Genomic DNA, 113854 nt, shown 5'->3' with positions numbered 1-113854 from the left:
CCTGATCATCAGCACGCCGCAGGACACGCCGCGCTTCCAGCAGCTGCTGGGCGATGGCAGCCAGTGGGGCATCAACCTGCAGTACGCGGTGCAGCCCAGCCCCGATGGCCTCGCGCAGGCCTTCATCATCGGCGACAAATTCGTAGGCAATTCGCCGAGCGCGCTGGTGCTGGGCGACAACATCTTCTACGGCCATGACTTCGCGCACCTCTTGGCCGATGCCGATTCGAAGCCCTCCGGCGCCACCGTCTTCGCCTACCACGTGCATGACCCCGAGCGCTACGGCGTGGTGGCCTTCGATGCCAAGGGCAAGGCCAGCAGCATCGAGGAGAAGCCGGTCAAGCCCAAGAGCAGCTATGCCGTGACGGGCCTGTACTTCTATGACAACCAGGTGGTCGAGATCGCCAAGGCCGTGAAGCCCAGCGCGCGCGGCGAACTGGAGATCACGGCGGTCAACCAAGCCTACCTCGACCTGGACCAGCTCAACGTGCAGATCATGCAGCGCGGCTATGCCTGGCTGGATACCGGCACGCACGAGAGCCTGCTGGAGGCCGCGCAGTTCATCCAGACCCTGGAGCATCGGCAAGGGCTCAAGATTGCGTGTCCTGAAGAGATTGCGTGGCGCAATGGATTCATCGATCGCGAGCAATTGGCAAAGCTTGCCGTGCCGCTGCAAAAGAACGGCTACGGCAAATATCTGAACCATTTGCTGGCGGAGGAGGTGCGCTCGTGAAGGCAACACCTACCGCGATTCCTGAAGTGCTGGTCATCGAGCCGAAGGTCTTCGGCGATGCGCGCGGCTTTTTCTATGAGAGCTTCAACGGCAAGGCGTTCGATGAGGCGGTCGGCCGGCACGTCGAGTTCGTGCAGGACAACCATTCGCGCTCGGCCAAGGGCGTGCTGCGCGGGCTGCACTACCAGATCCAGCAGCCGCAGGGCAAGCTGGTGCGCGTGGTGCGCGGCGCGGTGTTCGATGTGGCGGTGGACATCCGCAGGTCGTCGCCAAGCTTTGGCAAATGGGTGGGGGTGGAGCTCAGCGAGGACAACCATAGGCAGTTGTGGGTGCCTGAGGGGTTTGCGCACGGGTTTCTGGTGCTGAGCGAGACGGCGGAGTTCTTGTACAAGACCACTGATTACTATGCGCCGGCGCATGAGCGCAGCATTGTCTGGAATGATGCCGCCTTGAATATCCAATGGCCAGCCATCGGCATGGCGCCCCAGTTATCGGCCAAAGACGAAGCTGGCGCCGACTTTGCCAGTGCAGAAGTATTCAGTTGAGGCTCGGATAGGTCGGATAGGTATTGCCCGAGTCGAGCTGCTGCTTCAAAAGATATTCATATTTGCGAACAGCCGGCGCTATCGGCCTGTAGCCCGATTGAGTGCTGGGCGCTCGTCTCTTGCTGCGGGCCTGCTTGTCGGCAGCGCCGAAGTCCTGGCGCTGAACTTGCTCGCCATGGTCGACTAGAAGCGTATGAAAGTCATTGCGGGCTTTGTCCACCTGATTCTTGCAAGCAATCCGAGGGAGTTCGTTTCTGCGACGCCCATTCCCATCCATACGTCTTTTTTCGAGCGACGCTTCGGCTGAGCGGCGCATCAACAAAACAACTATATGGCACGCAGCACACTCGCAACACTCTATTCCAGGCACCAAGGCAAGCTTTCGGACAAATGGTCGATCTACATTTCGATCTATGAGCGGCTGTTTTTCGAACTTGTCGACCAGTCCCTGCGGGTTCTGGAAATTGGCATCCAGAACGGCGGATCTCTGGAGATCTGGTCCGAATTTTTCCCTAGAGCTACGAAAATTGTCGGGTGTGACATCAACGAGGCGTGCCGGCAGCTCATTTACGGTGATCCGCGTATCGGTGTCGTCGTAGGAGATGCCAACACCAATGAAGTGGAGGAGGCTATCGCCGCGCATTCGCCGAAGTTCGACCTCGTCATTGACGACGGCTCGCACCGATCCGGCGACATCATCCGTTCTTTTGCTCGCTATTTTCCGCGTCTTGAGGACGGAGGCATGTTCGTCGTTGAGGACCTGCATTGCTCCTATTGGGCCGAGTTCGAGGGCGGATTGTTCGATCCTGCGTCCTCGATGGCATTCTTCAAGCGCCTTGCCGACGTCATCAACCACGAGCACTGGGGCGTTCCCGATACGCGGACCGCACTGCTCGAATCCTTCACCAGAAGGTATGGTGTGGCATTCGACGAGGAGTTGCTCGGGCATATCCATGCGATAGAGTTCCTGAACTCGGTCTGCGTGATTCGCAAGAAGGCAGCTGCCGACAACCGACTCGGTACGCGCGTGATTGCGGGGAAGGAAACAATTGTTGATGCAGGTCCGTTGGCATTGCACGGCACTGCTTCGCGGCAATCCAATCAATCGGATAACGCTTGGTCAAGGGTCAAGCCCCTGCCTGAGGATGAACTCGCGGCACTTCGTGCTTCGACGCGAGACCTTCAAACAGATCTGGCGTCACGCTCCGAAGAACTGCGCGACGCCCAGAGGGCGGCTCTCTACGCAGATATCCGGTCGAATGTTGCGCAGAACCACATTCACCAGATCAGGGCGAAGTTGAGCGAGAGGGCGCGGGAGGCCCAGCAACTCGTCGAGTCGCTTCAAACACTTCGTGCGCACACAAGCGCACTCGAAAGCGCGTTGCGGCAGCGCCAGGTGCAGGTCGAGGAAATATTCGGCTCCACGAGTTGGCGTGTCACGAAGCCTCTTCGATGGGCCGGCCTTCAGAAGGGGCGGATCGCGCGCGCGGTCAAGCTGTTGCCCGTGCTCTCTCAACGTGCGGGTGGGTTCTCAAATCTGGCTCGCCGAGGCATTCAGGTGCTGAGCGAATCGGGCCTGGGCGGCGTACGCAGCGCTATCCGTGCTGTTGAAGCTGAAGAACTGGTGTCGAAGGCCTCGCCCGTGCCTTACGACCACACTACGTCGGGCGGCGATCCATTCGAGGATGTTGCTCGCCAGATATACACCAGCCAACAGGCGCAACTGGCCCCTCGCGAGATTTTCGAGTCCATTAGGAACTTCGAGCAAAAGCCCCTGATCTCCGTAATTATGCCGGTCTATAAAACACCGGTGCAGTGGCTGAGTCGTGCCATCGAGTCGCTACAGGAGCAGTTCTATGACAATTGGGAGCTGTGTGCTGTGGACGATTGTTCACCGACGGCGGACCAACGAGAAATCCTGCAGCAGTATGCAACGTGCGATCCTCGCGTGCGTTATCGGGTGCTTGAGAAGAACGGCGGCATCGCCGCAGCGTCCAATGCAGCGCTCGAGATGGCCCAAGGCGGATTCATTGCATTGCTGGATCACGACGACGAATTGCCGGGAGATGCGTTCTTCTGGATCGTGGATGCCATCAACAAGAATCCGGGTGTCGATTTCATCTACACCGACGAATGCAAGATCGACGACACATCGGAGCGTCAACTTTCCCACTTCATATTCAAGCCGGATTGGTCGCCCGAGATACTGTTCAACTCCATGCTGACCGGACATCTGACGGTCTACAAGAAGGATGCGGTCGATGCGCTGGGAGGCTTCCGCAGCCAGTATGATTTTTCGCAGGATTACGATCTCGCATTGCGGATGGCCGAGGTGGCGAAAAGGATCGTGCACGTGGAGCGGGTGCTCTATCTTTGGCGTTCCATCCCTGGTTCGGCGGCAAGCGGTGGAAAGGACTTTGCACGTGAGTCCAACATCGCCGCGCTTGACGATGCGCTTGCCCGACGCGGCATCGAGGGGAAAGCGATACCGCTGCCCCACGCCAACTATGCCCGTATTGACGTGCCAACGACCGCCAAGGTCTCGATCGTCATTCCTTCGGATTCCTTCAAGAATCTCAAGCTCGCACTGAATGCGATCCTGGAGAAGACCGACTACCCGAACTACGAGGTGGTGGTCGTCTGCAACGGCCCCCTTGCCGAAGAGCTGAAAGGCGAGTTTCATAGCTCGCCGCACATCGTCTTCCTCCCATATGATAAGAAGTACAACTTCTCCGACAAGTGCAATGAAGGGGCGCGAGCAGCCGGGGGCGAAATCATCGTCTTCTACAACGACGATGTGTTGCCCGCCCAGCCCGACTGGATCGAGAAACTGATCGAGTACCTCTGCATATCGGATGTCGGAGGCGTTTCACCCAAGCTGCTGCACGAGGACGAGACGATTCAGTACGCGGGGATGATTTCGGGGACGCCAGGCCTTTGTGGTACCGCGTACAACAATGTCCCCAGAGAAGCGAACGATTCGTTCCTCTCCATGCACAAGTACGTGCGCAACGTCTCCATCCTTTCGGGCGCCTGCTGCGCGCTCAAGACCGAATTGTTCTGGCGTATCGGTGGCTTCGATGCAGTCAACACGCCCGACGGCCATTCGGACATGGACCTGAGCTACAAGCTTCTGGAGGCGGGGTACCGGTGCGTCTACACGCCGTACGCTGTCCTCTATCACATTGGGAATCACTCCTGGGGCGCAAAGTCCGCTAAATACAAGGCCGACATCTTCGTGCTGAAGCGTTGGGGCGCCTACGTTTCAAGAGATCCGAATTTCACGGATTCGATGAAAAAGGTGCTCTATCGCGATTTCCGGTTTAACTACAAGATTTTTGCATCGCATGTTGATGCATCTGCCACGTACACGGGCCCGGACGTCTTGTTCGTCTCGCACGAACTTTCGCTGACCGGGGCGCCTCGCATGCTCCTGTGCGCAGCGGTTGCAGTGCTGCGCGGTGGCGGTTTCCCTGTCGTGGTGGCCCCAGCGGATGGACCGATGCGAAAGGAGTTGGAGCAGGCAGGCGTGGTAGTGATCGTGGATCAGTCGCTTCGCGACGGGCATTTTCTGTTCGAGCGTTTCGCAAGAAATTTTGATGTAGTCGTTGTCAATACGATGGCAATGAGCGGCGTCGTTCGGCAGCTCGAAGCTATCGACAACCTGGACGTGATCTGGTGGTTGCACGAAGGACAGGCGCTCGAAGTCGAACTGGCGGCTGAACCTGAGCTCGACAGTACGCGCGTGCGGTTGCTTTGCGTCAGCGAGTACGCTCGCGATTATCTGCCTGCCGGTTTTCGAGCTGATGTGGTCTATAACGGGATCCCGGATCGCAGTGGCGAGATTCAAAAGAAGCCACTGCCCGACCGATGTACCTTTGTGCTTGCGGGAACGCTCGAAAGTCGCAAAGGACAAGACCTGTTCGTCGACGCGATCCTTCTGTTGCCGGAAGACGTACGTGCTTCCTGCCGATTCTTGATAACTGGCAGGCTCCCCGAACAGAACATCCCCTATTGGTCGGACGTGTACAAGCGGATGGAGGCTGCCCCGGAGATCGAATATCTGGGCCTGGTGGACCACGGTGAACTGCTCGGGCTACTGGCCGGCGCGGATGCGGTCGTCTGCTGCTCGCGCGACGAAGCTTTTTCACTGGTCGCCGTTGAAGGTGCAATGCTCGCCAAGCCGTCGATCATCAATCCACATGTCGGTATTGCGGAGGTGCTGGAGCACGACAAGTCTTGTCTTCTCTTCGAAGCAGATGATGTGAATTCACTGGCAGAACAATTGCTAGCGGCCTTCCGAGATCGGGCCAAGATGCGCGACATCGGGCTTCAGGCGCGCAAAGTCTACGAAGAAAAATTCACCATCTCCCGCTTTTCGGAAGAGTTTCTTCGACTCGTGAGATAGGAGGGGGCGTTGGATCGAAGATATTGCCAAGAGGGGCCTCGATCGGCCCGGCACGTGAATGGAGAAGAAGAGCTGGTCGGCACTAGTCCCTGTCTCTTTCGGTTGAAATCTAAAAAAGCAAGGAAGTAGCGATGAATGAGCGATGGAGGCGGCTTGTGGCGTTTTGGAATGAGCACGGCACGGTTGCTGTGGCGCGGCTCATTCGCACCAAGATAGATGCCGCGATTGCGGGGCGCCCAATCTTCAACGAAGTGGCCCCTGTCAATCCCGCGGTCTTCGACGAAGTGGCCCCTGCCGATCCTGTAGTGCAAAGTCACCTGATGGATATTGCCGTCAACACAGACAATCACCCGCCGGCTGCGAGCAAGGTCGTTCGCGAACGTTTTCAGACCACTCAGCCGTTGGAGACTTATCTTATTCCCAAGACGTCTATCCGAAGGGTGAGCTTGGTGACCGACAGCATTGGCAGGGAAAGTTTGTTTGGTGGAGTGGGGACAGCGTTGTTGCTGGCTGCACAGCTGGCAAATCGAATGAATGCCACTTTGCGGATCGTGACACGCACCCAAATACCATCAGCTTCCAACGCTGCGCAAATCTTGAGTGCGTACGGAATCCAACTGACACACGAGATTCAGTTTGCATTTTCTCCCTCGGCCTGGGATTGCACGACGCCCCAGAACAACGCAGAGGTCGCGGGCCTGGATATCCACCCCGACGAGACATTTATCACCACCTCGTGGTGGACGACCGCCGCAACGCTGACCAGTGTGCCCCCTGCTTCGATCATCTACCTCCTTCAGGAGGACGAACGGATGTTCTATCCATTCGGGGATGATCGAGTTCATTGCGAACGAATCCTGAGTAACCAGGACATCCGATTCGTCGTCAATACGCGGCTCCTGTATGACCATCTGATCGCGAGTGGCTTGGACAACCTGAAACACAACGGGAGTTGGTTCGAACCAGCGTTTCCGAAGACGCTGTTTCACGAGCGCCAGCGGGAGCCGGGCGGCAAGAAGAAGTTCTTCTTCTACGCGCGGCCAAACAATCTGCGCAATCTTTTTTATGTTGGGCTTGACATCATCGAGAGGGCCGTGAACGAGGGGATTCTTGATATCGAGCGCTGGGACCTTCTTCTGGTCGGCAAGCACATCCCGAACGTGGCCTTCGGCAATGGCTATGTGCCCGAACGCTGCGAAGGGCTCGACTGGGAAGCCTATGCTGATCTTGTAGGAACGGTCGATCTCGGGCTCTGTTTGATGTACACGCCGCACCCCAGCTATCCGCCGCTCGACTTGGCGGCCAGCGGCGCGGTCGTGGTGACCAACAAGTTCGCCAACAAGCAGGATTTGTCCAACTATTCGCGCAACATCATTTGCGCCGAACTGAATACAGAGGCCGCGCTCGATGCGCTTCGCGCTGGGGTGGCGCTTGCGGAAGACAAGGAAACACGCGCGCGCAATTTCGCGGCCAACGGGCTGGGCGCGGACTGGACTCAATCGTTCGAGCCTATCCTCGAGTTGCTCACGACGGCACGCTGATGTTTGAACTGGCGACTCCCCTCGTTCCGTACGCGGACCCTTGGCTTCAGCCTCTTTCGGAGCGGCTGGCAATGCTGCATCGACGTGAGGTGCGCGTTGCTTACTTCTACGAGGAGCCGAACAACAGCACGTTTCGCTATCGCGCCTACAACATGGCTCAGGTGCTGAACGGGTGCGAGACAGGGAACGTCTCGGCGAGCTATTTCTTCTTGTCTGACCGAGAGCGTTTCGACGAAATCGCCGACGCGGCGGACATACTGGTTATCTGTCGTTCGCGCTACTGCCATGAGGTCAACGGACTGATCACCAAGTTTCGTGCGCGCCGAAAACGCGTGTTGTTCGACATAGATGATCTGGTGTTCGATACCGACTACGCCCATCTCGTAGTTGCCACCCTAGGCGTCGACGTGACGAGAAAGGGTCTGTGGGACGACTGGTTTGCAATGATTGCCCGCATGGGGCAAACATTGAAGATGTGCGATGGCGCCATAACGACCAACGAGTTTCTCGCGCGGAAACTTGCTAACTACTCGGGCCTTCCGGTGTTCGTCGTGCCGAATTTCATGAATAAGGAGCAACTCGAGCTTGCAGAAAGGATCTTTGCCGAGAAGGAGCGCGCGCGCTTTGTCGGCGACGGCAAGGTATGCCTTGGCTACTTCAGCGGCTCGCCGTCTCATCGCCTCGACTATGCGATCGTCGAGCCCGCGCTGGCCGAGGTGCTGGCCGAGCGGCCAGATGTGGAAGTCATGGTCGTCGGCTACATCGACCATGGTCCTGTGATGCGCGAATTTTCTCACCGCATCAGTCGGCAACCCTTTCAAGACTATGTGAATTTGCAACGCCTGCTCGGGACCGTTGAGTTCAATCTCATGCCGTTGCAATCGAATGCCTTCACCGACTGCAAGTCCGAGTTGAAGTATTTCGAGGCTGCCAGCGTTGGCACTTTGAGCATCGCTTCCCCGAGCTTCACTTACCGACGAGCAATTCGCGACGGTGAGAACGGGTACCTGGCCAAAGCACACGAATGGACCGAGACGATTCTGCGAGCTTTGGATCGCGGCGAGGCTTATGAGGTAATGGCGGCGGAGGCTCGGCGTGATGCGCTCTTGAAGTTTGGCTGGCAGCACCAGACCGAAGCGATTCTCCGCGCGCTGCAGCTCGGCTAATCTTGCTTGGCAAGCAACACGTGTTTCAGCGTCTCTTCCAGCGAAGGTTCATGCAGCGCGACGCCCTGCTCGGAGAAGAGCGCTTGGAGCTTCTGCGGGTCACCACATAAGCGGCGCACTTCATTCGCCCTGATAAAGGCTGGATTGATCTCGATGCGCAGATCATGCGAAGTCATCCGTGCAAATGTCTCGATGATCCGGCGCAGCGCATACGGCCGTCCCGAGCAGATGTTGTACGTCTCGCCCGGCTCTCCATGTGCGAGCAGCAGCAGGTAGGCATCGCAGACCATCTGCACATCGTTGAACTCGCGCTCGACATCCAGATTGCCCAACTCGATCGACGGCGCACGCGAGGCAAAGTGCGCGGCAAGTTTGGGGATCAGAAAATGAGCGTCCTGTCCGGGCCCGGTGTAGTTGAAGGGGCGCGCGACCACCAGGTTCAACTGCTCGTTGTAGGTCCTCGCCATGAATTCCATGGCGAGCTTGCTCATGCCATAGTGGTTGATGGGCGCCGGCGGCTGGCTTTCGGTGATGGGCGATTGGGCCGTGTTGCCGTAAACATTGGCGCTGCTGGCCAGGAGAACACGGGCAGGCCTGGCAGGCAGTTGCACCAGCGCGTCCAGCAGATGGGTGGTCCCGACCACATTGACTGCGTAGAACGCTGCCTCGTTGGCGTGCCCCACAAAACTGATGGCTGCCAGGTGCACCACGGCGTCGGGCGCAAGCGCCAACACTTCCTGGTGCAGGGCCTCGCGATGCGTCAGGTCGGACTGAAGTGCAATGACGGCGTGGCCAGCCGCAACAGCTCGCTTGGCAAATACCTGGCCGGTGAATCCTTCGGCGCCGGTCAGCAATATCCTCAAAACGACTGGCCCTGGGCGTTTCGCCGAAGGTCAGCCTCGACCATCAACTGGCACAGCTGCTCGAGAGTGGTCGCAGGTTCCCAGCCAAGCTTGGCCTTGGCCTTGGCGGGATTGCCGATCAAGAGTTCCACTTCGGCCGGGCGATAGAACGCCGGATTGATGCGCATCACGGTCTTACCGGTGGCCGTGTCGACCGCGGACTCCGAATCGCCGGTGCCCCTGAATTCGATGGCCATGCCGGCGCTCATGAATGCCATGGCAACGAACTCGCGCACGGTCTCCGTGCGATTCGTTGCGAGCACGTAGGTGTCGGGTTCTTCTGCCTGCAGCATGCGCCACATGCCCTCGACGTATTCCTTCGCAAAGCCCCAGTCGCGCTTGGCATCGAGATTGCCGAGTTCCAGCACGTCCAGTTTGCCGAGCTTGATCTTCGCAACCCCGTCGGTGATCTTGCGGGTGACGAATTCCCGGCCTCTCAGGGGGCTTTCATGATTGAAGAGGATGCCGCTGCAACCGAAGATGTTGTAGCTCTCGCGGTAGTTGATCGTCATCCAGTGGGCGTAGAGCTTTGCAACGCCATAGGGGCTGCGCGGATAGAAGGGCGTTTCCTCGGTCTGCGGGATGGCTTGGACCTTGCCGAACATCTCGGATGTCGAGGCTTGATAGAAGCGGATCTTGGGGTTGACCAGCCGGATGGCTTCCAGCAGATGCAGCGTACCCAGGCCGGTGATCTGCGCGGTGGCGATGGGCTGATTGAAGCTGACGCCGACGAAGCTCTGGGCTGCGAGGTTGTAGACCTCGTCCGGCGCTGCGTCGCGGATCAGCGTGATCGAGCTGCCAAGGTCGGTAAGGTCGTATTCGACCAGATGAAGATCGGGGTTGTGCTGGATTCCAAGCTCTTCGATGCGCCAGAAGTTCACCGAACTGGTGCGGCGGTAGGCGCCATAGACAACATAGCCCTTGGCGAGCAGAAGCTCGGCCAGGTAGGCGCCATCTTGCCCGGTGATGCCCGTAACAACAGCATGCTTCTTCATGAAACCCTCTCTCTTTGTTCAAGGAAAGCGCACAACTTTGCACGTCGAATGCCGATACGTGCTGCAGACGCTTGAATTCTGCCTTGGAAGAGAGAGATTGGACACATGGGCCGGAGCCCTGCCGGCCAAGGCGCCCGCGGCACAGGTCTAAGGCCGGTCGTCCAGTTCCGTTGCGTCGGCCAGCACGGAAAGCTCGGCGGGCTCGAGCCGCCCATGGCTCAGCTTGACCACCATGTTGCATTCCTTCGCGATCAACGCCGGCGAATGCGAGGCCAGGACCAGGATGCCCGACTTGGAAACCACGTCCCGCATGCGCTTTTCCGCCTTTTCGGTGAAGTCGGCATCGCCCACCGAGAGCCATTCGTCCATCAGGAGAATGTCGGCCTCGACGCTGGTGGAGATCGAAAAGGCGAGCCGCATCATCATCCCGGTGGAATAGGTGCGCACAGGCATGTTCACGTACTGCCCGAGGCCGCTGAATTCGCAAATCTCCGGGATCCGTGCGTCGATCTCCTTCTTGCTCAGTCCCATGACGAGTCCGCGCAGCATGATGTTCTCGATGCCGGTCGCGTCGGCCTCGATGCCGAGCGACGGATCGATCAGGCTCGATACCGTTCCCTCGCGCTTGAATTCGCCGGCGGAGGGCTCGTAAACGCCGGCCAGCGTACGCAGCAGGGTCGATTTGCCCGCCCCGTTGTGCCCGATCAGCCCCAGGCGGTCTCCGCTCTTCAGCTCGAGGTTGATGTCGCTCAGCGCCTGAACGACGGTGACGCCGGTCTCCTTGCCAAACCTGCCGCCGGTGACGGAAGCCGCAAGTGTTTTCTTCAATGACGCTGCACCAGCGCCATAGATCGGAAAGTTGACGGCAACGTTTTTGAGGGAAATGGAAGCCATGTATCAGAGCCAGTAGACAACGCGTCGGCGGTATCTGGAGAACAAGATTGCGGAGCCGATAAGAGTCAGGGCAGACCATCCCAGGATGCCGAGCCAACTGTGCGCAGCGGCAACCCCCCCCATCAGCGGCGTGCGCAGCAGGTCGAGCATCTGGGCAAACGGGTTCCACAGGATGTACTTGGCGCGGTCCGGAAGACTCTCGGGCAGCCAGAATACAGGGGTCAGGAACATGAGCATCTGCATGACGCTGCTCACGATCTGGGTGACGTCGCGGAAGCGGGTGCAGATGAGCCCGAGCAGCAGTCCAAGGGCGTGGGCATTGACAATGGCGATGGCCATTGCCGGAATGACCAGCAACGCAGACCAGGACAAGGAAATACCCGCCCAAAGCGCAACCGGGACGTACAGCACGATCTGATGCGCAAACTGGATCAGGTTTCGCGCAATGCTCCGCCAGACGAACAGGCTGATTGGAAAATAGCCTTGCTTGAGGTAGTTGGAGGAGCCTACGAAGGCGTTGCATGACTCCGTCACCACGCTCGAAAAGAAGCCCCAGAAAATGATGCCCAGCGCAAGGTGAGGGAAGAACTTGGAGAGTTCCGTTCCGAACAGCGAACTGTACAGAGGCCCCATGCCGCCGATCATGGCGCCCATGCTCAACGTGAGCCAGAGCGGACCCAGCATCGAGCGGCGATAGCGCAGCACCACGTCGAACCATGCGAGCGTCCACCAGATATCCGTGCGGCGGGTACCTTCCCACCAGTCAGACCATGGGCTGCGGTGCAAATTGGAATGGACTTGGCTCATATGCGCCCGTTGGTGTTTGCCAGGCGCGCGAAGCCGTTTTCGCCCGGATGTTCTCGACACTGGGCTTCAATGAGCACCAGTTCCTCGTTGCCGATGTTCGTCAATCGATGTTTCTCTTTCAATGGGTATGGCGATATCCGCCGAGAAAGGGTCCCCTGCTGGACTTGCCGATCTGGCCAATACCGCGGGCCTGGACGCGGGCCCAGTGCGCTGCGCATTGGTGATGATATTGCAGTGACAGTTCCGCCCAGGCCTCACAAACATGCACCTGGCTTGGATGTTGCCTGCTGCGATGCCGGTCGGATCCGGGATTCTGCGCGCCCCAATAGCACAATTGAGAGGGCGCGCATTTTCTTGTTCGGGAGTGAAGAAAGGGATAATTTTACCGGCCCCCGCGCTGGAGGCTCCAGGAACCGTTGAAACCGCATCCCATCGCCTCGCCACATTGATAACCGCTCGCAAGACGAGCAAGCCATGAGCATCCCCCCTTCCCCCGAGATCTCCGTCGCCCTTTGCACCCACAACGGCGCGCGTTTCCTGCGCGAGCAGGTGCGCAGCATCTGCCTGCAGACCCTGCCGCCGGCGGAGATCGTGCTGTCCGACGATGCGTCGACCGACGGCTCGGTGGAGGTGGTGCGGGCTGCGGTGGCCGAGTGCGCGGCCGAACAGCCGGGGCACCCCGTGGCCCTGCGCATCTTCGAGAACCGGCCCGCGCTGCGCGTGGTCAAGAACTTCGAGCAGGCCATCGGGGCCTGCACCAGCGAACTGATTGCGCTCAGCGACCAGGACGACATCTGGCTCCCCGAGCGCCTCGCGCAGATGGCGCCGCTTTTCGAGAGCGATCCGAATCTTCTGCTTCTGCACACCGATGCGCGCCTCGTCGATGCCGAGCGGCGCGACATCGGCGATACGCTGTTCCATGCGCTCGAAGTCACCCCCTCGGAGATCGAGCGCGTCCACGGCGGCAACGCTTTCGATGTGTTCCTGCGGCGCAACCTCGTGACCGGCGCGACCACGGTGTTTCGCCGTTCGCTGCTCGAGCATGCCCTGCCTCTGCCCGTCGAATGGGTGCACGACGAGTGGCTGGGCATCATCGCGTCGGCCATTGGCCGGGTCGACCTGCTGGAGCAGCCGCTCATCGACTATCGCCAGCACGAATCGAACCAGATCGGGGCCCGGCGCGACACTTTCGAAGCCAAGGTGCGCAAGGCACTGGCTTCCAGGGGCAACACGCATGTGGAGCGGGCCATCAAGGCCGAACTGCTCCTTGCGCGGCTGCAGAAGATCGGAGGCCGGGTTTCGCCGGAGATTCTCGACAGGGTGCGCAGCAAGATCGAGCACCAGCGCTTCCGCGCAGCCTTGCCGGCATCACGGCTCGCCCGATGCCTGCCCATTTTTCGCGAAGCCATGACCGGCCGCTACGACAAGTTTGGCCGTGGCTTCCGGGGCGTGGTGCGCGACCTCTTCGAATCTGTGTAGGCTTGCGCCCAAGCGAATCGCGTCACTCCCACAAAAACAATGACCACCACGAATTCACCTCCTGTTTCCATCGCCGGCACTCCGGGCGCTCCGCCCAGTGTGGTGGTGATCATTCCGTTCTACAACGGGGCGGACTTCATCGAGCGTTCTGTCCGCAGCGTGTTCGAGCAGTCGGTGCCCGCGAACGAGGTGATCGTCGTCAACGATGGCTCCCGGCCCGAGGAGCGCGCGGCGCTCGACGCGCTTGCGAAACGCTATCCGTTCCGCATCCTGGACAAGGAGAACGGAGGGCAGGGTTCGGCGCGCAATGCCGGCGTCGCCGCGTCCACGTCCGAGTACCTCTGCTTCCTGGATCAGGATGACTTCTACCTGCCCAACCACATCGAGACGCTGGTCAACGCCATTCCGCCCGACGATCAGCTCTTCGGCTATGTCTACGCCGACTTGTTCGAGGCGGATGCCGATGGCAATGTGATTCGCACGGATGTTGTCAAGGATCACGCAAAACACCCGAAGCGCAGCATCTTCGACCTGTTGCGCTACGACATGTTCGTTCTGCCTTCAGCCAGCTTGGTGAGCCGCAAGGCCTTCGAAGCCGTGGGCGGCTTCGACCCTCAGTTCATGGGCTATGAGGACGATGACCTTTTCCTGCGTATTTTTCGCAAGGGCTACAGCAATCAATTCGTGGACAAGGCCGTCACCGTCTGGTGCATTCATACGGCCAGCACGTCCTTCGGCATCCGGATGGTCCGTAGCCGCTTCAAGTACTTCAAGAAGCTGCTGCAGATGTTTCCCGATGAGCATCAACGCGGCCGCTACTACCTGCGCGACTCGCTGATGCCGCGGTTCCATCCGTTCTTCGTGAACGAGGCCATTGAGGCAATCAAGACAGATTCCGAATACCGCGGTGAAATGAGTGCGGTACTCGCCGAATATGCGGCCATCGTCTTTGCCAATCCCCATGTGGGCCGCAAGGCAAAGCTGCGCCTGTGGATCACGCTTCAGGCGCTGCAACGCAGCACGCCGGGGATGGTGCGCTTCGTGGGCGCGATGACGCGGCTGCCCGGCATTCGTCGCTTGCGGCGCATCTACGGAGGCTGATCCCACGCCCTGAGGGGGCCTTGTCGACTATCGTGGGGCTTCGGCGGGAGGCCTCTGCGTACTCATCGCCTTATCGATGTAGGTGGCGAATTTGCGCACGTACTCGGCACGCAAATGGCCGGAGTCCTTGTAGATCGGTGTGGCATCGGCATCCGCGCGGGTGCATTCGCCGTTCTTGCAGAGCGTCGGGATCGGGTCGATCACGATGGCACCGCTTCGCTGGGCAATCTGGCGCATGCGTTCGTGCAATTGCTTCTGTGCCGCCGGCCAGGGAGCAGTAGGCGACATGCGCGCCACTTTCATGTCTCCGAGCCGGCCTCCCTTGATGAATTCTTCGGGCCCAAAGCCTTCCCCCACAGGATTGTCCAGCACCAGATAAACCTGCTTGTGCTTGGCAAGGTTGGTCATCACCGCCTCGAGCATGTTGAGCGCAAGGTCCACGCCGCCGCCCCCCAAGAAGCGGTGCTTGGTCTTGCCGTCGGAGTAGTAGTAGCGGTCCATTTCGGCGGTTGCCGCATCGGGCTTGCCGGTTTCCGAGAAGTAGCAGTTCCAGCAGCCGCCGAACACCACTGCGTCGAACTTGTCGCTGATGGCCAGGCGCATGGCGCCGTCGCGGCGCTCGCCGCAGAGGTTGTTCTTTTCGTCGACCACGTTGGGAATGGGCGGGCAGGCGCCCCAGGTGGCGAAGGAGAGCGAATCGAGGGTGTCGGGCGCGATCTTGTTCAGCTCCACGGCGCGCGGGCCGTATTGCTCGATGTGGCTGTCGCCGAAAAGCAGCACGCGGCGCTTGCCGTGGCCGATCTGCTGGAGCACCTCGCCATCGACCTTGATCGGGCTGAGCCCGTCCGGGTAGCCCCAGTCCTTGGCGGCCGCGGCCGTCTTGTTGAAGTAGGGGTCGCTGTGCCGCCCGACGTAGTAGCGCGTGGCCGCCAGCGTGCCCAGCACCACGAAGCCCACCATCAGCGCCACCAGCACCGAGATCACGGTGCTGCTCTCGCTGCGGCGCATGCCGCGCTCGACAAAGCGGTAGGTCAGCCAGGCCAGCACGACGGCCGCCAGCAGCATCAGCGCGCGCAGGCCGTTGGAGGGCAGTTCGCCCTCGACGATGCGCGCATACACCAGCAGCGGCCAGTGCCAGAGGTACAGCGGATAGCTGATGAGGCCGACCCACACCATCGGCCTGGAGGCGAGCACGTAGCGGTTGAGCACGCCGGTCGGGCCGGCCGCAATGCAATAGAAGGCGCCCAGCGTGGGCAGGATGGCCCAGAACCCCGGAAACGCCTTGCCGCCGCGGATGAATGCAAGGCCCAGGCCGATCAGCACCAGACCGGCAATCGACTGCGCATGGCGGCCCCAGCCCGGCTTGGGCAGCGGACGGTGCAGCCGCATGTACGCCAGCATGCCGCCGATCATCAGCTCCCAGAAGCGCGACAGCGGCGAATAGAACGCGGCCTCCCGGTGGCTGTGGATGGTCGCGACGTTGAGCAGGAACGACAGGGCCGCCACCGCGCCCACCACCGTGAGCACGCGCCACTTGCGCTTCCACGCCAGGCCCAGCAGCACGGGCCAGAAGATGTAGAACTGCTCCTCGATGGCCAGCGACCACAGGTGCAGCAGCGGCTTGGTCTCGGCCGCGTTGTCGAAGTAGCCGGCCTCGCTCCAGAAGGCGAAGTTCGAGACGAAGCCGGCGCCCGCGGCCACGTGCTTGCCGAGCTGCTCCCACTCGTGCGGCAGCAGCGCCCACCAGCCGAAGGCGAAGGTCGCGGCCAGCACCAGCACCAGCGCCGGAAAGATGCGCTTCACGCGGCGCGCGTAGAACTCGCGGTAGCTGAACCCGTCGCCCTCGAAGCTGCCCAGGATGATCGTGGTGATCAGGAAGCCCGAGATGACGAAGAAGATGTCGACCCCGATGAAGCCGCCCTTGATCCACTGCGGGAACGCGTGGTAGCCGAGCACGGAGAGCACCGCGACGGCGCGCAGGCCGTCGATGTCGGGTCGGTACTTGGGATGGAGCAGGTGGGCGTGTTCCTGCGGGGCTGTCGGGCTGCTCGTGGTCGTCATCGTCGTGGTTGGGAGGGGACGGCGCCTGCGGTTTCTGCTGGCTTCCCGGCCCCGGATTGTCTGCGCAAACGCGGGAGCGGCTTTTTTCAGGTCCCGCGGGAGCGGGTCCGCAGGTAGCGCCAGAACGCGCCCGAGGTCCACACCTTGAGCAGGCTGGTCACGTGCCAGTAGAGGTGCTTCCTGCTGCTGCGGCTGGCGCGCTGGGCCTCGTGGCGCGCGAGCAGGTCTTCGCCCACCTGCAGCTTCCAGCCCGCCAACTGGGTCCGGGCGCAGATGTCGAAGTCTTCGCCGTACATGAAGAAGCGCTCGTCGAAGCCCCCGATCTGGCGGTAGGCCTGGCTGCGGAACAGCATGAACAGGCCCGGAATCCAGTCCGGCACCGCCGGGCGCACGTACCCCGGCTTGCGGCGCGTGAGGATCTCGAGCGGCGTGATGACGGCGCGGTGCTGCTCGGGCGCGCTGCGGCCGGGCTCCAGGATGCGCGGCGTCAGCAGGCCGGCGTCAGGCGCGGCCTGCGCGACCAGCGGCGCCAGCACGTCGCCGTCCAGGCGGATGTCGGGGTTGAGCACCAGGAACCACGGCGTATCGCAGTGCCCGAAGGCCTGGTTGTGGTTGGCGCCAAAGCCCTTGGGGCTCGTGTTTTCGATCCGCTCGACCGCAAAACCCCATTCCAGGCCGGCCAGCACGTCGGGTTCGGGGATGTTGAGCGTGAGCACCACCTTGGCGGTCGAGCTGCGGCAGAAACGGTCCAGCTGCTCGAGCAGCGGGCGCACCAGCGCGAGCTGGCCGTGGCTGACGATCGAAATGGTGATCGGGGGGGAAGAAGGGGAAGGGGGCGCTGGCATGGTCTAATTTCGCTCGGGAATTCTAGGGTTCCCCAACACCCACACATGATTGCTCTGATCGTCATCAGTTTCTTCGTCTCGGCCTTCGGGGTCCAGGTGTTCATGCGCCGCGCGCGCAGGCACGCCCGGCTCTACGGCGCCGACATGCCCCAGCGCTTCCACAAGGGCCACGTGCCGCGGCTCGGGGGAGCGGGCATCCTGCTGGGCATGGGCGCGGCCTGGCTGGCCTCCGGCATCACCGGCACCGACCCGTTCAACGTCTCCTGGCCGCTCAAGACCTCGATGCTCACGCTGCTGTGCATTGCGCCGGCGGTGCTCGGCGGCATCGTCGAAGACGTGACGCAGAACGTCAAGGTGCGCTACAGGCTGGCGCTCACCATCGGCTCCGCGCTGCTCGCGTGCTGGGTGCTGGGCCTGGGCCTGTCGCGCACCGGCATCGAGGCGGTCGACGGCTGGCTGGCCCTGGTGCCGTACGGCGCCGTGCTGTTCGCGGCCCTGGCCATCGGCGGGCTGCCGCATGCCTTCAACATCATCGACGGCTACAACGGGCTGGCCGGCACGGTGGCGGTGCTGGTGTGCCTGGCCGTTTCGCACGTGGCGCTGCAGGTGGGCGACCGCCAGCTCGCGGCCATGATGGTCTGCCTGGTCGGCGCCACCATCGGCTTCCTGATCTGGAACTATCCGCGCGGCAAGATCTTTGCCGGCGACGGCGGCGCCTACGTCTGGGGCATGGTGATTGCGCTGGCCTGCGTGACGCTGGTGCAGCGGCACCGCGTCGTCTCGCCGTGGTTTCCGATGCTGCTGCTGATCTACCCGGTGTGGGAGACGCTGTTCTCCATCTACCGCAAGCTCGCGCGCGGGCAGTCGCCCGGCACCGCCGACGCGCTGCACTTCCACCAGCTGATCTTCCGGCGCATCGTGCGCGTGGCCTTCGCGGACGACGAGGCGCGCCAACTGCTCGCCCGCAACAACCGGACCTCGCCCTACCTCTGGATGTTTGCCGCGCTGTCGGTGGTGCCGGCGGTGCTGTTCTGGAACAACACCATCGTGCTGATGCTGTTCTGCCTGCTGTTCGTCACGACCTACGTGGGCGCCTACCTGATGATCGTGCGATTCAAGGTGCCGCGCTGGCTGCGCCCGTGACGGCTTCCCTGCTGCAAGAATTCATTCTTTCCATCGTCCCCACCGTTTTGGAGCCTGCCCGCCCATGACCGATCCCGTCCTCAACATTCCCCCGCGCGACAAGGCCGAGATCCTGGCCCAGGCGCTGCCGTACATCCGCAAGTTCCACGGCAAGACCATCGTCATCAAGTACGGCGGCAATGCCATGACCGATCCGGCCCTGCAGGCCGACTTCGCGGAAGACGTGGTGCTGCTCAAGCTGGTCGGCATGAACCCGGTGGTGGTGCATGGCGGCGGCCCGCAGATCGAGGCGGCGCTCAACCGCCTGGGCAAGAAGGGCAGCTTCATCCAGGGCATGCGCGTGACCGATGCCGAGACCATGGAGGTGGTCGAATGGGTGCTGGCCGGCGAGGTGCAGCAGGACATCGTGGGCCTGATCAACCAGGCCGGCGGCAAGGCCGTGGGCCTGACCGGGCGCGACGGCGGCATGATCCGCGCGCAGAAGCTCAAGATGGCGGACCGCGCCGACCCCAACCTGCACCACGACGTGGGCCAGGTGGGCGACATCGTCTCCATCGACCCCAGCGTGGTCAAGGCGCTGCAGGACGACGCCTTCATTCCCGTGGTGAGCCCGATCGGCTTCGGCGAGGAGAACGAGAGCTACAACATCAATGCCGACGTGGTGGCCGGCAAGCTCGCCACCGTGCTCAAGGCCGAGAAGCTCATGCTCCTGACCAACACGCCCGGCGTGCTCGACAAGGACGGCAATCTGCTCACCAACCTGAGCGCGCGCGAGATCGACGACCTGTTTGCCGACGGCACCATCTCGGGCGGCATGCTGCCCAAGATCGAGGGCGCGCTCGATGCGGCCAAGAGCGGCGTGAACGCGGTGCACATCATCGACGGCCGCGTGCCGCACGCGATGCTGCTCGAGATCCTGACCGACCAGGCCTACGGCACGATGATCCGCGCGCGCTGAGGCCGCAGCCTCAGCAGCCGTTCGCGCCCGCCCTGGCCACCGCGGGTTTCCGGCCGAGATACTCGAAGCCCGCGGCGCCAACTTCCTGCACCGACTGGGGCAGCTTCTCGAAGTCGGTCCACAGCGGCGTATCGCGCAGCGACGGATCGCGCCACAGGTCCACCAGCTCGCCCGCGGGGGCCTCCCGGAAGCGCTCCGCGGCTTCGTCGGACACGTTGGCGCGCAGCGCCTGCTCGCACTCCGACGCCAGCCAGCTGACGGAGTGGTTCGGCGCGAAATTCTCCGACACCCGCACGCGCTCGGCCTCGAACTCTCGGAACCACTGCTCCAGCCCGTAGCGGGTGCAGTTGAAGAAATGCCAGGGCCGCTCGTGCAGCGGCTGCATGAAGGCGGTGCGCACCAGGATGCGGCCACCGGGCTTGAGCACCCGAAGCAGTTCCGCCGCCACCTTCTGCGGTTCGCGGTAGTGCTCGAAGGCGTTCATGACGATCACGGCGTCGAAGACCGCGTCGTCGAACGGCAGCACGTGGGCATCGGCGACCACGTCGGTGTGCCTGAACAGGCAGTATTCGACCTCGACCACGTTCTCGATCTTTTCCTGCGAGCCTCCGCCGCTGAGATTCAGCACCCAGCCCTTGGTGCTCTTGGCGAGCTTCAGGGCCTCGGGCGGCAGCGGGTTGCTGACGTGGTCGGCGGGCTTGACCTCGGGCTCGCCGATGTCCTCGCAAAGAACCGGCCGGCCCTGGACGACGGGCCAGCGCCGCCAGCCGTCCACGGTCGCCAGTGCGCCGCTTGCCGCGTCGGCCGTCAGCTTGAGCCCGGTCTTCGGGCAGCGAAGAATCGGCAGCAGTGCCTGGAGCCGCGACTTCGCGCCGCCGTCGCTCAGCGCCACCTGCAGCGCCGGCGGCTTGCGCGCGAGCCGCTCGTCAATGAGCGACACCCAGGGATGCTGAGCCTTGAAGTTCTCGATCAGCCGCTGGTAATTCTGCGGGACCGTGGTCTCGGCCCTGAGCATCGAGCTCGCATGCACGCGGTAGTCCGCGAGCGTTTGCGGCTCCCGCACGCCGCGCTGGCCCTGCTCCGCGAGCCGGCACCAGAAGTCGAAGTCCTCCCAGCCGTGGCGAACGTGGTTGTAGCCGCCGACGATCGCCCACGCCTCCTTCGAGACCAGCGCCATCGCGTCGATGTAGTTGCCGGCCACGAAGCGCTGCGGCTCGTAGGAGGCATCGCCGAGCAGCGCGCTGGAGGCGCCGAAGTGCTGGATGGTCGGGTAGGCGAAGGCCACGCGCTCGGCGCGGATGGCGCGGCGCAGCTCTTCGCAGCATTTCGGGCGCAGCCGGTTGTCGGCATCCAGCGGCAGCACGTAGGGACTGTCCGCGAGGTGGAAGCCCGCATTGCGCGTGAGGCCCAGGCCGCTGTTGGCCTCATGCCGCGCGACCACCACGCGGTTGAAGCGCCTGGCGTGCTGCCGGGCCCATGCCAGCACGGCGTCCAGCGAGCCGTCGGTCGAACAGTCGTCCACCACCACCAGGTCCAGCACCGCCAGCGTCTGGGCGCGCACGGATTCCAGCGCCTCGACGATGAACTGCTCGTAGTTGTAGAGCGGAATGGCGACCGTGACGTCCGCAAGCTCGGCCTCGTCGGCCCGGTGCTCGAACAGCACTTCCAGCGGCATCAGCTGGGGCCGCGGAATCGGCGCCGCGCGCACGCGCGCATCGAGCGCAAAGGCCCGCGCGGCCAGCGCATCGCCTTGCAGCTGGTCGAGCACGCGGCCGAACTGCGTGGCCCGCTGCAGCGGCCCGTACGAGGCCATCGCGCGCAGGAACGCGGCCGAGCCGACGCTGGCCCTCAGCGCCGGATCCGACGCCAGGGTCGACAGATGGTGGTACCAGTCATCGGCGCTCGCGGCCAGGAAGCCCGACACGCCATGCTCGATGGCCCGCGTGAACGGGCCGGTCGGCGATGCGATGGTCGGCACGTCGACCAGCGCGGCCTCGAAGAACTTCAGTTCGCTCTTGGCCTCGCAGAAGGGGTTGCCGAATTCCAGCGGCGCGATGTTGATGTCGAAGCGCGCAATTTCGCGCGGCAGCGTCTCCAGGGTCTGGAAGGGCCGCCATTCGATGCGGTGCGCCAGGCCGGCCATCACCGGGTATTCCTCCACGTCGACCAGGCGCATGCCCGATTCGGTCTGGAAGAGCACCAGCCGGCACAGCTCGTTCTCGCGCAGTACGCGCGCGATCGCCTCGATGGCCAGGCCCAGGTCGCGCTGGTGCGTTCGCGAGCCGCCGGCATAGCCGATGCGCACCAGGTTGTCGGTCCGCGCGCTGCGCCACTGCCGGGCGCTGCGCCTGGAGAGCTCGAAGGTCTGGTCGTCGAAGCCGTTGAACAGCACATGGGTGGACTTGCCCGCCCAGCGCATGTGATAGGCCAGCTCCTGGGTGCTGGCAATGCAGACATCGGCTGCGAGCATGGCGCGGCGCACACTGGCGAAGAGCTCGCGCACCGCGGCCTCCGGATGGGCGTTGGAGCGGATGCCGTCGATCACCTTGGTGTCGGCCAGGTCGGGTTCGATCATCAGGTCGTCGATGTCGAACACCACCTTCTTGCCTTGCGCATGCATCAGCCCGATGGCTTTTTCGAGCACCGGGCTCCACTGGGTGCGCCAGAGAATCATCACGTCGTGCCGCGACGTCAGCTCGAGCCGCGCCTCCAGCTCTTCCTGCCGCACCCATTCCGCCGGCACGCCGTTCATCCGCGCCGCCTCGATGTAGCGCGCGACACGGTACAGGTGGCCGGGCGTGTCCGCCTCGCCCGAAACGTAGAAGATCGAGAACACCCGGCTGGGCAACGCAGGAATGGGGGGCGGCTCGGTGTCGTCGCTGCCGAGCAGGCCGGCGCGCCGGCCTTCTCGCGCACCCACCAGCGTGTAGTGAATCAGCGGATTGAAGCCCGCCGCGTCCCCGTAGCGCGCCGCGTATTCGGTGCCCGAGAACCATGGGCCGGGTTGGCGCCCTTCGGCCGCGCCGTGGGTGACGTAGTGCTCCGCGGGGTCCGTGCCGGCCGATGCGACGTCGGGGTAGGTCTTCAGGTACCACTCGCGGTCGAAGTAGGGCGAGAACCGGACGATCTCCACCGCCCCCAGGTCCACCGGCTTGCCGGCAAGGCGCCGGGCAAGCAGCCGCAAGCGCCTGCGCAGCTTGGCCTTCACGCTCAGGGACGGATCGACCCGCAGGCGCGTGAAGCGCTCCATCAACGATTCGACCCGGTCTTCCTTCCGGTCGGCAAGGTTCTTCCAGGCCAGCGCGGTGCGCTGCTGCAGGCTCTTGGCTTCGCTGGTCTCGTTCAGGTCGTCGCGGGTCTTGTTCAGGTCGGTGGCCAACTGCGCCACGACATTCCGCAGCTCGGCCACGCGCCGGTTCGCCTGCTCGTGGGCGAAGCCGGTTGCGCGCGCGGCGGCTTCGGCCTGGGCGGCCTTCGCCTGCGCATCGCCGGCCTGCCTGTTCAGGTCTTCCAGCTGGGCGGCCTTCTCGGCCACCTCGTGGGACAGGGCGTCCAGCTGGCCTTCGGCGCGGGCGCGGGCCTCGGCCTCGGCCGCGCGGGCGGCCGCCACCTGGGCCAGCTCGGCTTCCACCGGCGCGCGCAGGGCATTGGCCTCGTGGATGCGCTGATGCAGTTCGGCCGAGCCGAGCTGTTCGCGCGTGGTCACGAACCAGCGCGTTCCCAGGTGAGCGAAGCGCGCCCTGGCGGCATCGGCGCGCTCGGGTTCGAGGTTGCACAACGCCATGGCGGCGGCCGGCGCGCGGTCGCCCACGGCCAGCACGCCGAGCCCGTGGCCGTGCAGGAACTCGAACGAGGGATAGTGCCGTGCCTGCTCGGCAAAGAACCGGAAGACGCCGAAATTGCCGCTGCGCACATTGGTGTCGTGGAACAGCACCACGGCCTTGTCAGACAGCTTGGGAAGCCAGGTCTCGAAGTCGTGCTTGACCGCCTCGTAGGTGTGGAAGCCGTCGATGTGCAGCAGGTCGACGGAGCCGTCGGCAAAGTACGGCAGCGCGTCGTCGAAGGTGGACTTGAGGAGTTCGGAGAAGGCGCTGAAGTGCTTGTCGTGGAAGTCGCGCAGCTCGTGGTAGACCTGCGCGTCGAAGTGCCCGGCATGCTCGTCTCCGGCCCAGGTGTCCACGGCATAGCAGCGCGTGGCCGACTTGAGCCGCGCCACGGCCTCGCAGAACGCCGCGTACGACACGCCGTTGTGCGTGCCCAGTTCCACCAGCAGGCCCGGCTTGCAGGCGGCCACGATCCAGAACGCGAACGGCGTGTGGGTCCACCACGCGCTGGCCTTGCCGAGCAGGTGCGGCGTCCAGAACAGCGGGTCCAGCACCGGGTGCGTCAGCACGTCGAGCGACCGGTCGACCGTCGGAAGAATGAGGGTGGGTTCTTTCATTTGTATTCCTGCCCGGACGGGTCCGGGCCTCCGCTAGAAAGTCGATGAAACCGCCGCGCCCGCCTCAGCGCGCGAGCTGCCATTGCTGGCCGGCGCTGGGGGCCAGGTGCGCGCCGGTGAGCCAGTCCCACTGGACATTCGGGTTGTGATAGGGGTCGTGCTCGAAGCGATCGATCCACTTGGTGCTGGCGTGCGCCTGCTCGCGCGCTGCCCGCTGCTGCTTCTCTTCGGAAACATGGTCGTGCCCGCGCGAGGCGCTCTCCAGGTGCAGCAGCGAGGCGAACGGCGTGCAGACGTTGCGGTAGCCCGCATCGTTCACCTTCAGGCACAGGTCGATGTCGTTGTAGGCCACCGGCAGGTGCTCGCCGTCGAAGCCGCCCACCTGCTCGAACACCTGGCGCCGAACCGCCAGGCAGGCGCCCGTGACCGCCAGGTAGTCGCGCGTGCCCGCCAGCCGCCCGTCCAGGCCGCTGTCGGTGGCGCCGTCGGTGCGGCACACATGCATCGCCAGCGGGCCGCTTTGCAGCATGACGCCGGCATGCTGGACCGTGCCGTCGCCGTACAGCAGCTTGGCGCCCACGCAGCCGATGTCCGGCCGCATGGCTTCGCCGACCATCTCCCTGAGCCATCCGCCATCGAGGATCTCGATGTCGTTGTTCAGGAAGAGCAGCACCTCGCCGGTCGAGGCCTGCACGCCGGCGTTGTTGATGGCCGAAAAATTGAAGGGCCCCGGCACCCGCAGCACGCTGACGCGAGGGTCCGCGGCCAGTTCGGCGAAGAGGGACAGCGTGGCCGGCTCGACGCTGTCGTTGTCGAGGATGAGGACTTCGAAGTCCGGATAGTCGGTCTTGCGCAGCAGGCCGTCCAGGCAGGTCCTCACCAGGTTGGCGCGGTCGCGCGTCGGCACGAGCACGCTGACCCGTGGCGCGGGGCTGGGCAGCGGGCGGCGGACATGGTTGACGAACTCGGCGATCGGCGAGGGCAGCACCTCGGCCGCCAAGCCCGCCTGCCGGAACGCCGCCTCGGCCGCCACCCGCCGGGCCGCCGCCGCATAGGCCTCGACGGCCTGCCGCGTGTCGCCCGCATCGATGACCAGCGGGACCTGCCGGTGGTACAGCACCGAGGGAACATGGCGCACCTGGCTGCAGGGCAGCGGCATGGCCACCCTGCAGTGCAGGTCGTAGCCGGCGGCCGGCTCGAATTCGGCGCGAAAGCCTCCGGCCGCCAGGACGTTGGCGCGCCTCATCACGCACAGGCCGTCCAGCAGGTCGAAGCCGAGCTGCGCCTCCGGATCCCATGCCGACTTGAAGCGCGGCTTGCATCGCAGTTGGCCCTCTGCGATCCAGTCCTCGTCCGCATAGACGACGGCCGCATCGGGCCATTTGGCGAGGGTGAGCTGGATCGACGAAACGGCCTGCGCGGCAAGGCGGTCGCCCGCGAGGATCACGCCGAACCACGGCTCGGCCGTGTGCTCGAGCGCGAGCTGCTGCAGTTCGAGCCGGCTGGCCGGCGCACTCGCGGGCACCAGCCGCACATTGATCGAATCGCGAACGAACAGGAGCGCATGGCCGACCACTTCGGCGCGCGAAGGGTCGCAGGCCACCACCACGTCGAAGCGGTGGCACAGCTGTGCCGAGAGCGAAGCCAGCGTGCTGTGCAATGCCTCGTCGCTGCCGCTGTCGGCAATGGCGAAGGTCAAGCCCTCGCGGTACGGAAGATTCTCCAGCTCAGAGCGAAGCGCCGGCTGTTCTGCCTTGTGGCGGGACGCTTCGTCGCGTGTCCACGCGCTGTAGGCGGTGTCGGTGAAGGCAGAGAACCGGCACGCCGCGGCCCATTGGGCGTATCGCGCTTGATCGATAGGCAAATCTTTCCCCCTACTCTGCAAAGAGATGGCACAACCCTCGGGGCTTGCCGGCATGCAGAGCCCCCCATCAATTCAGAATAGCGACGCGATGGATCGCTTGGGTAACAACCCACTTAACATTTGTTGCGGCCGGGTTCCGCGGTGAGCATTCGTTACATGCCCGGGAACCCTTGCGGGGCTTGTTTCCGAGGAGGCCGGCCGTCCCGGTCAGCAAGCGGTCAGTGACCTTTCGTAGCCGTTCGGATTGCCCTGCTGCCAGCGCCAGCTGTCGGCGCACATCTGGTCGAGCCCGCGGCGCGCGCGCCAGCCCAGCGTGGCTTCCGCCAGCGAGGGGTCGCCCCAGTACGCGGGTACGTCGCCGGGCCGGCGGGGACCGATCTCATAAGGCAGCGGCCGTCCGCTCGCGCGCTCGAAGGCCTGCACCACCTCCAGCACGGAGGCGCCGCGGCCGGTGCCGAGATTCAGCGTGACCAGTCCCTCATGGCCTTGCGCATGCCGAAGCGCCGCCACATGCCCTTCGGCGAGGTCCATCACATGCACGTAGTCGCGCACGCCCGTGCCGTCGGGCGTGGGGTAGTCGTTGCCGTGGATCAGCAGCTTGTCGCGCTGTCCCACGGCCACCTGGCAGACGAAAGGCATCAGGTTGTTCGGCTTGCCCTGCGGATGCTCGCCGATGAGGCCGCTTTCATGCGCGCCGACCGGGTTGAAGTAGCGCAGCAGTGCAATGCGCCAGCCCGGCTGTGCACGGTGCAGGTCGGCCAGCGCCTCTTCCACCATGCGCTTGGAGCGCCCGTAGGGATTGGCCGGCCTGCAGGGCGCGTCTTCCGGAATGGGCGAGTGGTCGGGTTCGCCGTACACCGTGGCGGACGACGAAAAGATCAGCGTCCGCACGCCCGCCTGCTGCATGGCCGAGGCGAGCACGAGGCTGCCGTGCACGTTGTTGTCGTAGTAGGTGAGCGGGTCGGCCACCGAGTCGCCCACGGCCTTCAGGCCCGCGAAGTGGATCACGGCCGCAAAGCTCTCTTCGCCCAGCACGCGGTCGAGCAGCGCCCGGTCGCGCACGTCGCCCTCGATCAGCCGCGGCGCGCTGCCGGTGATCTGCCGCAACCGCTCCAATACCCGGATATCGCTGTTGCCCAGATTGTCGAGAATGACCGGCGTGTATCCGGCGGCGGCCAGCGCGACGCAGGTGTGGCTGCCAATGAAACCTGCACCACCTGTCACCAGAACGCTTTTTGGGGCCATGAGAACTCTTGCTTGGTTGAATGGGCCGATTCTGTACGAGCTTTCCCGGGGCCGGTTTGCGCGCGCTCACTGCGCGGCCCTGTGCGAGAATCAATTGATTACATCTTTGCACGCGCTTCCATGCAGAACGAAGAGACAAGCTATCCCGGCATAGAAACCCAGACCGAAACGCTGACGCCCGTCGCGCCGGTCCGAAAACGCCCCAAGCCCGGGGAGCGGCGCGTGCAGATCCTGCAGGCGCTGGCCGCCATGCTCGAGCAGCCCGGCGCCGAGCGCGTGACCACCGCGGCACTGGCTGCGCGGCTCGACGTCAGCGAGGCCGCGCTCTACCGCCACTTTGCGAGCAAGGCGCAGATGTTCGAGGGCCTGATCGACTTCATCGAGCAGAGCGTCTTCACGCTGGTGAACCAGATCCTCGAGCGCGAAGGCGCAACGGGGGCCCAGCAGGCCGCAAAAATTCTCACGCTGCTCGTGCAGTTTGCCGAGCGCAACCCGGGCATGACGCGCGTCATGGTGGGCGATGCGCTGGTGTTCGAGAACGAGCGCCTCCAGCAGCGCATGAACCAGTTCTTCGACAAGATCGAGGCCACGCTGCGACAGGTGCTGCGCGGGGCGGCCGCCGCGGACGGCTCGGCCACCCCGAGCGTGGATGCGCAGGTGCGCGCCGCCGCGCTCACGGCCTTCGTGGTCGGGCAGCTGCAGCGCTTCACGCGCTCGGGCTTCCGCCGGGCGCCGTCGGAGCACCTCGAAGCCACGATCGCGCTGATCGTCTGAAACCTCGGGCGGCCTTCGGCGGGCCGCCTATCGAGGCGATAGCTCAATGTGATGCGGCAAGGCCGCATTCATTGACAAAATGCATGGGCCCCTACAACTCCAGAGGAAAGCCCACCCATGACCGACTCCCGCAAGCTCACCACCGAAAACGGCGCGCCCGTCGAGAACAACCAGCAATCGCAGACGGCCGGCCCCGGCGGCCCCGTGCTGATGCAGGACCACCACCTGATCGAGAAGCTTGCGCGCTTCGACCGCGAGCGCATTCCGGAGCGCGTGGTGCATGCGCGCGGCTCGGGCGCCTTCGGCACCTTCGAGGTGACGGCCGACGTGTCCAAATGGACCAAGGCCAGGTTTTTGAGCCAGGTCGGCAGGAAGACCGAGGTGCTCGCACGCTTCTCGACCGTGGCGCTCGAACTCGGCTCGGCCGACACCGTGCGCGACCCGCGCGGCTTCGCGCTCAAGTTCTATACCGAAGACGGCAACTACGACCTCGTCGGCAACAACACGCCGGTCTTTTTCATCCGCGACCCGCTCAAGTTTCCCGACTTCATCCACTCGCAGAAGCGCGACCCCTACAGCCACGTGCAGGAGCCCAACAACGCCTGGGACTTCTTCTCGCACTCGCCCGAAGCGACGCACCAGTTCACCTGGCTGTTCGGTGACCGCGGCATTCCGAAGAGCTACCGCCACATGGACGGCTTCGGCTCGCACACCTTCCAGTGGGTGAACGCCAAGGGCGAGGCCTTCTGGGTCAAGTACCACTTCAAGACCCACCAGGGCATCCAGACCTTCGTGGCCGAGGAGGCGCAGCGCGTGGGCGGCGAAAACCCGAACCACCACCACCTGGACCTGCTGCATTCCATCGAGCGCGGCGAATTCCCGAGCTGGAAGGTGCAGGTGCAGATCATGCCGGTGGCCGAGGCGCAGACCTACCGCTTCAACCCCTTCGACCTGACCAAGGTCTGGTCGCACAAGGACTATCCGAAGATCGACATCGGCATCCTCACGCTCAACCGCAATCCCGACAACTACTTTGCCGAGATCGAGCAGGCCGCGTTCAACCCGGCCAACTTCGTGCCCGGCATCGGCCCTTCGCCCGACAAGATGCTGCAGGGCCGCCTGTTCAGCTACGGCGACACGCAGCGCTACCGCCTGGGCATCAACCACACGCAGCTGCCGGTGAACCGCCCGCATGCCACCACGGCGCAGAACTACGGCCGCGACGGCGCGATGCGCGGCGACGGCAACGGCGGCCGCGGCCCCAACTACGAGCCCAACAGCTTCAGCGATGCGCCCAAGCAGAGCAACGAGCCGGTCTACGCGCCGCTCGAGATCCATGGCTGGACCGGCAGCCACCAGTGGCAGCAGCACCCCGAGGACAACGACTTCGTGCAGGCCGGCGACCTCTACCGGCTGATGGACGAAGCCGCCAAGGAGCGCCTGGTGAACAACATCGCGGGCGGCCTGGGTGCGGTGACGCGGCAGGACATCATCGACCGTTCGGTGAGCTACTTCCGCCAGGCCGATGCCGACTACGGCGCGCGGCTCGACAAGGCCATCAAGGCCGTGCAGGCCAGGCTCAGGGGCGAGGAGGTGAGCGTGCAGATCGGCAAGCCGGCGCACGACGCAAGCCGCAGCTGATCCACGGGCGGCAGTGGGGTACCCAGGGTAGTGCGCGGCGGGGCATCGTGCTCGACTTGCCCGGTTGCGAAGCGTAGGATCAGCGCCCCCCTTGCCGCTGAGTCGCGGCGACAAGTTCCGTGTTCGTGTGGCTTCTGAACGGAGGTTCGTATGAGCTATCACCTGGAAGGTCGCCTGCTCGAGGTATGCAACTGCAACGTCCTGTGTCCCTGCTGGATCGGCGAGGACCCTGACAACGGCACCTGCGACACCATCGTCGCGTGGCGCATCGACAAGGGAACCATCGACGGCGTCGACGTCGGCGGCAACACCATCGCGGCCGTGGCGCATGTGCCCGGAAACATCCTCGAAGGCAACTGGACGGCGGCGATCTTCGTCGACGACAAAGCCTCCAAGGAGCAGGAAGAGGCGCTGCTCAAGGTCTACACCGGCAAGGCCGGCGGCCCGATCGCCGACCTGGCCGCCCTCATCGGCCAGGTGGTGTCGGTCGAGCGGGCGCCCATTCGCTTCACGGTGAACGAAGGCAAGGGCGAGCTGGAGATCGGCAAGGACTACTACGCCGAACTCGAACCCTACCGCGGCGCGACCGGCGGGCAGACCACGCTGTCGGACACCGTGTTCTCCACGGTGCCGGGCGCGCCGGTGTTCGTCGGCAAGGCGCCCACCTACCGCTCGAAGAACCCCGCCCTCGGCATCGACCTCGACATCAAGAACCACAACGCCCTGCAGAGCACCTTCGTCTTTGATTCATGAGCGCCGTGCCGGGCCGCCCCAAGCAAGCTCGCACCGCAGTGCGGAGCACGAAGGTTAGCCAGTGAACCCCGCGGCCGGCTTGCCGCCGCGCAACGTCATCCGCCACCGCCGCGTGTTCCTGCCGGTTCTCGCTGCGCTGGCCGCGCTTGCGTGGATGGCATTGTGGGCCTGGGCGCGCAGCCCCTACGGGCGCTATCTCGAACACGGCGACTGGACCGCCTCGGGGCCGGCCGCGTTCCTGTGCCAGGCCATTCCTGCCGGCGGCGTGGTCGTGCCCGCAGTGCTCTATGCGGTGGCGTGGATCCTCATGACCATGGCCATGATGCTGCCGACCACGCTGCCGCTGTTCAACGCCTTCGACCGCCTGACCGCGGGGCGTGCGGACCATGCGCGCCTGCTCGTGCTGCTGGGGCTTGGCTACATGGCCGTGTGGGGTGCCTTCGGGCTGCTGGCGCACGGGCTCCACAGCGCGGTGCTGGCGCTGCTCGCGAGCGCGCCCACGCTGGCCTGGCACGGCTGGGTGATCGGCGCCGCGACCATCGCGCTGGCCGGCGCGTTCCAGTTCAGCCGCCTCAAGCACAAGTGCCTCGAGAAGTGCCGCACGCCGCTGAGTTTTGTCATCGAGCACTGGCGCGGCCATGCGCAGGCGCGCCATGCGTTTGCGCTGGGCCTGCACCATGGCCTGTTCTGCGTCGGCTGCTGCTGGGCGCTGATGCTGCTGATGTTCGCGCTCGGCACCGGCAGCCTGGGCTGGATGCTGCTGCTGGCCGCCGTCATGGCGCTGGAAAAGAACGTTCCCTGGGGCCACCGCCTGAGCGCGCCGCTCGGGTTTGCGCTCTTGGGCTGGGCCGTCTTCATGGTGGGGGCGCATGTCTGAAGCCATCTCCGAGGTGCGCCGCGCGCCGTCCACCCTGCAGACCGTCGCGCTGACCGCGGTGGCCATGCTCGCATTCGCGGCCAATTCGCTGCTGTGCCGGCTCGCGTTGCAGCAGCGGGGCATCGATCCGGCCAGCTTCGGCAGCATCCGGCTGGTTTCCGGTGCGCTCACGCTCGCGCTGGTCGTGCAGTTCCGCTCCCGGCCTGCCGTGCCCGGCCGTGCCGACTGGCTCGCGGCCGCCATGCTGTTCGCCTACGTCGCCTTCTTTTCCTTCGCCTACCTGAGCCTCTCCGCGGGCACGGGCGCGCTGATCCTGTTCGGCGCGGTGCAGCTCACGATGCTCGGCGCGGGCCTGGGCTCGGGCGAGCGCTTCGGGCTCGTGGCATGGCTCGGCTTCGTGCTGGCGGCCGGCGGGCTCGTCTACCTGGTGCTGCCGGGCGTTGCGGCGCCGCCGCTGCTGGGCGCCGTGCTGATGGCCATCGCCGGGGTGGCGTGGGGCGTGTATTCGCTGCGCGGCCGCGGCGTGCCCGATCCGCTGGCCGCCACGGGCCGCAACTTCTTGCGGGCCGTACCGCTGGCCCTGGCGCTGAGCCTTGCCTTCATGATGCGCGCCCATGCGGATGCCACCGGCATCGCGCTGGCCGTGGCCTCCGGCGCCTTGACCTCGGGGCTCGGCTATGTCGTCTGGTATGCGGCGCTCGCGCGCCTGTCGGCCATGCAGGCGGCCACCGTGCAGCTGTCGGTGCCGCTCCTGGCGGCGTTCGGCGGCGTGCTGCTGCTGTCGGAGGCGATCACGCCGCGGCTGGCGGCGGCCTCGGTGGCCATCCTGGGCGGCATTGCGATCGTGCTGAGCCAGAAGTCGCGCAAGGCGCGGCGCTAGAAGGAAACGCGGCCTTTACGCGGCGGCGACCGCCACGCCCACCTTGGTTCCGGCCGCGACGATCTCGCCCCAGGTCGCATCGTCCAGCCAGATGCCGTCGCGCTCGCGCGCCACGCGTGCAGCGCGCTCCGGCTCGCCGGCGATCTGCACCTGGTCGAAGCCGGCGCCCGGCGGGCTCTGGCGCAGCCACTCGACGAAGGCCGTCGCCTCCTGCGCGAAGCTCTCCTGGGTTCCCAGTTTGGCGGGATCGATCAGGATCGTCAGCATGCCGTTGAGCACCGTGCGTGCGGTGTCGGCCGGGCGGTGCCAGGTGCCGCCACCGGTGAGCGCGCCGCCCAGCAGCTCGCAGGCCATCGCCATGCCGTAGCCCTTGTGTTCGCCGAAGGTCATGAGCGCGCCGAACAGGCCGTTGGCCTGCGGCACGACCACCACGCCCGGGTCATTGGTGGGCGCGCCGCGCTCGTCGATCAGGTAGCCGTCGGGCACGCGTTCGCCCTTGTTGTGGGCGACGCGCATCTTGCCCTGCGCCACGCGGCTGGTGGCAAAGTCGAGCAGGAAGGGTTCGGCGCCTGCGAGTGGAATGCCGATGCAGCAGGGGTTGGTGCCAAAGCGCCCGTCGCCGCCGCCCCACGGCGCCACCACGGGCCGCGACAGCACGTTGACGAAGTGCATCGAGACCAGGCCCTCGGCCGTTGCCATTTCGGCGAAGTGCCCGATGCGGCCCAGGTGGTGCGCGTTGGCGAGCGTGAAGATGCAGCTGCCGTGCTGCTTCGCCCGTGCAATGCCGAGTTCCATCGCCTGCACGCCGACGATCTGGCCGTAGCCATGCTGGCCGTCGAGCGCGAGCAGCGTGCCGATGTCGGTGTTGATCTTGACCGCGGCATTGGGCACGAGGCCGCCTTCGGCCACCGCATCGACATAGCGCGGCAGCATGCCCACGCCGTGCGAATCATGGCCGCTCAGGTTGGCCAGCACCAGGTTGTCGGCCACCTGCGCGGCTTCGGCCGGCGTGCTGCCGGCGGCTTCGAGGATGCGGGCGCATTGCGATCGCAGAACAGAGGAGGAAAGGGTTTGGGGCATAGGTTCCTTACATCACCGCGCCGACTTGCCAGGGCACGAATTCATTTTGGCCGTAGCCATGTTTCTCGCTCTTCGAAGGCTCGCCGGACGCGGTGGCCAGCACCAGTTCGAAGATGCGCTGGCCCATCTCCTGGATCGAGCTGGTGCCATCCACGATCTCGCCGCAGTTGATGTCCATGTCTTCTTCCTGCCGCTGCCACAGCGCCGAGTTGGTCGCAAGCTTGAGCGAAGGAGAGGGGGCGCAGCCGTAGGCCGAGCCGCGTCCGGTCGTGAAGCAGATGATGTTCGCGCCGCCCGCGACCTGCCCGGTGGCGCTCACGGGGTCGTAGCCCGGCGTGTCCATGTAGACGAAGCCGTGCGCCGTGACCGGCTCGGCGTATTCGTACACCGCCTCGAGGTTGCTCGTGCCGCCCTTGGCCACCGCGCCGAGCGATTTTTCGAGGATGGTCGTGAGGCCGCCGGCCTTGTTGCCCGGCGAGGGGTTGTTGTTCATCTCGCCTTCGTTGATCTCGGTGTAGTGCTCCCACCACTTGATGCGGTCCACCAGTTTTTGGCCGACCTCGCGCTTGACGGCTCGGCGCGTGAGCAGATGCTCGGCACCATAGACCTCGGGCGTCTCGCTCAGGATGGCCGTGCCGCCGTGCGCCACCAGCAGGTCGACCGCCGCACCGAGGGCCGGATTGGCGCTGATGCCGGAGTAACCGTCCGAGCCGCCGCACTGCAGGCCGATCGTGATGTGCGCCGCGCTGCAGGGCTCGCGCTTGACCGCATTGGCGCGCGGCAGCATCTCGTTGATCAGCGCAATGCCTTTCTCCACCGTCTTGCGCGTGCCGCCGGTGTCCTGGATGTTGAAGGTGCGGAAGTTCTCGCCCTCGGCCAGGTGGCCGGTCGCGAGCCAGGCATTGATCTGGTTCGCCTCGCAGCCCAGGCCCACCACCAGCACGCCCGCGAAGTTGGGGTGCGTGGCATAGCCCGTGAGCGTGCGCTCCAGGATCTGCATGCCCATGCCTTGTGTGTCCATGCCGCAGCCCGTGCCGTGGGTGAGCGCCACGATGCCGTCGACGTTCGGGTAGCCGGCCAGCGCCGATGGATTGGTCTTGCGCGAGAAGTGGTCCGCAATGGCGCGCGCCGCGGTGGCCGAGCAGTTCACGCTCGTGAGCACGCCGATGTAGTTGCGCGTGGCCACGCGGCCGTCGGCCCGCCTGATGCCCATGAAGGTGGCCTCGCGCTTCGCGGGCGCGGGCTTCACGTCGGCGCCGAAGGCGTAGTCGCGTTCGAAGTCGCCCTTGTCGGGGCCCATGTCGAGGTTGTGCGTGTGCACGTGCTCGCCGGCCGCAATGGGCTTGCTCGCGAAGCCGATGATCTGGTTGTAGCGGCGCACCGGTTCGCCGGCGGCAATGGCGTGCGTCGCCACCTTGTGCCCGGCGGGAATCAGGCCGCGCACGGCAAAGTCTTCGACCTTGGCGCCGCCGACCAGCTGGCTGCGCGCGATCACGACATCGTCGGCCGGATGCAGGCGAATGAAGGGATTCATCGTGGAACTCGTGTTGTGTGGGAATCGGAAGGAGGAGCGGTTTTTTTCGCGCGGCGCCAGCTCGCGCTGAACCGCTGGTGCGAGTTGTCCATGTGGGCGTGCATGGCGGCCCGCGCGGCCTCGGGGTCGCGCGCGGCCACGGCGTCGCGGATGGCCTCGTGCTCGGCAATCGCCGAGCGCCAGGAGGCCACCGTCTCGAAGTAGCCGCCCAGGCGCGTGAAGATCGGGCCGTTGCGCGAATCCCAGAAGCTCTGCACCGTTTCCACCAGCACGGCGTTGCCGCTGGCATTGACGATGGCCACGTGGAATTCGCGGTCGCCTTCGAGCGGCAGTATTTCGCGGTCGGCGAGCCCGCGCATCGTTTCGATGGCGCGGCTCATGGCGTCGATGTCCTTGCGCTTGCCCACGGCAGCTGCAATGGCGGCGGTCTCGCCCTCGATCACGCGGCGCGCGCGGATCAGCTCCAGCGGGCCCCATTCGGTGGGCGCCACCGGCTTGCTCGCGCGGTGCGAGCGGTCCAGCACATACACGCCCGAGCCGGTTCGGACCTCGACCCAGCCCTCGACCTCGAGCGCGATCAGCGCCTCGCGCACCGAGGGCCGGCTCACACCGAGCTGCTGGGCCAGGTCGCGCTCGGCCGGCAGCCGCGCGCCGACGGCAAGCTCGCCCTTGCCGATCAGCCCGCGCAGCTGGTCGGCAATCTGGCGATAGAGGCGCTGGGGTTCGACGGTCTGGAGCGGCACGGGTGGTGGGGTTAAGGGTTGTCCTGAATTGGACAAGTGGTAAGGCCAATTCAGAATACGATCCGTACCGCGCCGCTGCCATCGGGCCAAACCCTGAACGCCGGGCAGCCGGTGCGCCACTTTCCAAGGAGACATGCATGAGACTCAAGGGCAAGACCGTGCTCGTGACGGCGGCCGGACAAGGCATCGGCCACGCGAGCGTGCTCGCCATGGCCGCCGAAGGCGCGCAGGTGTGGGCGACCGACGTGAACGAGAAGCTGCTGGGGCGCTACGCCGGCGTCGCCAACGTGCGCACGGCGAAACTCGACGTGCTCGACAAGGACGCGATCGGCGCCTTCTTCAAGAGTCTTCCCGCGCTCGACGTGCTGTTCAACTGCGCCGGCGTGGTACATAACGGCACCGCGCTCGAGGCCACCGACAAGGACCTCGAATTCGCGTTCGCCCTCAACGTGCGCGCGCAGTTCTGGACCATCCAGGCCGCGCTGCCCGGCATGCTGGCCGCAGGACGCGGCAGCATCATCAACATGGCGAGCGTCTGCTCCAGCATGAAGGGCCTGCCCAACCGCTTCGTCTACGGCACCACCAAGGCCGCGGTGCTGGGCCTGACCAAGAGCGTGGCGGCCGACTTCGTGTCGCGCGGCATCCGCTGCAATGCCGTGTGTCCCGGCACGGTCGACACGCCCTCGCTCGGCGAGCGCATCAATGCCAACGAAGACCCCGAAGCGGCGCGCAAGGCCTTCATCGCGCGCCAGCCGATGGGACGGCTCGCGCAGGCCGAGGAAATCGCGCCCGTGGTGGTGTTCCTGGCGAGCGACGAATCGGTGTTCGCCACCGGCCAGGCCTTCACGGTGGACGGCGGCATCACCATATGAACCAGCTCGACTTCGCGGGCCGCCACGCCGTGGTGACCGGCGGCGCGGCGGGGTTGGGCTACGGCATTGCCGAGCGGCTGATCGCATCGGGCGGCAGCGTCACGCTCTGGGACCGCGACGAGGCTGCCGCCGGCAAGGCCGCGGCGGCGCTCGGCTCCAAGGCCTTTGCCGTGAAGGTCGACGTGGCGCAGCAGTCTTCCGTCGCTGCGGCCGTGGCGGCCACGCTCGCGCATTCGCCGCGCATCGATGCGCTGGTCAACAGCGCCGGCATCACCGGTCCCAACACCAGGCTGTGGGACTACCCGGTGGACGATTGGCGGCAGGTGATGGAGGTCAACATCAACGGCGTGTTCCTGTGCTGCCGCGAAGTGGTGGCGCAGATGCGCGCGCAGGGCTACGGCCGCATCGTCAACATCGCTTCGGTCGCGGGCAAGGAAGGCAATCCCAATGCCAGCGCGTACAGTGCAAGCAAGGCCGCCGTCATTGCGCTCACCAAGTCGCTGGGCAAGGAGCTGGCCGACACCGGCATCCGCGTCAACTGCGTGACGCCCGCGGCGGTGAAGACCGCCATCTTCGACCAGATGACACCGGAGCACATCGCATTCATGCTCTCGAAGATTCCCATGGGCCGCTTCGGCACGGTGGAGGAGGTGGCCGCGATGGTCGGCTGGCTCTGCACCGAAGATTGCTCGTTCTCCACCGGCGCCGTGTTCGACCTGTCCGGCGGCCGCTCCACTTACTAAGTCAGTCAGTCTCCCCAAGAAAGGACCACATGAAACTCGTTCGCTATGGCAACCCCGGCAAGGAAAAGCCCGGCCTCATCGATGACAACGGCCAGCTGCGCGACCTGAGCGCGCTGGTCAAGGACATCGGGCCCGAGCAGCTCGGCGATGCCGCGCTGGCCAAGCTGCGCAAGCAGAAGGTCGACAAGCTGCCGCTGGTCAAGGGCAAGCCGCGCTTCGGCAGCCCGGTGGCCAACGTCGGCAAGTTCATTGCCATCGGCCTGAACTACGCCGACCACGCGGCCGAGTCCGGCCTGCCGATTCCGAAGGAGCCGGTGGTCTTCATGAAGGCCACCAGCTGCATCCAGGGCCCGAACGATCCGGTCATGCTGCCCAAGAACTCGGTCAAGAGCGACTGGGAAGTCGAGCTCGGCGTGGTCATCGGCACGCGCGCGCGCTATGTCTCGCAGAAGGACGCGCTCAACTTCGTGGCCGGCTACTGCACCATCAACGACGTGAGCGAGCGCGAGTTCCAGATCGAGCGCGGCGGCACCTGGGACAAGGGCAAGGGCTGCGACACCTTCGGCCCGATCGGCCCCTGGCTCGTGACGCGCGACGAAGTGCCCAACCCGCAGAAGCTGTCGATGTGGCTCGACCTCAACGGCAAGCGCATGCAGACCGGCAGCACCAAGACCATGATCTTCAGCATCGCCAAGATCGTGAGCTACCTGAGCCAGTTCATGACGCTCCTGCCCGGCGACGTCATCACCACCGGCACGCCGCCCGGCGTGGGCCTGGGCATGAAGCCGCCGCTCTACCTGAAGAAGGGCGACGTGATGACGCTGGGCATCGAAGGCCTGGGCGACCAGCGCCAGGAAGTGGTTCCGTTCAAGCTGTAAGCCAACAACCAGCGAGCAGCCAGGAAGCGGCGCGGCGGGCATTGGCCCGGCGCGCCGTTCTTGTTTGTGCGGCGTCGGTTTTAAATGTCCCATTGACAGAACATTGAAACTGCAAAAACATCAAAGGCATGTCGCAGATGCCTTTGCCGAAGTACCACCAGATCTACCTGGTCCTGCGTGAGCAGCTGCACGAAGGCCGTTTCGCCGAGGGGCTGCCCGGCGAGCTTGCGCTCATGGCGCAGTTCAACGTGGCGCGTGTCACGGTGCGGCGCGCTCTCGAGCAGCTGTCTTCCGAAGGCCTGATCGCGCGCAACCCGGGGCGCCGCACGCGCGCGCTGCCGCCCGTGCTCGCAGGCGAAGCGAACAACAGCGGCAACGGCATGGAGCGCGCCAATCTGCGCGGCCTGCTCGAGAACCTGGTGACGATGGGCCTGCACACCTCGGTGAAGGTGATCGAGGTGGCCACCATCACGGCCTCCACCCAGGTGGCCGAGGCGCTGCAGCTGCAGCTGGGCGACCCGGTGCAGAAGGCGGTGCGCGTGCGCTCCACCAAGGAAGGCCCGCTCTCGCACATCACCACCTACGTGCCCGACACGATCGCGCGCCGCTTCGGCCGCCGCGAGCTGTCGAAGAAGCCGATCCTCGTGCTGCTCGAGGAATCGGGCGTCAAGGTGGGGCGCGCGCACCAGACCATCTCTGCGCGGCTGGCCGACAGCCTGATCGCGCAGCACCTCGACGTGTCGGTCGGCTCCGCGCTGCTCGCGGTGCGCCGCCTGATCTACGACGAGGACGAGCGGCCCGTGCAGTGGCTGCATGGCCTCTACCGCCCCGACCGCTACACCTATGAAATGCAGCTCTCCCGCGTGGGCGGCATCGACGCGAAGGTGTGGGTCAGCAAGGACGTGTCAGCCAAGTTCAACTGAAGAGAAGAAAAGGAAAGCCCCATGCAGAACCGCCGCAGTTTCGTGTCGCAGTCCGCCGCCCTGGCGACCGCCGTTGCCTTTCCGCTCGTGGCCGGCGCGCAGCCCAAGACCGTCAAGGTCGGCGTGCTGCATCCGGTCACCGGGGCGCTGGCCTATTCGGGCCAGCAGTGCCGCCTCGGCGCGCTGATGGCCATCGAGGACATCAACGCCGCCGGCGGCATCAAGGCGCTGGGCGGTGCGAAGCTCGAGGCCCTGCTGGGCGACGCGCAATCGCAGCCGCAGGCCGGCGCGGCCGAGGTCGAGAAGATGAACGAAGCCGGCGTGTCCGCCATCGTGGGCGCCTACGCCTCGGCCATCTGCCTGGCGACCACGCAGGCAGCAGCCAAGTACAACCTGCCGCACGTCGTCGACGTGGGCGTGGCAGACCAGATCGTGGAGCGCGGCCTGAAGAACACCTTCCGCTTCGGCCCCGGCTACAAGAAGTCGACCGAGGTGGCCATGGCCAACCTGCTGGTGCTCAACAAGGCCGCGGGCAACCCGGCCAAGACGGTGATGATCATCCACGAGGAGTCGCTGTTCGGCGCCGGCACCGCGCAGCTGCTCTCGCGCGAGCTGCCGGGCTACGGCTTCGAGGTGAAGGAGGTGGTGAAGCACGCCAACCCCACGCGCGACTTCAACAACATCGTGCTGCGCATGAAGTCGGTCAACCCGGACATCGTGATCCCGGCCAACTACTACAACGAGTACGCGCTGCTGGTGCGCACCATGCAGCAGCAGAAGGTGGTGCCCAAGGCGATCTTCTCGGTGCTGGGCGGCGCCGCATCGAGCTACAAGTTCGTGAAGGAGTTTCCGGACGCGGCCAACGGCATCATCGACTGCAACCACTGGTTCAACCCGAAGGACAAGCGCTCGCAGGAGCTGCGCAAGCGCGTGGAGGCCAAGGGCCAGTTCTTCAGCTACGAGGTCTTCATGACCTACACCTCGATGTGGCTGCTGGCCGATGCGCTGGAGCGCGCGAAGTCGGCCGAACGCGCGGCGATCGTCGACGCGCTGGAGAAGAGCACCTTCTCGAATCACATCATGCCGTATGGCCCGACGAAGTTCGTCAACGGACAGAACGAGGGCGCGCAGCCGTTGATGACGCAGGTGGTGAAGAACGACATCAAGGTGATCATTCCGCGCGACTACCGCGAGGTGGAGCCTGTGTTTCCGCTCAGGGCATGAACATGTCGCTGCATGGTGTGGGGTGCGGTGACGGGCGGTCTGGCTCTGGGCGTCCGACGTCACCGGTCCTTCGGACTTCGCTGCTGGCAAGCCCCCCGTATTCCGCCGATCGTCGATCAAGCATGGAGCCCGGTATGCGGTGCGGGCCGGGCGAACCCCTCTGCGCCGCCGAGGAGCGCAGCGTTTCGCGGATCAGGGCTCGCAGCTGTTTGAGCGTAGCGAGTTCTGCGAGACCCCGCGAAACGCGAGCACCGCAGGGCAGCCCGAAGGGCCGGCGCAGTGGGGTCGCACGGCCCGCACCGCATACCGGGCGGATCCCACAAGGCGCACAAAGCAAATGTTCGATCTAAGCATCCTCTTCCCCTCGATCCTGAACGGCCTCACCACAGGCGCCGTGTACGCATTGATCGCGCTGGGACTCACGCTGATCTACGGCGTGCTTCACATCATCAACTTCGCCCACGGCGCCTGCCTGATGCTCGCGCTGTACGCCGTCTACTTTCTCAAGGAGCGCTGGGGCATCGACCCGTACATGGCGCTGCCCATCGCGGTGGCCGGCATGTTCGCGCTCGGCTACGCGCTGCAACGCGTCGTCATCAACCGCGCGGGCCACGGCAAGGACGAGAACATCCTGCTCGCCACGCTCGGCATCGCCATCGTCATGGAGAACCTCGCGCTGCTGTTCTTCAAGTCGGACACGCGCAGCATCGACACCGCCTACTCGCTCAGCACCGTCGCCATCGGCCCCGCCATGATCGCCGTGCCCAAGCTCGTGGCCTTCGCGGGGGCGCTCGTGGTGTCGGGCATCCTGTTCTGGATCATGGGCCGCACCGACCTCGGCCGCGCCATCCGCGCCGTCGCCAAGGAGAAGGAAGGCGCCAAGCTCATGGGCATCGACGTCGACCATGTCTATGCCATGAGCTTCGGCATCGGCCTGGCCTGCCTCGGCGCGGCCGCCTGCTTTCTGCTGCCGGCCTACTACGTCAACCCGCAGGTGGGCGGCGGCTTCGTGCTCGTGGCCTTCACCATCGTGGTGCTCGGCGGCATGGGCAGCTTCGTCGGCGCGCTCATCGGCGGCCTCCTGGTCGGCGTGGTCGAGTCGCTCGGCGGGCTGTACCTGGGCGAATCGCTCGGGCAGATCGGCATCTTCGCGATCTTCATCGGCGTGGTGCTGTTCCGGCCCCAGGGCATGTTCGGAGCCAGGGCATGAGCAGCGCACGCGCACAACTCGCGGGCATCGCGCTCTTCGCGGTGCTGGTCGGCTGCGTGCCGCTCGCCACCAAGTCGGGCGTCGCGCTGAACTTCGTGATGATGGCGCTCTACGCCACGCTCATTGCGCAGGCCTGGAACATCCTCGGCGGCTTCGGCGGGCAGTTCTCGTTCGGGCATGCGCTGTTCTTCGGCACCGGGGCCTACATCCAGGCCATCGCGCAGTTGCAGGGTGGCATCAACGCCTGGGCCGCGCTGCCGCTGGCGGTGGCCGGCGCCGCGGGGGTCGGGCTCTTCGTCGGCGCGCTGAGCTTCCGCTATGGCCTCAAGGGCTCCTACTTCGCGCTCGTCACGCTGGCCTTCGCGGAGGTGTTCCGCATCCTCGCGCTGTCGGTGAATTTCACGGGCGGCGGCGTGGGCCTGATGGTGCCGCTGCGCGAGTCGGCGGCCAACCTGCAGTTCGCCTCGCGCGCCGGCTACCTGTGGTTGGTGCTCGCGATGGTGGTCGCGGCCTTGCTCGTCACCTGCTGGCTGCGCAACGGCCGCTTCGGTGCCTACCTGCAGGCCGTGCGCGACAACGAGGATGCGGCGCGCGCCGTGGGCGTGAACCCGTTTCGCGTCAAGCTCGCGGCCATCGGCCTCTCGGCCGCCTTCATGGGTGCGGCCGGCGCGTTCTATGTACAGGTGTTCCAGTACATCGACGCCGGCATCGCCTACGGCCCGGCCGTCTCGGTCGAAGCGCTGGTGGCCGCCATCGTGGGCGGCATGGGCACGCTGTGGGGCCCGGTGCTGGGCGCGGTCGTGCTGCACCTGCTGTCGGATTTCACGCGCAACCTGTTCGGCGAGCTGCCGGGCATCAACATGGTGATCTACGGCACGGTGCTGGTCGTGATCGTGATCTTCCTGCCGCGCGGCGTCGCCGGGCTGGGGCTGTCGGCGCGGCAGCTGTGCAATCCGAAGAAGGGAGGCCGCCATGACTGAGGCGCTGCTGGCCGTGGGCGGGCTCTCGCGTTCCTTCGGCGGACTGAAGGCCGTGCAGGACGTGAGCCTGTCGGTGAAGGAGGGCAGCCTGAGCGCGCTGATCGGCCCCAACGGCGCCGGCAAGACCACGCTGTTCGCGCTGATGTCGGGCTTCCTCAAGCCCGACGCCGGCACTGTGCGCTTCGCGGGCCAGGACATCACGGGCCGCGAGCCGCACCGCAATGCGCTGCTCGGCATGACGCGCACCTTCCAGATCGTCAAGCCCTTTGCGGCGCAGACGGTGCGCGAGAACATCGCGGTCGGTGCGCACCTGCACCTGCGCGGCCGCCGCGAGGCGCTGGCGCATGCCGAGGCCATCGCGCTGCGCGTGGGCCTTGCGCCGCAGCTCGACAAGGCCGCTTCGGACCTCACGGTGGCCGGCCGCAAGCGGCTCGAACTGGCGCGCGCGCTGGCCACGCGCCCGCGCCTGCTGCTGCTCGACGAAGTGCTGGCCGGCCTCAACCCGCAGGAGATCGCCGAGATGATGCCGGTGGTGCGCGGCATTGCCGACAGCGGCGTCACGGTGCTGATGATCGAGCACGTGATGCAGGCCGTGATGCACCTGGCCGAACATGTGTGGGTGCTGGCGCAGGGCCAGCTGATTGCCGAAGGCAGCCCGGCGCAAGTGACCTCCGACGACAAGGTCGTCGAGGCCTACCTGGGCCATGGCACCGCGGCGCGGCTGCGCAAGGCCGCTTCGGGAGCTAGCGAATGACCGCGTTGCTGGACATCCAGGGCCTGCGCGGCGGCTACGGCCGCGTCGAGGTGCTGCGCGGCGTCGACCTGCAGGTGAACGCCGGTGAAATGGTCGCGCTGCTCGGCAGCAACGGCGCGGGCAAGTCCACCCTCAACAAGATGGTCTGCGGCCTGTGCCCCGCCTGGAGCGGCAATGTGCGCTTCGACGGCAAGGACCTGAGCGGCGCGCACTACCGCGACGTGGTCAAGGCGGGCCTGATCCAGGTGCCCGAGGGCCGCAAGGTGTTTCCCAACCTCAGCGTGCTGGAGAACCTGGAACTCGGCTCCTTCACGCGGGCGCGCGAGCGCCGCGCGGCCAACGTCGAGAAGATGTTCCACATCTTCCCGCGGCTGCGCGAACGCATGGCGCAACACGCCGGCACCATGAGCGGCGGCGAGCAGCAGATGCTGGCCATCGCGCGCGGGCTCATGGCCGAGCCCGTGCTGCTGATCCTCGACGAGCCCTCGCTCGGGCTTTCGCCGCGGCTGGTGGAGGAGATGTTCACGCTGATCCGCGAACTGCGCGACGGCGGCCTCGCGGTGCTGCTGGTGGAGCAGAACGTGGGCCAGTCGCTCGAGATCGCGGACCGCGCCTACGTGCTGGAGAACGGCAGCGTGCGTTTTTCGGGCCTGCCCGGCGAACTGCTCGGAAGCGACGAACTGCGGCGCGCCTACCTGGGGCTCTGAAGCCCGCACATCACATTGAGATACCCCCGATTTCCTCGGAGACAAGACACATGAAGAGACGCGACACCCTTCTTCTTCCACTGGCCGCCGCATTTGCCGGCAGCGCGTTCGCGCAGATCGGCAATGCGCCGGTGCGCATCCTCGTCGGTGCGCCCGCGGGCGGCTCGACCGATACGCTGGCCCGTTCGCTGGCCGTCAGCATGGGCCCGGCGCTCGGCCGCACGGTGATCGTCGAGAACCGGCCCGGCGCGGGCGGCAACATCGCGGCCGATGCCGTGGCCAAGGCCGCGCCCGATGGCAACACGCTGCTGATGAGCTTCACCAGCCATGCGATCAATGCCACGCTCTACCCGGCGCTGCCTTTCGACCCGGTGAAGGACTTCACCGCGCTCACCTGCGTGGCGACCTCGCCCTCGATCCTCGTCGCGCATCCGTCGGTGCCTGCGAAGGACGTGCGCGAACTCATTGCGCTCGCCAAGGCGAAGCCGGGCCAGCTCAACTTCGCGATCGGCGCGGTGGGCTCGTCGCTGCACATGGCGGGCGAGGCCTTCAAGATGCAGTCGGGCGTCGACATCGTGAACATCCCCTACAAGGGCACCTCGCCCGCCGTGCAGGACGTGCTCGCCGGCCAGGTGCAGCTGATGTTCGCGGCCGTGGGCAACGTCAAGGCACACATCCAGGCCGGCAAGCTCAGGGCGCTGGGCGTGACCACGGCCAGGCGGTTGCCGGCCTTTCCCGACGTGCCCGCCATTGCCGAGGCGCTGCCGGGCTACGAGTCGAGCGCATGGTTCGGCCTCTTCGGCCCGGCCCGCATGCCGGCGGAGCGCGTGAAGCAGCTCGGCGACGCCGCGCGCCATGCACTGCAGCAGGCCGACATGCGCCAGCGGCTCGAAACCGAGGGCGCGATACCGGTGGGCAATTCGTCCGAACAGTTCTCCGCCTTCGTGCAGAGCGAGATCGCGCGCTGGGCCAAGGTCGTCAAGTTCTCGGGAGCCAAGCCGGAATGACCTTCAACGCTCCAGACCGCGCGCCGGCGCAACAGACGCTGGCGCAGAAGCTCATTGCGCGCGCCAGCGGCCGCGCGCAGGTGGCGGTGGGCGAGATCGTGACCTGCGGCGTCGACATGGCCATGTTCCACGACTCCTCCGGTCCGCGCCGGCTGCAGCCGATGCTCGAGGAGCTCGGCGCGCAGATCTGGGACCGCTCGCGCGTGGTGCTCGTGATGGACCACTACGTGCCCGAGCGCGACGACGATTCGCGCCGCATCGTGCGCATTGCGCGCGACTGGGCGCGCGACCAGCAGCTGCCGCACGTGTACGACAGCCAGGGCATCTGCCACGTGGTGGTGCCGCAGCACGGCCACATCCGCCCCGGCATGCTGTGCGTGGGCGGCGACTCGCATTCGCCCACGGGCGGCGCATTCGGCGCCTACATGTTCGGCATCGGCAGCACCGAGATGCTGGGCGTGATGGTCACCGGCGAGATCTGGCTGCGCGTGCCGGAGACCATCCGCATGTGGTGGGACGGCGCGCTGCCCGCCGGCGTGACCGCCAAGGACATGATGCTGCACATGATCGGCCGCTTCGGCATGAACGGCGGGCGCTACCAGGCGGTGGAGTTCGCGGGCCCGGCCGTCGCCGCGCTGTCGATGCAGGAGCGCATGACGCTCTCCAACATGAGCGCCGAGCTGGGCGCGCAGGCCGGCCTGATCGCGCCCGATGCCACCACCGCCGCATTCCTCGCACAAGCCGGTGCCCCGCCGGTCGACATGGCGCCGTGGTTCACCGACGAAGGCGCCGCGCTCACGCACCACCGCTTCGATGCCGCCGCGCTCGAGCCCTACGTCGCCGCGCCGCACAGCCCGGCCAACGCGCACGGCGTGAGCCGCTACCTGGGCACGCATGTCGACGTGGCCTACATCGGCGCCTGCACCGGCGCCAAGCTCGACGACCTGCGCGCCGCGGCCCAGGTGCTGCGCGGCCACAAGGTGGCGGCGGGCATCCGCCTGATCGTGGCGCCGGCCAGCCTGCACGACCAGGAGCAGGCGCGCGAAGAGGGCGTGCTGCAGGTGCTGATGGACGCCGGCGCCGAACTCTTCCCGACCGCCTGCGGCGCCTGCTCGGGCTACGGCGATCCGATGGGCGACGGCATCACGGTGATCTCGACCACGGCACGCAACTTCAAGGGCCGCATGGGCTCGCCGACCGCGCAGGTGTACCTGGGCTCGCCCTACACGGTGGCCGCGGCCGCACTGCGCGGCTGCGTGACCGACCCGCGCGAGGTGCTCGCATGACTGCGGAAACCCTGCACCGCACGCACCGGGTGTGGCGCCTGGGCGCCGACATCGACACCGATGCGCTCGCGCCCGGCCATGCGATGAAGCACGGCATCGACGTGATCGCAAAGCATTGCCTCGAAGCCGTCCGCCCTGATTTCGCGCGCGGCGTGCGCCCCGGCGACGTGATCGTGGCCGGGCCGAACTTCGGCATCGGTTCGTCGCGCGAGCAGGCCGCGGCCGTGCTCGTGCAGCTGGGCGTGGCCGCGGTGATTGCGCCTTCGTACAGCGGCCTGTATTTCCGCAATGCCTTCAACGTGGGCCTGCTGCTTCTGACCTGCGCCGAAGCCGAGTCGCTGCAGGACGGCGAACGCATCGTGCTCGACACCCGCACGCCTGCGATGCGCACCGCCGATGCGCGCATGCTCGCCTGCGAGCCCGTGCCGGGTTTCCTGATGGACATGGTCGATGCCGGCGGCCTGCTGCAGCTGCTGCGCCGGCGCATGGCCGCCAAGAAAGAAGCCGATGCAGGGCGCTGAACACGATCCGCAACGCGCCGTGCTGCAGGCCACGGTGGCGCTGCACGCGGCGCAGCCAGCCACCGCCGAGGCCGCATCGCAGGCGCGGCGCCTGCTGGCCGATACCGTCGGCTGCGCGCTCGCGGGCCGGCATGCGAGCGAGGTGCAGCGCCTCGAAGCCGCGCTCGCAGCCTGCGAACCCGGCGACTTTTCTTTTCCTGGCGGTCCGCCGATGGCGGTGCAGGCCGCCGCGCAGGTGCTGGCCATGGCCGCGACCTGGGACGAGGCCTGCGAAGGCCATGCACTCGCGCACGGCCGGCCCGGCGTGCCGCTGGCGGCGGCGCTGCTGCCGCTCGCACTGCGGCGCGGTGCGAGTCTTGGTGAGTTCATCGATGCCTTCGTGCTCGGCTACGAGGTCGGCGCGCGCTGCGGCGCCTGGCTGCGCATCCGGCCCGGCATGCATGTCGATGCGAACTGGCCCGCGCTGGGCGTGGCGGCCGGCGTGGCGCGCCTGCTCGCGCTGCCGCCGGCGGGCATCGTGCAGGCCATCGACATCGCGGCCTGCCAGCTCGCGACCAGCCTCTACCTGCCGGTGCAGCAGGGCCGCACCGCGCGCAATACCTACCTTGGCCACAGCGCATCGCTGGGGCTGCAGGCGGCCTTTGCCAGCGCGGCGGGCATCGACGCGCCGGACGGTGCGCTGGCTCACTACGCCCGCACGCACTCGGCCGCGACCGCGCAGCCGCTGCCCGATGCGGCGACCCTGCTGCTGCGCGATGCCTACCTCAAGCCCTTCGCGGCCGTGCGCCACGTGCACTACGGCGCGACCGCCGCGCGCCAGGTCCGCGAGCAGCTGGCCCAGGACACCACCGGCATCCAGGGCATCGTGCTCAAGATATACGAAGAGGCGATCGTCTACTGCGGCAACCGCGCGCCGCGCACGCCGATCCAGGCGCAGTTCAGCCTGTCTTTCGGCGTCGCGGCGATGCTGCGCTTCGGCGATGTCGATCCATCGGCCTATGCCGCGCCGCGCTTCGACGATGCCGAGCTGCGTCGGCTCGAAGCCCTGGTCGTGCTCGAAACCGATGCCGGCCTCACGGCGCGCAAGCAGCGCGGCGCCACGCTCCAGGTGTCGCACGCGGGCGGCACGCTCGCGCAGACCGTGGGCACCATCACGGGCGATGCCGCCCATCCGCTCGACCGCGCGGCGCTCGCCGCCAAGTTCGTGCACTACGCCGCGCACAGCGTGCCGGCCCAGCAGGCCGCGCGCTTCTGCGAGGGCGTGCTGGACGCGCCCGACGGCACCCGTCTTCGCGCGCTGTGGCAGCAGCTTGCCGCCTGAATCCTTCATTCCTCACAGGCCCACCACCATGAAACTCCTGCGCCATCTTGCGAGCACATTGCTCCTTGCCTGCCTGCCGCTCGCCGCCGCCGCACAGGCGGGCAGCTTTCCGGACAAGCCGATCCGCATCGTCGTGCCGTTCCCGCCGGGCGGCGCCACCGATGCGGCGGCGCGCCTGGTCGCCGTGAAGATGGGCGAGCACTGGGGCCAGCCGGTGGTGGTCGACAACCGCGCGGGCGCGGGCGGCAACGTCGGCTCCGACCTCGTCGCCAAGGCGCCGGCCGACGGCTACACGCTGGTGATGGGCGTGACCGGCTCGCATGCGATCAACACCTCGCTCTACAGCAGGATGCCCTACGACCCGGTGGCCGACTTCGTCGCCATCAGCCAGGTGGCGGTGGTGCCCAACGTGCTGGTGGTGCACCCCTCGGTGCCCGCGAAGAACCTGGCCGAGCTCGTGGCGCTCGCGAAGAAGGAGCCCGGCAAGCTCAACTACGCCTCGCTCGGCAACGGCACGGCCGCGCACCTGGGCATGGAAATGCTCAAGTCCGAGGCCGGCGTCGACATCACGCACGTGCCCTACAAGGGCAGCGCGCCGGCGGTGTCCGACCTGCTCGCGGGCCAGGTGCAGATGATGGTCGACGGCCTGCCTTCGGCGCTGCCGCACGTCAAGGCCGGCAAGCTGCGCGCCATCGCGCTCACCAGCCTGCACCGCGCGCCCTCGCTGCCCGGCTTGCCGACCATCGCAGAGACCTATCCGGGCTTCTACGCCGATGCATGGTCGGGCCTGTTCGCGCCCAAGGGCACGCCGCAGCCCGTGGTGGACAAGCTCTCGGCCGAGGTGCAGCGCATCCTGAAGCTGTCCGACGTGCGCGAGAAGCTGATGGCTCTGGGCGCCGAGCCCGTCGGCTCCACCCAGGCGGAATTCGCCGCGCACGTGAAGAGCGAGATCGACAAATGGGCCAAGGTGGTGAAAACCAGTGGCGCGAAAGTGGACTGAACATGAACGACACCCTCGACCCCGTCACGCTCGCCGTGCTGCGCGGCCGCCTCGAACAGGTGGCCGACGAGATGGACGCGACGCTCTACCGCAGCGCGTTCAATCCCATCATTGCCGAGGCGCACGACGCCTGCCACGGCCTGTACGACGCCACCACCGGCGACACGCTGGTGCAGGGCAAGTCGGGCCTGCCGGTGTTCGTGGGCGCCATGGCCTTCGCGGTGCGCGCCACGGCGAAGGCGGCCGCGCCGCGCGGCGGCATGAAGGACGGCGACATCTGGATCAGCAACGACGCCTACGACGGCGGCACGCACGCCAACGACTTCAAGCTGGTCAAGCCCTTCTTCCGCAACGGCAAGCTGTATTGCTACATGGCCTCGGCCGCGCACTGGCACGACGTCGGCGGCGCGGTGCCCGGCAACTACAACCCGGCCGCCACCGAGTGCTGGCAGGAGGCGGTGCAGATTCCGCCGGTGCGCATCGTGCAGGGCGGCGTGCTCGATGCCGACGTGCTCGCCATCCTGCAGGCCAACACGCGCCTGCCCGACAGCCTCTGGGGCGACCTCAACGGCCAGCTCGCCGCGCTGGAGCTCGGCGCCAAGCGCCTGCACGGCCTGCTCGACGAATACGGCGACGGCCTGGTGCTGAATGCGCTCGGCGAGCTGCGCGGCCGCGCGCTGCGCCTCATGCGCGCGCACATCGCCTCGCTGCCCGACGGCCGCTACAGCTTCGAGGACGTGCTCGACAACGACGGCATCGTCAACCAGCCGCTCGCCATCGCGCTCGACATGACGGTGGCCGGCGACCGGCTCACGCTCGACTTCTCGCGCACCTCGCCGCAATGCGCGGGCCCGGTGAACATCTCGCGCGCCACGGCGGTCGCGGCCTGCTATGTCGCGCTCAAGCACCTGTTTCCCGACGTGCCCGCGAACGCCGGCGTGCTCGACGCGGTCGACTTCGTGATTCCCGACAAGCTGGTGATCAGCGCCGAGCGCCCGCGCCCGGTCGGCGGCTATACCGAAACCATCCTGCGCATGATCGACGTGATCTTCAGCGCCGCCGCGCAGGCCGACCCCACGCGCGCCGTGGCGCAGGCCTACGGCACCATCAACGCGCTGTCGATCGCCGGCCACCGCAGCGACAAGGGCCGCGAAGGCCAGCGCTGGGTGATGTTCAGCTTCTTCGGCGGCGGGCACGGCGGCCATTCGGGCGGCGATGGCCTTTCGCATGGCAACGCGCCGATCTCGACCGCGACGATCCCGCCGCTCGAGATCCTCGAGGCCGCGTACCCCGTGCGCTTCACCGAATGGTCGCTGCGCGCCGACTCGGGCGGCGACGGCCGGCACCGCGGCGGCCTCGGCGCCGTCTACGAGATCGAACTGCTCGAGAAGGACGCCGAGGTGTTCGTCTTCGGCGAGCGCGGCACCTCGCCGCCCAAGGGCATTGCGGGCGGCGGCCCGGGCGCCCTCAACGTGTTCCGCTACGAGAACGCGGGCGAGTGGCACACGCCACCCATGGTGTCGAAGATGCGCGGCATCCAGCTCGCGCGCGGCGAGCGCGTGCGGCTCGAAACGCCCGGCGGCGGCGGCTGGGGCCGTGCCGGCGAGCGGCCCACTTCGCAGTGCGAAGCCGATGCCGCCATGGGCTACGTCACGGCCGCTAGCGGCAAGAAAGCATCCGAATGAGCTCCACCAGCAAATCCCTGGTCGTCGGCGTCGATGTCGGCGGCACCTTCACCGACCTGTTCGTGCTCGACGAGGCCAACGGCAGCGCGCGCATCGTCAAGGTGCCCTCCACGCGCGGCGAGGAAGCGCGCGGCTTCATGAACGGCGTGGCGCGCGTGGCCGATTCGGCCGCGGCCATCGCCACCATCGTGCACGGCACCACCGTCGGCACCAACGCGCTGCTCGAACGCAAGGTGGCGCGCACCGGCATCATCACCACGCGCGGCTTTCGCGACGTGCTCGAGATGCGCCGCCGCGACCGGCCCCAGACCTGGGGCCTGCGCGGCAGCTTCGTGCCCGTGGTGCCGCGCGACCTGCGCCGCGAAGTCGACGAGCGCGTGCTGGCCGACGGCACGCTGCACACGCCGGTCGACCTGGACCAGGTGCGCGCCGAAGCGCGCTCGCTGCTCGAGGCGGGCTGCGAAGCGGTGTGCGTGTTCTTCATCAACACCTACGCCAACCCCGAGAACGAACGGCTCGCCGTGGCGGCCGTGCGCGAGCTCTGGCCCAACCCGCACGTCACCTCGGCCAGCGAGGTGCTGCCCGAGATCCGCGAGTTCGAGCGCTGCTCGACCGCCACGCTCAATGCGGCGCTGCAGCCGGTCGTCGGCAGCTACCTCGGCCGCCTCGAAGCCGACCTGCGCGCGCAGGGCTTCGCGGGCGAACTGCTGGTGGTGCAGAGCAACGGCGGCGTGATGTCGCGCCAGACCGCGAGCGACCTGCCGGTGCGCACCGCGCTCTCGGGCCCGGCGGCCGGCGTGATCGCCTGCGCGGCCATTGCACGCGCGGCGGGTTTCCCGAACGCGATCACCGGCGACATGGGCGGCACCTCGTTCGACGTGTCGCTGGTGGCCAACGGCGAGGCCGCGCTGGCGGCGCAGACCGCCATCGAGTTCGGCATGGTGATCCGCTCGCCGATGATCCAGATCGAGACCATCGGCGCCGGCGGCGGCTCCATCGCTTCCGTGGATGCGAGCGGCATGCTGCAGGTCGGCCCCGAGTCGGCCGGCAGCGTGCCGGGACCGGCGTGCTACGGGCGCGGCAACATGAGGCCGACCGTGACCGATGCGAACGTGCTGCTGGGCCGCATCGCCGCCGACCGCCCGCTGGGCGGCGGGCTGCTCGCGGCGCTGGATGCAGAGAAGTCCCGGCAGGCCATCGAGGAGCACGTCGCGCGCCCGCTCGGTCTCGACGTGCATGCCGCGGCCGAAGCGATTCTTACCGTAGCCAATGCGCGCATGGCGGGCGCGATCCGCCTCGTGTCGATCGAGCGCGGGCACGATCCGCGCCGCTTCGCCTACATGCCCTTCGGCGGCGGCGGCGCGCTGCATGTGTGCGCGATGATGCGCGAGGTGGGCGTGGCCACCGGCATCGTGCCGCGCTATCCCGGCGTGACCTCCGCCCTCGGCTGCGTGATGGCCGACATGCGGCACGACGCGGTGCAGACCCTCAACAGGCCGCTCGCCGAACTCGACGTGGCCGACCTGCAGCGCCGCATCGACGAACTCTCGGCGGCCTGCCAGCAGCGCCTCGACTCCTCGGGCGTGCGCTTCGACGAAGTGCGCGAGGTGATCGCGCTCGACATGCTCTATGCGGGCCAGACGCACACGCTGCCCGTGGTGCTGGCCGATGCGGGCAGGGCGCCGATCACCGGGCAATCCATTCGCGCCGCGTTCGAAGCCAGTTACAGCGCCGCCTTCGGCCGCGTGCTCGACGGCATCCCCATCCGCGTGATGAACCTGCGCTATGCGCGCATCGGCGTGCGTCCCAAGTTCGACCTGAAGGTGCTCGCGCCCGAAGGGCAGGGCAGCACCGCGCCGCTGGGCACGCAGCGCGTGTTCCACCACGGCCGGTGGCACGAGGCCGTGCGCCATGCACGGCTCGAACTGCCGGTGGCCGCGCGCATCGAGGGGCCTGCGATCCTCGAGCAGGCCGACACCACCGTGTGGCTCGAACCCGGCTTCCACGCCGAGGTCGATGCGCACGGCAACCTGCTGGTGAGGCTGTCATGAGCGCGGAAACCAAGCCTGTGGCAGCGAAGACGGCGCTGGTCATCATCGACCTGCAGAACGATTTTCTCGACCGCAACGGCGCCTATGCGCGCGGCGGCGACACCAACCCGCCCGCGCTGCTGCTGCCGGCGCGCGTGGCCGCGGTGGCGCGCGCGCTCAAGGCCGCGGGCGGCCTCGTGGCCGCCAGCCAGTTCACGCTGTGGCCCGACGCGGCCGGCGAGCCGATGGTGTCGCCGCACCTGAAGGCGCTGCGCCCCTACCTGAAGAAGGGCGACTTCGCGCCCGGCAGCTGGGGCCAGGTGAACGTCGATGCGCTGGCCGGGCTGGTCGACGTGGCGGTCAGCAAGGTCGCGTATTCGGCCTTCTTCAACACCCAGCTCGACTGGGTGCTGCGCCGCGCGGGCATCGACACCGTGGCCGTGTGCGGCATCGTGACCAACGGCGGCGTGGCCAGCACGGTGCGCGATGCCCACATGCGCGACTACCGGACGCTGGTGCTGGCCGACGGCTGCGCGGCCTTCGGAGAGGAACGCCACCAGACCTCGCTGGCCGACATGCGCAACGTGGCCGAGGTGACCGACTGCGCGGCCTTCATCGCATCGCTCGCATGACGGGAAACCCTTCGCGGCGTATCCGCCGCGCAGCGCAGGTCGAGGCCGAGGTGCACGTGCCGGTGGCCATCGTCGGCGGCGGCGCCTGCGGGCTCACGGCCGCGCTGATGCTGTCCGATGCGGGCGTCGACTGCGTGGTGCTCGAACGCGACGCGCTGCCGAGCGGCTCGACCGCGCTGTCCTCGGGATTCATCCCCGCGCCCGGCACGCGCACGCAGCGGGCGCATGGCGTGCAGGGCGACAGTGCCGAGCGCTTTGCCGCCGACATCCAGGCCAAGGCCCACGGCCGTGCGGCGCCTGCGCTGGTCGAGGCCTACGCGGCTTCCATCGGCCCGGCGCTCGATGCGCTGCAGGAGCGGCATGGGCTGCAGTGGATGCTGCTCGACGGCTTTCTCTATCCGGGCCACAGCGTGCATCGAATGCACGCGTTGGCGCAGAAGACCGGCGCGTCGCTGATGGCGGCGCTGCAGGCGGCCGCAGCGGCAGCGGGCATTCCGGTGCTGACCCAGGCGCTGGTCGACACGCTGGTGCTCGACGCCGAAGACAGCGTGATCGGCATCGACTACCTGCGGCCCGATGGCAGCCGAGAAACGCTGGGCTGCGGCGCACTGCTGCTCGCATGCAACGGCTTCGGCGGCAATTCGGAAATGGTGCGCACGCTGCTGCCCGAGATGGCCGAAGCCAGCTTCGGCGGCCACGCCGGCAACGACGGCAGCGCGATCCTCTGGGGCGAGGCACTGGGCGCGCGGCTTCGCGACCTTGGCGGCTACCAGGGCCACGGCTCGTGGGTCACGCCGCAAGGTGCGCTGATGTCGTGGGCCGTGATGATGGAAGGCGGCGTGCAGCTCAACCGCGAGGGCCGGCGCTTCCATGACGAGACAGAGGGCTACTCGGAAGCCGCCGTGCACGTGCTCGCACAGCCGGGCGGCATGGCATGGAATGTGTTCGACGCGCCGCTGCTTGCACTGGCGCGGGGCTTTCCCGACTTCTGCGAGGCCGAAGCGGCAGGTGCGTTGCGCCGCTGCGAATCGGTGGCTGCGCTGGCGGAATGCATCGGCTGCGAGCCTTCCGTGCTGCAAGCCACGCTCGACGCCATGCGCGCCGGCACGCCACCGCCCGACGGCCGTGTGTTCGCACGCGCACTCCAGGCGCCGTACTTCGCAGTGAAGGTCACAGGCGCGTTGTTCCACACCCAGGGCGGCCTCGACACCGCGCCCGACATGCGCGTGCTGCGACACGACGGCACGCCCTTCGCCAACCTGTTCGCCGCCGGTGGCGCGGCGGGCGGCGTTTCGGGCGATGCGGTCTGGGGCTATCTTTCCGGCAACGGCCTGCTGAGCGCGGTGGCCGGCGGCTATATCGCGGCGCATACGGCTGCCGCACTGATCCCATCGACGAAAGCGTCCAGATGACGAATCCTTCCTTCAAGACCCGGCTCGCGCGCAAGGACATCGTGCTCGCGCCCGGCGTGTACGACGCGCTCAGCGCGCTCGTGGCCGAGCAGGCCGGCTTCGAGGCGCTGTACCTCTCGGGCGCCTCCATCGCCTACACGCGCCTGGGCCGCTCCGACATCGGCCTCACCACCTTCACCGAGGTCGAGGACACGCTGGCGCGCATCACCGAACGCGTGCGCCTGCCCGTGATCGTCGATGCCGACACCGGCTTCGGCAACGCGCTCAATACGCAGCGCACCGTGCGCGGCTTCGAGCGCGCGGGCGCGGCCATGGTGCAGATCGAGGACCAGACCTTTCCCAAGCGCTGCGGCCACCTCGACGGCAAGGCCGTGGTGCCCGCGCGCGAGATGGTCGGCAAGCTCAAGGCCGCGCTGGACGCGCGCGCGTCGAGCGACACGCTGATCCTCGCGCGCACCGATGCGGTGGCGGTCGAAGGGCTCGAGGCCGCGCTCGACCGCGCCGAGGCGTACCTGGCCTGCGGCGTCGATGCGCTCTTCATCGAGGCGCTGCGCTCGCCCGAGCAGATGGATGCCGCCTGCCGGCGCTTCGGCGACCGCGTGCCGCTGCTCGCCAACATGGTCGAAGGCGGCAAGACGCCGATCCAGGATGCCGATGCGCTGCAGGCCCACGGCTTTCGCATTGCGATCTTTCCGGGCGGCACCGCGCGCGCCGTGGTGCACACGCTGCAGGGCTACTACGCGAGCCTGCACCGGCACCGCACCACACAGCCGTGGCGGCCGCAGATGCTGGACTTCGACGCGCTCAACGAGGTGATTGGCACGCCGGAGCTGATGCGCACCGGCCAGAAGTACGACTGACCTGCCGCCTCAACGCAGCACGCGGACCAGCTCGTCGTACACCAGCCGCACGCGCGCCGGCACCGGCGCACGCTGCGGGCGGTAGACGTGGATCGGCCAGGGCTCGGGCGCCTCGGCCTCCAGCACGGGCAGCATCGCGCCTGTGCGCAGCCACGGTTCCGCCAGCGGTCCGATCAATTGCCCGAAGCCCACGCCTGCGAGCACGGCGGCGCATTCGGCATCGATGCTGTCCGTCACGAAGGCGGGCGAGGACACCGTCACCACCCGCCGCCTGCTGAAGGCCCATGGCCAGGGGCGGCCCGAGCTGCGGTCGATCAGCGCGGTGAGCGGCAGCGCCGCCAGCGCATCGAGGCTTTGCGGCCGGCCCACTCTTTCGATGAGCGCCGGCGCCGCCACCACATGCAGCGCCATCTTGCCGACGGCGCGCGCCACGAAGCGCGCATCGCGCATCGGCCCCACGCGCACGCCGATGTCGATCTGCTCGTCGACCACGTCGGCATGCTGCTCCGACAGGCGCAGGTCGAGCACCAGCCCGGGGTGCGCCGCCAGCAGCGGCGCCAGCGCCTGCGGGATGAGCCGGGCGTACACGTGCGGCGCCGTGACCCGCACCGTGCCCGCATGCTGCGACAGCGTGCGCCGGTCGATCTGGTGGAACAGCTCGTCGACGCTGCCCACCGCCACGCGGGCGCGCTCGGCCAGCTGCCGGCCGAAGTCGGTGAGCTGCACGCCGCGCGTGCTGCGGTGGAACAGCGGCTCGCCCAGTTCTTCTTCCAGCTCGCGAACCGCGCGCGTCACGACCTGCGGCGAGACGGACAGGCGCGCGGCGGCCTCGCGGAAGTTGGCGGCAGCGGCGGCGGTGCAGAACACGCGCAGGGCTTCAAGACGGTTGGCCATGGTGGTGCTTTCAAGAGGCGGTGTGTTCCAGCTTGGGGAATTCTGAACTCGCAAGAGTTTCATTTACGGGAATGCACGGATTTTCCACACTGCATGCACTTCTTCTTCCACACACCCGAAAGGAATTCCCATGGCATCCGTTCAAGACAACATCCAAGGCAAGGTCGCCATCGTCACCGGCGCGAGCAGCGGGCTCGGCGAATCGACCGCGCGCCACCTGGCCGCGCGCGGCGCCAAGGTGGTGCTCGCGGCGCGCCGCACCGATCGCCTGGACAAGGTGGTCGCCGAGATCCGCGAGGCCGGCGGCGAGGCCATTGCCGTGGCCACCGACGTGGCGAAGCGCGCCGATCTCGACAAGCTCGCGGCCGCCACCGTCGAGGCCTTCGGCCGCATCGACGTGCTGGTCAACAACGCGGGCGTGATGCCGCTGTCGCCACTGGACAAGCTCAAGGTCGACGAGTGGGACCGCACCATCGACGTCAACATCAAGGGCGTGCTCTACGGCATTGCCGCGGTGCTGCCGCGCATGCAGGCCCAAGGCAGCGGCCACATCGTCAACGTGGCGTCGATCGCGGGGCTCAAGGTGTTCACGCCGATCGGCACGGTCTACAGCGCAACCAAGCATGCGGTGCGCGCGATCTCCGAAGGGCTGCGCGTCGAAATGGGCAACAGCGGCGTGCGCGTGACCATCGTCTCGCCCGGCGCGGTGGAGTCGGAGCTGAAGTTCGGCAGCACCGACGCCGAGAGCGCGGCCGGCGTTAAGGCGTTCTACGAGGCCAACCAGATTCCCGCCGATTCGGTGGCGCGCGCCGTGGTCTATGCCGTGGAGCAGCCGGCGGACGTCGACATCAACGAGGTGGTGCTGCGGCCGGTCTCGCAGGAGTTCTGATCCGGGGAGGGGCGGGGCATGGCGGCCCCGCTTCCCGCCCATTAACCTTCAACCGTGGAAGGTCATTGACAGCCAAAAGTGCAAAGCCCCTGCAAAATAGAACGACCGTTCGTTTTATTCCGGAGCTTCCACGATGCCTGTCAATGCCGTTCCCGCCAAGCCGGTCCGCGCTGCCCAGAAGGGCCAGCAGACCAAGGCCGTGATCGTCGACGCCGCGCTGGCGCTGGCGGCGCAGATCGGGCTCGAGGGCCTGTCGATCGGCGCGGTGGCCGAGCTCACCAAGATGAGCAAGTCGGGCGTGTTCGCCCATTTCGGCTCGCGCGAGGAACTGCAGATTTCCGTGGTGCGCGAGTATCACGCACGTTTCGAGCAGGAAGTGTTTTTTCCCGCGCTCGAGGCGCCGCGCGGCCTGCCGCGCCTGCGCGCCATGTTCGCCAACTGGATGAAGCGCACCTCGGCCGAGATCGACTCGGGCTGCATCTACATCAGCGGCGCTTCCGAATTCGACGACCGTCCGGGCCCGGTGCGCGATGCGCTGGTGGAGTCGGTCAGCATCTGGCAGGCGGCCGTGCTGCGCGCGATCGTGCAGGCCAAGAGCGAAGGCCATCTGCGCGCCGACGCCGACGAGCGGCAGCTGGCCTTCGAGATCCACGGCCTGATCCTCGCGCTGCACTACGAAGCGCGTTTCCTGCAGGTGCCGGGCTCGATCGGCCGCGCGAATGTCGGCTTCGACAACATCCTTGCGCGCAGCGCCACGCCCGATGCGCCGCCCGCCGAAGCCGCGGCATCGGCCAAGCCCGCCGCCTCCCGCCGGCTCAAGCCGGTGCGCTGAGCGGCCCCTTTTTTCCTTTCTTTTTTTCCCCTTTCAGTTTTCGACCAGGAGAGTCCCGGATGCCCAGCTACAACCCACCCGTACGCGACATGCAGTTCGTGCTGCACGAAGTGCTCAACGTCGCCGACGAACTCAAGGCGCTTCCGGCCCATGCCGAGACCGATGCCGACACCATCAACGCGGTGATCGAGGAGGCCGGCAAGTTTGCCGCCGAGGTGACCTTCCCGCTCAACATCAGCGGCGACGAAGAGGGCTGCACGCTCGACAAGGCCACGCATGAAGTCAAGACGCCCAAGGGCTTCAAGGACGCCTACGCCAAGTACGTCGAAGGCGGCTGGCCCGCGCTGTCGTGCGACCCGGCCTTCGGCGGCCAGGGCCTGCCCTTCGTGGTGAACCAGTGCCTGTTCGAGATGCTCAACAGCGCCAACCAGGCCTGGACCATGTACCCGGGCCTCTCGCACGGCGCCTACGAAGCGCTGGTGGCCCACGGCACCGAAGAACAGAAGAAGACCTACCTGCCCAAGCTCACGAGCGGCGAATGGACCGGCACCATGTGCCTGACCGAGCCGCACTGCGGCACCGACCTGGGCCTCTTGCGCACCAAGGCCGAGCCGCAGGCCGACGGCAGCTACCGCATCACCGGCAACAAGATCTTCATCTCGGCCGGCGAGCACGACATGGCCGACAACATCATCCACCTGGTGCTGGCCCGGCTGCCCGATGCGCCCAAGGGCAGCAAGGGCATCAGCCTGTTCGTGGTGCCCAAGTACAAGGTCAAGGCCGACGGCTCGCTCGGCGAGCGCAACCCGATCTTCTGCGCGGGCCTCGAGCACAAGATGGGCATTCACGGCAACGCCACCGCGCAGATCGTGATCGAAGGCGCCACCGGCTCGCTGGTGGGCGAGCCCAACAAGGGCCTGCAGGCCATGTTCGTGATGATGAACGCCGCGCGCCTGGGCGTGGGCAACCAGTCGCTCGGCCTGACCGAGGTGGCCTACCAGAATGCGCTGGCCTACGCCAAGGACCGCATCCAGATGCGCTCGCTCTCGGGCGTGAAGGCCAAGGACAAGGAAGCCGACCCCATCATCGTGCACCCCGACGTGCGCAAGATGCTGCTCACCGCCAAGGCCTACGCCGAAGGCGGCCGCGCGCTGCAGATCTTCTGCACGATGCTGCTCGACAAGGAACACCACCACCCGGACGAGAAGGTGCGCAAGGACTCGGGCGAACTGGTGGCGCTGCTCACGCCCATCGTCAAGGCCTTCATCACCGACAACGGCCACATCGCGACCAACGCCTGCATGCAGGTGTTCGGCGGCCACGGCTTCATCAAGGAATGGGGCATGGAGCAGTTCGTGCGGGACAACCGCATCAACATGATCTACGAGGGCACCAACACCATCCAGTCGCTGGACCTCTTGGGCCGCAAGGTGCTGGGCAACAACGGCGCGTCGCTCAAGAAGTTCGGCAAGCTGGTTGCCAAGCTGGTGGAGGAAGAAGGCGTGAACGAGAAGATGGCCGAGTTCATCAACCCGATCGCGGGCCTGGGCGACCAGCTCACCAAGTTCACGACCGAGATCGGCTTCAAGGGTTTCCAGAACCCCGACGAAGTGGGCGCCGCCGCGGTCGACTACCTGCGCGTGGCCGGCCACTTCGTGTTCGGCTACCTGTTCGCGCGCATGGCGCAGGTCGCGCTGCGCCAGATCGCGTCGGGCAACACCGATCCGTTCTACGTTGCCAAGCTGCAGACCGCGCGCTTCTACTTCGCCAAGCTGTTCCCCGAGACCGCGACGCTGATGCGCACTGCACGCGCCGGCAGCAAGGTGCTGATGGACACCGACGCGGCGCTGGCCTGAGGCCGTCGTCCCTTCTTCTCATCGTCCGACCGGGAGCCGTTCATGAAATCGACGCTTGCAGCCATCGTTCTTGCCGCCACATCCTTCACGGCCATGGCCCAGAACACGCCCGTGGGCCTGTGGCGCAACGTCGACGACAAGACCGGCGAAGCCAAGGCCGAGATCCGCATCGGCGAAGCGAACGGCGCGCTCATCGGCCGCATCGAGAAGTCGCTCAAGAAGGACGGCAAGCCCGATGCGATCTGCGATGAATGCAGCGACGACCGCAAGGGCAAGCCCATCACCGGGCTCGACATCATCCGCGGCGGCAAGAAGGCCGAAGGCAAGGACGTCTGGGAAGGCGGAAAGATCCTCGATCCCGAGAACGGCAAGGAATACCGCGCGAGCTTCACGCCGATTGAAGGCGGCAAGAAGCTCGAAGTGCGTGGCTACCTTGGGCCTTTCTGGCGTACCCAAACCTGGAACCGCGTGCAGTAACGCTGCGTGCAACTCATCCAAGAAATACCAATCAACATGTCCCGATTCCAAGTGAAGAAAGTCGCCGTGCTCGGCGCCGGCGTGATGGGCGCGCAGATTGCGGCCCACCTCGTCAATGTGCGCGTGCCTGTGGTGCTGTTCGATCTGGCTGCAAAAGACGCGACCGGAGCTGTCGCTCAAGGTGCAGCGAAGAACGGCATCGTCTCGCGCGCGATCGAGAACCTCAAGAAGCTCAAGCCCGCGCCGCTCGGCGACGTGGCCGATGCGGTGCTCATCGAGCAGGCCAACTACGAAGACGACCTCGCCAAGCTCGGTGAGTGCGACCTCGTCATCGAAGCCATTGCCGAGCGCATGGACTGGAAGCTCGACCTGTACAAGAAGATCGCGCCGCACGTCGCCAAGCATTCGATCCTGGCCTCGAACACCTCGGGTCTGTCGATCACCAAGCTCAGCGAGGCGCTGCCTGAAGCGCTGAAGCCGCGTTTCTGCGGCATTCACTTCTTCAACCCGCCGCGCTACATGTTCCTGGTGGAGCTGATCAACACGCCCACCACCGAGCCGCAGGTGCTCGACGACCTCGAGGCCTTCGTCACCAGCACGCTCGGCAAGGGCGTGGTGCGCGCGCACGACACGCCCAACTTCATCGCCAACCGCGTCGGCATCGCCGGCATGCTGGCCACGCTGAAGGAGGTCGAGAAGTTCGGCCTCACGGCCGACGTGGTGGACGATCTCACGGGCAAGAAGCTCGGCCGCGCGAGCTCGGGCACCTTCCGCACGGCCGACGTGGTGGGCCTGGACACCATGGCCCATGTCGTGAAGACGCTGCAGGACAACCTGAACGCCGAGACCGATCCGTTCTACGCCAACTTTTCGACGCCGCCGGTGCTCGCCAAGCTGCTCGAACTCGGCAACCTCGGCCAGAAGACCAAGGCCGGCTTCTTCAAGAAGGTGGGCCGCGACATCCTGCGCTTCGACCTGCAGAGCGGCGAGTACGTGCCCGCCGGCGCGAAGGCCGACGAGGTGTACGGCCGCATGCTCAAGAAACCCGCGGGCGAACGCCTGAAGCTCCTGCGCGAGAGCGAAGGGCCGCAGGGGCAGTTCCTCTGGGCCATCCTGCGCGACGGCTTCCACTACGCCGCGGTGCACCTGGCCGACATTGCCGAGAGCGCGCGCGACATCGACCTTGCGATGCGCTGGGGCTTCGGCATGAAGCAGGGCCCGTTCGAGCTGTGGCAGGAAGCCGGCTGGGCGCAGGTCGCCAAGTGGGTGCAGGAAGACATCGACGCCGGCAAGGCGCTGAGCAGCGCACCGCTGCCCAAGTGGGTGTTCGAAGGCCCGGTCGCGCAGGCCGGCGGCGTGCACACGACCGAAGGCTCGTGGAGCGCCTCGCAGAACACCTTCGTGCCGCAGCGCAGGCTGCCGGTGCATGAGCGCCAGCTGTTCCCCGAAAGCGTGCTCGGTGCGAACGCGGCCGATGCCAACACCGCGGGCACGACGATCAGCGACGAGGGCGATGTGCGCGTGTGGACGCTCGACGGCGAAGTGCTCATCGCGAGCATCCATTCGAAGATGCACGCGATCAGCCCCGACGTGGCTGAAGCGCTGGGTGCCGCGGTCGAGCTCGCAGAGGCTGAATACAAGGGCCTGGTGATCTGGTCGCCCGACGAGATGTTCTCGGTCGGCGCCGACCTGCAGGCGATGCTGCCGGCCTTCGTGGTCGCGGGCATCGGCGCGGTCGAAGGCGCGGAAGAAGAGCTGCAGAACGTGATGCTCAAGATCCGCTACGCGAGCGTGCCGGTGGTCTCCGCCGTGCGCGGCATGGCGCTGGGCGGCGGCTGCGAGCTGGCCGTGTATTCGTCGAAGCGCGTGGCGGCGATGGAGAGCTACGTCGGCCTGGTCGAAGTGGGCGTGGGCCTGATCCCCGGCGCGGGCGGCCTGACCTACATTGCGCGCCGCGCGGCCGAGAACGCATCGGCCTCCACAGGCACCGACCTGCTGCCCTTCCTGACCGAAGGCTTCACGGCCGCCGCGATGGCCAAGGTGGGCACCGGCGCGCTCGATTCGAAGAAGCTCGGCTACCTGCTCGACAGCGACGTGATCGTGCCGAACAAGGACGAGCTGCTCTACGTGGCGCTGCAGCAGGCCAGGGCCATGGCCGACGCCGGCTACCGGGCGCCGCTGCGCCGCACCTTCCGCGTGGCGGGCCGAAGCGGCGCCGCGACCATCAAGGGCCAGCTCGTGAACATGCGCGACGGCGGCTTCATCAGCGCGCACGATTTCCACATCGCGAGCCTGATCGCGCACGTGGTGACCGGCGGCGACGTGGACGCAGGCTCGCTCGTGACCGAGGAATACCTGATGGCGCTGGAACGCAAGGCGTTCTGCTCGCTGATCGTGCACCCGAAGACGCAGGAGCGGATCATGGGGATGCTGAGCACGGGGAAGCCGGTGCGCAACTGACCTGCATTTCTCCTTCCCCCTCCGGGGGAAGGCAGGGATGGGGGCCACCTCCAACCAAGCACGATGCGAAATCAGTCCACGCCCAACGCTCGCGCAAACGCGCAGGTGCTTCGCCGCGAGATGACCGATTCGGAGCGAAAGCTCTGGGGTGGACTGCGCGCTGAGCAGCTGGGCGTGAAATTTCGGCGCCAGCATCCGCTGGGCAATTACATCGCTGATTTCGCGTGCCTTGCGCCCAAGCTGATCGTCGAACTCGACGGATCGCAGCATCAGCTGCAGCAAGGCTATGACGCGCGGCGCGACGCATTCTTCCGCGCGCAGGGTTTCGATGTGCTGCGCTTTGCATCGAACGATCCGTTCACCAATCTTGATGGGGTTCGCCAGGCGATTGCCAACCGGCTTGCCGAATTGACGCCGCCGGCCCCCATCCCAACCTTCCCCCGGCGGGGGAAGGAGCAAGAAAATCCAGGAGCTTCTTCATGAGCAGCAAACAAGTCCAAGACGCCTACATCGTCTCCGCCACTCGCACCCCCATCGGCAAGTCGCACCGCGGCTACTTCCGCAACTACCGGCCCGACGGCCTGCTCGCGACCACGCTCAAGGCAGCGCTTGCCGCAGTGCCTGGCCTGGACCCCAAGGCCATCGAGGACATCATCTGCGGCTGCGCGATTCCCGAATCGCAGCAGGGGCTGAATGTCGCGCGCATCGGCGCGGTGCTTGCGGGCCTGCCGACCAGCATCGGCGGCATCACCGTGAACCGCTTCTGCGCATCGGGCCTGTCGGCCGTGCAGATGGCGGCGGACCGCATCCGCGTGGGCGAGGCCGACGTGATGATCGCGGCGGGCGTCGAGAGCATGAGCATGGTGCCGATGATGGGCAACTCGCCGTCGCTGTCGCCTTCCATCTTCGAGCGCGAAGGCGATGTCGGCATTGCCTACGGCATGGGCCTCACGGCCGAGAAGGTCGCGCAGCAGTGGAAGGTGAGCCGCGAGGCGCAGGACGAATTCGCGCTCGCCTCGCACCAGAAGGCGCTGGCCGCGCAGAAGGCCGGCAAGTTCGCCGACGAAATCACGCCGATCGAGGTGACCGACCGCACGCCGGACCTCGCCACCGGCGAATCGATCGCGAAGACCCGCACCGTGAACCTCGACGAAGGCGCGCGGCCCGACACCAGCCTCGAAGGCCTGGCCAAGCTGCGCACCGTGTTCGCCGCGCGCGGTACCGTCACGGCCGGCAACAGCTCGCAGACTTCCGACGGCGCGGGCGCGCTGATCCTCGCGAGCGAGAAGGCCGTGAAGCAGTACGGCCTCACGCCGCTCGCGCGCTTCGTGAGCTTTGCAAGCAAGGGCGTGCCGCCGCACATCATGGGCATCGGCCCGATCGAGGCCATTCCGGCTGCGCTGCGCTATGCGGGCCTCAAGCGCGAGGACATCGACTGGTTCGAGCTCAACGAAGCCTTCGCCGCGCAGTCGCTCGCGGTGATCAACACGCTGGGGCTCGACCCGAGCAAGGTCAACCCGATGGGCGGCGCCATTGCGCTCGGCCATCCGCTCGGCGCGACGGGGGCGATCCGCGCGGCCACGGTGGTGCATGCGCTGCGGCGCGAGAACCTGAAGTACGGCATGGTCACGATGTGCGTGGGGATGGGGCAGGGCGCCGCGGGCATCTTCGAACGCGTCTAGCGGCGGCTACTGCGCGGGCGATCTGCGGCGTTGCGGGGCCCGTCGGGAAATCCTCACGACCCTGAAGGTCGCTCCGGTTTCCCGCCACCCGCGCCTTGCATCTCATCCCGCTCGCTACGCCGGCAAGGTTGCAGTCGATGATTCAAGAAAACGCAGGAGACAACTTCATGCAGACGCAGCAGATCCCGGTCGACAACGGCGTGCAACTGGCGGTTCGCCGCTACGAGCCCGCCGGCGCAGCGCGCGCCAGCATCGTGATCGGCGGCGCGATGGGCGTGCGCCAGTCGTTCTACGAACCCTTCGCGCAGTGGCTCGCGCAGCAGGGCCTGCGCGTGTGGACCTTCGACTACCGCGGCTCGGGCGATTCGCGCAACGGCGCCTCGCTGCGTGGCTTCGAGGCCGACCTGTTCGACTGGGCGCGCGACTATGAAGCGGTGATCGACGCCGCCAAGGCCGCGCTGCCCGAACAGCCGCTCTATCTTCTCGGCCACAGCCTCGGCGCACAGCTGCCGGGCTTCCTTCAGCGGCCCGGGCAGGTCGACGGCCTCGTCAGCATTGCGGCCGGCAGCGGCTACTGGCGTGAGAACGCGCCGAAGCTCAAGCGCGGCATCCTCTACTTCTGGTTCGTGCTCGTGCCGTTGGCCACGCGGCTGTGCGGCTACTTTCCGGGCCGCCGGCTGAAGAAAGTGGGCGACCTGCCGCGCGGCGTGATCCTGCAGTGGCGGCGCTGGTGCCTGCACCCGCGCTACAGCGTGGGCGCCGAGGGCGATCTGGCGCTGCAGAGCTACGGGCGCGTGCGCTTTCCGGTGCTCGCGCTGTCCATCACCGACGACGAGCTCATGACGCTCGCCGGCACCGAAAGCCTGTTGAGCTTCTATGCCGGCGCGCCGCGCGCCATGGAGCGCATTGCACCGGCCGACGTGCAGGCACGGCGCATCGGGCACTTCGGCTTCTTCCGCGAACAGTTCAGCCAGAGCCTGTGGCCGAGCACGGTCGACAAGCTGCACCGGCTGGCCGCGCTTACCGCAGTGCAGCAAGCCGGCGTCCCGCACACGACTGCGTGACGCCATCCACCGGAGGCACACTGCAATCATCATGAGCATGCAACACCCCTTCGACAAGGCCCTGGCCCTGCAGCACAGCGACATCCGCGTGGGCCACTTCACCGGCGCCACGAGCCCGGACTACTGGAACATGGTCGGCCCCTTCGGCGGCGCCACCGCGGCCATTGCGCTGCAGTCGGTGATGCAGCATCCGGATGTGCTGGGCACGCCGATCGCGCTGACCGTCAACTTTGCGGCCGCGCTGGAAGCCGGCGCATTCGACGTGCAGGCCACCGCGGTGCGCACCAACCGCTCGACCCAGCACTGGACGGTGCAGATCACGCAGCCTGGTGCCAGCGGTGCGCCGAACATGACCACCACCGCCACCGTGGTGACGGCCGCGCGCCGCGAGACCTGGGGCCAGAGCGACCTGCCGATGCCCGAGGCGCCCAGGCCCGAGACGGTCGAGCGCCTGAGCGTCGGCCCGTCCGGCGTGGCCTGGCTCGACCAGTACGAGATGCGCCTGTTCAGCGGCAGCATTCCTTCGAAGTGGGACGAGAGCCTGCATCACAGCGAAAGCCGGCTCTGGCTGCGCGACGCGCAGGCGCGGCCGCTGGACTTTGCCTCGCTGGCCGCGATGAGCGACGTGTTCTATCCGCGCGTCTGGCTGCGCCGCGCCAGGCATGTGCCGGCCGGCACGGTGTCGATCACCACGTATTTCCATGCCGGCCCGGCGCAGCTGGCCGAGGTCGGCACGGGCTACCTCCTGGGCCGCGCGGTGGGGCAGCAGTTCTTCAACGGCTTCTTCGACCAGAAGGCGCATCTGTGGAGCGAGCAGGGCGTGCTGCTCGCCACCTCGAACCAGATCGTCTACTACAAGGAATGAATATGACCCCCACGTTCGGCACTTCGTGTCCTCTCTGCCCCCCGAGGGGGCGCTCGCTTGCTTGGGGCGGCCCGGCGCGGCGCTCGTGACCATGGCACTCACCAAGGCCGCACTCATCGTCGGCGCCGGCGACGCCACCGGCGGCGCCATTGCCCGCCGTTTTGCGCGCGAGGGCTATGCCGCCTGCGTCACGCGCCGCAGCCTCGACAAGCTGCAGCCGCTGGTCGCGCAGATCGAGGCCGCGGGCGGCCGCGCCCATGCCTTTGCGTGCGATGCGCGCAAGGAAGAGGAAGTGGTGGCGCTCGTCGAGCAGATCGAATCGACGATCGGGCCGATCGAGGTGATGGTGTTCAACATCGGCGCCAACGTGCCCGAGAGCATCCTGGCCGAGACGGCGCGCAAGTATTTCAAGGTGTGGGAGATGGCCTGCTTCTCGGGCTTTCTGAACGGGCGCGAGGTGGCCAGGCGCATGGTGGCGCGCGAGATGCCGAAGAGCGGGCACCGCGGCACGATCATCTTCACGGGCGCCACGGCGTCGCTGCGCGGCGCGGCCAACTTCGGCGCGTTCTCGGGCGCGAAGATGGCGCTGCGCGCGCTGGCCCAGTCGATGGCGCGCGAACTCGGGCCAGAAGGCATTCACGTCGCGCACGTGGTGGTCGACGGCGCTATCGACACCGAGTTCATCCGCAGCAACTTCCCCGAGCGCTATGCGCTGAAGCAGAGCGACGGCATCCTGAACCCCGAGCACATCGCCGACAGCTACTGGATGCTGCACTCGCAGCCGCGCGACGCCTGGACGCACGAGCTCGATCTGCGGCCTTGGTCGGAGAAGTTCTGAGATGATTTCGGGCGCTTCGATTCATCGAGTTGGATGTCGTTCAGGGCGCGCTCCCGCCGACGGGGTACCTTGCGGAGGGGAGTACCCGGTGATCTGTGCACACGCCCTGAACAAGAGCACCTCATAAGGAGACACCGATGACAAAAACAGTCGAGTTCTATTTCGACTTCGGCAGCCCCGCCGCCTACCTCGCCGCCACGCAGCTGCCGCACGTCTGCGCCGACACCGGCGCCGAGCTGGTGTGGAAGCCCATGCTGCTGGGCGGCGTGTTCCAGGCCACCGGCAACCGGTCGCCGGCCGAGGTCGTGCCCAAGGCGCCGTACATGACCATCGACCTGCAGCGCTTTGCCAAACGCTACGGCGTGCCCTTCGTGCACAACCCGCACTTTCCCATCAACACGCTGCTGCTGATGCGCGGCGCGACAGGCCTCCAGATGAGGGAGCCGGCACGCTTTGGCGCATATGTCGGTGCCGTCTTCCACGCGATGTGGGTCGAGCCGAAGAACATGAACGACCCCGCCACCGTCGGCGCCGTGCTTCAGAATGCGGGCTTCGACGCCACCGCCTTGCTCGCGCTGGCCGGCACGCAGGAAGTGAAGGACCGCCTGAAGGCCGTCACGCAGGAAGCGGTGGCGCGCGGCGTGTTCGGCGCGCCCACCATGTTCGTCGGCGACCAGATGTTCTGGGGCCAGGACCGCCTCGATTTCGTGCGGGAAGCCCTCGACGCCTGACCGCTGCGCCACCCTCCAGGCAAACAAACAGACAAACCGTTTTATCCAAGGACCATTCCCATGAGCGACATCCTCGTCCACACCGAAGCCGGTGTGATGACCCTCACCTTCAACCGCGTCGACAAGAAGAACTCCATCACCGGCAGCATGTACGGCGAACTCGCCGACGCACTGGCCGCGGCCGAGGGCGATGCGGCAGTGCGCTGCGTGCTGATCCAGGGCGACCCCACCATCTTCAGCGCGGGCAACGACATCGGCGACTTCCTCAACGCGCCGCCGGCCGGCAAGGATTCGCCGGTGTTCCGCTTTTTGCGCGGCATCGCGGCCTTTCCCAAGCCCATCGTGGCGGCGGTCTGCGGCCCGGCCGTGGGCATCGGCACCACGATGCTGTTCCACTGCGACCTGGTCTACGCGGGCGACAACGCGGCGTTCTCGATGCCCTTCGTGAACCTGGGCCTGTGCCCCGAGGCGGCGTCGAGCCTGCTGGTGCCGCAGATGCTGGGCTACCACCGCGCAGCCGAGGCGCTGCTGCTGGGCGAGCCCTTCATGGCCGAGGCCGCGCTCGAAGTGGGCCTGGTCAACCGCATCGTGCCGCCGACCGAAGCCAATGCCATCGCGCAGGTGCAGGCCCGCAAGCTCGCGGCCAAGCCGCTGAGCGCGCTGGTCGAGACCAAGCGGCTGTTGAAGAAGGCGCAGATGCCGGCCGTGCTCGAACGCATGGACGAAGAAGGCGCGAGCTTCGGCCGCATGCTGCGCGAACCCGCCGCGCGCGAGGCTTTCGGCGCCTTCATGGAGAAGCGCAAGCCCGATTTCTCCAAAGTCTGAGCGCGTTTCCACGCTTGCCGGCCCACGGCGCATGCGTACACTGCTGCCGTGCAAATTTTCGAGACACGATCGTCGGCAACGCCCACCCAGCGTGCGAATGATGCTACTGAAAAAGTAGCAATCGGCACCACGCGCAGGCGTACTTTAGGCCTGCTCGCGGGGACCCTGGCCGCGCCTTCGCTGGCCCTGGCCCGCGTGCGGCCGCTGCGCATCGGCGTCATCGGTTCCTGGTCGGGCCCTTATGCCGCGGGCGGACGCCAGTTCGATGCCGGCATGTCGGTCTGGCTCGCGGCCCACAACCAGCGCATCGCGGGGCGCCCGGTCGAACTGCTGCGCCGCGACGTGCCCGGCAGCGTGCCCGAGCAGGCGCGCCGCCATGCGCAGGACCTGGTGGAGAGCGAGCGTGTCGACCTGCTCGCGGGGCTGGACTTCAGCTCCAACGCCTACGCCGTCGGCGCCGTGGCCACGCAGGCCAAGGTGCCGCTGCTGGTGATGAATGCGGCTTCCTCGGGCATCACGGCGCGCTGCCCGTTCGCGGTGCGCGTGTCCTTCACCATCGCGCAGGTCACGATGCCGCTGGCGCGCTGGGCGATCCAGCAGGGGCTGCGCGATGTCTGCACCGTGGTGGCCGACTATGCCTCGGGCGTCGATGCCGAAAGCGCCTTCGTCTCGGCCGTCACCGCCGGCGGCGGCCGCATCGGCGCGATGCTGCGCGTGCCGCTCAACACCCTGGACTATTCGGCCTACATGCTGCGGCTGCGCGAGCTCAGGCCGCAGGCGGTGTTCTTCTTCCTGCCTTCGGGCCAGATGCCCGCCACCTTCCTCAAGTTCTGGCGCGACCGCGGCATGGCCGACACCGGCATCCGCCTGCTCGCGACCGGCGACGCCACCGACGACCACTACCTCGAAGGCATCGGCGAGCTGGCCGAGGGCCTCGTGACCAGCCACCACTATTCGTTTGCCCACGAGTCGGCGGCCAACCGCCGCTTCACGGCCGCCTTCGAGACCGAGTACGGCAGCCACCTGCGGCCCGGCTATTTCGCGGTGGCGGCGCACGATGCGCTCGCGGCGGCCGACGCCGCGATGAGCGCGCCGGCCATGCGCGGCAGCGCAGGCGCAGAGCAGCTGGTGGACGCCTTCCGGGGCCTGCGGCTCGAGAGCCCGCGCGGCCCGATCGAGATCGACGCCCACACGCGCGACATCGTGCAGGCCGTCTACATCCGCCGCACCGAGCGGCTCGACGGGCGCTGGATCAACCGCGAGTTCGAACGCTTCGAACGGGTGCGCGAGCCGGCGCTGTGAGCGCACTCAGGGTTGCTGCTCGATCGGCCGCGGCCGGCCGTTGTCGTCGATGGCCACGTAGGTGAAGGTGGCCTGCGTCACCTTGATGTATTCGCCCTGGGCGCGGAAGCGCTCGGCAAAGACCTCGACCGTGACCGTGACCGAGGTGCGGCCGATGCGCACCAGCTTCGAATAGAACGAGAGGATGTCGCCCAGCCGCACCGGCTGCTTGAAGATGAATTCGTTGACCGCCACCGTGGCCTGGCGGCCCTTGGCGTAGCGCGCCGGAATGACCGAGCCGGCCAGGTCGCACTGCGCCATGACCCAGCCGCCGAAGATGTCGCCGTTGGCGTTGCAGTCCGCGGGCATCGGAATGACCTTGAGCACCAGCTCCATGTCGGTGGGCAGGCTCTTGAGGGTCGCGGCGGCGGCGGTGCTGGAAATATCGGACATGGGCACAATCTGGACAAACTAAGCAACCACGATTGTCCCTCATGCGCCGCAGCGGCGAAGCCCTACCTCCTCCCCCCCACAGCGCCACCGGCCATGCGCCGGCGCGCAGCGACCGCTCCGACTGGGCGACGCTGCGCCGCCTTTTCCCCTATCTCTGGCAGTACAAGTGGCGGGTGATCGCCGCGCTCGGCTTCATGGTGGGCGCCAAGGTGGCCAACGTGGGCGTGCCGGTGCTGCTCAAGAACCTGATCGACACGATGACGCCCAGGCCGGACATGGCGCAGGCGCTGCTGATCGTGCCCATCGGGCTCCTGCTGGCCTACGGGCTGCTGCGCTTTTCGACCGCGCTCTTCGGCGAGCTGCGCGAGCTGATCTTCGCCAAGGCCACCGAGGGCACGGCGCGGCAGATCGCGCTGGAGGTGTTCGGCCACCTGCATTCGCTGAGCCTGCGCTTCCACCTGGAGCGCCAGACCGGCGGCATGACGCGCGACATCGAGCGCGGCACGCGCGGCGTGCATTCGCTCATCTCGATGTCGCTCTACAGCATCGTGCCCACCATCATCGAGCTGGCGCTGGTGCTCACCATCCTGGGCGTGAAGTTCGATTCGCTGTTCGTCTGGATCACGGGCGCGGCGCTGGTGCTCTACATCACCTTCACGGTCACCGTGACCGAGTGGCGCACCCAGTTCCGCAAGACCATGAACGAGCTCGACTCCATGGCCCAGAGCCGCGCGGTCGATTCGCTCCTGAACTACGAAACCGTCAAGTACTTCAACAACGAGGAGTTCGAGGCCAGGCGCTACGACGCCAGCCTGGACCGCTACCGCAAGGCCGCCATCAAGAGCCAGCGCACGCTGAGCATGCTCAACACCGGCCAGCAGCTGATCATCGCGACCAGCCTGGTGCTGATGCTCTGGCGCGCCACCTCGGGCGTGGTCGAAGGGCGCATGACGCTGGGCGACCTCGTGATGGTCAACGCCTTCATGATCCAGCTCTACATTCCGCTCAACTTCCTGGGCGTGATCTACCGCGAGATCAAGCAGAGCCTGACCGACCTGGACAAGATGTTCGTGCTGATGGAAAAGGAGCGCGAAGTGCGCGACGCGCCGGGCGCGCAGCCGCTGTCTTTGCTCCCTCTCCCTCGGGGAGAGGGCAGGGGTGAGGGCGGCGGCGTCGACTCCACCATCCGCTTCGAGGACGTGAGCTTCGCCTACGAGCCCGACCGGCCGATCCTCAAGCACGTGAGCTTCGAGATCCCGGCCGGCAAGACCGTGGCCGTGGTCGGCCCTTCGGGCTCGGGCAAGTCGACGCTCGCGCGGCTGCTCTACCGCTTCTACGACGTGCAGCAGGGCCGCATCACCATCGGCGGGCAGGACATCCGCGAAGTGCAGCAGTCCAGCGTGCGCCGCGCGATCGGCATCGTGCCGCAGGACACGGTGCTGTTCAACGACACGGTCGAATACAACATCGCCTACGGCCGCCCCGGCGCCACGCGCGAAGAGGTGGAAGGCGCGGCCCGCGCCGCGCGCATCCACGACTTCATCGCCGCCACGCCCAGGGGCTATGAAACCACCGTGGGCGAGCGCGGCCTCAAGCTGTCGGGCGGGGAAAAGCAGCGCGTGGCCATTGCGCGCACGCTGCTGAAGAACCCGCCGATCGTGATCTTCGACGAGGCCACCTCGGCGCTCGATTCGGCCAACGAGCGCGCCATCCAGTCGGAGCTCAGGAGCGCCGCGCAGGACAAGACCACGCTGGTGATCGCGCACCGCCTCTCGACGGTGGTCGATGCGCACGAGATCTTGGTGCTCGAGGCGGGCGTGATCGTCGAACGCGGCACGCATGCCGAGCTGCTTGCGAAGCAGGGCCGTTATGCGCAGATGTGGGCTTTGCAAAAGAGCGAAGCCACGCCGCTGATGTAGCCCGATCATTCTTTTTTACATCGATCCAGGAGTTCAGACGTGTCGACCAAGATTCCCCTGCTGGTGCTCAACAGCCTTTCGAGCGCCCACCAGGCCCAGATTGCCGAGGTCTATGACATGACCTATGCCTTCGACCCCGCCGCGCGCGCCGCCGCGATTGCCGAGCACGGCAAGAAATTCCGCGCGGTGCTGACCATCGGCGTGATCGGCATCACGCCCGAAGAAATTGCGGCCATGCCGGCGCTCGAGCTGATCTGCTGCCTGGGCGCGGGCTACGAAGGCGTGCCGCTCGAAGTGACGCGTGCGCGCGGCATTGCCACCGCCAATGGCGCCGGCACCAACGACGACTGCGTGGCCGACCATGCCTTCGGCCTCTTGATCGGCATCGTGCGCGAGTTCCGCAAGCTCGACCGGCTGTGCCGCGAAGGCGTGTGGCGCGAAGCCATTCCGCAGCCGCCGAACGTGTCGGGCAAGAAGCTCGGCATCCTGGGGCTCGGCACCATCGGCCAGAAGATCGCGAAGCGCGCGGCCGCCTTCGACATGGAGATCGGCTATCACAACCGCAAGCCGCGCGAAGGTGCGGTGCACCGCTACTTCGGCGACCTGAAGTCGCTCGCGGCCTGGGCCGATTTCCTGGTGCTGGCCGCGCCGGGCGGGCCGGCCACGCGCCATCTCGTGAATGCCGAGGTGCTCGATGCGCTCGGGCCGCAGGGCTACCTGGTCAGCATCGGGCGCGGCAGCGTGGTCGATACCGAGGCGCTGGCGGCGGCGCTGCGCGAGCACCGCATTGCCGGGGCCGGCCTCGATGTGTACGAAAGCGAGCCGAAGCGGCCCGAACCGCTCGTCGGCCTGGACAACGTGCTGCTGACGCCGCACATGGCGGGCTGGTCGCCCGAGGCCACGCAGAAGTCGGTCGACCATTTTCTTGCGAATGCCGAAGGGCACTTCGCGGGGCGCGGCGTGTTGACGCCGGTCTGAAGTCTTCTTGCTCCTTCCCCCGCCGGGGGAAGGCTGGGATGGGGGCGGGCAGGGCGCTCGATGGATGCGCCGCTTGCCCCCACCCCTGCCCTCCCCCGGGAGCGGAGGGAGAAAAGTCAAGCCAATACCGGGGGGCGATGAGCGCCCCAGCCGCAGGCCTGGTCATAGGCATGCCCGAGCCGCAGCACGTCCAGGTCCGCATGGATCGGCCCGGCCAGCTGCAGGCCCATCGGCAGGCCGCCTTCGCCGAAACCTGCGCGCACATTGAGCGTGGGCAAGCCCGCCAGCGTGAACGGCGTCACGATCTCCATCCAGCGGTGGTAGGTGTCGCTCGGCACGCCGGCCACTTCGGCGGGCCAGTGCAGCTCGGCCTCGAAGGGGAACACCTGCGCCGTCGGCGCCAGCACGAAATCGAAGCGCTCGAACAGCCTGAAGAACGCGCGGTACACGTTCGAGCGGTAGAGCGAAGCCTGGTAGAGCGAGGCCGCATCGAGGTGCCGGCTCTGCTCGATTTCCCACTGCGCTTCCGGCTTGAGCTGCGCGAACAGCTGGGGGTCGCTGAGATACGCGCCGAGCTTGCCGCCCACCAGCAGCTGGCGCAGCCGCAGCCAGGCGCTCCAGTTGTGCTCGCGCGGCACGTCGAGCGTGCAGGGCTCGACCTCGCAGCCGATGGCGCGGAAGGTGCCGAGCGCCTGCTCCCCGAGTTCGCGGATGCCGGGCGCGAGCGGCAGTTCGGGCCAGAGGCTGCCGAGCCAGCCGATACGCAGGCCTTTTCCGTCGCCGTCGAGCGCGATGGCATCGGCCGAGGGCAGCGCCTGCGGCGACGACAGCGGCACGCGCCCGTCGAAGCCCGCCTGCACCGCGAGCAGCCGCGCGGTGTCTTCCACCGTGCGGCCCATCGGGCCTTCGGTGCCCAGCTGCTGGAAGAAGAGTTCCTGCTCGGGGTCGCCGGGCACGCGTCCGCGCGAGGGCCGCATGCCGATCACGTTGTTGAAGGCGGCCGGGTTGCGCAGCGAGCCCATCATGTCGCTGCCGTCGGCCACCGGCAGCATGCCCAGGGCCAGCGCCACGGCCGCGCCGCCGCTGCTGCCGCCGGCGCTGCGCTCCGGCGCATAGGCGTTGCGCGTGATGCCGAACACCGTGTTGTAGGTGTGCGAGCCCAGGCCGAATTCGGGCGTGTTGGTCTTGCCGATCACGATGGCGCCGGCTGCGCGCATGCGCGCGACGTGCAGGCTGTCGATGCGCGCCGGCGAGCGCGGTGGCAGCGGCGAGCCCATGGAGGTCGGCAGCCCCGCCGCGTGGCTCAGGTCCTTCACCGCCAAGGGAAAGCCATGCATCCAGCCGCGCCGCTCGCCGCGCGCCAGTTCGGCATCGCGCTCGCGGGCTTCGGCCAGCAGCACACCGGGTTCGCGCAGCGAGACGATCGCGTTGAAGCGCGGGTTGAGCGCCTCGATGCGGGCCAGCGAGGCCTGCATCAGCTCATGGCAGGACACGCTGCGGGCCGCGATGCGGCGCGAGAGTTCGGTGGCGCAGAGGTCGAGCAGATCGGCTGGAGGCATGGCGAATGCGGGAAAAGGAGGGGGAGCCCAGTATGGCGCGGCGCTCGCATAATCGCCGCGTATGGAAACAAAGTGGCTCGAAGACTTCATCAGCTTGGCGGAAACGCGCAGCTTCAGCCGCTCGGCCCAGTTGAGGCACGTGACCCAGCCCGCGTTCTCGCGCCGCATCCAGGCGCTCGAAGGCTGGGCCGGCACCGACCTGGTGGACCGCAGTTCCTACCCCACGCGCCTGACGCCCGCGGGCCAGACGCTCTATAGCCAGGCCATCGAGATGCTGCAGTCGCTGCAGAGCACCCGCGCCATGCTGCGCGGCCACTCGGCCGCCGGGCAGGACGTGATCGAGATCGCGGTGCCGCACACGCTGGCCTTCACCTTCTTTCCCTCCTGGGTGACCAGCCTGCGCGAGCACTTCGGCCCCATCAAGAGCCGGCTGATCGCGCTCAACGTGCACGACGCCGTGCTGCGCCTGGTCGAGGGCAGCTGCGACCTGCTGATCGCCTACCACCATCCTTCCCAGCCGCTGCAGCTGGATGCCAACAAGTACGAGATGGTCAGCCTGGGCGAGGAAACCGTGGCGCCTTGGGTCAAGGCTGACGCCGACGGCGCGCCGCGCTTCCGGCTGCCCGGCCGGCCGGGCCAGCCGCTGCCCTACCTGGGCTACGCGCCCGGCGCCTACCTGGGGCGCGTGGTCGACCAGCTGCTGAAGGAGTCGGGCACCGCCATCCACCTCGACCGGGTCTACGAAACCGATATGGCCGAAGGCCTGAAGGTCATGGCGCTCGAAGGCCATGGCATCGCCTTTTTGCCGCAGAGCGCGGTGCGCAAGGAGATCAAGGCGCGCAAGCTCGTGAGCGCGCTGCCGCCCGAGATCGACAGCCTGGAGGCGACGATGGAGATCCGCGCCTACCGCGAGCGGCCGAGCGCGCCGGCGCCGGTGAAGGCCGGCAGCGGCCGCGCGGCGAAGGGGCCGGTGTCCGAAGGCCTGCAGCCCAAGCGCACGGCCGATGCGCTGTGGTCGTACCTGGTCGGTGCCCAGCCGCCGGGCCGCTGACCGCCATCCGATCGATCGACGCGCGGAATTTGTGCGCTGCACAATCTATAAATGCCGCGCATAAGCCTCCCCGCAAACGGCATTGGCGCCGCAGCTCCGCGGCCACTACAGTCGCGGCAGTTTTTTGCCGCTGTCACACAGCAATCTTCAGGGCACGCGCCATCCGCGTGCTTTTTTTTAGCCGAGGAACCTGTATGAGCCCGAATTTCAGGACCGAACACGACTTTCTCGGCGAAAAGCAGATTCCTGCCTTTGCCTACTGGGGCGTGCACACGGCGCGCGCGGTCGAGAACTTCGCCATCTCCGGCACCCGCGTGTCGGCCATGCCCGACCTGGTGCGCGCGCTGGCCTTCGTGAAAAAGGCCGCCACCCGCGCCAATGCCGATCTCGGCGCCATCGACCGCGACCGCGCGGCCGCCATCATCCTGGCCTGCGAGGACCTGATCGAAGGCAAATTGCTCGATGAATTCGTGGTCGACGTGATCCAGGGCGGCGCCGGCACCTCCACCAACATGAACGCCAACGAGGTGATCTGCAACCTCGCGCTCGAGAAGCTCGGCCACGAAAAGGGCCGCTACGACGTGCTGCATCCCAACGACCACGTCAACGCCTCGCAAAGCACCAACGACGTCTATCCGACGGCGGTGCGGCTGGCGCTGTGGTTTGCCATCGGCCGGCTGCTCGAATCCATGGCCGCGCTGCGCAAGAGCTTCGAGGCCAAGGCGCTCGAGTTCAAGGACATCCTGAAGATCGGCCGCACCCAGCTGCAGGACGCCGTGCCCATGACGCTGGGCCAGGAGTTCCTGACCTACGCCGTCATGATCGGCGAGGACGAGGCCCGCCTGGGCGAGGCGCGCGCGCTCATCGAGGAAATCAACCTGGGCGCCACTGCCATCGGCACCGGCATCAACGCGCCGCACGGCTATGCCAACCTGGCCTGCCAGTACCTGGCCGAGCAGACCGGCGTGCCGCTCAAGCAGTCGGCCAACCTGATCGAGGCCACGCAGGACACCGGCGCCTTCGTGCAGCTGTCGGGCGTGCTCAAGCGCGTGGCCACCAAGCTCAGCAAGACCTGCAACGACCTGCGCCTGCTCTCCAGCGGCCCGCAGGCGGGCTTCGGCGAGATCCGGCTGCCGGCGCGCCAGGCCGGCTCGTCGATCATGCCGGGCAAGGTGAACCCGGTGATCCCGGAAGTGATGAACCAGGTGGCCTTCGAGGTCATCGGCAACGACATCACCGTGACCATGGCGTCCGAGGCCGGCCAGCTGCAGCTCAACGCCTTCGAGCCGATCATGGGATGGAGCCTGTTCAAGAGCATCAAGCACCTGAGCAATGCTTGCAACACGCTGCAGCTCAACTGCGTCGAAGGCATCGAGGCGAACCGGGAGTTCCTGGCCAAGCGGGTGCGCGAATCGGTCACGCTGGTCACCGCGCTGAATCCGCTGATCGGCTACGAGAAGGCGGCGCTGATCGCCAAGACTGCGCTGGCCACCGGCGGGCCGATCGACCTGGTGGCCGAATCGCTCGGCATCATGACGCGCGCCGAGATGGAGGCGCTGCTCGTGCCCGAGAACCTGACCCAGCCGGTGCGCCTGTCCGCGCCGGTGCCGCCGGCTGCCGAGCCCTCGGGCACAAAGGCTGCTTAGTGAAAGTCGGACAATGCCAATGGGTCCACCTGCACCAAGGCGGCGCTTCGATGCGCGCGGCCGGTGCGGCACCGCCGAGAATGCACCGGGTTGGTCCGGGTATTCCCCATCACGTGAATGTCTAGAATTTCGTTGTATCTGTATCTTCCAGTCACCTCAGGAGTTTTCCGTATGAACAAGCAAGTATTGGCATTGGCAATTGCAGCCCTGGCTGCCGGCAGCGCTTTTGCCCAAGCCAATGACACCCTGGCCAAGATCAAGGCCTCGGGCAGCATCACCGAAGGCGTGCGGGAATCTTCCGGCCTGTCGTACACGCTGGGCAACGGCCAGTACACCGGCTTCCACTACGACATCTGCGCCAACATCATCAAGGACATCCAGAAGCACCTGGGCCTTGCCAAGCTGGAAACCAAGTACCAGCCCGTCACCTCGCAAAACCGCGTGCCCCTGGTGCAGAACGGCACCGTCGACCTGGAGTGCGGCTCCACCACCAACAACGCCACGCGCCAGAAGGACGTTTCCTTTGCCGTGACCACCTACGTGGAAGAAGTGCGCATCGCGGTCAAGGCCAACTCGGGCATCAACAGCATCAAGGACCTCAACGGCAAGACCGTGGCCACCACCACCGGCACCACCTCGGTGCAGACCCTGCGCAAGAACGAGCGCGCCGGCGGCATCGACTTCAAGGAACTCTACGGCAAGGACCACTCCGACAGCTTCCTGCTGCTCGAATCGGGCCGCGCCGACGCCTTCGTGATGGACGGCTCCATCCTGGCCTCGAACATCGCCAAGTCGAAGTCGCCCGCCGACTTCAAGATCGTCGGCGAAGTGCTCAGCGTCGAGCCCATCGCCATCATGATCCGCAAGGACGACCCGGCCTTCAAGAAGGTGGTGGACGACAGCATCAAGGCACAGATCAAGAACGGCGACCTCGCCAAGCTCTGGGACAAGTGGTTCCTGAAGCCGATCCCGCCGGCCAACGTCACGGTGAACCTGCCGCTGTCCGACGCCACGAAGGCCGCCTGGGCCAACCCGAACGACAAGCCGATGGAAGACTACGCGGCCAAGAAGTAAACACGGCAAGGCCATCCGCGCAACGCCCGCCGCCCCCGGCGGGCGTTTGTTTTCGCAAATGCGGCGCGCGGGCACGGCCTCTGCAAGCTAGCAGTCTGGAAATCTGAAAGAAGGAGAGTCCCCGATGGGATCAAACTGGGATTGGCAGGTCTTCTTGCAAGACCCGGGCGGGAAGTACCCGACCTATTGGCAGTGGATGCTGTCCGCATGGGGCTGGACCGTGTCCGTGGCCCTGCTGGCGCTCGTCGTTGCGCTGGTGCTGGGTTCGCTGGTCGGCATCATCCGCACCCTGCCCAACAGCCCGTGGCTCATACGCCTGGGCAATGCCTGGGTCGAGCTGTTCCGCAACATTCCGCTCCTGGTGCAGATCTTCCTCTGGTACCACGTGATTCCGGCGCTGGTGCCGGTCATGAAGGGCGTGCCGAGCTTCGTGCTGGTGGTGCTGGCGCTGGGCTTCTTCACCTCGGCGCGGATTGCCGAGCAGGTGCGCTCGGGCATCCAGGCGCTGCCCAAGGGCCAGCGCTACGCGGGCATGGCGGTGGGCTTCACCACGCCGCAGTACTACCGCTACGTCATCCTGCCGATGGCCTACCGCATCATCATTCCGCCGCTCACGAGCGAAACGATGAACATCTTCAAGAACTCGTCGGTGGCGTTTGCCGTGTCGGTGACCGAGCTCACGATGTTCGCGATGCAGGCGCAGGAAGAAACCTCGCGCGGCATCGAGGTGTACCTGGCGGTGACGGGGCTCTACGTGATCTCGGCCTTTGCGATCAACCGCATCATGGCCTTCATCGAGAAGAAGACGCGCGTGCCGGGCTTCATCGTCTCGGCCAGCGGCGGCGGGGGGCACTGACATGATGAACCTCGACCTGTCGTTCTACAACTGGGACGTCATCAGCAACTTCGTCGTCAAGGGCTTCTACTTCAGCATCATGCTGACGATCGTCGCCACCATTGGCGGCGTGCTCTTCGGCACCGTGCTGGCGCTGATGCGGCTGTCGGGCAAGAAGTGGCTCGACGCGCCGGCCGCCATCTACGTCAACGGCATGCGCAGCATTCCGCTGGTGATGGTGATCCTGTGGTTCTTCCTCCTGGTGCCGGCCTCGTTCTATGCGGCCTTCGGCTCCATCGGCTCGAACTACCGCTCGGAAATCTCGGCCGTGATCACCTTCATCGCGTTCGAGGCGGCCTACTTCAGCGAGATCATGCGCGCGGGCATCCAGTCGATTCCGCGCGGCCAGGTGAATGCGGGCCAGGCGGTCGGCATGACGTACGGCCAGAACATGCGCCTCGTGGTGCTGCCGCAGGCCTTCCGCAACATGTTGCCGGTGCTGCTCACGCAGACCATCATCCTGTTCCAGGACACCTCGCTGGTCTACGCCATCGGCGCCTACGACATGCTCAAGGGCTTCGAGACCGCGGGCAAGAACTTCGGCCGCCCGATCGAGGCCTACCTGCTCGCAGCCGTGGTTTACTTCATCATGTGCTATGCCTTGTCGTGGCTCGTCAAGCGCCTCCACAAGAAGATCGCCATCATTCGCTAGCCGAGTGGCTGAACCGGAGAAAGAAATGTCCGAAAAAATGATTGAAATCAAGAACGTCTCGAAGTGGTATGGCCCGGTGCAGGTGCTCAACGATTGTTCGGTGAGCATCTCCAAGGGCGACGTGGTGGTGGTGTGCGGGCCCTCGGGCTCGGGCAAGTCCACCCTCATCAAGACCGTGAACGCGCTCGAGCCCTTCCAGAAGGGCGAGATCACCGTCAACGGCATTCCGCTGCACGACCCCAAGACCAACCTGCCCAAGCTGCGCTCCAAGGTCGGCATGGTGTTCCAGCACTTCGAGCTGTTCCCGCACCTGTCGGTCACCGAGAACCTCACGATCGCGCAGATCAAGGTGCTGGGCCGCAGCCCCGACGAGGCCAAGACCCGCGGCCTCAAGATGCTCGACCGCGTGGGCCTGATGGCGCACAAGGACAAGTTCCCGGGCCAGCTCTCGGGCGGCCAGCAGCAGCGCGTGGCCATTGCCCGCGCGCTCAGCATGGACCCGATCGTGATGCTGTTCGACGAGCCCACCTCGGCGCTCGACCCCGAAATGGTCGGCGAAGTGCTCGACGTGATGGTGAGCCTGGCCAAGGACGGCATGACCATGATGGTGGTCACGCACGAAATGGCCTTTGCGCGCAAGGTGGCGAGCCGCGTGATCTTCATCGACGTGGGCGGCAAGATCCTGGAAGACTGCCCGAAGGACGAGTTCTTCAGCCACCCGGAAAACCGCCAGCCGCGCACCAAGGACTTCCTGAACAAGATCCTCCAGCACTGATCCGCTGCGTCGCAAGGACAAGAGCCACGCTGTTTTGCAGCGTGGCTTTTTTTTGCCTACGGCAGCCGCGCGATGTGCTCCGTCAGCAGGTCGAAGAAGCCCTGCGCATCGCCGTCGGCGATCCAGTTCGCGTTGGGTGGGCGGTGCAGGCTGCCGTGCCAGTCGGCCGCGGTCTGGCCGAAGCCCATGCCTTCGCGGCTGTCGACCTCGACGTGGATGCGCCTGCCCCGGAAGAGCGAGGGCTGCAGCAGGTAGGCCGTGACGGTCGCGTCATGCACCGGCCCGCCGGGCATGCCGTAGTGCTGCATCTCCTGCGGCGCATAGGCGTCGAGGATGTCGGCGACAATCGCGCCGGCCCGGTTGCCCAGGCCGCGCAGCCGCGCGATGCGCTCGTCGCTCGTGAGGATCTTGTGCGTCACGTCGAGCGGCAGCATGGTGATCGGCACGCCGCACTTCAGCACGGCCTCGGCCGCATGCGGATCCGCGAACACGTTGAACTCCGCCGTGGGCGTGATGTTGCCGCCATTGAAGTGCGCGCCGGCCATGAGCACCAGTTCGCGCAGGCCGCGCACGATGTCGGGCGCCTGTTCGAGGGCGAGCGCCAGGTTGGTCTGCGGGCCGAGCATTGCGAGCGTCACGCTTTTTTCGGGCGCGGCGCGCAGCGTGCGGATCAGGTAGTCGACCGCATGGCCTTCGGCCAGCGGCGCGGCGGGCTCGTGCACCTTCACGCCGGTGATGCCTTCGCGGCCATGGATGTTGGCCGCGTAGATCGGCGTGCGCAGCAGCGGCCGTTCGGCGCCCGCATACACCGGAATGTCGGGCCGCCCGGCCCATTCGCAGGCGAGGCGCGCATTGCGCGAGGTCTTGGCCAGCGGCACGTTGCCGGCCACCGTGGTCAGCGCCCGGACCACCAGCGATTCGGGTGCCGCCAGGGCGAACAGCAGCGCGATCACGTCGTCCGCGCCGGGGTCCGTATCGATGATCAGGGTGTGGTGCATGGCCGCATTGTCGCGGCCGCCACCCCGATCCGCAGGAACGCGGGCTTTACTTCTGGCGCGCCGCGATGGCCTTCTCGGCCTTGGCCACGAGGTCCGCGCCCACGGTCGACTTCCACTTGTCGTACACCGGCCGCGTGGCCTTCACGAAGGCTTCGCGCTCGTCGGGCGTGAGCTGGGTCACGGTGACGCCCATGGCGGCAATGTCCTTGAGCACCGGCTTGTCGGCTTCCACCAGGCCCTTGCGCGCGAGCGCGATTTCCTGCTTGCCGGCATCGACGGCGGCCTGGCGCACGATGGCCTGGTCGGCCGGCGTCCACGAGGCCCAGATTTCCTTGTTGACCACGAACACCAGCGGATCGGCCACGTAGCCCCAGGTGGTCACGAACTTCTGGCCCACGGTGTGCATCTTGAGCACGGTGAACAGGAAGAGCGGGTTCTCCTGGCCGTCGACGGCGCCGCTGGCGAGCGCGGGCTGCGCATCGGCCCAGCTCATCTGCGTGGGGTTGGCGCCGAGCGCGGTGAACATGTCGGAGTAGATCGGCGAGCCGACGACGCGGATCTTCATGCCCTTGAGGTCGGCGGGCGACTTGATCGGCTTCTTCGAGTTGGTGATCTCGCGGTAGCCGTTCTCGCCCCAGGCGAGCGGCACGACGCCGGCCTTGTCGAGGGTCTTGAACATGTCCTTGCCGACCTCGCCCTGGGTGAGCGCGTCGATGGCCGCGTAGTCGGGCATCAGGAAGGGCATGGAAAAAAGGTTGAGCTGCTTGACCTGCGGCGACCAGTTGATGGTCGAGCCGACGGCCATGTCGATCACGCCCTGGCGCAGCGCGCTGAATTCGCGGGTCTGGTCGCCCTGGATGAGGGACACGCCGGGGTACAGCTTGATGTTGATGCGGCCCTGGGTGCGCTCCTTGACGAGGTCGGCCCAGATCTTTCCGGCCTGGCCCCAGGGGGTGGGCGGGCCGAGCACCAGGGACATCTTGTACTCGGGCTTGTAGGCGGCCTGCGCCATGGCGCCGGTCGAGAACATGCACAGGGCGGTTGCTGCGGCGGCAAGGCCGAGCAGGGTGCGGCGGAATTTCATGAGAGGTCTCCTTGTTTTCTGAACACAACTAAGCGATGGATGTTTTTGGGAGCGTTCGGGGCGATGCTGTTCGGGGCGTGTGCACAGATCACCGGGTACTCCCCTCCGCGAATGTCCCCCGGCCTGCGGCCTCCTCCTTGATTTCGCTGCGGGGAGCACCCGATGCTCTGTGCACGAGGGCACGCTCGTTGTGCATCGCTGATCAACCACCGCTCCGCATAACGCTCCCGCTGATGGGGTGCCTTGCGCAGCGAAATCAAGGGGGAGGCCGAAGGCCGGAGGACATTCGCGGAGCAAGGTACCCCGTCGGCGGGAGCGCGCCCTGAACAGCAGGCCTTGAACACAACGCGGCGCAAGGAAAAGCAGCGCCGCACTTCAATACCCCAGCTTGCGCGGCAACCAGAGCGCAAGTTCCGGAAACACGATCACCAGCACCATCACCACGAACATCGAGAACAGCATCCAGCCGACCCAGCGCACGGTTTCTTCCATGCGAACCTTCGCGATGCGGCACGACACCATCAGGTTGACCGCAAGCGGCGGCGTGAACTGGCCCAATGCGACCTTGAGCGTGAGGATCACGCCGAACCACACCGGGTCCCATTTGTAGTACTGCACGATCGGCAGCAGCAGCGGCACGAAGATCAGGAAGATCGACACGCCGTCCAGGAACATGCCCACCGTGATGAGCAGCAGGATCAGGAGCGCCAGGATGCCGTATTCGCCGAGGCCCGAATTCACGATGGCGCGCGTCACCGGGTCGATGATGCCGAGCGTGGAAAGCGAATACGCGAAGATCCCCGCGAGCGACACCACCAGCAAAATCACGGCCGAGAGCTCGCCCGATTCGCGCAAGATGACGAACAGGTCGCGCACCTTGATGGTCCGGTGCACGCACATGCCCACGAAGAGACCATAGAACACCGCCACCACCGCGGCCTCGGTGGGCGTGAACCAGCCCGCGCGCATGCCGCCCAGGATCAGCACCGGCGCCGCCAGGCCCCAGACCGCTTCGCGAAAGCTCTTCCAGAACGGCGGGCGCGGCAGCGTCGCTTCGAGCGCGCCCATCTTGTGCTGGCGGGCCAGCAGCACGGCCGGGATCATCAGCGCCAGGCCGGCCATCACGCCCGGGATCATGCCGGCTGCAAAGAGCGCCGGCACCGAGGCGCCGGGCACCAGCACCGAGTAGACGATGAACGCGACCGAGGGCGGAATCAGGATGTCGGTGGCCGCCGCGGCGCCCACCACGCTGGCCGAGAAGGCGGCCGGGTAGCCCGCGCGCGACATGGCCGCGATCATCACCGCGCCCACGGCCGCGGCATTGGCCGGGCCCGAGCCCGAGATGCCGCCGAGGAACATCGCCACCGCAATGGCCACCAGCGGCAGCATGCCGGGCCCGCGCCCGACGATCGCCACCGCAAAGTTCACGAGCCGCAGCGCCACGCCCGAGCGGTCGAAGATGGAGCCCACCAGCACGAACATCGGGATGGCCAGCAGCGGGTACTTGCCGAGGCCGGCATAGAAGTTCTGCGGCACGGCCAGGAGGCCGAACCACTGGGCGTCGCTGTTGGCCAGCGCGATGCAGGCGGCGCCGGCCAGGCCCAGCGCGGCGCCGATGGGCACGCCCACCAGCATCATCGCAACGAAGGCGACGAAGAGCAGGGTGGGGATCACGATGCGTCGCCCTTGCTGCCGGGGTTCTTGGTGTCGCTGCGGTATTCCTTGCGGCCGCGGCGGACCATGAGGCCCACCGCGCGCAGCGCGATGGCAAACGACACGATCGGCAGCCAGACCGAATACCACCACGCCGGCAGGCCGATGCCCGGCGTGGTCTCGTCGAAGCGGTAGTCGTCCCACACCATGCGGATGCTGAGCGCGCCGATCAGCGTGAACAGGATCGCGATCATGAGCGCGCCGAACTGCGCGAGCCGCTTGCGCCGCGCCATGGAGCCGCTTTCGGAAAAGTATTCGATGCGGATGTGGCGGTCGCGCGCCACCGCGGCCGAGCCGGCCACCAGCGCCAGCATGATCATCAGGAAGACCGAGAACTCTTCGGTCCACGCGAACGACGAGTCGGTGAAGTAGCGCACCAGCACGTTCGCAAAGGTGATGAGCGCCAGCGCGCCCATGATGATGACGGTGAGCCAGTCCTCGATGGCGAGCGGCACCCGGGTGGGCTCGTCGGCGGCTTCGATGTCTGGGGGAAGGGGGCTGGCGGCGTCCAGCAGCGGGCCGGACTCGTTGGGAGTGGTCATCGAGAGGGAGGGGGAAAGCAGCTATGGATGGTAACGATCCATGTCCATCCGTTCATCGGGGTTTTCCTAAGCTGCGGCCCCGTTGCACGCCCCTCCCGGCTCTCTCGAAGCGGGCTACTCGAGCTTGGCGCCCGAATCCTTGATCAGGCGCTCCCACACCGGGCTCTCCTTCTTGTAGACGGCGGCAAAGGCCTCGGGCGAGCTCTCCTTCAGGTCGAAGCCCATTGCCGCCACGCGCGCCTGCACGTCGGGCTGGCGGGTGGCCTTGCCCACCTCTTCGGCAATGCGCTGCACAATCGGCTTGGGCGTGCCGGCCGGCATGGCAATCGCGAGCCAGCCGGCCACGCGGTAGGCCTCGTCGTCCAGGCCCTGCTCGGCCAAGGTGGGCACGTTGGGCAGCGTGGCCATGCGGCGCTCGCCGCTCACGCCGATGGCCCGGAGCTTGCCGGCCTCGATGTGCGGCTTGGCCACCAGCGCGCTGGCAAAGGCCATCTGGATCTGGCCGCCGATCAGGTCCTGCAGCATCGGCGCCTCGCCCTTGTAGGCGACGTGGTTCATCTCGGCCTTCTGCGTGAGGCTCATGTGCGCGCCGGCCAGGTGCGGGTAGGCGCCCACGCCGTACGAGCCGTAGGCCACCTTGCCCTTGTTGGCGGCCACGTACTTCAGGAGCTCGGGCCCGCTCTTCACCGGCACGCTGGGGTGCACCACCAGCACCAGCGGCGCGGTGGCGATCTGGTAGACCAGCGTGAGGTCGCGCTGCGTGTCGTAGGGCAGCTTCTGGTAGAGGAACTGGTTGGTCAGCAGCGAATTGCTCAGCGCCAGCACCAGGGTGTAGCCGTCGGCCGGCGCCTTGGCCACCGCATCGGTGCCGATGATGCCGGCGGCGCCGGGCTTGTTGTCGATGATCACGGGCTGGCCCAGGCCCGCCGCCATCTTCTCGCCGACTACGCGGGCCAGCACGTCGGTGGCGCCGCCCGCGGCAAAGGGCACCACCATGCGGATCGGCTTGCCCGGATAGGCCTGCGCCCAGGCGGCCGGGGTGGTGGCCGCGAGCGCGAGCGAGGCAATGCCGCAGTGCAGGGCGCGGCGGGTGATGCCGTGCGCGGTGTTGGTGGTGGTGAAGGTTGCGCTCATGTCCGATGTCTCCGGCGGTCGTTGTTGTCTGTCGAAAAAAGAAACCAGCACGCGGCGGCTATTCGGCCAGCACCTGCGTCTTGAAGGGAAGCGCCTCGAGCGCCGTGCGGATCCGAGCCTGCAGCGGCGCCGCGAGCGCGCCCGTGGCCGCGGCATCGATGCGCACCTGCACCAGGCTCTCGCCCTCGCTGCGCACGCGCGGCCAGGCGGCCGGCGGCGCGCCAAGCTCCCCGCACACCTGCGCCACCGTGGCCGCCACCACGCGGCTCGCGGCCATGGCGCGAAGCTCGGGCTTGTAGATCTTGCCGACGTTGGTCATCGGCATGTGCTCGATGATGCTCACCGAGCGGGGCTTGGCGGGCGCCTCGTCGACGCGCGCGGCAGTGAAGGCCAGCAGCTCCTCCTCGCTGGCCGAGGCGCCCGGCTCCAGCGTGGCAAAGACCACCGGCAGCTCGCCCGCATAGGCATCGGGCGCGCCCACCGCGGCGCACAGCTGCACCGCGGGATGCGCGCCCAGCGCGTCCTCGATCACCTTGGGGTCGATGTTGTGGCCGCTGCGGATGATCAGGTCCTTCGAGCGGCCGCTGAGGTTGAGCCTCCCGTCGCCGTCGATCCAGCCCAGGTCGCCGGTCGCGAGCCAGCCGTCGGCGGTGAAGGCCTTGGCGTTGTCGGCCGGATCGACGAAGCCCGAGAACAGGTTGGGCGACTTGAACAGCACCATGCCCTGCTCGCCGGGCGGCAGCTCGCGGTCGCTGGCGTTGCCGTTCTCGTCGAGCGCCACGATGCGCATCTGCATGTAGGGCAGCGCAAAACCAACGCAGCCCGCGGGCCCGTCCACGCCGGGCGGCGTGATGGTCGAGATGCCGGCCATCTCGGTCATGCCCAGGCTCTCGTGCACATGCAGGCCGAACAGGCGCTCGAAGCGCGCGGCCAGCTCGGGCGAGAGCACGGCGGCGCCCGTGCGGCAGTAGCCGATCGACGAGATGTCGGCGCCGTCCAGCGGCACGTTCGCGAGCGCCGCCAGCACCGTGGGCACGGCCGAGAGCGAGGTCGGCCGGTACTTCTCGACCAGCTTCCAGTAGTTGGCGAGCACCTCCTTGTTGCGCAGCAGCGAGGTCGTCGGGATGATCACTTCCATGCCCGCCGAGAGCGAGGCCAGCGAGGCCGGCAGCACGCCCGCCACGTGGAACAGCGGGTAGCCGTTGATCGAGATGCCCTGGTCGTTCATGCCCGCGACCTGCACGCTGGCCCAGGCCGTGAACACCTGCGCGCCGTGGCTGTGGCGCGCGAGCTTCGGCGCGCCGGTGGTGCCGCCGGTGTGGAAGTAGGCGGCGATGTCGGTGGGCGCAATGTCGCGGCCGCTCACGAGGCGATCGGACGGCTGTGCCGAACGCAGCACGTCGAACTCGGCCACGCCCTCGGGCAAGGCGCCCGCCGCGCCCGGTGCTTCGTCATGCGGCGCCACGCGCAGCACCGTGGTGAGCGTGGGCACCTGGCCGCGCAGGCGCATTGCCTTCGACCACATGCCCGATTCGCTGTCCGAGCCGTAGGCGATCAGCACCTTGGCGCGGCCCGCGGTCATCAGCGCCACCAGCTTCTCGTCGGTGAGCAGCGGGTTGAGCGGCTGCACGATGCCCGCCGCCTCGCCGCCCCAGAGCGCGAGGTGGTATTGAAGGCAGCCCGGCAGCAGCACCGCCACCGCATCCTGCGGACCCACGCCCAGCGCGTGCAGCATGTTCGCGGTCTGGTGGATGCGCGCGAGCAGCTCGGCGTACGACCAGCGGATCGGCGCGTCGGCCGGGTTGCCGGTGCGCAGGAAGGTCAGCGCGGTCTTGCCGCCGAAGGCCGCGCCCGCGTTGCGGAAGATCTCGTAGGTGCTGCGGACCGTCAGCGCCTCTTCGAGCGGCGTCTCCTCGAGCCTGCGGATGTCGGCGAGGCTGCGGACCGGGAGCGTCGGGCGAAAGGGTGCGCCGGCCGGGTTCGTCTTCTTGCTGTCTGCCATGGCATGTCTCCTGGATATTTGTTGTGGTGCCGGCCGCGTGCGAAGCGCTGTTCTACTGGTTCGTGATCTTGTTGTCGCGAATGACCTTGCCCCAGCGTTCGAAGTCCTGGCGCATGCGCACGCCGGTCTGCTCGCCCGTGCGGTAGGCCGCGAAGGAGCCGACGCCCTCGAGCTTGTCCTGCACTTCCTTGTCAGCGAGCGCGGTCTTGAGCTCGGCGCTCATGCGATCGACCACGTCCTTGGGCGTGCCGGCCGGTGCCAGCAGGCCGCCCCAGGACGTGGCATCGAAACCCGGGAAGCCCTGCTCGGCGACCGTCTTCACGTCGGGCAGCAGGCTCACGCGCTGGCCCGAGCCGACCGCAATCGCGCGCAGCGTACCCGAGCGGATGTGCGGCATCACCGCCACCAGGTCCGAGAACATCGCGGGCACCTGCCCGCCGATCAGGTCGGTCACGGCCGGTGCGCTGCCGCGGTAGGGCACGTGCTGCATCTCGAACTTGCCGATGTTCTTGAGCTGCTCGGTCGTCAGGTGGCCGAAGCTGCCCGCGCCGGCGGTCGTGTAGTTGAGCTTGCCGCCCTCGGCCTTGGCCTTGGCGATCAGCTCCTGCAGGCCGTTCACGCCGGGCAGCACCTTGGGGTTCACCACCATCACGATCGGCAGGTCGTACACCGTGCCCACGGGTGTGAAGCTCTTGAAGATGTCGTAAGGCGTCTGGCCGTACAGGTGCGCGGCCAGCAGCGTGGGCGTGGCCAGCATCACGAAGGTGTAGCCGTCGGGCGCGGCCTTGGCGGCCACCGCCGCGCCGATGGTGCCCGAGGCGCCGCTGCGGTTGTCGACGAGGATGTTCTGCTTCAGGCCCTGCGACATTTTCTGCGCCACGATGCGCGTGGCGACGTCGGTCGGGCCGCCGGGCGGAAAGGGCACGACGAAGGTGATCGGCTTGGCCGGCCAGGCCTGCGCGAAGGCGGTGCCGGCCATGAGCGGAAGGGCCAGCGCGAGGAGGGCGCGGCGTGCGGGATTGCGAAGGGAGCGGGAAGAAGAAACGGCCATGGACTTGTTCAAGGAATGCGGAAGATCGGCGCCTTCAGACGACGCCGCTGGTTTTCAGTTGCGCGAGCCGGTCGTCCGACAGGCCGAGCAGCGACTGCAGCACCTCGTGCGTGCCTTCGCCCAGCTGCGGCGGTGCGCTGCGCACGGGCAGGCGCTCGCCGTCGAAGCGGTAGGGCGGCGCCAGCACGTTGACCTTGCCGGCCACCGGATGCGGCTGCTCGGTCACGAGGCCGGCATCGGCCGCGCGCCTGGAGTTGAGCGCTTCGAGCAGGCCCAGCACTTCGCCGCAGGGAATGCCCGAGGCGCTGAGCCTGGCCAGCAGGTCGGCGCGCTGGCGCCTGGCCAGCTCGGCATGCAGCTCGGGCAGCAGCACCGCGCGGTTCGCCGAGCGCAGGATGTTGGTCTTGAAGCGCTCGTCGGCCGCGAGGTCGGGCCGCTCGATCACTTCGGTGCAGAAGCGCGCGAACTGCGCGTTGTTGCCCACGGTGATCACGAGCGGGCCGTCGGCCGCGTCGAACACGCCGTAGGGCACGATCGACGGATGCGAGTTGCCGTAGCGCGGCGGGTCCTCGCCCATCAGCAGCGCCTCGAGGCCGTAGTAGGCGGTGATCATCAGGCCGCAGTCGAAGAGAGCCATCTCCACATGCCGGCCCTTGCCGGTCTTCTCGCGCTGGTAGAGCGCCGCGAGCACCGCCTGCGCCGAGTACATGCCGGTGAACAGGTCGACCATGGCCACGCCGAACTTCAGCGGCGGCTGGCTGGCTTCGCCGTTGAGCGCCATCAGCCCGGCCTCGCCCTGCACCACGAGGTCGTAGCCGGGGCGCGCGGCCTCGGGGCCGGTGCGGTCGTAGCCCGAGATCGAGCAGTAGATGAGCCCCGGATGCTCCTTACTGAGCTGCTCGTAGCCGAGGCCCAGCTTGTCGATGCCGCCGAACTTGAAGTTCTGGATCACCACGTCGCACTGCTTGGCGAGGTCGCGCGCGATCTGCTGGCCCTCGGGCGTCTGCAGGTCGAGCGTGACCGAGCGCTTGTTGCGGTTCACGCTGTTGAAGTAGGCGGTCTCGGTCTTGCCGACGCGCAGGCCCCAGTCGCGCGTGTCGTCGCCGCGGCCCGGGTGCTCGACCTTGATGACTTCGGCGCCCATGTCGGCCAGCACCATGCCGCACCAGGGGCCCGCGAGGATGCGGGACAGATCGAGGACGCGCACGCCGGCCAGCGGCAGCGAGGAATTCAGCATGGGCATGAGGGCAACTCCAGGAAAACGAACAACCCCCGCGTTCGCATGCGAGGGCGGGGCACGACGCGCGTCAGGACGCGTCCGGCTTTGTCTTGCGGCGCAGCGCGTTGAAATCCGCGCGCCGCTTGCCGAGGAAGGCACCGATGCCTTCGGCCGCCTCGGCATCGGCCTGCGATTCGACCATGTACACGGCCTCGGCATCGAGCTGCTGCTCGAGCGTGGCGCGGTGCGCCTGGCGGCACAGCGTCTTGATGCGTGCGATCGCGCGCTCGGGGCCGTCGGCCACCTTGGCCGCGAGCGCGATGGCCTCGGCCAGCGCGGCGCCCTTGTCGGTCAGCCGGTTGACCGCGCCCAGCGCATGCAGGCGCTCGGCCGTCATGCGGTCGCCGGTCAGGCACATCTCGGTCAGCACCTGGCGCGAGACGAATTCCGCAAGAAAGGCCGTGGCGCCGCCGTCGGGCGTGAGGCCGACCTTGACGTAGGCCACCGTGTAGAACGCGTCGCGCGCCGACACCAGCATGTCGCAGGCCAGCGCCATCGAGAGGCCCGCGCCCGCCGCGCCGCCTTCGACGGCCGCGATCACCGGCTTGCCGCAATCGCGGATGCCGCGGATCAGGTCGTGCAGGCCTTCGAGCTTTTCACGGCGCTCGGAGGCGGGCAGCTCGCGGCGCTTGGCCAGCAGGTTGAGGTCGCCGCCCGAGCAGAAGAAATCGCCCGCGCCGGTGAAGACGACGGCGCCCACTTCGGGGTCGTTTTGCGCATCGGCGAGCGCAGCGCTCAGCTCTGCGTACAGCGTCGGCGTGATCGCATTGCGCGCGCCCGGGTTGCTGTTGGTCAGGATGCGGACCGCGCCCTGCTGCGAGATCAAAACGGTCTTTTCGGTCATGCGGCCACCTCCTTGCCCAGCGCGATGTAGCGCTGCAGATGGTGGTCTTCGTCGCCGAGCTGGTGGTCGATCATCACGAGCCGCTTGGCGTAGTGCGGCAGCGGCAGCTCCCAGGTCATGCCGATGCCGCCGTGCATCTGGATGCTTTCTTCGGCCACCAGCGCGCCGATGCGGCCGATGCTGAACTTGGCAGCCGACAGCGCACGCTCGCGCGCCACGCGGTCGGCGCCGTCGATGGCGGCCGCGGCGTTGATCACCGCCGAACGCGCCTGTTCGATCTCGAGCAGCAGGTCGGCCATGCGGTGCTGCAGTGCCTGGAAGCTGCCGATCAGCATGCCGAACTGCTTGCGCGTGCGCAGGTAGTCGAGCGTGGCGGTCTTGGCGGCTTCCATCGCGCCGAGCGCCTCGGCGCACAGTGCGAGCACGCCGCGGCCGATGGCGCGTTCCAGCGTCGCGTGGCCCAGGCCTTCGGTGCCCAGCAGCGCGTCGGCGCCGAGCTTCACGCCGTCGAGCGCGAGTTCGGCGACGCGGCCGCCGTCGATGGCGGGGCAGCCGCGCACCGAAAGGCCCGCGGTCCTGGCAGGCACGAGGAACAGCGAGATGCCGGCTTCATCGTCGACCTTGCCCGAGCTGCGGGCCGAAACCAGGAACAGGTCGGCCTGCTCGCCCTGCGGCACCACGGCCTTGGCGCCGTGCAGCACCCAGCCGTCGCCGCTGCGCTCGGCGCGGGTCGCCACGCGCGTGCGTTCGTAGTGCGTGTCGGCTTCGTCATGCGCAAAGGCCGCGACGGTCAGGCCGTTGATGATGTCGCCGAGCTTCTCTTTCTGCGCATCGCTGCCGGCCGCGCTGAGCGCCTCGCCGACCATCACGGCACCCAGCAGCGGCTCGACCACGAGCCCGCGGCCCAGCGCCTCGAAGACCACGGCAATGTCGAAGCCGCCGCCGCCGAAGCCGCCATCGGCTTCGCTGAACAGCGCGCCGATCACGCCCAGTTCGGCGAAATTCTGGAAGATCTCCTTGCTGAAACCGTGCGCGGATTTTGCGATGCGGTCGCGCGCATCGAAGGCGTACTGCTCGGCGATGAAGCGGTTCAGGCTGTCGGCGAGCATGCGCCGGTCTTCGGTGTGTTCGAAGTTCATGTGCGTGTCTCCTTTACAGCCCGAGGATCATCTTGGAGATGATGTTCTTCTGGATTTCATTGGAGCCGCCGAAGATCGACAGCTTGCGGTTGTTGAAGTAGCGCGCGGCGGCGGCCGATGCGTAGGCCGGGCCGAAGGTTTCGCCGTCGAAGCCGTCGTGCAGCGCCTCTTCGACGAAGGGCCGGCCGTAGACGCCCATGGCGCGGCGCGCGAGCGACGAGATCTCCTGCCGGATCTCGGTGCCGCGGATCTTGAGCATCGAGCTTTCCGCGCCCGGCACGCCGCCGCCGGCCACGGCTGCGATCACGCGCAGGTTGGTGGTCTTCATGTTCTCCAGATCGATCTCGACACGCGCCATGCGTGCGGCAAATGCCGGGTCTTCGGCCAGCGGCTTGCCGTTCTTCGTCTGCGTGGCCGCAATGCCCTTGAGCTGCTCGAGCGCCGCCACCGAGAAGCCGACGCCCGCGATGTTGGTGCGCTCGTAGGTCAAAAGATACTTGGCACAGGTCCAGCCCTTGTTCTCTTCGCCGACGAGGTTCTCGGCCGGCACGCGCACGTCGGAGAAGAACACTTCGTTCACTTCATGCTCGCCGTCGAGCGTGATGATCGGCCGCACTTCCACGCCGGGCGAGGTCATGTCGATCAGGAGGAAGCTGATGCCTTCCTGCTTCTTCGCCTCGCGGTTGGTGCGCACCAGGCAGAAGATCATGTTGGCGTGCTGGCCCAGCGTGGTCCAGGTCTTCTGGCCGTTCACGATGTAGTGGTCGCCCTGGGCGTCGATGCCGCGCACGGCCGAGGTCTTCACGGCCGCCAGGTCGGAGCCCGCGCCGGGTTCCGAATAGCCCTGGCACCACCAGTCGGCGCCGTTCAGGATGCGCGGCAGCCAGTGGCGCTTCTGTGCCTCGTTGCCGTACTTGATGAGCACCGGCCCGAGCATGTTCACGCCGAAGGGCACGATGCGCGGCGCAAAGGCCAGCGCGCATTCGTGTTCGAAGATGAATTTTTCCACCGCCGTCCAGCCCGGACCGCCGTACTGCTCGGGCCAGTGATTCGCGAGCCAGCCGCGCTCGTTGAGGATGGCGTGCCATTCCTCCATATCGGCCTTGGCGAGGATCTTGCCGCCGCGCACTTTCTCGGACAGCCGCACCGGCAGTCTTGCGGCCAGGAAGGCGCGCACTTCGCTGCGGAAGGCTTCTTCTTCGGTCGTGAAATTCAGGTCCATCGCATTCCAATCAGTTGAGGACAGAGCAAAAATTGCTGCGCAATTTCTTGGTCTGTCCCGCAAGGTTTCAAAATATTTCGAACAGGCCCGCCGCGCCCATGCCGCCGGCAATGCACATCGTGACCACCGCGTACTTCGCGCCGCGGCGCCTGCCTTCGATCAGCACGTGGCCCGTGAGGCGCGCGCCGGTCATGCCGAAGGGGTGGCCGATGGAGATCGCGCCGCCGTTCACGTTGAGCAGTTCCGACGGAATGCCGAGCTTCTCCTGGCAGTAGATCGACTGCGAGGCGAAGGCTTCGTTGAGTTCCCAGAGGCCGATGTCCTCGACCTTCAGGCCATGGCGCGCGAGCAGCTTGGGCACCGCGAACACCGGGCCAATGCCCATCTCGTCGGGCTCGCAGCCGGCCACCGCAAGGCCGCGGAATGCGCCGAGGGGCTTGAGGTTGGCACGCTCCGCGTCCTTCGCTTCCATCAGCACGCAGGCCGAGGCGCCGTCGGACAGCTGCGAGGCGTTGCCGGCCGTGATGAACTTGTCGTCGCCCATCACGGGCTTGAGCTTGGCGAGCGCCTCGTAGGTGGTGCCGCGGCGGTTGCAGTTGTCTTCGGTGGCGGTGACTTCGCGGTAGCTGACTTCCTTGGTCTCCTTGTCGGTCACGGCCATGGTGGTGGTGCAGGCGACGATCTCGTCCCTGTAGCGGCCGGCGAGCTGGGCCTCTTCGGTCTTGCGCTGGCTCTCGGCCGAGAAGCGGTCCTGCGCCTCGCGGCTGATGCCGTAGCGCTGGGCCACGATGTCGGCGGTCTCGATCATCGCCATGTAGAGCGCGGGCTTGTGCTGGACGATCCACGGGTCCATGCCGCTGTCGCCGGCATCGGTGGCGCTGCGGCTGCGGATCTGCGAGATGCTCTCGACGCCGCCCGCGATCATGGCCGGCGCGCCGTCCACCACGATGCGGCCCGCGGCCATGGCGATCGCCTGCAGGCCCGAGGCGCAGAAGCGGTTGACGGTGGTGCCGGCGATCGAGATCGGCAGCCCCGCGCGGATGATGCTCTGGCGCGCGATGTTGCGGCCCGTGGTGCCTTCGGGGTAGCCGCAGCCGAGGATCGCGTCCTCGATCAGCGCGGGGTCCAGGCCCGAGCGCTCGACAGCGGCCTTGACCGCAAAGGCCGCGAGCGTGGGGCCCGGCGTGATGTTGAATTCGCCGCGGTGCGCCTTGGTGAGCGGAGTGCGGGCGGTGGAAACGATGACGGCTTCGCGCATGGGGGATGTCTCCTGGACGGCTGGCTCTGGTTACTCGGATTGGTTCAGGCTCGCGAAATCGGCGCCGCGCTCGACCAGCTCCACCAGCAGCGGCGAGGGCTTCCAGAAGATCGGGTCGGCCTTGGCGAATTCGCGGATGTCGGCCAGCACCTTCGGCAGGCCCACGGTGTCGGCGTACTTCATCGGGCCGCCGCGGTGCCGCGGAAAGCCGTAGCCGTAGAGGAAGGTCACGTCCACGTCGAGCGGGCGCAGCGCGATGCGCTGGAGCACGACGTTGGCGCCCTCGTTGATCATCGCGGCCATGTAGCGGCGCATGATTTCTTCCTCGGTGAAGGTGCGCGGCTTGATGCCCGCGCGCTCGCGCTCGGCGTCGATGATGGCCAGCACCTCGGGGTCGGGCTGGCCGGTGCGGGCGCCCTCGGGGTACAGGTAGTAGCCGCGCTGCGTCTTCTGGCCGAACCAGCCGCGCTCGCAGATGCGGTCGGCAATCTGCACGTAGCGCGCCTGCGGATCGCGCGTGGCGGCCTTGCGCTTGCGCGTGGCCCAGCCGATGTCGCCGCCCGCGAGGTCGGACACCTGGAACGGCCCCATCGGGTAGCCGAAGTTGCGCACGGCCTCGTCGATCTGGTAGGGCGACGCGCCGTCTTCCATCATGTGGTCGGCGGCCTGGCGGTACACCGCGAGGATGCGGTTGCCGATGAAGCCGTCGCACACGCCGGCGCGCACCGGCACCTTCTTCAATTTCTTCGCGAGCTCGAAGCCGGTCGCGACCACGTCGGCGCTCACCTTGGCGGGCACCACGATCTCCAGCAGCTTCATGATGTTGGCCGGCGAGAAGAAGTGCAGGCCCACCACGTCCTGCGGACGCGAAATGCTCTCGGCGATCTCGTCGATGTCCAGGTACGAGGTGTTGGTGGCGAGCACCGCGCCGCGCTTGCAGACGCGGTCGAGCTCGGCGAACACGGCCTTCTTCACGCCCATGTCCTCGAACACCGCTTCGACCACGATGTCGACCTGCGCGAGCGCGTCATAAGACGTGGAGCCCGAGAAGCGCGCCATCACGGCGGTCTTGGCCTCGGGCGTCATGCGGCCCTTCTTGATGAGGCCGTCGTACACCTTCTCGACATGCTGGCGGCCGCGCGCGAGGCTGGGCTCGTCGCGCTCGATCATGGTCACGGGCAGGCCCGCGTCGAGCATTGCCACCGCGATGCCCGCGCCCATGGTGCCGCCGCCGACGATGCCGGCCGATGCAAGCGCGCGCGGCGCGGCGGACCGGGTCTCGGGCGCCTTCAGCACTTCGCGCTCGGCGAAGAAGGCGTGGATCAGGCCGGCGCGCTGCGGGCTGTCGATGCACTGCAGGAACAGCTTGCGCTCCAGCGCCATGCCTTCGTCGAAAGGCAGCGTGAGCGCGGCCTCGACGGCTTCGATGATCTTCATCGGCGAGAACAGGCCGCGGCTCTTCTTCGCGGTGTCGGCGCGCGCGGCTTCGAGCGCGGCGCGGCTGGCTTCCTTGTCGGCCAGGCCGCCAGCCTCGCGCGTGCGGCGCACCGGCGCCTTGGCGGCCACGAGTTCCTGCGCGTAGGCCAGGCCTTCGGCGCGCGCATCGGCCTCGTTGCCGAGCCGGTCCACGAGGCCGAGCGACAGCGCTTCCTTCGCGCCCGCGTGGCGGCCGCTGAGCATCAGTTCGAGCGCGGGCTTCACGCCGATCAGGCGCGGCGCGCGTTGCGTGCCGCCCGAGCCGGGCAACAGGCCGAGCTGCACTTCGGGCAGGCCGAGCTTGGCGGTGGGCGAGGCGATGCGGTAGTGCGCCGACAGCGCCACTTCGAGCCCGCCGCCGAGCGCAGCGCCGTGGATGGCGGCAACCACCGGCTTGCTGCAGTTCTCGATAGCAAGGCACACCTCGGGCAGCGAGGGCGGCTGCGGCGTCTTGCCGAACTCGCGGATGTCGGCGCCTGCGATGAAGTTGCGGCCCGCGCCGACGATCAGCACCGCGGCCGCGGCGCCGTCGGCCTCGGCCGCCTCGATGGCGGCCACGAGGCCGCGGCGCACATCCACGCCCAGGGCGTTGACGGGCGGGTTGTCGATGGTCACCACGAACACGTCGCCAAGACGCTCGAAGCTGACGGGACCGGAAGACGTGGAAGGGCTGGAGGTTGTGGTGGCCATGTGCTTGTCTTGTCTCTTGCGTGGCGAGCCCTGCTGCAAACGCGAGGGGCCCGAGGCTCTGGGGGTGAACCCCGCATTCTTGGCCGGTGCCGGTGCTTTGACAATTGCATAGACCATTGACAGACTGTCAAAGAATTTTTGACACAATCGGCCCATGGATCTCCAATCGCTGACCCTGCTGGTGGAAATCCTTGACGCCGGCAACCTGAGCGCGGCCGCGCGCCGGCTCAAGATGAGCCGCGCCAACGTCAGCTACCACCTGAACCAGCTCGAGCGCTCGGTCGGCGCCCAGCTGGTGCGGCGCACCACGCGCCGCGCCGAACCGACCGAGATCGGCCTGCGCCTGTACCAGCACGGCGTGGCGATCCAGGCCGAGCTGCTGGCCGCGAAGGAATCGGTCACCACGCTGGGCCAGGGCCTGCAGGGCCGCGTGCGCCTGAGCGTGCCCAGCGGCTACGGCCAGCTGGTGATGGCCGGCTGGCTGATCGACTTCAAGCGGCAGTACCCGGGCATCGTGCTCGACGTGGTGTTCGAGAACCGCATCGAGGACCTGCTGCGCGACGAGGTCGACATCGCGATCCGCGTGATTCCAGAGCCGCCGCAGAACCTGGTGGCGCGCGAGATGGGGCCGGTGCGCTATGTGGCCTGCGCTTCAAGCGGCTATGCACAGAAGCATCCGCTGCCGGTGCAGCTCGACGAACTGCAGGGCGCGCCCGTGGTCACGGCCGCTGTCATCGGCCGGCAGCTGCGCGTGTCGGCCTACCAGGGCCAGAATCTGGGAGAGGTGCGGCGCGAGGTGATCCTGGAGCCGACGCTGATCTCGGAGAACTTCTTGTTCCTGCGCCAGGCCATCCTCGCGGGCCTGGGCATCGGCCTGGTGCCCGACTACGTGGTGCAGGAGGACGTGCGCAAGGGCGACGTGGTGACCACGCTGGACGACTGGCGCCTCAGCATCTTCGGCACGCAGATGTTCATGCTCTACATGCCCAACCGGCAGCACACGCGGGCAATCCGCACCTTCATCGATTTCATCCTGGAGCGGGTGCGGGTGCCCGGCGCTGAATCGGTTGATCAGTCGCAGCGGTAGGAAGCGCACGCAGGCCCGGTGACCATCGGCATGTTTTCTGCTGTACTCCGCCGCATGAACGATGCAGCTTTCCTCGCCCCGATGCCGCTCGCGGTGCAACCGCTGACACCCCAGGCTTTCGCGCCCTACGGCACGGTGCTGGCCGCGCCCGCCGGCAAGAAGGGCCGCCCGATCAATGGCGGCAATGCCGAACGCTTCGACCTTGTCGGCGACCTGCAGCTCGGCGCGCAGGGCGGCCGGCCGATGCTCGCGCTGTTCCGTGCGCAGGCGCGGCGTTTTCCGCATGAAGTCACGGAGATGGAGCGCCACGCGCTCGGCAGCCAGACTTTCGTGCCCTTGGGAGAAAGGCGCTTCGTCATCGTCGTGGCGCCGGCCGGCGAGGCGCCCGCGCCCGCTGCGCTCGCTGCGTTCGTGACCGACGGGCTGCAGGGCGTGACACTCGCGCCCGGCACCTGGCACCACGCGCTGCTGGCGGTGGATGCGGGCGACTTCGTGGTGGTGGAGCGGGCCGCGGCGAGTGTCGATTGCGATACCTGCGCGCTGGCGGCGCGGGTGGTCGTCGATTGGCGCGACTAACTAGGCGCGCTTGCCGGCCGGCTTCTTTGTCTTCAGGCCTTGCGCCGCGAGAACGGCTTCCCTTGCCAAGGCCGCCAGTGCCTCATGGTCCTCGATGATCTCGATGGGAACCTCGAAATACTTGCGCACCTGGACCCGCCGCGCCTTCGTGTCGTAGGCAAAGCAGGTGCTGCCCAGCTTCTCGTACCTGGGCCGCGTGTCCTTGTCCACGACGAAGTAGAGGCTGCCGCCCATGACCATCGCGAACTGCGTGGCGTGGGCCGAGAGGCCGGTGCCGCCGAAGAAGCGGTTTGTCGTGATGCCGTCGATTCCGGAGAGCCGGTCGACGATGAAATCCACGAATTGCGGCGAGGCCTGCGACATGTTGCTGTTCCTGCGCTCAACGCATGATGGAAGGCCGCAGTGTCGCCCAAGTCAGGGCCAGGGCGCGATGGCCGCGTCAGCCGCCGGCAATGCGCTCCGCCAGCCCGATCAACGACCGGTCCGACCCCGCCGGTCCGAGCAGCGAAATGCCCAGCGGCGCACCGTGGCGCTGCGCGAGCGGCATCGACAATTGCGGAAAGCCGGCAAGGCCCGCAATGCACAGCATCCGGATCGCGCGGTTGCGGTAGTCCTCCAGGCCGGCCTCGCCTTCGCTGCGCAGCGGCGCGATGTCGGGCATGGTCGGCATCAGCAGCACGCCGTCGCTGCCGAGCAGCTTGGCCAAGTGGCTGCGGAAAGCGATGCGGAAGGCGCGGCCCGCGACGATCTGCGCATCGGTCACGCCGCGCGACCAGGCGAAGCGCTCGGCCACGCCCGGGCCCAGCGGCGGCGCGTAGCGCTCGATCAGCGGGCCGTCGGTGAGCCAGGCCTCGTGCGACTGCACGTAGCGGAAGTTCCAGTACATCGCGTCGAAGGAGTCGAGCGCGACCTCGATGCCCGCCGCATCGCCGAGCACGCGCTGCGCGCGCGCGGCCGCATCCGCCAGCGCGTCGGCCGCGGCCGGCACCGCGAGCGACCACACGTCCTCGGGCCGCAGCAGCCGCACGCGCGCGGGCAGCGCGGCCGTGTCGGCACCCAGCAGCACGTCGGCCACGCGCGCGAAGGTGCCGATGTCGCGCGCGAACCAGCCGCAGGTGTCGAGGCTGGGCGCAAGGTCGAGCGCGCCTTCGAGGCTCACGCGGCCATGCGTGGGGCGCAGGCCGTACAGGCCGCAGTGGTTGGCCGGCGCGCGCACCGAGCCGCCGGTGTCGGTGCCGAGCGCAAAGTCGCACAGGCCCGATGACACGGCCGAGGCCGAGCCCGACGACGAGCCGCCGGTGATGCGGTCCTTGGCCGCGCCGTTGATCGGCGCCCCGAAGTGCGCGTTGTTGCCGTTCATCGAGAACGCGAGTTCGTCGGTCACGGTCTTGCCCGCGAAGCGCGCGCCCGCATCGAGCAGCTTCTGCACGGTGGGCGCGGTGCGGGTCTTGATGCCCGACATCGCCAGCACGATCGGGCTGCCGCCGCCGGTGGGATAGCCGGCCACGTCGAACAGGTCCTTGGCTGCAAAGCGCAGGTCGGCCAGCGGGCCGGTGGGCGCATGCGGCACCGGCGCGTCGGGGTACGGAACGAAGGCGTGGGCGGGGTCGTGCAGGGGCATGGCGTGTCGTGGTGTGTGCGTGTGCAGGTGCGGCTCAGGCGGCCAGCGTGGGTGCGATGGCGGCAGCGGCATCGGTATGGATGCAGCGCGCGCGGTGCTTCGGCGCAAGCTCGACCACCGGCGGCTGCGCGGCGCGGCAGGCATCGGTGGCGAGCGTGCAGCGTTCGGCAAAGGCGCAGCCGGGCGGCAGCGCCGACAGGTCGGGCGGCGCGCCGCCGATGGTCTCCAGCCGCGCGCCGCGCGCCAGAGCGCCGTGCGCGCGGCTCTTGAGCAGCGCGATGGTGTAGGGGTGGCGCGGCGAGCGGATCAGCTCGCGCGCCGTGCCTTCCTCGACGATGCGGCCCGCATACATCACGGCGATGCGGTCGGCCACCTCGACCGCGGCGCCAATGTCGTGCGTGACGAAGATCACCGACAGGCCGAGGTCGCGCTGCAGTTCGCGCAGCAGCAGCAGGATCTGGATCTGCACCGTGGCGTCGAGCGCGGTGGTCGGCTCGTCGGCCAGCAGCAACTGGGGTTTGCATGCCAGCGCCAGCGCGATCATCGCACGCTGCCGCATGCCGCCCGACATCTCGTGCGGATAGGCTGCCAGGCGCCGCTCGGGGCTCGGGATGCGCACGCGTTCGAACAGCGCAAGCGCACGCTGCTGCGCCTCGGCCGCCGTGGCCTTCCTGTCGTGCCGGCGGATCGACTCGACGATCTGCGCGCCGACCGAATACACCGGATCGAGCGCGAGCAGCGGCTCCTGGAAGATCATCGAGGCGACCTTGCCGCGGAAGTCGTCGAGCTCGCGCGCGGGCATCGCGAGCACGTCGCGCCCGGCCACCTGCACCTGCCCGCCGATGCGCGTGCGGCGCTCGGGATGCAGGCGCAGCAGCGTGCGCAGCGTCACGCTCTTGCCGGAGCCCGATTCGCCGATCAGCGCGACCACCTCGCCGCGCTGCACCTCCAGGCTCACGCCGCTCACCGCATGCACGGGCTTGCGGCCGCCGCTGAACGTGACACTGAGGTCGCGCAGGCGGACCATCGGCTCGGAGGAGGAAGAGGTCGGGTTGCTCATCGTTGTCGTCATCATGCGTTCAGGCCGCCCGGGCCAGCGGCACGGCCATCGGATGTCCGCTGCCGGGCTCGTGGACCAGGCAGCTCGCCGCATGCCGCGCGCCGGTGGCGATGGGCTCGGGCACGATCTGGCTGCACACCGGTGCGGCCAGCGCGCAGCGCGGATGGAAGCGGCAGCCCGTGGGCGGGTTGATCGGGTTCGGCGGGTCGCCGGCCAGCGCCGCTTGCTCGGTGCGGTGATCGGGGTCCATCGAGGGCATCGACGAGAGCAGCGCGCGGGTGTAGGGATGCGCCGGCGCATCGTAGAGCGCGTCGGCCGGACCGATCTCGGCCACCTGGCCCAGGTACATGACCATCACGCGGTCGCTCACGTAGCGCACCACGTTGAGGTCGTGGCTGATGAAAAGATAGGTGAGGCCGAATTCGGCCTTGAGGTCGAGCAGCAGGTTGATGACCTGCGCCTCCACCGACTTGTCGAGCGCCGACACGGCCTCGTCGAGGATCACCATGCGCGGCTGCAGCGCGAGCGCGCGCGCGATGTTGACGCGCTGGCGCTGGCCGCCCGAGAGTTCGTGCGGATAGCGTTCGGCAAAGCGCTGCGGCTCGAGCCCGACGCGCGCGAGCAGGTCGCGCGCACGCGCCACGGCCTCGCGCCGGCCGACGCCGTGCACCTGCGGACCGAAAGCCACCGAGTCCTCGATGGTGAGGCGCGGGTTGAGCGAGGCGTAGCTGTCCTGGAACACCATCTGCACCTGGCGCCTGAACTCCTTGAGCGGCAGTTCGCGCCCGCCGACTTCGCGGCCGTCGAAGATCACTTCGCCCCGCGTTGGTGCAATCAGCTGCATCAGCAGCCGCGCGGTGGTCGACTTGCCGCAACCCGATTCGCCGACCACGCCGAGCGTTTCGCCTTTGAGCACTTCGAAGTCGACCCCATCGACCGCGCGCACCACGCCACCGCCGCGGCCCAGCGGATCTTTCTTGAGCGGAAAGTGCTTGACCAGGCCGGTGATGGTGAGCAGCGGTTGTGCGGGGCCGCCGATGTCTTTCAGTGCGTCCATGGTGTCCTTTGTCGCTCTTGTTTTTGCGCTGTTGTTTGTTCTTGGCGCTCTTGTTCGGGGCGCGTGCACAGGCCACCGGGTACTCCCCTCCGCGAATGTCCCCCGTCGGCGGGAGCGCGCCCCGAACAAAGAACCTCAAACACAACGCAAAGCATCCTCACCCCTTGTTGTCCATCGCCGACCGCAACCCATCGGACAAAAGATTGAAGGAGATCGACGTGATGAAGATCATCGCGCCCGGCAACGCGGCGACCCACGGCTGCACATAGATCGCGGTGCGCAGCGTGTTGAGCATCAGGCCCCACTCCGGCTCCGGCGGCTTCACGCCCAGGCCCAGGAACGACAGGCCCGAGGCCAGGATCATCGACACCGCGATCAGACTCGTTGCGTAGACGAAGATCGGACCGAGCACATTGCCCAGCACATGCACCCGCACGATCGTGAACGGGTTCGCGCCCGAGGCGCGCGCCGCCTCCACGTAGTCGCGCGTGCGCACCTGCGTCGTCACGCTCTCGGCCACGCGCGCGATCTGCGGAATGAAGACGATGGTCAGCGAGATCAGCGAATTGACCACGCCCGCGCCCAGCGTGCCCGACAGCGCAATGGCCAGCAGCACCGAGGGAAAGGCGTAGAACACGTCGATGGTGCGCATGATCAGCGTGTTGGTGAAGCCGCCCGCATAGCCCGCAACGATGCCGATCACTGTGCCGAGCACGAAGGCGCAGATCACCGGCGTGATGCCGATGAACAGCGACAGCCGTGCGCCGACGATCAGGCGCGACAGCATGTCGCGGCCCAGTTCGTCGCTGCCGAAGGGCAGGCCCTCGGTGCCGATCGGCTTGAGCCGCTTGAGCATCGACGAGGCGTAAGGATCGGCCGGCGCGAGCCACGGGCCGAACACGGCCAGGCCGATCAGCAGCAGAACCACCAAGGCGGCACCCATCGCGACCGGATCGCGCGTGAAGCGCAGCAGCGCCGAGGTCCAGTAGCCGCGGGAGCATTGCATCGGCGGCAGCGGCTTCACGTCGGCGGCGGCGGAGGAAGAAGAAGAGGGGAGGGGCAGTGCGCTCATGTCTTCAGGCCCGAGCGATGCGCGGGTCGAGCAGCGTCTGCAGCACGTCGACCAGCAGGTTGAGCAACACGAAGAACAGCGCCAGCACCAGGATGGTTCCCTGCAGCAGCGGCAGGTCGCGCTGGAAGATCGCGGAGTTCAACAGAAAGCCGGTGCCGGGCCACGAGAACACGGTCTCGATCAGGATCGAGCCGCCCAGCAGGTAGCCCAGCTGCAGGCCCATCACCGCGAGCGCGGTGGGCGCCGCGTTCTTCACCATGTGGCGGAACACGCCCCAGTGCGTGAGGCCCTTGGCGCGCAGGCCGACGATGAATTCCTGGTCGAGGATGTCGGCCACCAGCGCGCGCACGGTGCGCGCGATGATGCCCATGGGAATCACCGACATCGTGAGGGCCGGCAGGATCAGGAACTGCAGGTGCGCCCAGTCCCAGGCCCAGTCGCTCGAGCCGCCCGGGCCTGCGCCGGTGGCGGGCAGCCACATGAGCTGCGACGAGAACACGATCACCATCACCATGCCCAGCCAGTAGTGCGGCACGCTCACGCCCAGCACCGACAGCATCGAGGCAAGGCGGTCGAGCCATGAGTTGCGGAAGTAGCCGGCCACGAAACCGAACAGGCAGCCCAGCACGAAGCCGATGAAGGTCGCCACCACCGCGAGTCGCAGCGTGTTGCCCACGGCCGTGAACACCTCGCCCGCCACGGCGCGGTTGCTTGCGATGGACACGCCCAGGTCGCCATGCAGCGCACGCCAGACCCACATCGCGAACTGCTCGGGCAGCGAACGGTTGAAGCCGTAGAGCTCGCGCAGCTGCGCCTGCAGGTCGGCCGAGGCGTCGGGCGGCAGGATCGACACCAGCGGATCGCCCGGCGCGATGTGCACCAGCAGAAAACACACCAGCGCCACGCCGACCATGATCGGCACGGCGTAGACGATGCGGCGCAACAGATAGGCGAGCATCAGTCCATCGTCATGGTGGCGATGTCGATGAACCAGCTCTTGGGCTGGACGACGTTCTTGACCTTGGCCGACATCGCGCGCGGCCCCACGTCATGCGCGATCCAGACGAAGGGCGCGTCGTCCACGATGTGCGTATGCAGCCTGGCCAGCGCAGCGTCGCGCGCCTTGTCGTCGAAGCTGGTGCGCGCATCGGCCACGAGCTTGTCGACTTCGGCGTTGCCGTAGTAGCCCCAGTTGTTGGACACCGGCGGAAAGGCCTTGGTGCTCACGAAGCGCACCATCGCGAAGAACGGGTCCATCGCCGCGAAGCTGATGTTGACCGCGTTGGCGCTGTTGGCCGAGGGGTCCTTCGCGCCCTTGCGCCAGTTGGTGAAGAGCGTGTTCCATTCGATCACGTCGAACTGCACGTCGAAGAAGCACTGCTTGAGCGACTGCTGCGCGAACTCGTTCATCGGCAGCGGCTGCATCTGGCCCGAGCCCGAGGCGGAGATCTGCACCTTCACCTTGATGGGCTTGGCGGCCGAATAGCCGGCCTGCGTCATCAGCGCCTGGGCGGCCTTCACGTCGTACTTGATGTCGAAACCCGGCGTGCCGAACCACGGATGGCCCGGCGGCACCGTACCCTTGGGCTCGGCCATCATGCCGCCGAGCAGCTGCTTCATGCCGCCGCGGTCGATGCACAGGTTGGCGGCCTGGCGCACGCGCTTGTCGAGCCAGGGCGACCCCTCGGCAAACGACAGCTGCCACGGCCACACATGCGGCTGCGCGTTGGAATAGATCTTGAAGCCGCGCTGCGTGATCTGCGCCATGGCGTCGGGCGCGGGCGCCTCGATCCAGTCGACCTGGCCGCCCAGCAGCGCGGCGGTGCGCGCATTGGCCTCGGGCATCGGCAGCATCACGACCTTGTCGATCTTGGGCACGCGCTTCGCGTCCCAGTAGGCCTTGTTGGCGGCCAGCTCCAGGCGTTCGCGCGCCACGAAGCGCGTGACCTTGAACGGGCCCGAGCCCGCGGGGTCGGCCGCGAAGGCGGTCCATGCGGCCTTGGACTTGTCGGCGGGCGTGGCGCCGGCCGCGGCGTCGAATTTCTTCTGCCACTGCGCGGGCGAGGCCATGAACAGGTTGCTCAGGTTGATCGGCAGGAAGGCGTCGGGCTCGCTCGTGGCGAGCTCGACCGTCATGTCGTCGATCTTGCGCGCGGTGCGCAGCGTGGGCATGCGCGATGCGGTCACGCCGACCTGGCTGGGATCGAACTGCGGCGCGTCCTTGTCGAGCACCTTCTGCACGTTCCACACCACCGCGTCGGCATTGAAGGCCGAGCCGTCATGGAACTTGACGCCGGGGCGCAGCTTGAAGACCCACCTGGTCTTGTCCTTGGCGTCGACGGCCCAGGAACTGGCCAGTGCCGGGATCAGCACGCTCGGCGCGTCGGCCTTGGACAGGTCCCACTGCGTGAGCGAGTCGTAGATCGGAATGCCGGTGAAGCGGTTGCCTTCGAAGCCCTGGTCGGGCTGGCCGAGCGTGCGCGGAATGTCGGCCGCGGTCATGGCGATGCGCAGCGTCTTCTCCTGGGCCAGGGCCGGCGTTGCGAAGGCCAGGGTGGCGAGCACCGCGCAGGCGGCCAGGGGTTTCAGGATCGAGGCAGGAACGGCACGCTTCACAGGAGCTCCTAGGGGTGAAAGGGCAAAGGGATCGAACCGGTGGTGAAGCACGACGTGTGCCAGCCGCAAGGCCGCGATGCGACAATGGCCCTCCCATGACAGACACCCTCACCATCACCCGCCCGGACGACTGGCACCTGCATGTGCGCGACGGCGCCGCCCTCGAAGCCGTGGTGCCGCACAGCGCGCGCCAGTTCGGCCGCGCGCTGGTCATGCCCAACCTGCGCCCCCCTGTGACCACCGCGGCGCAGGCTATTGCCTACCGCGACCGCATCCGCGCGGCGGTGCCGCCGGGCACGGCCTTCGAGCCCGTGATGTCGCTCTACCTGACCGACAAGCTGCCGCCCGAGGAAATCGCGCTGGCCGCGGAAGCCGGCGTGCGCGCGCTCAAGCTCTACCCGGCCGGCGCCACCACCAACAGCGATGCCGGCGTGACCGACATCCGCCACACCTACAAGACGCTCGAAGCCATGCAGAAGCACGGCCTGCTGCTGCTGGTGCACGGCGAGGTCACCGACCCGGCGGTCGACCTGTTCGACCGCGAGGCCGTCTTCATCGACCGCGTGATGATCCCGCTGCGCCGCGACTTCCCCGAGCTCAAGGTGGTGTTCGAGCACCTCACCACCCAGGAGGGCGCCCACTACGTGCGCGATGCCAACCGCTTCACGGCCGCCACCATCACCGCGCACCACCTGCTGTACAACCGCAACGCCATCTTCACCGGCGGCATCCGCCCGCACTACTACTGCCTGCCCGTGCTCAAGCGCGAGACGCACCGCGTGGCGCTGGTCCAGGCGGCCACGAGCGGCAGCGACCGCTTCTTCCTGGGCACCGACAGCGCGCCGCACCCGGCCCACCTGAAGGAACATGCGCTCGGCTGCGCCGGCTGCTACACCGCGCTGACCGCCATCGAGCTCTATGCCGAGGCCTTCGACAGCGTGGACGCGCTCGACAAGCTCGAGGGCTTCGCGAGCTTCCATGGCCCCGACTTCTACGGCCTGCCGCGCAACAGCGGCACCATCACGCTGAAGCGCGAAAGCTGGACCGTGCCCGAGACCGTGCCCTACGGCGACGCCACGCTCAAGCCGCTGCGCGGTGGTGAAACCATCGGCTGGAGACTCGCATGACGCCCGCGCTGCGGGTGATGCTGCTGATCGATGCCGACAACGTCTCGGCCGACGTGATCGAGCAGGCCGTGCAGCGGACCCTGGCCGAGCACGGCGCGGTTCATGTGCGCCGCGCCTATTGCAACGCCGAAACGGCGCTCAAGCAGCAGGCGCTGTTCAAGCGGCTGTCGGTGCGGCCGATGGTCAACCTCTCGGCCGGCAAGAACAGCACCGACATCGCGCTCGCGGTCGATGCGCTCGACCTCGTGATCGCCGAGCGCCCCGACGTGGTGGTGCTGGTGTCTTCCGATTCCGACTTCGCGCCGCTCGTGATCCGGCTGCGCGAAAAGGGCTGCCGCGTCTGCGGCCTGGGCCAGCAGGGCAAGACCGGCGAGGAGACCGTGGCGGTCTACGACGAGTTCACCGACCTGCAGCACCACGGCGCGCCGGTCGCGCCCCGCACCGCGCCGGCGAAGAAGGCCGCGGCCAAGGTGGCCGCGAAGCGTGCGCCGGCCAAGACGGAAAAGACCGCGAAGAGTGCGGCCACGCAGCCGGCCCGCAAGGCCGCGGCCAAGGCCCCGGCCCGAAAGACCGCCAAGGCAGCAGCGAAGCCGCCCGCGCCGCAGCCGCCCTCCGAGGCCGCCGAATTCATCCTGCGCGCGGCACCCGCGCTGCGCAGCGGTGCCGACGTGCCGCTCAACGACGTGGCCCAGGCGCTGCGCGCGGCCGGGCTGCTCGGCAAGCACGGCAGTTCGCTCAAGCTGTTCGACAAGCTCCCGGCGGAGTTCGCCGTGCTGCAGCACCCCGACCGCATCCGCTGGACCGGAGCCGCCGCGCCTTGAGCCTGGCGGCGGTCGACTGGGCGCAGCCCTGGCTCGCGCCTTACCGCGCCATCGGCCAGGCGGCGGCGCAGGCGGCACTCCACAGCCCGGTCGCAGCCGCGCTGCAGCGGCAAGCGGCGCCCGATTCCAGGCCCGCCTTCGTGCCGCAGTCGGCGCTGTCCGCGGGGCAGGCCTATGAGGCCCACATCTTCCAGACCGGCACCGTGCCGACGCGCGACAACCTGCACGACTTCTTCAACGGCCTCGTCTGGCTCGCCTTTCCGGAGGCCAAGCGCCGCCTCAACGAACTGCAGGCCGCCGAGATCGCCCGCGCGGGCATCGGTGCCACGCGCGGCCCGCTGCGCGATGCGCTCACGCTGTTCGATGAGAACGGCGCCGTGCTCGATGCGCCCGAGCCGCTGTGGCGGGCGCTCGCCGCGCGCGACTGGCACACGCTCTTCGTGACGCAGCGCGCGCTGTGGTCCGGGGCGCGCCTCTGGGTGTTCGGCCATGCGCTGCTCGAGAAACTCGCCGCGCCGCGCAAGGCGCTCACCGCGCATGTGCTGCGGCTGCCGGCACCGGCTGCGGGCGGTTCGGCGGCGTCCTGCGACGGGGCGCTGGCGCGCAGCCTCGCGCCGGATCACCTGGCGCAAAAGCCCTTTGTTCCGCTGCCCGTGCTCGGCGTGCCGGGCTGGTGGGCCGGCAACGCGGCGGCGAATTTCTACGACGATCCCAAGGTCTTCAGGCCCGGTCCGTAGAACTTTTGCTCCTATCATCGCTCTACCCGCAAGCCGCGGTGCGGCTCCTCCAGAACCCCAACAACACAGGAAGAGCGCCATTTCCTGCACGGCTTGAAGGGGGCCATCCGGTCCTCATCTAGGCGGCAGCATTCCCCCACGGAGAATTCAACTTGAAACGTATCCTTCTGTTCGTTTTGACCAATGTGATGGTCGTTGCAGTGCTCGGCATCGTCGCCAGCCTGCTCGGCGTCAACCGCTTTCTGACGGCCAACGGGCTGAACCTCACGGCGCTGCTCGGCTTCGCGCTCGTCATGGGCTTTGGCGGCGCGATCATTTCGCTCCTGATCAGCAAGCCCATGGCCAAGTGGACGACCAAGCTGCACATGATCGACAACCCCCAGTCGCCGGACGAGGCCTGGATCGTCGGCACGGTGCGCAAGTTTGCCGACAAGGCCGGCATCGGCATGCCCGAGGTCGGCATCTTCGAGGGCGAGCCCAATGCCTTCGCGACCGGCGCGTTCAAGAACTCGTCGCTGGTGGCGGTGTCCACCGGCCTGCTGCAGAACATGACGCGCGAAGAAGTCGAGGCCGTGATCGGCCACGAAGTGGCGCACATCGCCAACGGCGACATGGTCACCATGACGCTGATCCAGGGCGTGATGAACACCTTCGTCGTGTTCCTCTCGCGCGTGATCGGCTATGCGGTCGACAGCTTCCTGCGCCGCGGCGACGACCGTTCGTCGGGCCCGGGCATCGGCTACTACGTGAGCACCATCGTGCTGGACATCGTGCTGGGCTTTGCCGCCGCCATCGTGGTGGCGTGGTTCTCGCGCCAGCGCGAATTCCGCGCCGACGCCGGCTCGGCCGCGCTCATGGGCCAGAAGCAGCCGATGATGAACGCACTCGCGCGCCTGGGCGGCCTGCCGGCCGGCGAACTGCCCAAGGCGGTGGAAGCCATGGGCATCACGGGCAGCATCGGCAAGCTCTTTGCCACGCACCCGCCGATCGAAGAGCGCATTGCGGCGCTGCAGAACGCGCGCTGAGCACTGCGCGAAGGCATGAAAAAAGGGGCTGGTGATTCACCAGCCCCTTTTTCATTCACTGAGCAGTCGATCGCTCGATCAGAGATTGAGCGCCGCGACGGCTTCCAGGCCCTGCTTGATGTTGTTGCGTGCGGCACCTTCCACCGACATGCGCAGGCGGGTCGTGCCGACGAGCGAATCGAAGGCGCCACCCGTGTAGGTCGACTTGATGACCTGGCGCATCGCCACCGACTTGTCAGAGGTCTTGATGAGCGACCAGCCCGCTTCCATGTCGACCGTGAACGCGGCGCCGAACATGGGCTTGGTCAGCTTGACGATCGAGACCGAGAGTTCGTAGTCGCCGCTCTTGCCCTTGACGACTTCCTTGAACAGGGTCGATTGCGTCACCGCCTTCTCGATGGCGGCAGCCAGGTCCTCGTTGGCGATATCCGAGCTCCACAGCGGATTCGTTTCATTGCCGCCGCCGGTCTTCACCGACAGCGAGTAGGGCAGCTTCTTGCTCGAGGCGATGCTGGTGGGCGTCATGGCCTCCCGGTTGGCTGACGAAGCGCAGCCCGCGAGCACGACGACGATGGAGAGAACGGCCAGGGCGCTTGCGCGGCGAAGGGTGGCGGTGCTGATCATTTGGATTTTTCCGATTCTTTGAAGATGTTGCCGACCACCTCGTCGACCATTTCCGGCGGCGAGAGGCGTGTGAGGGAGGAGTGGAGCGAGTTGCCGGTGGCCAACGGAAAGTCGGACTTGGGCTCGCGGACCGTGACGGTGAGCTCGAACAGGTACATCGTGATGTCCCACATCCACTTGTCGACGTACGTCACGACTGCATCGACCTTCTCGGGCGGCTTGGCGTCCTCCGACACCTCGTACCCGCGTTTTCGCAGATTGCTCGCGATCAGTTTCTGGACCGTGCCGTCTTCACCCTCAAGCTTCCTGACCTGCACCACGCGCAGCTTGTCGAGGTTTGCCGAAGGGTCGACGGTGGCTGTTGCGCGGTTGACGGCGCAGCCGCTCGCGAACACGGAAACAGCCACGGCTGCGAGAAGCAGCCTGATGACTCTTTTCAAATTAACTTCTCCTCCGCCCGGAATGGGCCGGAGGAATGTAGCTGGAAATGTATGAAAACGTTTCTTGAACGCCGGTTCCAGCGAAAAATTTCGCCGCGCTGCGGTCAGACTGCACAGTTGCGGCTTGCCGGCCGCTACGGGGCGTTCAATTGCCGGTGGCGGCGGGCTGGTCGGACCCGGTGGCGTCCGGCGCCGCTGCGGCGGCAGGCGCGGCGGTCTCGGCCGCAGCCTGCGCCCGCTTGTTGTCGTCACGCGCCCGTTGCAGCGTGCGTGCGACCTCGCCGGCATCCATGCCGTACATCTCGGCGAACTCCTGCTCGCTGCTGCGGCCGCTGGCCTCGAAGGCGCGCAGCAGCGCCTCGCGCTTGGCGGCCTGGCGGGCGAGCTCGGCCAGCGCTTCGTCGAGCACGGCGTTGGTTTCCTCGTCGCGCGAGCGCACCAGCACCGCGTAGGCCTCGCGGTCCAGGCCCGAGGCTTCCACGGCGCGGGCGATGCGCGCCACCAGCTGCGGGCGCAGGTCCTCGCCGGGGTTGCGCTGCACGCGGCGGCGGTGCAGTTCGAGGATCGCGTGGTGCACATGCTCGGGCGCGACCGGCTCCACCGCGTTGCCGTCGAGGTCGTGGCGCGCAAGGCCCGCGGCCACCGCCTCGAGATAGCGCGTGGAGCGTGCGTGCAGGCCCAGCGCAACCTTCAGCTCGTCCTTCTTGAAATCGTCGGGGTGCTTCTCGAGCAGGTCCTGGAACACGCCGAGCTTGAGCGGCAGGAAGCGCGCGCCGAACATGTTGGGGTACAGCTCGAACAATTTCTCCAGCGCCGGGTGCACCTTGCGCGCGCGCTGCGGCTGTGGCTGTTGCGCGGCCTGCCTGGGCTTCTGCTTTTGTTGTTGCTGCTGCTGCCGCGGCTGGCGCGGCGCGCGGGGCGGGCGGGCGCCGGCCTTCGGCTGCTGCTGCGACTGGTGCAACTGGGCGGTGCCCTCGGCTTCCGCCGGCTGGACTTCCTGGATTTCTTCTTGGGGCGTGGCGGTGTCGGTCATCGGTCGGTTCTTGTCAGGTTGGCTGGCAGCGGCGGAGAAAAATGGATTCCGCGCATTCAGCGCGGGCGGAACATCTTGAAGAGATTGTCGGGGCTGATCTCGAAGTAATCAGCCGGGCCGCCGCCGCGCAGGATGGGCTGCGCCGCGGCGGTGTCGTAGATGCCGTTCTTCAGCAGGTGGCGCGCAATGTGCACGCCCACCACTTCGCCGAGGATCAGCCAGGTGGGCACCGGCACGCCGTCCACGCCCTCGAGCTGCAGCAGCTGCGTGAGCCGGCATTCGAAGGACACCGGGCTCTCGGCCACGCGCGGCACCGCAATGTGGCGCGACGCCGCGGGCGTGAGGCCGGCGAGCTCGAACTCGTTCACCTCGGGCGGCACCGCGGCGCACGACTGGTTCATCTGCTCGGCCAGCGGGCGGGTGGCCAGGTTCCAGCCGAACTCGCGTGTCTGGCGGATGTTGTGCAGGCTGTCCTTGGCGCCGATGCTCGCAAAGCCCACGATGGGCGGCGTGTAGTTGAAGGCGTTGAAGAAGCTGTAGGGCGCGAGGTTGAGCGCACCGTTTTCGTCCTGCGACGAGATCCATCCGATCGGCCGCGGGCCGACCATGGCATTGAACGGATCGTGCGGCAGGCCGTGGCCCTTGGCGGGTTCGTAGAAGTGGAAATCGTCGTTCGGCACGGCCATGGGTTCCTTGCTCATGTTCCGGCGACGCTGCGCGCCACCGCTTCGGCCACCTTGATGCCGTCGACGCCAGCCGACAGGATGCCGCCCGCGTAGCTCGCGCCTTCGCCGGCGGGGTAGAGGCCGCGCACGTTGAGGCTCTGGAAGTCGTCGCCGCGCGTGATGCGGATCGGCGAGGAGGTGCGCGTTTCCACGCCGGTGAGCACCGCATCGTGCAGGTCGAAGCCCTTGATCTTGCGGCCGAAGGCGGGGAAGGCTTCGCGCATCGCCTCGATGGCGTAGGCCGGCAGCGCCTGGTGCAGGTCGGTGGGCGTGACGCCGGGCTTGTACGAGGGCGTCACGCTGCCGAGCGCGGTCGAGGGCCTGCCCGCGATGAAGTCGCCCACCAGCTGGCCGGGCGCGCGGTAGTCGCCGCCGCCGAGCACGAAGGCGTTCGACTCGAGTTCGCGCTGCAGCGCGATGCCGGCAAGCGCATCGCCCGCGGTTTCGGGCGTCCAGCCGGGAAAGTCGCGCGGGTCGATGCCCACCACGATGCCCGCGTTGGCGTTGCGCTCGTTGCGCGAATACTGGCTCATGCCGTTGGTGACCACGCGGCCGGGCTCGCTGGTGGCCGCCACCACGGTGCCGCCGGGGCACATGCAGAAGCTGTAGACCGAGCGGCCGTTGCTTGCGTGGTGCACCAGCTTGTAGTC

At 67.2% G+C, this 113854-nt stretch carries 101 protein-coding genes (2 of these 101 cut by a window edge); 60 read left to right on the top strand and 41 right to left on the bottom strand.

Annotated elements, in window-relative coordinates; genetic code table 11:
• Positions 1 to 733: the 3' portion of a glucose-1-phosphate thymidylyltransferase RfbA gene (rfbA, locus tag AC1DMS_RS08315; RefSeq protein WP_018903759.1), read on the top strand. 167 nt of this gene lie to the left of the window's left edge; only the last 733 of its 900 coding nucleotides appear in the window; the start codon falls outside the window, past its left edge; its stop codon occupies positions 731 to 733.
• Complete coding sequence (gene rfbC, locus AC1DMS_RS08310; protein ID WP_436287265.1) at positions 730 to 1278, top strand: dTDP-4-dehydrorhamnose 3,5-epimerase; 549 nt, start codon at positions 730 to 732, stop codon at positions 1276 to 1278. Before rfbA ends, rfbC begins: the two co-directional genes overlap by 4 nt.
• Here rfbC and AC1DMS_RS08305 read toward each other — a convergent pair.
• Positions 1271 to 1498: a hypothetical protein gene (locus AC1DMS_RS08305; protein ID WP_436287266.1), complete on the bottom strand. Its 228-nt coding sequence runs from the start codon at positions 1496 to 1498 to the stop codon at positions 1271 to 1273. The genes rfbC and AC1DMS_RS08305 overlap by 8 nt on opposite strands.
• Positions 1499 to 1609: 111 nt before the next feature.
• Here AC1DMS_RS08305 and AC1DMS_RS08300 point away from each other — a divergent pair, with 111 nt between their 5' ends.
• The 3 genes from AC1DMS_RS08300 to AC1DMS_RS08290 all read left to right on the top strand — a co-directional run bounded on the left by AC1DMS_RS08300 (position 1610) and on the right by AC1DMS_RS08290 (position 8393).
• The gene (locus AC1DMS_RS08300; protein WP_436287267.1) at positions 1610 to 5686 is read left to right on the top strand and encodes a glycosyltransferase; all 4077 of its coding nucleotides are present in this window, start codon (positions 1610 to 1612) and stop codon (positions 5684 to 5686) included.
• A gap of 131 nt (positions 5687 to 5817) precedes the next feature.
• Positions 5818 to 7227 carry a rhamnosyltransferase WsaF family glycosyltransferase gene (locus tag AC1DMS_RS08295; RefSeq protein WP_436287268.1) on the top strand — a complete coding sequence of 470 codons (1410 nt, stop codon included), beginning with the start codon at positions 5818 to 5820 and terminating at the stop codon, positions 7225 to 7227.
• Entirely contained in the window at positions 7227 to 8393 is a 1167-nt protein-coding gene (locus AC1DMS_RS08290) for a glycosyltransferase (protein ID WP_436287269.1), read from the top strand. Before AC1DMS_RS08295 ends, AC1DMS_RS08290 begins: the two co-directional genes overlap by 1 nt.
• Here the strand turns inward: AC1DMS_RS08290 and AC1DMS_RS08285 are convergent.
• From AC1DMS_RS08285 to AC1DMS_RS08270, 4 genes are all read right to left on the bottom strand, one after another.
• A complete protein-coding gene (locus tag AC1DMS_RS08285) occupies positions 8390 to 9256 on the bottom strand; it encodes a GDP-mannose 4,6-dehydratase (RefSeq protein ID WP_436287270.1) in 867 nt (288 codons plus the stop codon). The genes AC1DMS_RS08290 and AC1DMS_RS08285 overlap by 4 nt on opposite strands.
• Positions 9253 to 10290 carry a GDP-mannose 4,6-dehydratase gene (gmd, locus tag AC1DMS_RS08280; protein WP_436287271.1) on the bottom strand — a complete coding sequence of 346 codons (1038 nt, stop codon included), beginning with the start codon at positions 10288 to 10290 and terminating at the stop codon, positions 9253 to 9255. Before gmd ends, AC1DMS_RS08285 begins: the two co-directional genes overlap by 4 nt.
• Before the next feature lie 147 nt (positions 10291 to 10437).
• On the bottom strand, positions 10438 to 11184 hold the full coding sequence (locus tag AC1DMS_RS08275; protein WP_018903750.1) for an ABC transporter ATP-binding protein: 747 nt from the start codon (positions 11182 to 11184) through the stop codon (positions 10438 to 10440).
• Positions 11185 to 11187: 3 nt separating this feature from the next.
• Positions 11188 to 11991 carry an ABC transporter permease gene (locus AC1DMS_RS08270; RefSeq protein ID WP_436287272.1) on the bottom strand — a complete coding sequence of 268 codons (804 nt, stop codon included), beginning with the start codon at positions 11989 to 11991 and terminating at the stop codon, positions 11188 to 11190.
• Between the two features lie 474 nt (positions 11992 to 12465).
• Here AC1DMS_RS08270 and AC1DMS_RS08265 point away from each other — a divergent pair, with 474 nt between their 5' ends.
• Together AC1DMS_RS08265 and AC1DMS_RS08260 are read left to right on the top strand one after the other, a co-directional pair.
• Positions 12466 to 13470 (top strand): glycosyltransferase family 2 protein, encoded by a 1005-nt coding sequence (locus tag AC1DMS_RS08265; RefSeq protein WP_436287273.1) that lies wholly within the window; start codon positions 12466 to 12468, stop codon positions 13468 to 13470.
• 39 nt (positions 13471 to 13509) lie between these two features.
• Entirely contained in the window at positions 13510 to 14571 is a 1062-nt protein-coding gene (locus AC1DMS_RS08260; RefSeq protein ID WP_436287274.1) for a glycosyltransferase family 2 protein, read from the top strand.
• Positions 14572 to 14598: 27 nt separating this feature from the next.
• Here AC1DMS_RS08260 and AC1DMS_RS08255 read toward each other — a convergent pair whose 3' ends face one another.
• Positions 14599 to 16632 (bottom strand): acyltransferase family protein, encoded by a 2034-nt coding sequence (locus tag AC1DMS_RS08255; protein ID WP_436287275.1) that lies wholly within the window; start codon positions 16630 to 16632, stop codon positions 14599 to 14601.
• A gap of 86 nt (positions 16633 to 16718) precedes the next feature.
• Positions 16719 to 17477, bottom strand: a complete 759-nt coding sequence (locus AC1DMS_RS08250) for a glycosyltransferase family 2 protein (protein ID WP_436287276.1) — start codon at positions 17475 to 17477, stop codon at positions 16719 to 16721.
• A 45-nt stretch (positions 17478 to 17522) separates the two neighbouring features.
• Between AC1DMS_RS08250 and AC1DMS_RS08245 the strand changes: the two genes are divergently transcribed.
• Together AC1DMS_RS08245 and argB are read left to right on the top strand one after the other, a co-directional pair.
• The gene (locus tag AC1DMS_RS08245) at positions 17523 to 18620 is read left to right on the top strand and encodes a glycosyltransferase family 4 protein (protein ID WP_012745925.1); all 1098 of its coding nucleotides are present in this window, start codon (positions 17523 to 17525) and stop codon (positions 18618 to 18620) included.
• A 64-nt stretch (positions 18621 to 18684) separates the two neighbouring features.
• A complete protein-coding gene (gene argB, locus AC1DMS_RS08240) occupies positions 18685 to 19578 on the top strand; it encodes an acetylglutamate kinase (RefSeq protein WP_012745926.1) in 894 nt (297 codons plus the stop codon).
• 10 nt (positions 19579 to 19588) lie between these two features.
• On the opposite strand, the gene AC1DMS_RS08235 is transcribed toward argB, so the two are convergent.
• The 3 genes from AC1DMS_RS08235 to galE all read right to left on the bottom strand — a co-directional run bounded on the left by AC1DMS_RS08235 (position 19589) and on the right by galE (position 27128).
• Positions 19589 to 24019, bottom strand: coding sequence for a class I SAM-dependent methyltransferase (locus tag AC1DMS_RS08235; RefSeq protein ID WP_436287277.1), 4431 nt, complete (start codon positions 24017 to 24019; stop codon positions 19589 to 19591).
• A 64-nt stretch (positions 24020 to 24083) separates the two neighbouring features.
• On the bottom strand, positions 24084 to 25718 hold the full coding sequence (locus AC1DMS_RS08230; protein ID WP_436287278.1) for a glycosyltransferase family 2 protein: 1635 nt from the start codon (positions 25716 to 25718) through the stop codon (positions 24084 to 24086).
• 372 nt (positions 25719 to 26090) lie between these two features.
• Positions 26091 to 27128: a UDP-glucose 4-epimerase GalE gene (gene galE / locus AC1DMS_RS08225; RefSeq protein ID WP_436287279.1), complete on the bottom strand. Its 1038-nt coding sequence runs from the start codon at positions 27126 to 27128 to the stop codon at positions 26091 to 26093.
• Between the two features lie 120 nt (positions 27129 to 27248).
• On the opposite strand from galE, the gene slmA reads away from it, so the two are divergent.
• The 5 genes from slmA to AC1DMS_RS08200 all read left to right on the top strand — a co-directional run bounded on the left by slmA (position 27249) and on the right by AC1DMS_RS08200 (position 32053).
• Entirely contained in the window at positions 27249 to 27902 is a 654-nt protein-coding gene (gene slmA / locus AC1DMS_RS08220) for a nucleoid occlusion factor SlmA (protein ID WP_012745930.1), read from the top strand.
• Positions 27903 to 28019: 117 nt separating this feature from the next.
• A complete protein-coding gene (locus AC1DMS_RS08215; protein ID WP_369664205.1) occupies positions 28020 to 29543 on the top strand; it encodes a catalase in 1524 nt (507 codons plus the stop codon).
• 150 nt (positions 29544 to 29693) lie between these two features.
• Positions 29694 to 30296 (top strand): DUF1326 domain-containing protein, encoded by a 603-nt coding sequence (locus AC1DMS_RS08210; RefSeq protein ID WP_018903738.1) that lies wholly within the window; start codon positions 29694 to 29696, stop codon positions 30294 to 30296.
• 61 nt (positions 30297 to 30357) lie between these two features.
• Positions 30358 to 31173 carry a DUF2182 domain-containing protein gene (locus AC1DMS_RS08205; protein ID WP_307596424.1) on the top strand — a complete coding sequence of 272 codons (816 nt, stop codon included), beginning with the start codon at positions 30358 to 30360 and terminating at the stop codon, positions 31171 to 31173.
• On the top strand, positions 31166 to 32053 hold the full coding sequence (locus AC1DMS_RS08200; protein ID WP_369664206.1) for a DMT family transporter: 888 nt from the start codon (positions 31166 to 31168) through the stop codon (positions 32051 to 32053). The genes AC1DMS_RS08205 and AC1DMS_RS08200 overlap by 8 nt, the downstream gene beginning before the upstream one ends.
• A 15-nt stretch (positions 32054 to 32068) precedes the next feature.
• Here AC1DMS_RS08200 and AC1DMS_RS08195 read toward each other — a convergent pair whose 3' ends face one another.
• From AC1DMS_RS08195 to AC1DMS_RS08185, 3 genes are read right to left on the bottom strand one after another with little or no spacing between them, the layout of a single operon-like run.
• A complete protein-coding gene (locus AC1DMS_RS08195) occupies positions 32069 to 33133 on the bottom strand; it encodes a malate/lactate/ureidoglycolate dehydrogenase (RefSeq protein WP_018903735.1) in 1065 nt (354 codons plus the stop codon).
• 7 nt (positions 33134 to 33140) lie between these two features.
• Positions 33141 to 34667 carry a UxaA family hydrolase gene (locus AC1DMS_RS08190; RefSeq protein ID WP_369664207.1) on the bottom strand — a complete coding sequence of 509 codons (1527 nt, stop codon included), beginning with the start codon at positions 34665 to 34667 and terminating at the stop codon, positions 33141 to 33143.
• Positions 34664 to 35410 (bottom strand): FadR/GntR family transcriptional regulator, encoded by a 747-nt coding sequence (locus AC1DMS_RS08185; RefSeq protein WP_018903733.1) that lies wholly within the window; start codon positions 35408 to 35410, stop codon positions 34664 to 34666. The genes AC1DMS_RS08190 and AC1DMS_RS08185 overlap by 4 nt, the downstream gene beginning before the upstream one ends.
• A gap of 137 nt (positions 35411 to 35547) precedes the next feature.
• On the opposite strand from AC1DMS_RS08185, the gene AC1DMS_RS08180 reads away from it, so the two are divergent.
• From AC1DMS_RS08180 to AC1DMS_RS08090, 19 genes are all read left to right on the top strand, one after another.
• On the top strand, positions 35548 to 36282 hold the full coding sequence (locus AC1DMS_RS08180) for an SDR family oxidoreductase (RefSeq protein ID WP_018903732.1): 735 nt from the start codon (positions 35548 to 35550) through the stop codon (positions 36280 to 36282).
• Positions 36279 to 37025 (top strand): SDR family NAD(P)-dependent oxidoreductase, encoded by a 747-nt coding sequence (locus AC1DMS_RS08175; RefSeq protein WP_018903731.1) that lies wholly within the window; start codon positions 36279 to 36281, stop codon positions 37023 to 37025. Before AC1DMS_RS08180 ends, AC1DMS_RS08175 begins: the two co-directional genes overlap by 4 nt.
• 29 nt (positions 37026 to 37054) lie before the next feature.
• A complete protein-coding gene (locus AC1DMS_RS08170; RefSeq protein ID WP_012745943.1) occupies positions 37055 to 37903 on the top strand; it encodes a fumarylacetoacetate hydrolase family protein in 849 nt (282 codons plus the stop codon).
• A gap of 137 nt (positions 37904 to 38040) precedes the next feature.
• A complete protein-coding gene (locus tag AC1DMS_RS08165; protein ID WP_012745944.1) occupies positions 38041 to 38826 on the top strand; it encodes a GntR family transcriptional regulator in 786 nt (261 codons plus the stop codon).
• Positions 38827 to 38847: 21 nt separating this feature from the next.
• Complete coding sequence (locus AC1DMS_RS08160; RefSeq protein WP_018903729.1) at positions 38848 to 40050, top strand: ABC transporter substrate-binding protein; 1203 nt, start codon at positions 38848 to 38850, stop codon at positions 40048 to 40050.
• A gap of 337 nt (positions 40051 to 40387) precedes the next feature.
• Positions 40388 to 41260: a branched-chain amino acid ABC transporter permease gene (locus AC1DMS_RS08155; RefSeq protein WP_018903728.1), complete on the top strand. Its 873-nt coding sequence runs from the start codon at positions 40388 to 40390 to the stop codon at positions 41258 to 41260.
• Positions 41257 to 42240, top strand: coding sequence for a branched-chain amino acid ABC transporter permease (locus AC1DMS_RS08150; RefSeq protein ID WP_369664208.1), 984 nt, complete (start codon positions 41257 to 41259; stop codon positions 42238 to 42240). Before AC1DMS_RS08155 ends, AC1DMS_RS08150 begins: the two co-directional genes overlap by 4 nt.
• On the top strand, positions 42233 to 42994 hold the full coding sequence (locus AC1DMS_RS08145) for an ABC transporter ATP-binding protein (protein WP_018903726.1): 762 nt from the start codon (positions 42233 to 42235) through the stop codon (positions 42992 to 42994). Before AC1DMS_RS08150 ends, AC1DMS_RS08145 begins: the two co-directional genes overlap by 8 nt.
• Positions 42991 to 43701 carry an ABC transporter ATP-binding protein gene (locus tag AC1DMS_RS08140; RefSeq protein WP_018903725.1) on the top strand — a complete coding sequence of 237 codons (711 nt, stop codon included), beginning with the start codon at positions 42991 to 42993 and terminating at the stop codon, positions 43699 to 43701. Before AC1DMS_RS08145 ends, AC1DMS_RS08140 begins: the two co-directional genes overlap by 4 nt.
• Before the next feature lie 50 nt (positions 43702 to 43751).
• Entirely contained in the window at positions 43752 to 44708 is a 957-nt protein-coding gene (locus AC1DMS_RS08135) for a tripartite tricarboxylate transporter substrate binding protein (protein ID WP_018903724.1), read from the top strand.
• Complete coding sequence (locus AC1DMS_RS08130; RefSeq protein ID WP_018903723.1) at positions 44705 to 45994, top strand: 3-isopropylmalate dehydratase large subunit; 1290 nt, start codon at positions 44705 to 44707, stop codon at positions 45992 to 45994. The genes AC1DMS_RS08135 and AC1DMS_RS08130 overlap by 4 nt, the downstream gene beginning before the upstream one ends.
• Positions 45991 to 46515, top strand: coding sequence for a LeuD/DmdB family oxidoreductase small subunit (locus AC1DMS_RS08125; RefSeq protein WP_018903722.1), 525 nt, complete (start codon positions 45991 to 45993; stop codon positions 46513 to 46515). The genes AC1DMS_RS08130 and AC1DMS_RS08125 overlap by 4 nt, the downstream gene beginning before the upstream one ends.
• On the top strand, positions 46502 to 47836 hold the full coding sequence (locus AC1DMS_RS08120; protein WP_018903721.1) for an MmgE/PrpD family protein: 1335 nt from the start codon (positions 46502 to 46504) through the stop codon (positions 47834 to 47836). Before AC1DMS_RS08125 ends, AC1DMS_RS08120 begins: the two co-directional genes overlap by 14 nt.
• Positions 47837 to 47864: 28 nt before the next feature.
• Positions 47865 to 48836: a tripartite tricarboxylate transporter substrate binding protein gene (locus AC1DMS_RS08115; RefSeq protein ID WP_018903720.1), complete on the top strand. Its 972-nt coding sequence runs from the start codon at positions 47865 to 47867 to the stop codon at positions 48834 to 48836.
• A 2-nt stretch (positions 48837 to 48838) separates the two neighbouring features.
• Positions 48839 to 50521 carry a hydantoinase B/oxoprolinase family protein gene (locus AC1DMS_RS08110; RefSeq protein WP_018903719.1) on the top strand — a complete coding sequence of 561 codons (1683 nt, stop codon included), beginning with the start codon at positions 48839 to 48841 and terminating at the stop codon, positions 50519 to 50521.
• Entirely contained in the window at positions 50518 to 52572 is a 2055-nt protein-coding gene (locus AC1DMS_RS08105) for a hydantoinase/oxoprolinase family protein (RefSeq protein ID WP_018903718.1), read from the top strand. The genes AC1DMS_RS08110 and AC1DMS_RS08105 overlap by 4 nt, the downstream gene beginning before the upstream one ends.
• Complete coding sequence (locus AC1DMS_RS08100; RefSeq protein WP_018903717.1) at positions 52569 to 53183, top strand: cysteine hydrolase family protein; 615 nt, start codon at positions 52569 to 52571, stop codon at positions 53181 to 53183. Before AC1DMS_RS08105 ends, AC1DMS_RS08100 begins: the two co-directional genes overlap by 4 nt.
• Positions 53180 to 54595 carry an FAD-dependent oxidoreductase gene (locus AC1DMS_RS08095; RefSeq protein ID WP_018903716.1) on the top strand — a complete coding sequence of 472 codons (1416 nt, stop codon included), beginning with the start codon at positions 53180 to 53182 and terminating at the stop codon, positions 54593 to 54595. Before AC1DMS_RS08100 ends, AC1DMS_RS08095 begins: the two co-directional genes overlap by 4 nt.
• The gene (locus AC1DMS_RS08090) at positions 54592 to 55455 is read left to right on the top strand and encodes an isocitrate lyase/PEP mutase family protein (protein WP_018903715.1); all 864 of its coding nucleotides are present in this window, start codon (positions 54592 to 54594) and stop codon (positions 55453 to 55455) included. The genes AC1DMS_RS08095 and AC1DMS_RS08090 overlap by 4 nt, the downstream gene beginning before the upstream one ends.
• Before the next feature lie 9 nt (positions 55456 to 55464).
• On the opposite strand, the gene AC1DMS_RS08085 is transcribed toward AC1DMS_RS08090, so the two are convergent.
• The gene (locus AC1DMS_RS08085) at positions 55465 to 56349 is read right to left on the bottom strand and encodes a LysR family transcriptional regulator (RefSeq protein WP_018903714.1); all 885 of its coding nucleotides are present in this window, start codon (positions 56347 to 56349) and stop codon (positions 55465 to 55467) included.
• Positions 56350 to 56479: 130 nt separating this feature from the next.
• Between AC1DMS_RS08085 and AC1DMS_RS08080 the strand changes: the two genes are divergently transcribed.
• From AC1DMS_RS08080 to AC1DMS_RS08020, 13 genes are all read left to right on the top strand, one after another.
• On the top strand, positions 56480 to 57238 hold the full coding sequence (locus AC1DMS_RS08080; protein ID WP_018903713.1) for an SDR family oxidoreductase: 759 nt from the start codon (positions 56480 to 56482) through the stop codon (positions 57236 to 57238).
• Positions 57239 to 57371: 133 nt separating this feature from the next.
• Positions 57372 to 58070, top strand: coding sequence for a TetR/AcrR family transcriptional regulator (locus AC1DMS_RS08075; protein WP_018903712.1), 699 nt, complete (start codon positions 57372 to 57374; stop codon positions 58068 to 58070).
• A gap of 59 nt (positions 58071 to 58129) precedes the next feature.
• A complete protein-coding gene (locus tag AC1DMS_RS08070) occupies positions 58130 to 59926 on the top strand; it encodes an acyl-CoA dehydrogenase C-terminal domain-containing protein (protein WP_369664209.1) in 1797 nt (598 codons plus the stop codon).
• A gap of 42 nt (positions 59927 to 59968) precedes the next feature.
• Positions 59969 to 60403 carry a DUF2147 domain-containing protein gene (locus AC1DMS_RS08065; RefSeq protein WP_018903710.1) on the top strand — a complete coding sequence of 145 codons (435 nt, stop codon included), beginning with the start codon at positions 59969 to 59971 and terminating at the stop codon, positions 60401 to 60403.
• 36 nt (positions 60404 to 60439) lie between these two features.
• Positions 60440 to 62863: a 3-hydroxyacyl-CoA dehydrogenase/enoyl-CoA hydratase family protein gene (locus tag AC1DMS_RS08060; RefSeq protein ID WP_018903709.1), complete on the top strand. Its 2424-nt coding sequence runs from the start codon at positions 60440 to 60442 to the stop codon at positions 62861 to 62863.
• A gap of 63 nt (positions 62864 to 62926) precedes the next feature.
• On the top strand, positions 62927 to 63346 hold the full coding sequence (locus AC1DMS_RS08055) for an endonuclease domain-containing protein (RefSeq protein ID WP_012745966.1): 420 nt from the start codon (positions 62927 to 62929) through the stop codon (positions 63344 to 63346).
• A complete protein-coding gene (locus AC1DMS_RS08050) occupies positions 63343 to 64545 on the top strand; it encodes an acetyl-CoA C-acyltransferase (protein WP_018903708.1) in 1203 nt (400 codons plus the stop codon). The genes AC1DMS_RS08055 and AC1DMS_RS08050 overlap by 4 nt, the downstream gene beginning before the upstream one ends.
• 167 nt (positions 64546 to 64712) lie before the next feature.
• Positions 64713 to 65609: an alpha/beta hydrolase family protein gene (locus AC1DMS_RS08045; RefSeq protein ID WP_018903707.1), complete on the top strand. Its 897-nt coding sequence runs from the start codon at positions 64713 to 64715 to the stop codon at positions 65607 to 65609.
• Positions 65610 to 65640: 31 nt separating this feature from the next.
• Entirely contained in the window at positions 65641 to 66474 is an 834-nt protein-coding gene (locus tag AC1DMS_RS08040) for an acyl-CoA thioesterase (RefSeq protein WP_012745969.1), read from the top strand.
• A 91-nt stretch (positions 66475 to 66565) separates the two neighbouring features.
• The gene (locus AC1DMS_RS08035) at positions 66566 to 67312 is read left to right on the top strand and encodes an SDR family oxidoreductase (RefSeq protein WP_174545055.1); all 747 of its coding nucleotides are present in this window, start codon (positions 66566 to 66568) and stop codon (positions 67310 to 67312) included.
• A 137-nt stretch (positions 67313 to 67449) separates the two neighbouring features.
• Positions 67450 to 68043, top strand: coding sequence for a 2-hydroxychromene-2-carboxylate isomerase (locus AC1DMS_RS08030; protein ID WP_018903705.1), 594 nt, complete (start codon positions 67450 to 67452; stop codon positions 68041 to 68043).
• A gap of 60 nt (positions 68044 to 68103) precedes the next feature.
• Positions 68104 to 68868, top strand: a complete 765-nt coding sequence (locus AC1DMS_RS08025) for an enoyl-CoA hydratase (RefSeq protein ID WP_012745973.1) — start codon at positions 68104 to 68106, stop codon at positions 68866 to 68868.
• Positions 68869 to 69063: 195 nt separating this feature from the next.
• Complete coding sequence (locus tag AC1DMS_RS08020) at positions 69064 to 70170, top strand: ABC transporter substrate-binding protein (protein ID WP_018903704.1); 1107 nt, start codon at positions 69064 to 69066, stop codon at positions 70168 to 70170.
• A 6-nt stretch (positions 70171 to 70176) separates the two neighbouring features.
• Here AC1DMS_RS08020 and AC1DMS_RS08015 read toward each other — a convergent pair whose 3' ends face one another.
• Entirely contained in the window at positions 70177 to 70602 is a 426-nt protein-coding gene (locus AC1DMS_RS08015; RefSeq protein ID WP_012745975.1) for an acyl-CoA thioesterase, read from the bottom strand.
• A gap of 41 nt (positions 70603 to 70643) precedes the next feature.
• Between AC1DMS_RS08015 and AC1DMS_RS08010 the strand changes: the two genes are divergently transcribed.
• Complete coding sequence (locus AC1DMS_RS08010) at positions 70644 to 72521, top strand: ABCB family ABC transporter ATP-binding protein/permease (RefSeq protein ID WP_018903702.1); 1878 nt, start codon at positions 70644 to 70646, stop codon at positions 72519 to 72521.
• Between the two features lie 39 nt (positions 72522 to 72560).
• Positions 72561 to 73499: a 2-hydroxyacid dehydrogenase gene (locus AC1DMS_RS08005; RefSeq protein WP_018903701.1), complete on the top strand. Its 939-nt coding sequence runs from the start codon at positions 72561 to 72563 to the stop codon at positions 73497 to 73499.
• Positions 73500 to 73615: 116 nt separating this feature from the next.
• Here the strand turns inward: AC1DMS_RS08005 and AC1DMS_RS08000 are convergent, their stop codons facing one another.
• Entirely contained in the window at positions 73616 to 75058 is a 1443-nt protein-coding gene (locus AC1DMS_RS08000; RefSeq protein WP_018903700.1) for an amidase, read from the bottom strand.
• A gap of 61 nt (positions 75059 to 75119) precedes the next feature.
• On the opposite strand from AC1DMS_RS08000, the gene AC1DMS_RS07995 reads away from it, so the two are divergent.
• The 6 genes from AC1DMS_RS07995 (at position 75120) to AC1DMS_RS07970 (ending at position 81151) form a co-directional block, all read left to right on the top strand.
• Entirely contained in the window at positions 75120 to 76109 is a 990-nt protein-coding gene (locus tag AC1DMS_RS07995) for a LysR substrate-binding domain-containing protein (protein ID WP_018903699.1), read from the top strand.
• Positions 76110 to 76303: 194 nt separating this feature from the next.
• A complete protein-coding gene (locus AC1DMS_RS07990) occupies positions 76304 to 77755 on the top strand; it encodes an aspartate ammonia-lyase (RefSeq protein ID WP_012745980.1) in 1452 nt (483 codons plus the stop codon).
• A 171-nt stretch (positions 77756 to 77926) separates the two neighbouring features.
• Positions 77927 to 78829, top strand: coding sequence for an amino acid ABC transporter substrate-binding protein (locus AC1DMS_RS07985; protein WP_012745981.1), 903 nt, complete (start codon positions 77927 to 77929; stop codon positions 78827 to 78829).
• 124 nt (positions 78830 to 78953) lie between these two features.
• Entirely contained in the window at positions 78954 to 79685 is a 732-nt protein-coding gene (locus AC1DMS_RS07980; RefSeq protein ID WP_018903698.1) for an amino acid ABC transporter permease, read from the top strand.
• 1 nt (position 79686) lies between these two features.
• The gene (locus tag AC1DMS_RS07975) at positions 79687 to 80376 is read left to right on the top strand and encodes an amino acid ABC transporter permease (RefSeq protein ID WP_018903697.1); all 690 of its coding nucleotides are present in this window, start codon (positions 79687 to 79689) and stop codon (positions 80374 to 80376) included.
• 37 nt (positions 80377 to 80413) lie between these two features.
• Positions 80414 to 81151: an amino acid ABC transporter ATP-binding protein gene (locus AC1DMS_RS07970; RefSeq protein WP_018903696.1), complete on the top strand. Its 738-nt coding sequence runs from the start codon at positions 80414 to 80416 to the stop codon at positions 81149 to 81151.
• A gap of 56 nt (positions 81152 to 81207) precedes the next feature.
• Here the strand turns inward: AC1DMS_RS07970 and AC1DMS_RS07965 are convergent, their stop codons facing one another.
• From AC1DMS_RS07965 to AC1DMS_RS07905, 13 genes are all read right to left on the bottom strand, one after another.
• Complete coding sequence (locus AC1DMS_RS07965; protein WP_018903695.1) at positions 81208 to 82149, bottom strand: nucleoside hydrolase; 942 nt, start codon at positions 82147 to 82149, stop codon at positions 81208 to 81210.
• 46 nt (positions 82150 to 82195) lie between these two features.
• A complete protein-coding gene (locus tag AC1DMS_RS07960; RefSeq protein WP_018903694.1) occupies positions 82196 to 83233 on the bottom strand; it encodes a DctP family TRAP transporter solute-binding subunit in 1038 nt (345 codons plus the stop codon).
• 375 nt (positions 83234 to 83608) lie between these two features.
• Positions 83609 to 84907, bottom strand: coding sequence for a TRAP transporter large permease (locus tag AC1DMS_RS07955; RefSeq protein WP_012745987.1), 1299 nt, complete (start codon positions 84905 to 84907; stop codon positions 83609 to 83611).
• Complete coding sequence (locus AC1DMS_RS07950) at positions 84904 to 85488, bottom strand: TRAP transporter small permease (RefSeq protein WP_369664211.1); 585 nt, start codon at positions 85486 to 85488, stop codon at positions 84904 to 84906. The genes AC1DMS_RS07955 and AC1DMS_RS07950 overlap by 4 nt, the downstream gene beginning before the upstream one ends.
• Positions 85489 to 85602: 114 nt before the next feature.
• Complete coding sequence (locus AC1DMS_RS07945; RefSeq protein ID WP_018903691.1) at positions 85603 to 86622, bottom strand: Bug family tripartite tricarboxylate transporter substrate binding protein; 1020 nt, start codon at positions 86620 to 86622, stop codon at positions 85603 to 85605.
• Positions 86623 to 86680: 58 nt separating this feature from the next.
• Positions 86681 to 88624 (bottom strand): acyl-CoA synthetase, encoded by a 1944-nt coding sequence (locus tag AC1DMS_RS07940; RefSeq protein WP_018903690.1) that lies wholly within the window; start codon positions 88622 to 88624, stop codon positions 86681 to 86683.
• Positions 88625 to 88676: 52 nt separating this feature from the next.
• Entirely contained in the window at positions 88677 to 89675 is a 999-nt protein-coding gene (locus tag AC1DMS_RS07935) for a Bug family tripartite tricarboxylate transporter substrate binding protein (RefSeq protein ID WP_018903689.1), read from the bottom strand.
• Between the two features lie 34 nt (positions 89676 to 89709).
• Entirely contained in the window at positions 89710 to 90918 is a 1209-nt protein-coding gene (locus tag AC1DMS_RS07930; RefSeq protein ID WP_012745992.1) for a CaiB/BaiF CoA transferase family protein, read from the bottom strand.
• A gap of 64 nt (positions 90919 to 90982) precedes the next feature.
• Positions 90983 to 91798: an oxepin-CoA hydrolase, alternative type gene (locus AC1DMS_RS07925; protein WP_018903688.1), complete on the bottom strand. Its 816-nt coding sequence runs from the start codon at positions 91796 to 91798 to the stop codon at positions 90983 to 90985.
• Positions 91795 to 92937 (bottom strand): acyl-CoA dehydrogenase family protein, encoded by a 1143-nt coding sequence (locus AC1DMS_RS07920; RefSeq protein WP_018903687.1) that lies wholly within the window; start codon positions 92935 to 92937, stop codon positions 91795 to 91797. The genes AC1DMS_RS07925 and AC1DMS_RS07920 overlap by 4 nt, the downstream gene beginning before the upstream one ends.
• A 13-nt stretch (positions 92938 to 92950) precedes the next feature.
• Positions 92951 to 94159, bottom strand: a complete 1209-nt coding sequence (locus AC1DMS_RS07915) for an acyl-CoA dehydrogenase family protein (RefSeq protein WP_018903686.1) — start codon at positions 94157 to 94159, stop codon at positions 92951 to 92953.
• A gap of 67 nt (positions 94160 to 94226) precedes the next feature.
• Positions 94227 to 95417 carry an acetyl-CoA C-acyltransferase gene (locus AC1DMS_RS07910; RefSeq protein WP_018903685.1) on the bottom strand — a complete coding sequence of 397 codons (1191 nt, stop codon included), beginning with the start codon at positions 95415 to 95417 and terminating at the stop codon, positions 94227 to 94229.
• 30 nt (positions 95418 to 95447) lie between these two features.
• The gene (locus AC1DMS_RS07905) at positions 95448 to 97583 is read right to left on the bottom strand and encodes a 3-hydroxyacyl-CoA dehydrogenase NAD-binding domain-containing protein (RefSeq protein WP_018903684.1); all 2136 of its coding nucleotides are present in this window, start codon (positions 97581 to 97583) and stop codon (positions 95448 to 95450) included.
• A 154-nt stretch (positions 97584 to 97737) separates the two neighbouring features.
• Here AC1DMS_RS07905 and AC1DMS_RS07900 point away from each other — a divergent pair, with 154 nt between their 5' ends.
• Together AC1DMS_RS07900 and AC1DMS_RS07895 are read left to right on the top strand one after the other, a co-directional pair.
• On the top strand, positions 97738 to 98670 hold the full coding sequence (locus AC1DMS_RS07900; protein WP_012745998.1) for a LysR family transcriptional regulator: 933 nt from the start codon (positions 97738 to 97740) through the stop codon (positions 98668 to 98670).
• 54 nt (positions 98671 to 98724) lie between these two features.
• Positions 98725 to 99246 carry an ureidoglycolate lyase gene (locus AC1DMS_RS07895; protein ID WP_012745999.1) on the top strand — a complete coding sequence of 174 codons (522 nt, stop codon included), beginning with the start codon at positions 98725 to 98727 and terminating at the stop codon, positions 99244 to 99246.
• On the opposite strand, the gene AC1DMS_RS07890 is transcribed toward AC1DMS_RS07895, so the two are convergent.
• The 7 genes from AC1DMS_RS07890 to AC1DMS_RS07860 all read right to left on the bottom strand — a co-directional run bounded on the left by AC1DMS_RS07890 (position 99247) and on the right by AC1DMS_RS07860 (position 106672).
• Complete coding sequence (locus tag AC1DMS_RS07890; RefSeq protein ID WP_012746000.1) at positions 99247 to 99609, bottom strand: TfoX/Sxy family protein; 363 nt, start codon at positions 99607 to 99609, stop codon at positions 99247 to 99249.
• Between the two features lie 76 nt (positions 99610 to 99685).
• Positions 99686 to 100867: an amidase gene (locus AC1DMS_RS07885; protein ID WP_018903681.1), complete on the bottom strand. Its 1182-nt coding sequence runs from the start codon at positions 100865 to 100867 to the stop codon at positions 99686 to 99688.
• Positions 100868 to 100901: 34 nt separating this feature from the next.
• The gene (locus AC1DMS_RS07880) at positions 100902 to 101939 is read right to left on the bottom strand and encodes an ABC transporter ATP-binding protein (RefSeq protein WP_369664473.1); all 1038 of its coding nucleotides are present in this window, start codon (positions 101937 to 101939) and stop codon (positions 100902 to 100904) included.
• Between the two features lie 7 nt (positions 101940 to 101946).
• The gene (locus tag AC1DMS_RS07875) at positions 101947 to 102984 is read right to left on the bottom strand and encodes an ABC transporter ATP-binding protein (protein ID WP_369664213.1); all 1038 of its coding nucleotides are present in this window, start codon (positions 102982 to 102984) and stop codon (positions 101947 to 101949) included.
• Positions 102985 to 103141: 157 nt separating this feature from the next.
• The gene (locus tag AC1DMS_RS07870) at positions 103142 to 104056 is read right to left on the bottom strand and encodes an ABC transporter permease (RefSeq protein ID WP_369664214.1); all 915 of its coding nucleotides are present in this window, start codon (positions 104054 to 104056) and stop codon (positions 103142 to 103144) included.
• Positions 104057 to 104060: 4 nt separating this feature from the next.
• The gene (locus tag AC1DMS_RS07865; protein ID WP_018903677.1) at positions 104061 to 105014 is read right to left on the bottom strand and encodes an ABC transporter permease; all 954 of its coding nucleotides are present in this window, start codon (positions 105012 to 105014) and stop codon (positions 104061 to 104063) included.
• Positions 105014 to 106672: an ABC transporter substrate-binding protein gene (locus AC1DMS_RS07860; RefSeq protein WP_018903676.1), complete on the bottom strand. Its 1659-nt coding sequence runs from the start codon at positions 106670 to 106672 to the stop codon at positions 105014 to 105016. The genes AC1DMS_RS07865 and AC1DMS_RS07860 overlap by 1 nt, the downstream gene beginning before the upstream one ends.
• A gap of 95 nt (positions 106673 to 106767) precedes the next feature.
• Here AC1DMS_RS07860 and pyrC point away from each other — a divergent pair, with 95 nt between their 5' ends.
• The 4 genes from pyrC (at position 106768) to htpX (ending at position 110382) form a co-directional block, all read left to right on the top strand.
• Complete coding sequence (gene pyrC / locus AC1DMS_RS07855) at positions 106768 to 107799, top strand: dihydroorotase (protein WP_018903675.1); 1032 nt, start codon at positions 106768 to 106770, stop codon at positions 107797 to 107799.
• Positions 107796 to 108620 carry an NYN domain-containing protein gene (locus AC1DMS_RS07850; protein WP_018903674.1) on the top strand — a complete coding sequence of 275 codons (825 nt, stop codon included), beginning with the start codon at positions 107796 to 107798 and terminating at the stop codon, positions 108618 to 108620. Before pyrC ends, AC1DMS_RS07850 begins: the two co-directional genes overlap by 4 nt.
• Positions 108617 to 109357 (top strand): DUF3025 domain-containing protein, encoded by a 741-nt coding sequence (locus tag AC1DMS_RS07845; protein WP_018903673.1) that lies wholly within the window; start codon positions 108617 to 108619, stop codon positions 109355 to 109357. Before AC1DMS_RS07850 ends, AC1DMS_RS07845 begins: the two co-directional genes overlap by 4 nt.
• A gap of 152 nt (positions 109358 to 109509) precedes the next feature.
• Positions 109510 to 110382, top strand: a complete 873-nt coding sequence (htpX, locus tag AC1DMS_RS07840; protein WP_012746012.1) for a protease HtpX — start codon at positions 109510 to 109512, stop codon at positions 110380 to 110382.
• A 78-nt stretch (positions 110383 to 110460) separates the two neighbouring features.
• Here the strand turns inward: htpX and AC1DMS_RS07835 are convergent, their stop codons facing one another.
• The 5 genes from AC1DMS_RS07835 to AC1DMS_RS07815 all read right to left on the bottom strand — a co-directional run.
• Complete coding sequence (locus tag AC1DMS_RS07835) at positions 110461 to 111006, bottom strand: hypothetical protein (protein ID WP_018903672.1); 546 nt, start codon at positions 111004 to 111006, stop codon at positions 110461 to 110463.
• On the bottom strand, positions 111003 to 111413 hold the full coding sequence (locus AC1DMS_RS07830) for a hypothetical protein (RefSeq protein ID WP_478180843.1): 411 nt from the start codon (positions 111411 to 111413) through the stop codon (positions 111003 to 111005). The genes AC1DMS_RS07835 and AC1DMS_RS07830 overlap by 4 nt, the downstream gene beginning before the upstream one ends.
• Before the next feature lie 178 nt (positions 111414 to 111591).
• Complete coding sequence (locus AC1DMS_RS07825) at positions 111592 to 112479, bottom strand: ProQ/FINO family protein (protein ID WP_018903670.1); 888 nt, start codon at positions 112477 to 112479, stop codon at positions 111592 to 111594.
• Positions 112480 to 112535: 56 nt separating this feature from the next.
• Positions 112536 to 113165 carry a flavin reductase family protein gene (locus AC1DMS_RS07820; protein ID WP_018903669.1) on the bottom strand — a complete coding sequence of 210 codons (630 nt, stop codon included), beginning with the start codon at positions 113163 to 113165 and terminating at the stop codon, positions 112536 to 112538.
• Positions 113166 to 113176: 11 nt separating this feature from the next.
• Positions 113177 to 113854: the 3' end of an NAD(P)/FAD-dependent oxidoreductase gene (locus tag AC1DMS_RS07815; RefSeq protein ID WP_369664215.1), read on the bottom strand. Its footprint extends 963 nt past the window's final position; only the last 678 of its 1641 coding nucleotides appear in the window; its start codon lies beyond the right edge, outside the window — the gene reads right to left on this strand; its stop codon occupies positions 113177 to 113179.

The organism is Variovorax sp. 05T418 (genome assembly GCF_056396385.1).
The sequence above is the reverse complement of the archived record's forward strand: the minus strand, read 5'-3'. Positions and strand labels throughout refer to the sequence as shown.

Coding starts and splice junctions, on each gene's coding strand:
- AC1DMS_RS07890 (WP_012746000.1), bottom strand. CDS start 99,609: ATGTCGCAGGCCTCGCCGCAATTCGTGGATTTCATCGTCGACCGGCTC.
- AC1DMS_RS08160 (WP_018903729.1), top strand. CDS start 38,848: ATGCAGAACCGCCGCAGTTTCGTGTCGCAGTCCGCCGCCCTGGCGACC.
- AC1DMS_RS07910 (WP_018903685.1), bottom strand. CDS start 95,417: ATGCGCGAAGCCGTCATCGTTTCCACCGCCCGCACTCCGCTCACCAAG.
- AC1DMS_RS08270 (WP_436287272.1), bottom strand. CDS start 11,991: ATGAGCCAAGTCCATTCCAATTTGCACCGCAGCCCATGGTCTGACTGG.
- AC1DMS_RS07835 (WP_018903672.1), bottom strand. CDS start 111,006: ATGATCAGCACCGCCACCCTTCGCCGCGCAAGCGCCCTGGCCGTTCTC.
- AC1DMS_RS08015 (WP_012745975.1), bottom strand. CDS start 70,602: ATGTCCGATATTTCCAGCACCGCCGCCGCCGCGACCCTCAAGAGCCTG.
- AC1DMS_RS07945 (WP_018903691.1), bottom strand. CDS start 86,622: ATGAGCGCAACCTTCACCACCACCAACACCGCGCACGGCATCACCCGC.
- AC1DMS_RS08265 (WP_436287273.1), top strand. CDS start 12,466: ATGAGCATCCCCCCTTCCCCCGAGATCTCCGTCGCCCTTTGCACCCAC.
- AC1DMS_RS07825 (WP_018903670.1), bottom strand. CDS start 112,479: ATGACCGACACCGCCACGCCCCAAGAAGAAATCCAGGAAGTCCAGCCG.
- AC1DMS_RS07950 (WP_369664211.1), bottom strand. CDS start 85,488: ATGACCACTCCCAACGAGTCCGGCCCGCTGCTGGACGCCGCCAGCCCC.
- AC1DMS_RS08105 (WP_018903718.1), top strand. CDS start 50,518: ATGAGCTCCACCAGCAAATCCCTGGTCGTCGGCGTCGATGTCGGCGGC.
- AC1DMS_RS08070 (WP_369664209.1), top strand. CDS start 58,130: ATGCCCAGCTACAACCCACCCGTACGCGACATGCAGTTCGTGCTGCAC.
- AC1DMS_RS08275 (WP_018903750.1), bottom strand. CDS start 11,184: ATGGCTTCCATTTCCCTCAAAAACGTTGCCGTCAACTTTCCGATCTAT.
- AC1DMS_RS08200 (WP_369664206.1), top strand. CDS start 31,166: ATGTCTGAAGCCATCTCCGAGGTGCGCCGCGCGCCGTCCACCCTGCAG.
- AC1DMS_RS07935 (WP_018903689.1), bottom strand. CDS start 89,675: ATGGCCGTTTCTTCTTCCCGCTCCCTTCGCAATCCCGCACGCCGCGCC.
- AC1DMS_RS08045 (WP_018903707.1), top strand. CDS start 64,713: ATGCAGACGCAGCAGATCCCGGTCGACAACGGCGTGCAACTGGCGGTT.
- AC1DMS_RS08025 (WP_012745973.1), top strand. CDS start 68,104: ATGAGCGACATCCTCGTCCACACCGAAGCCGGTGTGATGACCCTCACC.
- AC1DMS_RS08300 (WP_436287267.1), top strand. CDS start 1,610: ATGGCACGCAGCACACTCGCAACACTCTATTCCAGGCACCAAGGCAAG.
- slmA (WP_012745930.1), top strand. CDS start 27,249: ATGCAGAACGAAGAGACAAGCTATCCCGGCATAGAAACCCAGACCGAA.
- AC1DMS_RS07885 (WP_018903681.1), bottom strand. CDS start 100,867: ATGCCCCTGCACGACCCCGCCCACGCCTTCGTTCCGTACCCCGACGCG.
- AC1DMS_RS08095 (WP_018903716.1), top strand. CDS start 53,180: ATGACGGGAAACCCTTCGCGGCGTATCCGCCGCGCAGCGCAGGTCGAG.
- AC1DMS_RS07940 (WP_018903690.1), bottom strand. CDS start 88,624: ATGGCAGACAGCAAGAAGACGAACCCGGCCGGCGCACCCTTTCGCCCG.
- AC1DMS_RS07975 (WP_018903697.1), top strand. CDS start 79,687: ATGATGAACCTCGACCTGTCGTTCTACAACTGGGACGTCATCAGCAAC.
- AC1DMS_RS07965 (WP_018903695.1), bottom strand. CDS start 82,149: ATGCACCACACCCTGATCATCGATACGGACCCCGGCGCGGACGACGTG.
- AC1DMS_RS08215 (WP_369664205.1), top strand. CDS start 28,020: ATGACCGACTCCCGCAAGCTCACCACCGAAAACGGCGCGCCCGTCGAG.
- AC1DMS_RS08155 (WP_018903728.1), top strand. CDS start 40,388: ATGTTCGATCTAAGCATCCTCTTCCCCTCGATCCTGAACGGCCTCACC.
- AC1DMS_RS08090 (WP_018903715.1), top strand. CDS start 54,592: ATGACGAATCCTTCCTTCAAGACCCGGCTCGCGCGCAAGGACATCGTG.
- AC1DMS_RS07870 (WP_369664214.1), bottom strand. CDS start 104,056: ATGAGCGCACTGCCCCTCCCCTCTTCTTCTTCCTCCGCCGCCGCCGAC.
- AC1DMS_RS08245 (WP_012745925.1), top strand. CDS start 17,523: ATGATTGCTCTGATCGTCATCAGTTTCTTCGTCTCGGCCTTCGGGGTC.
- AC1DMS_RS08195 (WP_018903735.1), bottom strand. CDS start 33,133: ATGCCCCAAACCCTTTCCTCCTCTGTTCTGCGATCGCAATGCGCCCGC.
- AC1DMS_RS08060 (WP_018903709.1), top strand. CDS start 60,440: ATGTCCCGATTCCAAGTGAAGAAAGTCGCCGTGCTCGGCGCCGGCGTG.
- AC1DMS_RS08210 (WP_018903738.1), top strand. CDS start 29,694: ATGAGCTATCACCTGGAAGGTCGCCTGCTCGAGGTATGCAACTGCAAC.
- AC1DMS_RS08080 (WP_018903713.1), top strand. CDS start 56,480: ATGGCATCCGTTCAAGACAACATCCAAGGCAAGGTCGCCATCGTCACC.
- AC1DMS_RS07820 (WP_018903669.1), bottom strand. CDS start 113,165: ATGGCCGTGCCGAACGACGATTTCCACTTCTACGAACCCGCCAAGGGC.
- AC1DMS_RS08145 (WP_018903726.1), top strand. CDS start 42,233: ATGACTGAGGCGCTGCTGGCCGTGGGCGGGCTCTCGCGTTCCTTCGGC.
- AC1DMS_RS08115 (WP_018903720.1), top strand. CDS start 47,865: ATGAAACTCCTGCGCCATCTTGCGAGCACATTGCTCCTTGCCTGCCTG.
- AC1DMS_RS08065 (WP_018903710.1), top strand. CDS start 59,969: ATGAAATCGACGCTTGCAGCCATCGTTCTTGCCGCCACATCCTTCACG.
- AC1DMS_RS08100 (WP_018903717.1), top strand. CDS start 52,569: ATGAGCGCGGAAACCAAGCCTGTGGCAGCGAAGACGGCGCTGGTCATC.
- AC1DMS_RS08055 (WP_012745966.1), top strand. CDS start 62,927: ATGCGAAATCAGTCCACGCCCAACGCTCGCGCAAACGCGCAGGTGCTT.
- AC1DMS_RS07960 (WP_018903694.1), bottom strand. CDS start 83,233: ATGAAATTCCGCCGCACCCTGCTCGGCCTTGCCGCCGCAGCAACCGCC.
- AC1DMS_RS08140 (WP_018903725.1), top strand. CDS start 42,991: ATGACCGCGTTGCTGGACATCCAGGGCCTGCGCGGCGGCTACGGCCGC.
- AC1DMS_RS07925 (WP_018903688.1), bottom strand. CDS start 91,798: ATGACCGAAAAGACCGTTTTGATCTCGCAGCAGGGCGCGGTCCGCATC.
- AC1DMS_RS07930 (WP_012745992.1), bottom strand. CDS start 90,918: ATGCCCATGCTGAATTCCTCGCTGCCGCTGGCCGGCGTGCGCGTCCTC.
- AC1DMS_RS08075 (WP_018903712.1), top strand. CDS start 57,372: ATGCCTGTCAATGCCGTTCCCGCCAAGCCGGTCCGCGCTGCCCAGAAG.
- AC1DMS_RS07875 (WP_369664213.1), bottom strand. CDS start 102,984: ATGGACGCACTGAAAGACATCGGCGGCCCCGCACAACCGCTGCTCACC.
- argB (WP_012745926.1), top strand. CDS start 18,685: ATGACCGATCCCGTCCTCAACATTCCCCCGCGCGACAAGGCCGAGATC.
- pyrC (WP_018903675.1), top strand. CDS start 106,768: ATGACAGACACCCTCACCATCACCCGCCCGGACGACTGGCACCTGCAT.
- AC1DMS_RS08175 (WP_018903731.1), top strand. CDS start 36,279: ATGAACCAGCTCGACTTCGCGGGCCGCCACGCCGTGGTGACCGGCGGC.
- AC1DMS_RS07915 (WP_018903686.1), bottom strand. CDS start 94,159: ATGGACCTGAATTTCACGACCGAAGAAGAAGCCTTCCGCAGCGAAGTG.
- AC1DMS_RS07990 (WP_012745980.1), top strand. CDS start 76,304: ATGAGCCCGAATTTCAGGACCGAACACGACTTTCTCGGCGAAAAGCAG.
- AC1DMS_RS07970 (WP_018903696.1), top strand. CDS start 80,414: ATGATTGAAATCAAGAACGTCTCGAAGTGGTATGGCCCGGTGCAGGTG.
- AC1DMS_RS07850 (WP_018903674.1), top strand. CDS start 107,796: ATGACGCCCGCGCTGCGGGTGATGCTGCTGATCGATGCCGACAACGTC.
- AC1DMS_RS08050 (WP_018903708.1), top strand. CDS start 63,343: ATGAGCAGCAAACAAGTCCAAGACGCCTACATCGTCTCCGCCACTCGC.
- AC1DMS_RS07895 (WP_012745999.1), top strand. CDS start 98,725: ATGAACGATGCAGCTTTCCTCGCCCCGATGCCGCTCGCGGTGCAACCG.
- AC1DMS_RS08295 (WP_436287268.1), top strand. CDS start 5,818: ATGAATGAGCGATGGAGGCGGCTTGTGGCGTTTTGGAATGAGCACGGC.
- AC1DMS_RS08135 (WP_018903724.1), top strand. CDS start 43,752: ATGAAGAGACGCGACACCCTTCTTCTTCCACTGGCCGCCGCATTTGCC.
- AC1DMS_RS07920 (WP_018903687.1), bottom strand. CDS start 92,937: ATGAACTTCGAACACACCGAAGACCGGCGCATGCTCGCCGACAGCCTG.
- AC1DMS_RS08035 (WP_174545055.1), top strand. CDS start 66,566: ATGGCACTCACCAAGGCCGCACTCATCGTCGGCGCCGGCGACGCCACC.
- gmd (WP_436287271.1), bottom strand. CDS start 10,290: ATGAAGAAGCATGCTGTTGTTACGGGCATCACCGGGCAAGATGGCGCC.
- AC1DMS_RS08085 (WP_018903714.1), bottom strand. CDS start 56,349: ATGGCCAACCGTCTTGAAGCCCTGCGCGTGTTCTGCACCGCCGCCGCT.
- AC1DMS_RS08030 (WP_018903705.1), top strand. CDS start 67,450: ATGACAAAAACAGTCGAGTTCTATTTCGACTTCGGCAGCCCCGCCGCC.
- AC1DMS_RS08000 (WP_018903700.1), bottom strand. CDS start 75,058: ATGCCTCCAGCCGATCTGCTCGACCTCTGCGCCACCGAACTCTCGCGC.
- AC1DMS_RS07905 (WP_018903684.1), bottom strand. CDS start 97,583: ATGGCCACCACAACCTCCAGCCCTTCCACGTCTTCCGGTCCCGTCAGC.
- AC1DMS_RS08260 (WP_436287274.1), top strand. CDS start 13,510: ATGACCACCACGAATTCACCTCCTGTTTCCATCGCCGGCACTCCGGGC.
- AC1DMS_RS08110 (WP_018903719.1), top strand. CDS start 48,839: ATGAACGACACCCTCGACCCCGTCACGCTCGCCGTGCTGCGCGGCCGC.
- AC1DMS_RS08130 (WP_018903723.1), top strand. CDS start 44,705: ATGACCTTCAACGCTCCAGACCGCGCGCCGGCGCAACAGACGCTGGCG.
- AC1DMS_RS07900 (WP_012745998.1), top strand. CDS start 97,738: ATGGATCTCCAATCGCTGACCCTGCTGGTGGAAATCCTTGACGCCGGC.
- AC1DMS_RS08180 (WP_018903732.1), top strand. CDS start 35,548: ATGAGACTCAAGGGCAAGACCGTGCTCGTGACGGCGGCCGGACAAGGC.
- AC1DMS_RS08255 (WP_436287275.1), bottom strand. CDS start 16,632: ATGACGACCACGAGCAGCCCGACAGCCCCGCAGGAACACGCCCACCTG.
- AC1DMS_RS07995 (WP_018903699.1), top strand. CDS start 75,120: ATGGAAACAAAGTGGCTCGAAGACTTCATCAGCTTGGCGGAAACGCGC.
- AC1DMS_RS08010 (WP_018903702.1), top strand. CDS start 70,644: ATGCGCCGCAGCGGCGAAGCCCTACCTCCTCCCCCCCACAGCGCCACC.
- AC1DMS_RS07865 (WP_018903677.1), bottom strand. CDS start 105,014: ATGCTCGCCTATCTGTTGCGCCGCATCGTCTACGCCGTGCCGATCATG.
- AC1DMS_RS08170 (WP_012745943.1), top strand. CDS start 37,055: ATGAAACTCGTTCGCTATGGCAACCCCGGCAAGGAAAAGCCCGGCCTC.
- AC1DMS_RS08235 (WP_436287277.1), bottom strand. CDS start 24,019: ATGAAAGAACCCACCCTCATTCTTCCGACGGTCGACCGGTCGCTCGAC.
- galE (WP_436287279.1), bottom strand. CDS start 27,128: ATGGCCCCAAAAAGCGTTCTGGTGACAGGTGGTGCAGGTTTCATTGGC.
- AC1DMS_RS08290 (WP_436287269.1), top strand. CDS start 7,227: ATGTTTGAACTGGCGACTCCCCTCGTTCCGTACGCGGACCCTTGGCTT.
- AC1DMS_RS08250 (WP_436287276.1), bottom strand. CDS start 17,477: ATGCCAGCGCCCCCTTCCCCTTCTTCCCCCCCGATCACCATTTCGATC.
- AC1DMS_RS07880 (WP_369664473.1), bottom strand. CDS start 101,939: ATGACGACAACGATGAGCAACCCGACCTCTTCCTCCTCCGAGCCGATG.
- AC1DMS_RS08120 (WP_018903721.1), top strand. CDS start 46,502: ATGCAGGGCGCTGAACACGATCCGCAACGCGCCGTGCTGCAGGCCACG.
- AC1DMS_RS08150 (WP_369664208.1), top strand. CDS start 41,257: ATGAGCAGCGCACGCGCACAACTCGCGGGCATCGCGCTCTTCGCGGTG.
- AC1DMS_RS08190 (WP_369664207.1), bottom strand. CDS start 34,667: ATGAATCCCTTCATTCGCCTGCATCCGGCCGACGATGTCGTGATCGCG.
- AC1DMS_RS08165 (WP_012745944.1), top strand. CDS start 38,041: ATGCCTTTGCCGAAGTACCACCAGATCTACCTGGTCCTGCGTGAGCAG.
- AC1DMS_RS08040 (WP_012745969.1), top strand. CDS start 65,641: ATGAGCATGCAACACCCCTTCGACAAGGCCCTGGCCCTGCAGCACAGC.
- AC1DMS_RS07980 (WP_018903698.1), top strand. CDS start 78,954: ATGGGATCAAACTGGGATTGGCAGGTCTTCTTGCAAGACCCGGGCGGG.
- AC1DMS_RS08125 (WP_018903722.1), top strand. CDS start 45,991: ATGACTGCGGAAACCCTGCACCGCACGCACCGGGTGTGGCGCCTGGGC.
- AC1DMS_RS07985 (WP_012745981.1), top strand. CDS start 77,927: ATGAACAAGCAAGTATTGGCATTGGCAATTGCAGCCCTGGCTGCCGGC.